At 66.3% G+C, this 115,343-nt stretch carries 86 protein-coding genes, 4 tRNA genes and 1 pseudogene (2 of these 91 only partly in view); 47 read left to right on the forward strand and 44 right to left on the reverse strand.

Annotated features, from left to right (window positions below):
* Window positions 1-1,305 carry the 5' portion of a S8 family peptidase gene (locus ACTOWJ_RS17420; RefSeq protein ID WP_441335887.1) on the reverse strand. Its footprint begins 771 nt before the window's first position, so 1,305 of the gene's 2,076 nt are visible here — the first part of the coding sequence; it begins with the start codon at window positions 1,303-1,305; its stop codon lies beyond the left edge, outside the window.
* 1,285 nt (window positions 1,306-2,590) lie between these two features.
* On the opposite strand from ACTOWJ_RS17420, the gene rplU reads away from it, so the two are divergent.
* The 3 genes from rplU (at window position 2,591) to cgtA (ending at window position 4,437) form a co-directional block, all read left to right on the forward strand.
* A complete protein-coding gene (gene rplU, locus ACTOWJ_RS17425) occupies window positions 2,591-2,911 on the forward strand; it encodes a 50S ribosomal protein L21 (RefSeq protein ID WP_441335888.1) in 321 nt (106 codons plus the stop codon).
* Window positions 2,912-2,923: 12 nt separating this feature from the next.
* A complete protein-coding gene (rpmA, locus tag ACTOWJ_RS17430; protein ID WP_441335889.1) occupies window positions 2,924-3,184 on the forward strand; it encodes a 50S ribosomal protein L27 in 261 nt (86 codons plus the stop codon).
* A 185-nt stretch (window positions 3,185-3,369) separates the two neighbouring features.
* Window positions 3,370-4,437, forward strand: coding sequence for an Obg family GTPase CgtA (gene cgtA, locus ACTOWJ_RS17435; protein WP_441335890.1), 1,068 nt, complete (start codon window positions 3,370-3,372; stop codon window positions 4,435-4,437).
* 324 nt (window positions 4,438-4,761) lie between these two features.
* Here the strand turns inward: cgtA and rpsT are convergent, their stop codons facing one another.
* A complete protein-coding gene (gene rpsT, locus ACTOWJ_RS17440) occupies window positions 4,762-5,031 on the reverse strand; it encodes a 30S ribosomal protein S20 (protein ID WP_031371909.1) in 270 nt (89 codons plus the stop codon).
* Between the two features lie 136 nt (window positions 5,032-5,167).
* Between rpsT and murJ the strand changes: the two genes are divergently transcribed.
* The 5 genes from murJ to ispH all read left to right on the forward strand — a co-directional run bounded on the left by murJ (window position 5,168) and on the right by ispH (window position 12,702).
* Window positions 5,168-6,799: a murein biosynthesis integral membrane protein MurJ gene (gene murJ, locus ACTOWJ_RS17445; protein ID WP_441335891.1), complete on the forward strand. Its 1,632-nt coding sequence runs from the start codon at window positions 5,168-5,170 to the stop codon at window positions 6,797-6,799.
* A 148-nt stretch (window positions 6,800-6,947) separates the two neighbouring features.
* Window positions 6,948-7,982, forward strand: coding sequence for a bifunctional riboflavin kinase/FAD synthetase (locus ACTOWJ_RS17450; RefSeq protein ID WP_441335892.1), 1,035 nt, complete (start codon window positions 6,948-6,950; stop codon window positions 7,980-7,982).
* Between the two features lie 86 nt (window positions 7,983-8,068).
* Window positions 8,069-10,882 (forward strand): isoleucine--tRNA ligase, encoded by a 2,814-nt coding sequence (gene ileS / locus ACTOWJ_RS17455; protein ID WP_441336099.1) that lies wholly within the window; start codon window positions 8,069-8,071, stop codon window positions 10,880-10,882.
* Between the two features lie 112 nt (window positions 10,883-10,994).
* Window positions 10,995-11,525 (forward strand): signal peptidase II, encoded by a 531-nt coding sequence (lspA, locus tag ACTOWJ_RS17460; RefSeq protein WP_441335893.1) that lies wholly within the window; start codon window positions 10,995-10,997, stop codon window positions 11,523-11,525.
* Window positions 11,526-11,751: 226 nt separating this feature from the next.
* Window positions 11,752-12,702: a 4-hydroxy-3-methylbut-2-enyl diphosphate reductase gene (ispH, locus tag ACTOWJ_RS17465; protein ID WP_441335894.1), complete on the forward strand. Its 951-nt coding sequence runs from the start codon at window positions 11,752-11,754 to the stop codon at window positions 12,700-12,702.
* 16 nt (window positions 12,703-12,718) lie between these two features.
* Here the strand turns inward: ispH and ACTOWJ_RS17470 are convergent, their stop codons facing one another.
* The gene (locus ACTOWJ_RS17470) at window positions 12,719-14,002 is read right to left on the reverse strand and encodes a cation:proton antiporter (protein ID WP_441335895.1); all 1,284 of its coding nucleotides are present in this window, start codon (window positions 14,000-14,002) and stop codon (window positions 12,719-12,721) included.
* Window positions 14,003-14,193: 191 nt separating this feature from the next.
* On the opposite strand from ACTOWJ_RS17470, the gene ACTOWJ_RS17475 reads away from it, so the two are divergent.
* Window positions 14,194-14,269 (forward strand) — tRNA-Thr (locus ACTOWJ_RS17475).
* A 755-nt stretch (window positions 14,270-15,024) separates the two neighbouring features.
* On the opposite strand, the gene ACTOWJ_RS17480 is transcribed toward ACTOWJ_RS17475, so the two are convergent.
* Entirely contained in the window at window positions 15,025-17,565 is a 2,541-nt protein-coding gene (locus ACTOWJ_RS17480; RefSeq protein WP_441335896.1) for an autotransporter family protein, read from the reverse strand.
* Here ACTOWJ_RS17480 and ACTOWJ_RS17485 point away from each other — a divergent pair.
* The 4 genes from ACTOWJ_RS17485 to ACTOWJ_RS17500 all read left to right on the forward strand — a co-directional run bounded on the left by ACTOWJ_RS17485 (window position 17,558) and on the right by ACTOWJ_RS17500 (window position 21,746).
* A complete protein-coding gene (locus ACTOWJ_RS17485) occupies window positions 17,558-17,692 on the forward strand; it encodes a hypothetical protein (protein ID WP_441335897.1) in 135 nt (44 codons plus the stop codon). The two genes, ACTOWJ_RS17480 and ACTOWJ_RS17485, sit on opposite strands and share 8 nt — an antisense overlap.
* Window positions 17,693-18,946: 1,254 nt before the next feature.
* Complete coding sequence (locus tag ACTOWJ_RS17490; protein ID WP_441335898.1) at window positions 18,947-19,234, forward strand: hypothetical protein; 288 nt, start codon at window positions 18,947-18,949, stop codon at window positions 19,232-19,234.
* Between the two features lie 425 nt (window positions 19,235-19,659).
* Window positions 19,660-21,072, forward strand: coding sequence for a DNA repair protein RadA (gene radA, locus ACTOWJ_RS17495; RefSeq protein ID WP_441336100.1), 1,413 nt, complete (start codon window positions 19,660-19,662; stop codon window positions 21,070-21,072).
* Window positions 21,069-21,746 (forward strand): hypothetical protein, encoded by a 678-nt coding sequence (locus tag ACTOWJ_RS17500; RefSeq protein WP_441335899.1) that lies wholly within the window; start codon window positions 21,069-21,071, stop codon window positions 21,744-21,746. The genes radA and ACTOWJ_RS17500 overlap by 4 nt, the downstream gene beginning before the upstream one ends.
* Window positions 21,747-21,941: 195 nt before the next feature.
* Here ACTOWJ_RS17500 and ACTOWJ_RS17505 read toward each other — a convergent pair whose 3' ends face one another.
* The 6 genes from ACTOWJ_RS17505 to ACTOWJ_RS17530 all read right to left on the reverse strand — a co-directional run bounded on the left by ACTOWJ_RS17505 (window position 21,942) and on the right by ACTOWJ_RS17530 (window position 24,131).
* Complete coding sequence (locus ACTOWJ_RS17505; RefSeq protein WP_441335900.1) at window positions 21,942-22,364, reverse strand: glutaredoxin family protein; 423 nt, start codon at window positions 22,362-22,364, stop codon at window positions 21,942-21,944.
* A gap of 72 nt (window positions 22,365-22,436) precedes the next feature.
* A complete protein-coding gene (locus ACTOWJ_RS17510; RefSeq protein WP_441335901.1) occupies window positions 22,437-22,652 on the reverse strand; it encodes a hypothetical protein in 216 nt (71 codons plus the stop codon).
* A gap of 244 nt (window positions 22,653-22,896) precedes the next feature.
* Complete coding sequence (locus ACTOWJ_RS17515) at window positions 22,897-23,112, reverse strand: hypothetical protein (protein ID WP_441335902.1); 216 nt, start codon at window positions 23,110-23,112, stop codon at window positions 22,897-22,899.
* A gap of 234 nt (window positions 23,113-23,346) precedes the next feature.
* Window positions 23,347-23,562: a hypothetical protein gene (locus ACTOWJ_RS17520; protein ID WP_441335903.1), complete on the reverse strand. Its 216-nt coding sequence runs from the start codon at window positions 23,560-23,562 to the stop codon at window positions 23,347-23,349.
* 148 nt (window positions 23,563-23,710) lie between these two features.
* Entirely contained in the window at window positions 23,711-23,848 is a 138-nt protein-coding gene (locus tag ACTOWJ_RS17525) for a hypothetical protein (RefSeq protein WP_441335904.1), read from the reverse strand.
* Window positions 23,849-23,918: 70 nt separating this feature from the next.
* A complete protein-coding gene (locus ACTOWJ_RS17530; RefSeq protein ID WP_441335905.1) occupies window positions 23,919-24,131 on the reverse strand; it encodes a hypothetical protein in 213 nt (70 codons plus the stop codon).
* A gap of 349 nt (window positions 24,132-24,480) precedes the next feature.
* Between ACTOWJ_RS17530 and ACTOWJ_RS17535 the strand changes: the two genes are divergently transcribed.
* From ACTOWJ_RS17535 to ACTOWJ_RS17545, 3 genes are all read left to right on the forward strand, one after another.
* Window positions 24,481-26,217 (forward strand): hydrogenase maturation protein, encoded by a 1,737-nt coding sequence (locus tag ACTOWJ_RS17535; RefSeq protein WP_441335906.1) that lies wholly within the window; start codon window positions 24,481-24,483, stop codon window positions 26,215-26,217.
* A gap of 327 nt (window positions 26,218-26,544) precedes the next feature.
* Complete coding sequence (locus ACTOWJ_RS17540; protein WP_441335907.1) at window positions 26,545-27,138, forward strand: TetR/AcrR family transcriptional regulator; 594 nt, start codon at window positions 26,545-26,547, stop codon at window positions 27,136-27,138.
* A gap of 148 nt (window positions 27,139-27,286) precedes the next feature.
* Window positions 27,287-28,321 (forward strand): NADP-dependent oxidoreductase, encoded by a 1,035-nt coding sequence (locus ACTOWJ_RS17545; RefSeq protein WP_441335908.1) that lies wholly within the window; start codon window positions 27,287-27,289, stop codon window positions 28,319-28,321.
* A gap of 75 nt (window positions 28,322-28,396) precedes the next feature.
* Here the strand turns inward: ACTOWJ_RS17545 and ACTOWJ_RS17550 are convergent, their stop codons facing one another.
* The 6 genes from ACTOWJ_RS17550 to ACTOWJ_RS17575 form a co-directional block, all read right to left on the reverse strand.
* A complete protein-coding gene (locus tag ACTOWJ_RS17550) occupies window positions 28,397-29,980 on the reverse strand; it encodes a DHA2 family efflux MFS transporter permease subunit (RefSeq protein WP_441335909.1) in 1,584 nt (527 codons plus the stop codon).
* Between the two features lie 431 nt (window positions 29,981-30,411).
* Window positions 30,412-31,605: an efflux RND transporter periplasmic adaptor subunit gene (locus ACTOWJ_RS17555; protein WP_441335910.1), complete on the reverse strand. Its 1,194-nt coding sequence runs from the start codon at window positions 31,603-31,605 to the stop codon at window positions 30,412-30,414.
* Window positions 31,602-33,116: an efflux transporter outer membrane subunit gene (locus ACTOWJ_RS17560; protein WP_441335911.1), complete on the reverse strand. Its 1,515-nt coding sequence runs from the start codon at window positions 33,114-33,116 to the stop codon at window positions 31,602-31,604. The genes ACTOWJ_RS17555 and ACTOWJ_RS17560 overlap by 4 nt, the downstream gene beginning before the upstream one ends.
* 3 nt (window positions 33,117-33,119) lie before the next feature.
* Window positions 33,120-33,578, reverse strand: a complete 459-nt coding sequence (locus ACTOWJ_RS17565) for a MarR family winged helix-turn-helix transcriptional regulator (RefSeq protein ID WP_441335912.1) — start codon at window positions 33,576-33,578, stop codon at window positions 33,120-33,122.
* A gap of 197 nt (window positions 33,579-33,775) precedes the next feature.
* Window positions 33,776-34,126 carry a hypothetical protein gene (locus ACTOWJ_RS17570; RefSeq protein ID WP_441335913.1) on the reverse strand — a complete coding sequence of 117 codons (351 nt, stop codon included), beginning with the start codon at window positions 34,124-34,126 and terminating at the stop codon, window positions 33,776-33,778.
* The gene (locus ACTOWJ_RS17575; RefSeq protein WP_441335914.1) at window positions 34,123-34,914 is read right to left on the reverse strand and encodes a cytochrome C assembly family protein; all 792 of its coding nucleotides are present in this window, start codon (window positions 34,912-34,914) and stop codon (window positions 34,123-34,125) included. Before ACTOWJ_RS17575 ends, ACTOWJ_RS17570 begins: the two co-directional genes overlap by 4 nt.
* Window positions 34,915-35,142: 228 nt before the next feature.
* On the opposite strand from ACTOWJ_RS17575, the gene ffh reads away from it, so the two are divergent.
* From ffh to ACTOWJ_RS17615, 8 genes are all read left to right on the forward strand, one after another.
* Window positions 35,143-36,510, forward strand: a complete 1,368-nt coding sequence (gene ffh / locus ACTOWJ_RS17580) for a signal recognition particle protein (protein ID WP_441335915.1) — start codon at window positions 35,143-35,145, stop codon at window positions 36,508-36,510.
* A 207-nt stretch (window positions 36,511-36,717) separates the two neighbouring features.
* A complete protein-coding gene (locus ACTOWJ_RS17585; RefSeq protein WP_441335916.1) occupies window positions 36,718-37,620 on the forward strand; it encodes a hypothetical protein in 903 nt (300 codons plus the stop codon).
* A gap of 221 nt (window positions 37,621-37,841) precedes the next feature.
* Entirely contained in the window at window positions 37,842-38,099 is a 258-nt protein-coding gene (gene rpsP / locus ACTOWJ_RS17590; protein ID WP_441335917.1) for a 30S ribosomal protein S16, read from the forward strand.
* 52 nt (window positions 38,100-38,151) lie between these two features.
* Complete coding sequence (gene rimM, locus ACTOWJ_RS17595; RefSeq protein ID WP_441335918.1) at window positions 38,152-38,667, forward strand: ribosome maturation factor RimM; 516 nt, start codon at window positions 38,152-38,154, stop codon at window positions 38,665-38,667.
* 64 nt (window positions 38,668-38,731) lie between these two features.
* Entirely contained in the window at window positions 38,732-38,974 is a 243-nt protein-coding gene (locus ACTOWJ_RS17600) for a hypothetical protein (RefSeq protein ID WP_441335919.1), read from the forward strand.
* A 52-nt stretch (window positions 38,975-39,026) separates the two neighbouring features.
* Window positions 39,027-39,839 (forward strand): tRNA (guanosine(37)-N1)-methyltransferase TrmD, encoded by an 813-nt coding sequence (gene trmD, locus ACTOWJ_RS17605; RefSeq protein ID WP_441335920.1) that lies wholly within the window; start codon window positions 39,027-39,029, stop codon window positions 39,837-39,839.
* A 112-nt stretch (window positions 39,840-39,951) separates the two neighbouring features.
* Window positions 39,952-40,353, forward strand: a complete 402-nt coding sequence (rplS, locus tag ACTOWJ_RS17610; protein WP_441335921.1) for a 50S ribosomal protein L19 — start codon at window positions 39,952-39,954, stop codon at window positions 40,351-40,353.
* Between the two features lie 294 nt (window positions 40,354-40,647).
* Window positions 40,648-41,013: a hypothetical protein gene (locus tag ACTOWJ_RS17615; RefSeq protein ID WP_441335922.1), complete on the forward strand. Its 366-nt coding sequence runs from the start codon at window positions 40,648-40,650 to the stop codon at window positions 41,011-41,013.
* 108 nt (window positions 41,014-41,121) lie between these two features.
* Here ACTOWJ_RS17615 and ACTOWJ_RS17620 read toward each other — a convergent pair whose 3' ends face one another.
* A complete protein-coding gene (locus ACTOWJ_RS17620; RefSeq protein WP_441335923.1) occupies window positions 41,122-42,651 on the reverse strand; it encodes an MATE family efflux transporter in 1,530 nt (509 codons plus the stop codon).
* A gap of 246 nt (window positions 42,652-42,897) precedes the next feature.
* On the opposite strand from ACTOWJ_RS17620, the gene ACTOWJ_RS17625 reads away from it, so the two are divergent.
* Window positions 42,898-43,320 carry an RNA-binding S4 domain-containing protein gene (locus tag ACTOWJ_RS17625; protein WP_441335924.1) on the forward strand — a complete coding sequence of 141 codons (423 nt, stop codon included), beginning with the start codon at window positions 42,898-42,900 and terminating at the stop codon, window positions 43,318-43,320.
* A gap of 2 nt (window positions 43,321-43,322) precedes the next feature.
* Here the strand turns inward: ACTOWJ_RS17625 and ACTOWJ_RS17630 are convergent, their stop codons facing one another.
* On the reverse strand, window positions 43,323-43,802 hold the full coding sequence (locus ACTOWJ_RS17630; RefSeq protein ID WP_441335925.1) for an Lrp/AsnC family transcriptional regulator: 480 nt from the start codon (window positions 43,800-43,802) through the stop codon (window positions 43,323-43,325).
* An 89-nt stretch (window positions 43,803-43,891) separates the two neighbouring features.
* Between ACTOWJ_RS17630 and ACTOWJ_RS17635 the strand changes: the two genes are divergently transcribed.
* Window positions 43,892-45,091 (forward strand): trans-sulfuration enzyme family protein, encoded by a 1,200-nt coding sequence (locus ACTOWJ_RS17635; RefSeq protein ID WP_441335926.1) that lies wholly within the window; start codon window positions 43,892-43,894, stop codon window positions 45,089-45,091.
* A 201-nt stretch (window positions 45,092-45,292) separates the two neighbouring features.
* Here the strand turns inward: ACTOWJ_RS17635 and ACTOWJ_RS17640 are convergent, their stop codons facing one another.
* Together ACTOWJ_RS17640 and katG are read right to left on the reverse strand one after the other, a co-directional pair.
* Window positions 45,293-45,931 carry a DUF937 domain-containing protein gene (locus tag ACTOWJ_RS17640; RefSeq protein ID WP_441335927.1) on the reverse strand — a complete coding sequence of 213 codons (639 nt, stop codon included), beginning with the start codon at window positions 45,929-45,931 and terminating at the stop codon, window positions 45,293-45,295.
* A 546-nt stretch (window positions 45,932-46,477) separates the two neighbouring features.
* Complete coding sequence (gene katG / locus ACTOWJ_RS17645) at window positions 46,478-48,658, reverse strand: catalase/peroxidase HPI (protein WP_441335928.1); 2,181 nt, start codon at window positions 48,656-48,658, stop codon at window positions 46,478-46,480.
* A gap of 493 nt (window positions 48,659-49,151) precedes the next feature.
* Here katG and ACTOWJ_RS17650 point away from each other — a divergent pair, with 493 nt between their 5' ends.
* The gene (locus ACTOWJ_RS17650) at window positions 49,152-49,358 is read left to right on the forward strand and encodes a hypothetical protein (RefSeq protein ID WP_441335929.1); all 207 of its coding nucleotides are present in this window, start codon (window positions 49,152-49,154) and stop codon (window positions 49,356-49,358) included.
* Between the two features lie 169 nt (window positions 49,359-49,527).
* On the opposite strand, the gene ACTOWJ_RS17655 is transcribed toward ACTOWJ_RS17650, so the two are convergent.
* Window positions 49,528-52,878, reverse strand: coding sequence for an AAA family ATPase (locus ACTOWJ_RS17655; protein WP_441335930.1), 3,351 nt, complete (start codon window positions 52,876-52,878; stop codon window positions 49,528-49,530).
* A gap of 276 nt (window positions 52,879-53,154) precedes the next feature.
* Window positions 53,155-55,776, reverse strand: a complete 2,622-nt coding sequence (mutS, locus tag ACTOWJ_RS17660) for a DNA mismatch repair protein MutS (RefSeq protein WP_441335931.1) — start codon at window positions 55,774-55,776, stop codon at window positions 53,155-53,157.
* A 906-nt stretch (window positions 55,777-56,682) separates the two neighbouring features.
* Between mutS and ACTOWJ_RS17665 the strand changes: the two genes are divergently transcribed.
* The 4 genes from ACTOWJ_RS17665 (at window position 56,683) to ACTOWJ_RS17680 (ending at window position 62,740) form a co-directional block, all read left to right on the forward strand.
* The gene (locus ACTOWJ_RS17665; RefSeq protein WP_441335932.1) at window positions 56,683-57,771 is read left to right on the forward strand and encodes a hypothetical protein; all 1,089 of its coding nucleotides are present in this window, start codon (window positions 56,683-56,685) and stop codon (window positions 57,769-57,771) included.
* Between the two features lie 27 nt (window positions 57,772-57,798).
* Window positions 57,799-58,503, forward strand: coding sequence for a hypothetical protein (locus ACTOWJ_RS17670; RefSeq protein ID WP_441335933.1), 705 nt, complete (start codon window positions 57,799-57,801; stop codon window positions 58,501-58,503).
* A gap of 39 nt (window positions 58,504-58,542) precedes the next feature.
* Window positions 58,543-60,993 (forward strand): apolipoprotein N-acyltransferase, encoded by a 2,451-nt coding sequence (lnt, locus tag ACTOWJ_RS17675; protein ID WP_441335934.1) that lies wholly within the window; start codon window positions 58,543-58,545, stop codon window positions 60,991-60,993.
* A 328-nt stretch (window positions 60,994-61,321) separates the two neighbouring features.
* On the forward strand, window positions 61,322-62,740 hold the full coding sequence (locus tag ACTOWJ_RS17680) for an amino acid permease (protein ID WP_441335935.1): 1,419 nt from the start codon (window positions 61,322-61,324) through the stop codon (window positions 62,738-62,740).
* 883 nt (window positions 62,741-63,623) lie between these two features.
* On the opposite strand, the gene ACTOWJ_RS17685 is transcribed toward ACTOWJ_RS17680, so the two are convergent.
* The 7 genes from ACTOWJ_RS17685 to ACTOWJ_RS17715 form a co-directional block, all read right to left on the reverse strand.
* Window positions 63,624-65,102 (reverse strand): MFS transporter, encoded by a 1,479-nt coding sequence (locus tag ACTOWJ_RS17685; protein WP_441335936.1) that lies wholly within the window; start codon window positions 65,100-65,102, stop codon window positions 63,624-63,626.
* Window positions 65,103-65,357: 255 nt separating this feature from the next.
* Window positions 65,358-66,413, reverse strand: coding sequence for an MDR family NADP-dependent oxidoreductase (locus tag ACTOWJ_RS17690; RefSeq protein ID WP_441335937.1), 1,056 nt, complete (start codon window positions 66,411-66,413; stop codon window positions 65,358-65,360).
* Window positions 66,410-68,143, reverse strand: a complete 1,734-nt coding sequence (locus ACTOWJ_RS17695) for a phytoene desaturase family protein (protein WP_441335938.1) — start codon at window positions 68,141-68,143, stop codon at window positions 66,410-66,412. Before ACTOWJ_RS17695 ends, ACTOWJ_RS17690 begins: the two co-directional genes overlap by 4 nt.
* A gap of 23 nt (window positions 68,144-68,166) precedes the next feature.
* Window positions 68,167-69,906, reverse strand: a complete 1,740-nt coding sequence (locus ACTOWJ_RS17700; protein WP_441335939.1) for a phytoene desaturase family protein — start codon at window positions 69,904-69,906, stop codon at window positions 68,167-68,169.
* A gap of 75 nt (window positions 69,907-69,981) precedes the next feature.
* The gene (locus tag ACTOWJ_RS17705; RefSeq protein ID WP_441335940.1) at window positions 69,982-71,766 is read right to left on the reverse strand and encodes a phytoene desaturase family protein; all 1,785 of its coding nucleotides are present in this window, start codon (window positions 71,764-71,766) and stop codon (window positions 69,982-69,984) included.
* Window positions 71,756-81,220: an HSAF biosynthetic non-ribosomal peptide synthetase/polyketide synthase gene (locus tag ACTOWJ_RS17710; protein WP_441335941.1), complete on the reverse strand. Its 9,465-nt coding sequence runs from the start codon at window positions 81,218-81,220 to the stop codon at window positions 71,756-71,758. Before ACTOWJ_RS17710 ends, ACTOWJ_RS17705 begins: the two co-directional genes overlap by 11 nt.
* A 64-nt stretch (window positions 81,221-81,284) precedes the next feature.
* Window positions 81,285-82,037, reverse strand: coding sequence for a sterol desaturase family protein (locus ACTOWJ_RS17715; RefSeq protein ID WP_441335942.1), 753 nt, complete (start codon window positions 82,035-82,037; stop codon window positions 81,285-81,287).
* 752 nt (window positions 82,038-82,789) lie between these two features.
* Here ACTOWJ_RS17715 and ACTOWJ_RS17720 point away from each other — a divergent pair.
* The 4 genes from ACTOWJ_RS17720 to ACTOWJ_RS17735 all read left to right on the forward strand — a co-directional run bounded on the left by ACTOWJ_RS17720 (window position 82,790) and on the right by ACTOWJ_RS17735 (window position 88,796).
* A complete protein-coding gene (locus ACTOWJ_RS17720) occupies window positions 82,790-83,563 on the forward strand; it encodes a ferredoxin--NADP reductase (RefSeq protein ID WP_441335943.1) in 774 nt (257 codons plus the stop codon).
* Window positions 83,564-83,711: 148 nt separating this feature from the next.
* Window positions 83,712-84,638, forward strand: a complete 927-nt coding sequence (rocF, locus tag ACTOWJ_RS17725) for an arginase (RefSeq protein WP_441335944.1) — start codon at window positions 83,712-83,714, stop codon at window positions 84,636-84,638.
* Between the two features lie 852 nt (window positions 84,639-85,490).
* Window positions 85,491-88,019 carry a TonB-dependent receptor gene (locus ACTOWJ_RS17730; protein WP_441335945.1) on the forward strand — a complete coding sequence of 843 codons (2,529 nt, stop codon included), beginning with the start codon at window positions 85,491-85,493 and terminating at the stop codon, window positions 88,017-88,019.
* A 276-nt stretch (window positions 88,020-88,295) separates the two neighbouring features.
* A complete protein-coding gene (locus tag ACTOWJ_RS17735) occupies window positions 88,296-88,796 on the forward strand; it encodes a CinA family protein (RefSeq protein WP_441335946.1) in 501 nt (166 codons plus the stop codon).
* A 318-nt stretch (window positions 88,797-89,114) separates the two neighbouring features.
* Here the strand turns inward: ACTOWJ_RS17735 and ACTOWJ_RS17740 are convergent, their stop codons facing one another.
* Window positions 89,115-90,056, reverse strand: a complete 942-nt coding sequence (locus tag ACTOWJ_RS17740; RefSeq protein WP_441335947.1) for a bifunctional helix-turn-helix transcriptional regulator/GNAT family N-acetyltransferase — start codon at window positions 90,054-90,056, stop codon at window positions 89,115-89,117.
* A 117-nt stretch (window positions 90,057-90,173) separates the two neighbouring features.
* Between ACTOWJ_RS17740 and lexA the strand changes: the two genes are divergently transcribed.
* From lexA to ACTOWJ_RS17780, 8 genes are all read left to right on the forward strand, one after another.
* Window positions 90,174-90,821, forward strand: coding sequence for a transcriptional repressor LexA (lexA, locus tag ACTOWJ_RS17745; protein ID WP_441335948.1), 648 nt, complete (start codon window positions 90,174-90,176; stop codon window positions 90,819-90,821).
* A gap of 271 nt (window positions 90,822-91,092) precedes the next feature.
* Window positions 91,093-92,121 (forward strand): recombinase RecA, encoded by a 1,029-nt coding sequence (recA, locus tag ACTOWJ_RS17750; protein ID WP_441335949.1) that lies wholly within the window; start codon window positions 91,093-91,095, stop codon window positions 92,119-92,121.
* Window positions 92,122-92,730: 609 nt separating this feature from the next.
* Window positions 92,731-93,243: a recombination regulator RecX gene (gene recX, locus ACTOWJ_RS17755; protein ID WP_441336101.1), complete on the forward strand. Its 513-nt coding sequence runs from the start codon at window positions 92,731-92,733 to the stop codon at window positions 93,241-93,243.
* A 116-nt stretch (window positions 93,244-93,359) separates the two neighbouring features.
* Window positions 93,360-96,044: an alanine--tRNA ligase gene (alaS, locus tag ACTOWJ_RS17760; protein WP_441335950.1), complete on the forward strand. Its 2,685-nt coding sequence runs from the start codon at window positions 93,360-93,362 to the stop codon at window positions 96,042-96,044.
* A 144-nt stretch (window positions 96,045-96,188) separates the two neighbouring features.
* The gene (gene csrA / locus ACTOWJ_RS17765) at window positions 96,189-96,392 is read left to right on the forward strand and encodes a carbon storage regulator CsrA (RefSeq protein WP_036111509.1); all 204 of its coding nucleotides are present in this window, start codon (window positions 96,189-96,191) and stop codon (window positions 96,390-96,392) included.
* 75 nt (window positions 96,393-96,467) lie between these two features.
* Window positions 96,468-96,560, forward strand: a tRNA-Ser gene (locus ACTOWJ_RS17770).
* Window positions 96,561-96,688: 128 nt separating this feature from the next.
* Window positions 96,689-96,765: transfer RNA gene (locus tag ACTOWJ_RS17775), tRNA-Arg, on the forward strand.
* Between the two features lie 128 nt (window positions 96,766-96,893).
* Window positions 96,894-96,970: transfer RNA gene (locus ACTOWJ_RS17780), tRNA-Arg, on the forward strand.
* Between the two features lie 389 nt (window positions 96,971-97,359).
* Here the strand turns inward: ACTOWJ_RS17780 and ACTOWJ_RS17785 are convergent.
* From ACTOWJ_RS17785 to ACTOWJ_RS17835, 11 genes and pseudogenes are all read right to left on the reverse strand, one after another.
* The gene (locus ACTOWJ_RS17785; protein ID WP_441336102.1) at window positions 97,360-98,097 is read right to left on the reverse strand and encodes a response regulator; all 738 of its coding nucleotides are present in this window, start codon (window positions 98,095-98,097) and stop codon (window positions 97,360-97,362) included.
* A pseudogene (locus ACTOWJ_RS17790) lies at window positions 98,087-100,808 on the reverse strand (ATP-binding protein); the annotation flags it as partial. The gene ACTOWJ_RS17785 and the pseudogene ACTOWJ_RS17790, both read right to left, overlap by 11 nt.
* 171 nt (window positions 100,809-100,979) lie before the next feature.
* The gene (locus ACTOWJ_RS17795) at window positions 100,980-101,228 is read right to left on the reverse strand and encodes a hypothetical protein (RefSeq protein ID WP_441335951.1); all 249 of its coding nucleotides are present in this window, start codon (window positions 101,226-101,228) and stop codon (window positions 100,980-100,982) included.
* A gap of 111 nt (window positions 101,229-101,339) precedes the next feature.
* Window positions 101,340-101,939 carry a potassium-transporting ATPase subunit KdpC gene (gene kdpC / locus ACTOWJ_RS17800; protein WP_441335952.1) on the reverse strand — a complete coding sequence of 200 codons (600 nt, stop codon included), beginning with the start codon at window positions 101,937-101,939 and terminating at the stop codon, window positions 101,340-101,342.
* Window positions 101,940-102,036: 97 nt separating this feature from the next.
* Complete coding sequence (gene kdpB, locus ACTOWJ_RS17805) at window positions 102,037-104,097, reverse strand: potassium-transporting ATPase subunit KdpB (RefSeq protein WP_441335953.1); 2,061 nt, start codon at window positions 104,095-104,097, stop codon at window positions 102,037-102,039.
* 11 nt (window positions 104,098-104,108) lie between these two features.
* Window positions 104,109-105,851, reverse strand: a complete 1,743-nt coding sequence (gene kdpA / locus ACTOWJ_RS17810; protein ID WP_441335954.1) for a potassium-transporting ATPase subunit KdpA — start codon at window positions 105,849-105,851, stop codon at window positions 104,109-104,111.
* A 140-nt stretch (window positions 105,852-105,991) separates the two neighbouring features.
* Window positions 105,992-106,084 carry a potassium-transporting ATPase subunit F gene (locus ACTOWJ_RS17815; protein ID WP_441335955.1) on the reverse strand — a complete coding sequence of 31 codons (93 nt, stop codon included), beginning with the start codon at window positions 106,082-106,084 and terminating at the stop codon, window positions 105,992-105,994.
* 14 nt (window positions 106,085-106,098) lie between these two features.
* Entirely contained in the window at window positions 106,099-106,845 is a 747-nt protein-coding gene (locus tag ACTOWJ_RS17820; protein WP_441335956.1) for a TorF family putative porin, read from the reverse strand.
* 392 nt (window positions 106,846-107,237) lie between these two features.
* Entirely contained in the window at window positions 107,238-108,098 is an 861-nt protein-coding gene (locus ACTOWJ_RS17825) for an alpha/beta hydrolase family protein (protein WP_441335957.1), read from the reverse strand.
* A complete protein-coding gene (gene thiD, locus ACTOWJ_RS17830) occupies window positions 108,091-108,909 on the reverse strand; it encodes a bifunctional hydroxymethylpyrimidine kinase/phosphomethylpyrimidine kinase (protein ID WP_441335958.1) in 819 nt (272 codons plus the stop codon). Before thiD ends, ACTOWJ_RS17825 begins: the two co-directional genes overlap by 8 nt.
* A gap of 41 nt (window positions 108,910-108,950) precedes the next feature.
* Window positions 108,951-109,649 carry a helix-turn-helix transcriptional regulator gene (locus ACTOWJ_RS17835; protein WP_441335959.1) on the reverse strand — a complete coding sequence of 233 codons (699 nt, stop codon included), beginning with the start codon at window positions 109,647-109,649 and terminating at the stop codon, window positions 108,951-108,953.
* Here ACTOWJ_RS17835 and ACTOWJ_RS17840 point away from each other — a divergent pair.
* On the forward strand, window positions 109,648-110,805 hold the full coding sequence (locus ACTOWJ_RS17840; RefSeq protein WP_441335960.1) for a hypothetical protein: 1,158 nt from the start codon (window positions 109,648-109,650) through the stop codon (window positions 110,803-110,805). The genes ACTOWJ_RS17835 and ACTOWJ_RS17840 overlap by 2 nt on opposite strands.
* 124 nt (window positions 110,806-110,929) lie before the next feature.
* Here ACTOWJ_RS17840 and ACTOWJ_RS17845 read toward each other — a convergent pair whose 3' ends face one another.
* The 3 genes from ACTOWJ_RS17845 to ACTOWJ_RS17855 form a co-directional block, all read right to left on the reverse strand.
* Entirely contained in the window at window positions 110,930-112,327 is a 1,398-nt protein-coding gene (locus ACTOWJ_RS17845; RefSeq protein WP_441335961.1) for a PhoH family protein, read from the reverse strand.
* 192 nt (window positions 112,328-112,519) lie between these two features.
* Window positions 112,520-113,005 carry a peroxiredoxin gene (locus ACTOWJ_RS17850; protein ID WP_441335962.1) on the reverse strand — a complete coding sequence of 162 codons (486 nt, stop codon included), beginning with the start codon at window positions 113,003-113,005 and terminating at the stop codon, window positions 112,520-112,522.
* Between the two features lie 2 nt (window positions 113,006-113,007).
* Window positions 113,008-113,568 (reverse strand): glycine cleavage system protein R, encoded by a 561-nt coding sequence (locus tag ACTOWJ_RS17855; RefSeq protein ID WP_036115042.1) that lies wholly within the window; start codon window positions 113,566-113,568, stop codon window positions 113,008-113,010.
* 283 nt (window positions 113,569-113,851) lie between these two features.
* Between ACTOWJ_RS17855 and dapA the strand changes: the two genes are divergently transcribed.
* The 3 genes in view from dapA to ACTOWJ_RS17870 are tightly spaced (at most 19 nt apart) and all read left to right on the forward strand, a layout consistent with a single transcriptional unit that may run on beyond the window.
* Window positions 113,852-114,757, forward strand: a complete 906-nt coding sequence (dapA, locus tag ACTOWJ_RS17860; RefSeq protein ID WP_441335963.1) for a 4-hydroxy-tetrahydrodipicolinate synthase — start codon at window positions 113,852-113,854, stop codon at window positions 114,755-114,757.
* Window positions 114,758-114,776: 19 nt separating this feature from the next.
* Window positions 114,777-115,313 (forward strand): hypothetical protein, encoded by a 537-nt coding sequence (locus ACTOWJ_RS17865; protein ID WP_441335964.1) that lies wholly within the window; start codon window positions 114,777-114,779, stop codon window positions 115,311-115,313.
* A 3-nt stretch (window positions 115,314-115,316) separates the two neighbouring features.
* Window positions 115,317-115,343: the 5' portion of a DUF6053 domain-containing protein gene (locus ACTOWJ_RS17870; RefSeq protein WP_441336103.1), read on the forward strand. It continues 267 nt past the right edge of the window; 27 of the gene's 294 nt are visible here — the first part of the coding sequence; it begins with the start codon at window positions 115,317-115,319; the stop codon falls past the right edge of the window.

The following is a 115,343-nucleotide window of genomic DNA, read 5'->3' on the forward strand; positions in this document are numbered from 1 at the left end:
CTGCATCAGCGCGACCGTGCCGGCCACGTGGGGAGCCGCCATCGAGGTGCCGGCCATCCACGCGTAGCCTTCGCCTTCCTGGCCCTGCAGGCCCAGATTCAGCGTCGACAGGATGTTGTCGGCCGCCGGCACCACACCGGAACCGCCCGGCGCTGCGACGTCGACTTTGGCGCCGAAGTTGGAGTAACCGGCCTTCGCGCCGGTCGGACCGACCGCCGAGACCGCGACCACGTTGTCGCAGTTGGCCGGCGAGAAGTCGGCGACGTCGCCGGCGGAATTGCCCGCGGCGATGACCACCGTGGTACCGCGCGCGCGCGCATCGGCGAAAGCGACTTGTTCGGCCGCGCTGCAGGCGCCGCTGCCGCCGAGGCTGAGGTTGATCACTTCGGCCGGAGTGGCGTTGGCGGGGACGCCGGCGACGGTGCCGCCCGAGGCCCAGGTCACCGCATCGATGATGTCGGAGGTGTAGCCGCCGCACTTGCCCAGCACGCGTACCGGCTGAACCTTGGCGCCGTGCGCGACGCCGGCCACGCCGGCGGAGTTGTTGGCCACTGCGGCGATGGTGCCGGCCACGTGGGTGCCGTGCCAGCTGCTGTCGGAGGGCTGGCCGAACAGATCGCATTCGCCGTCGTGCCAATCGCCCGGATCGTTCGGATCCGCGTCGCGGCCGTCGCCGTCCACGCTGACTTCCGTATCGACGATGAAGTCGTAGCCCGAAACGATGTTGGCGTTGAGATCGCTGTGCGGGGTGATGCCGGTATCGAGCACGGCGACCACGATGCCGTCGCCGGTGGTGATGTCCCAGGCCGGTTCGAGGTTCAGGCCGCCCGGGCCGTTCTTGTAATGCCACTGCTGGGCGTAGCCCGGATCGTTCGGAACCATCGCCCGCTGCTTGAGGCGGTCGGGCACGACTTCGATGATGCTCGGGTCTTGCTTCATCAACTCGATCGCCAGTTCCTTCGTCGCGGCGGCGTCGAGCGCGGTGTCGGTCTTGATCAGATTCGAGCCGGTGGCCAGCGTGCGCATCGGCATGATGCCCAGGCCGAGCTTGGTCGCGGTCTTGGCGTAGAGCTGGTCGCTCGAAACGGCGGCCTTGGTCGAAGCGCCGGCGGCGCGGGTGATGATGAAACGACTATGGGTTTCGGTGGCGGCCTGCTTGGCGGCCGCCTTGGGCGAGATCGCCTTGGCCACATGCGATTTGTTGACGGCTTGGAGCTTGCCGCCGGAATAAGCCACCGGCGCGATTACCGCTGCGGTAGCCAGCGCCAGTGCGGTCCATTTCAACGAACGTGCTTTGCGAGTCATGACAAACATCCTTGATCCTTCGTTGCGCATGATCCCCTTCGCATCCCCTGTCTAGCGTCGGGCCTTGGTCCGCGGCCGGCGTGCCGTACTACCGCCGCGGGACTTCCTTGACGCAGCGTGCCTGGCGAGTGTCGACGCCGTCGCGCTGCGCAGTTGAATCGCAGGCGCACGTTCCCGTTTCCGCGCGCGGGAGGCGGCGCGGAAGAATCGAATTCATGCGTCTGTTCGCGCACGGCAAAGCCGCTGCGCCAAAAACCGGTTTGACCGATGACTGCAAACCACATGCAGAGTGTCCCCGAATAACTCGACCGCCTCATCCTGGCGCGCATGCGTCGCATACGCTGCGCATCGATGCGGCTGTTCCTTGTCTCGCGACCCCCTGCAAGTCGCTCGCATTCGAAACTAATTGAGCGCACCCAGTGCATGCAAGTGTCATTGAAGCTGTGATATCCGTATGAATGCGACTGAGCGCACATACACGCGCAATGCATGCGAATGAACAGATCGACGGGACGTGCGCGCATGCCTTGAAACACAGGCTTTTACGCGGCCACGAATGCCTGCGCGGACGACGATGGCGATTTTCACGTCGAGACAAGTTTCTTTCGAAACTGTGAACTGAGTCGGTCTATTTTTCGCAATGCGGCCGGCAGTTTCATGAAGTGCTTCACGATTCTTCCGTGGGTTTGCGACGCGTCGCGTTCGTGATGCGCGGCACGCACGATCGGAAAATTGCGCGACGGGACCGGTGTGTTTCAGGGTCGAAACATCGCGCGCGCGAACCCATTTCGGTTGTGGCTTTCGGTTGGGGCTTTGACCGGCCGCGTGGCCGCGTGCCGGGATATCGGCAGGTTCGAACCGGCCGTTTCGCACGGCCGACGATGGAGACTGTCCGACGCAGGAGCGGCCGATGGCGTAAGGGGCGGGCAGGCGAGCCGACATTCGCAGGCCGGCGCTGGCCTTTGCTGGACGGATTCGGGCCCGCTCGGCGCCGGGTGGAGCCTGGCCGGCTGGAGGCGCCTGGCGAGACCGGAGTGCGGTTTGGCGAGGGTGGACCGCCCGGCGCGACGTCGCAGGCCGTTGAGTTTCATTAAGTTATTGATTTTAAATGGGTCGGGCGGTGGGGCAGCCGAGTGAGGCAATCCCAGGGCCATTCAGGATCGCGCCCGTTCCGCCCGGCGTTGGCCCATAGTTGCCGTAACTCGCTGAAGTGCATACAATTCCGCTTCTGTCCGCCCAAAACGGGTGCGGCAGGACCAAAAATAACTACAGAGGAATCCTGGTCATGTACGCAGTACTGGTCACCGGCGGTAAGCAATACCGCGTGATGCAAGGCGAGACGCTCCGCGTCGAGCTGCTCGATGTCGAAGCCGGCAGCGAAATCAAGTTCGACAGCGTCCTGATGTTGGGCGATGGCGAAGGCGTGAAGCTCGGCGATGCGCTCAAGGGCGCCAGCGTCACCGCCAAGGTCGTCGGCCACGGCCGCGCCGATAAGATCCGCATCGTCAAGTTCCGCCGTCGTAAGCACCATCGCAAGCAGATGGGCCATCGTCAGCACTACACCGAAATCGAAATCACCGGCATCGCCGGTGGTGACAACAAGTAAGGAGCAGCAGCCATGGCACATAAAAAGGGCGTAGGTTCTACCCGCAACGGCCGCGACTCCAACCCGAAGTACCTGGGCGTGAAGATCTACGGCGGCCAGGCCATCGAGGCCGGCAACATCATCGTGCGTCAGCGCGGTACCCAGTTCCATCCGGGCATGGGCGTCGGCCTCGGCCGCGACCACACCCTGTTCGCGCTGGTCGATGGCAAGGTCGAGTTTTCGACCAAGGGCCTGAAGAAGCGCCGCACCGTCAGCGTCGTCGCCGCGGAGTAATCGCGCCGCGACGTGCCGCGAGGAGCCCCGCTTCGGCGGGGCTTTTCGTTTCTGGCCGGGATCGGAGATTTGGGATTGAGGGTTCGCAAAAGCGAAAAGCCCGCTGACCCAGTCTCGCTACAATCCCGCCATCCCGGTTTTTGTTTCTACGAATCCCGTATCCCCAATCCCGAATCCCGGCTCTTATGAAACTCGTAGACGAAGCAGAAATCCAAGTCATCGCCGGCAACGGCGGCAACGGCTGCGTCGGTTTCCGTCGCGAGAAGTTCATTCCGCTCGGTGGGCCGGACGGCGGCGATGGCGGCGCCGGCGGCAGCGTGTTCATCGTCGCCGACGAGAACGTCAACACCCTGGTCGATTTCCGTCATCAGAAGCAGTTCCGCGCCAGGCGCGGCGAGAACGGCATGGGCCGCCAAGCCTACGGCAAGGGCGGCGACGATCTGGTCATCGTCGTACCGGTCGGCACCGTGGTCACCAATGTCGAAACCGACGAAGTCATCGGCGATCTGACCGCGCACGGCGATCGCCTGCTGGTCGCGCGCGGCGGCAAGGGCGGCTTGGGCAACATGCATTTCAAGAGCTCGGTCAACCGCACGCCGCGCAAGGCCTTGCCGGGCCTGCCGGGCGAGGAGCGCGAGCTCAAGCTGGAATTGAAGCTGTTGGCCGACGTCGGCCTGCTGGGCTTCCCGAACGCGGGCAAGAGCACCCTGATCCGCGCGGTTTCGGCGGCGACGCCGAAGGTCGCGGACTATCCGTTCACCACGCTGTATCCGAATCTGGGCGTGGTCAGCGTCGAGGCGCATCGCAGCTTCGTGATCGCCGATATTCCCGGGCTGATCGAAGGCGCGGCCGACGGTGCCGGCCTGGGTGCGCAATTCCTGCGCCATCTGCAGCGCACGCGTCTGCTGCTGCACCTGGTCGATATCGCGCCGATGGAAGGCGGGGTGGAGGGCGTAAGCCCGGCCGAGCAGGTGCGCGCGATCGAGAACGAGCTGCACAAGCACGATCCCGAATTGTTGGCCAAGCCGCGCTGGCTGGTGCTCAACAAGGCCGATCTGTTGCTGGAAGAAGAGCAGCAGGCCGCGGCGCAGGCGATCATCGACGAGCTGGGCTGGAAGGATCGCTGGTACCTGGTCTCGGCGATCGGTCGCGACGGCACCTTCCCGATCATGCAGGACGTGATGGCGTTCTTCGACCGTCAGCGCGCAGAGGCCCTGGAAGCTGCGCACGCCGCCGGCGACCATGTGCCCTGAGCCTTCGGCTCATCGACTCCCGATTGGCGGTCTGGCGCGGCGCGTAATGCGTCGCGGCCGGCTTGCGCGTGCGGCGGGGCCTGCGGCAATGGGTGCGCGCGTACGCGCGACTTCAATATCGCTTCACCGAGGGCATCGATGATGCCCGGCATGCGGACCCCGATCGAAGTCGCCACGGCATCGGCTCATGCGCGCGATAAAGCGGCACCGAACCAGGCCGCGCAAAGCGGCGCCGAACAAAACAAAAGCCCGGCCGAAGCCGGGCTTTTGCATGCCGCCGCGAACGAGCGAGTCGTCGCGAACAGCGATGTCGCATCGCAGTGCTTAGGCCGCGGCCAGCGCCTTGATACGGGCCGACAGGCGGCTCTTGTGACGTGCGGCCTTGTTCTTGTGAATCAGGCCACGGGCGCTGAAACGGTCGAGGATCGGCTGAGCGACGTCGAACGCGGACTTGGCACTCGCGGCGTCGTTCTCGCCGAGGGCCTTCAGCACCTTCTTGACGGCGGTACGCAGCATCGAACGCTGGCTGGCGTTACGGGCGTTACGCACGACAGTCTGCTTGGCGCGCTTCTTGGCGGACTTGATGTTTGCCACGGTGGATTCCTGGAAAATTTGGTTGAAAGCGTAATGGAACTGGACGAAGAGATGCAGCTGAAAACGCAATTACGGAAAATCAGACCGAAAAGTATGGCCGATTCAGTGGGTTGGGTCAACTGTGTGGAGGCGCTGGATGAGTAAGGGCGGCGGTTTGTTGCGCTCCTCGGTCATTTTCAGCGCCATGACCCTGATTTCGCGGGTCTCCGGGCTGCTGCGCGACCAAGTCTACGCCTGGCAGTTCGGCGCCAGTCCGGCCATGGACGCGTTCTTCATCGCGTTCAGGATTCCGAACTTCATGCGCCGGATTTCGGCCGAAGGCTCGTTTTCGATGGCCTTCGTGCCGGTGCTGGCCGAGTACAAGGAGCAGCGCGACCACGCCGCGGTCAAGGAACTGGTCGATCGGGTCACCGGCACCCTGGCCGCCGCGCTGCTGGCGATGACGGCCGTGGTGGTCATCGCCGCGCCCTGGGTCATGAAGCTGTTCGCGCCGGGCTGGGATCCGTTCAGCGAGCAATACCGGCTGGCGACGGAAATGCTGCAGATCACCTTCCCGTATGCCTTGTTCATCTCGTTGGCCTCGCTGGCCGGCGGGATCCTCAACAGCTACGAGAAATTCGCCATTCCGGCCTTGTCGCCGGTGCTGTTGAACATTTCGATGATCGCCGCGGCGGTGTGTTCGGTGCCGCTGATGCGGCCGTTGAACTTGAACCCGGTGCTGGCGCTGGCCTGGGGCGTGTTCTTCGCGGGCATCCTGCAACTGGTGTTCCAGTTGCCGGCGCTGGCCAAGCTGGGGTTGTTGCCGCGGCCGCGCTGGGGCGGGGCGCACCAGGGCGTGCGCAGGATCATGCGGCTGATGGTGCCGACCCTGTTCGGCTCGTCGGTGGCCCAGGTCAATCTGCTGCTCAATACCGCGCTGGCCTCGTTCCTGATCGTCGGCAGCGTGAGCTGGCTGTACCTGACCGACCGGCTGCTGGAGTTCCCGTTGGGGATGTTCGGTGTGGCGATCGGCACGGTGATCCTGCCGCACCTGTCCAAGCGCCATGCCGCCACCGACACCGAGGGCTATTCCAAGGGCCTGGATTGGGGCTTCCGCCTGTGCCTGCTGATCGGCATTCCGGCGTGTCTGGGGCTGGTGCTGTGCGCCGAGGCGCTGATCGCGGCCCTGTTCCAGTACGGCAAGCTGCATGCGCGCGATACCGAAATGATCCGCCTGAGCCTGATGGCGCAGTCGACCGCGGTGCCGGCGTTCTTGTTGGTCAAGGTGCTGGCGCCGGCGTTCTACTCGCGCCAGGACACCAAGACCCCGGTCAAATCGGCGGTGGTTTCGGTCGCGGTGAATCTGCTGTCGACCGTGGCGCTGCTGCTGGCGGTGCTGTATTTCACCGACGCCGGCCAGGCCGCGCTGGCCAAGACCGGCGATCTGCGCAAGGCGCTCGGCGAGATCCCCGGCGCGCACGCGTGCCTGGCGCTGGCGATCGCGATCGCCGGCTGGACCAACGCCGTGCAACTGGCCTGGTATCTGCGCCGGGCCAAGGTCTATCGGCGCCAGCCGGGCTGGGGCCGGTTCCTGCGCCAGATCGCGGTCGCCAGCGTGGCGATGACCGTGGTGGTGCTGAGCCTGCTGTGGCTGTGGCAGGGCTGGACCGTGTGGCCGTGGTGGGAGCGCCTGCTCAAGCTCGCGGTCGTGGTCGGCGCGGGCGGCGGCGTGTACGGCGCGGCGTTGTGGCTGCAGGGCATCCGCATGCGCGATCTGCGCGGGCACTGAGCCGCGGATGCCGGCGGTGGCGGCAGATGCCGCCATCGTCCGCGAAACGACGCCCCGGGTGCCGTTGAGACTTGCGGGCGGCGGCTATACTTCCTTATTCATCCTTCGAGCATGTCCCGGGCGAACCGGGCCCCACGCCAGAACCTTAATGAGCAGGCTGTTTCGTGACGTCGATAGCGGGCCGCGATGCCCGCACGGCAGTGTGGTCTGCATCGGCGCCTTCGATGGCCTGCACCTCGGGCATCGCGCGCTGGTGCGCCACACGGTTTCGCGCGCGCGCGCGCTGGACGTGCCGGCGGTAGCGCTGAGTTTCGAGCCGCTGCCGCGCGAGTTTTTCGCCCCTGGCGCGCCGCCGCCGCGCTTATTGCTGCCCCGGGCCAAGGCCGAGGGCTTGCTGGCGCTGGACGCCGACCAGGTCGGCCTGCTGCGCTTCAACCGGCGCTTGAGCAGCCTGAGCGCGGAGGAATTCGTCGAGCGCGTGCTGGTCCAGCGACTGGCCGCGCGCGAAGTCTGGGTCGGGCCCGAGTTCCGTTTCGGCAAGGCGCGCGGCGGCGACATCGCGCTGCTGCGGCGGATGGGCGAGGCCGCGGACTTCAGCGCGCACGAGATCGAGCCGGTGCACCTGGACGGCGAGCGGGTGTCGAGCACCCGCATCCGCGAAACCATTCTGGCCGGCGATTTCGCTGCCGCGGCCGCGTTGCTCGGCCGGCCCTACGCGATCGGCGGACATGTGGTGCACGGCCGGCAACTGGGCCGCACGCTCGGATTTCCAACCGCCAATCTGCGTTTCGGCGGCAAGACTCCGGCCTTGTCGGGCATCTATGCGACCTGGGTGCACGGCGTCGGCGAACGGCCCTGGCCGTCGGTGTCGAGCCTGGGCACGCGGCCGACCGTGGCCGGCGTGGAGCCGTTGCTGGAAGCGCACCTGTTCGATTTCGACGGCGACCTGTACGGTCGCAGGATCGAGGTCGAATTCGTCGCGCACCTGCGCGCCGAACTCAAGTTCCCCGATCTGGCTTCGCTGACGCAGCAGATGCACCGCGATGCCGCGCAGGCGCGCGAGCTGTTGCGGCTCGATGCCCAGCGTCGCCCGCACTACGATTCCCCGGTTTCACCATCCGACATTCGACGTGCGTCTACGTCGCCAGCTCAGGCCGCGAGCGCGGCCGAGAAAACTGCCTGAGACCTGCTGTGACCAACGATTCGAGCCAATCCGCCCCCGCCAATCCGTACAAGGCCACGTTGCTGCTGCCGGCGACCGACTTCCCGATGCGCGGCGATCTGCCCAAGCGCGAGCCGGAAACCCTGGCGCGCTGGGAAGGCGAGGGCTTGTATCAGCGAATTCGCGAGAAAACCGGCGGCCGCGAGCGCAGCTTCGTCCTGCACGACGGTCCGCCGTTCGCGAACGGCGAGATCCACATCGGCCACGCGCTCAACAAGGTGCTCAAGGACATCGTGGTCAAGTCCAAGTTGTTGTCCGGCTTCGACGCGCCCTACGTGCCGGGCTGGGACTGCCACGGCCTGCCGATCGAGCACAAGGTCGAGAAAGAATTCGGCAGGGTCGGGGATAAACTCGACGCCGCGGCCTTCCGCGCGAAGTGCCGCGCGTACGCGACGACCCAGATCGAGCTGCAGCGCCGCGACTTCAAGCGCCTTGGCGTGATCGGCGATTGGGAAAATCCATACCTGACCATGGATTTCCGCTACGAGGCGGACATCATCCGTTCGCTGGCCAAGATCGTCGAACGCGGCCACCTGCTGCGCGGCTCCAAGCCGGTGCATTGGTGCTTCGACTGCGGCTCGGCGCTGGCCGAGGCGGAGATCGAGTACCAGGACAAGGAATCGACCCAGATCGACGTCGGCTACGTCGCCAAGCACGCGCGCGGGCTCGCCGCGCTGTTCGGCGCGACGATCGACGAGGACGCGATCATCGCGGTGCCGATCTGGACCACCACGCCGTGGACCCTGCCGGCCAGCTTGTCGGTCACCGTCGGTCCCGAGTTCGATTACCTCCTGGTCGAAGGCCCCAAGCGCGCCGACGGCGGACGCCGCCTGCTGGTGCTCGCCGAGGCCCTGGCCGAGCGCGCGCTCAAGCGTTACGGCGTCGATGAGGTCGTGGTGCACGGACGCGCGCGCGGCGTCGAACTGGAAGGTCAGCGCCTGCAGCATCCGTTCTACGCCGAGCGCGAGCTGCCGGTGCTGGTCGACAGCTACGTGTCGGCCGAGGACGGCACCGGCATCGTTCATAACGCGCCCGGCCACGGCCAGGAAGATTATGCGGTCGCGCTGAAGTACGGCCTGCTGAAAAACTACACCCCGGCCCAGTTCAATCCGGTGGACGCGCGCGGCCGTTATCTGCCGTCGACGCCGCCGGCCGATCAGCATGCGCTGGCCGGCGTGCACATCTTCAAGGTCGACCCGATCATCGTGGACGTGCTCAAGGCGCACGACGTGCTGTTGGCGTCGGGCCGGCTCAAGCACAGCTACCCGCACTGCTGGCGCCACAAGACGCCGGTGGTGTTCCGCGCCACGCCGCAATGGTTCATCTCGATGGAGCAGGCCGGCCTGCGTCGCGATGCGCTCGCCGCGATCGCCGGCGTGGCGTGGGTGCCGGGCTGGGGCGAAGCGCGCATCTACAACATGATCGAAGCGCGTCCGGACTGGACGATCTCGCGCCAGCGCCACTGGGGCGTGCCGATCGCGTTGTTCTTCGATCGCGAAAGCGGCCAGCCGCATCCGCGCACGGTGGAGATCATGCGTCAGGTCGCCGACGCGGTCGAACGCGAAGGCGTGGAGGCGTGGTACGCGATGACCGCCGAGCAGTTGCTGGGCGATGAAGCCGCGAACTACGAGAAGGTCACCGACATCCTCGATGTCTGGTTCGACTCGGGCGCCAGCCACGAATGCGTGTTGGCGCAGCGTCCGCAGGACGGTTTGCGCAAGCCGGCCGATCTGTATCTGGAAGGCTCCGATCAGCATCGAGGCTGGTTCCACAGCGCGCTGCTCAGCGGCGTGGCGATGGACGGCGTGGCGCCGTACCGCCAGGTGCTGACCCATGGTTTCACCGTGGACGAGAACGGCCGCAAGCAGTCCAAGTCGCTGGGCAATGTCGTGGTGCCGCAGACGGTCATCGACGCGATGGGCGCCGACGTGCTGCGTCTGTGGGTCGCCTCGACCGACTTCAGCGCCGAGATGTCGGTCTCCGACAAGATCCTCAAGCAAAGCGGCGACGTCTACCGTCGCATCCGCAACACCGCGCGTTTCCTGCTCGGCAACCTCAGCGGATTCGATCCGTCCCGGCATCTGCTGCCGCTGGACGAGATGGTCGCGCTGGACGGTTGGATCGTGCATCGTGCCGCCGAACTGCAGGACCGGATCGCCTCGGCGTACGAACGCTACGACTTCGCCGAAATCGTGCAGTTGCTGTCGAATTTCTGCAGCGTCGACCTGGGCTCGCTGTACCTGGACGTGACCAAGGACCGGCTGTACACGATGCAGGAGAACTCGCCCGGCCGGCGTTCGGCGCAGAGCGCGATGTATCGCATCGCCGAAGCGTTCGTGCGCTGGATCGCGCCGATCCTGGCCTTCACCGCCGACGAAATGTGGCGTCATCTGCCGGCCAACACCGAGCAGGGCCCGCGCGAAGCCAACGTGCTGTTCACCACCTGGTACGACGGTCTGGCCTTGTTGCCGGCCGACGCGGCCTTGTCGGACGAGGACTTCAAGCGTCTGCTGAGCCTGCGCGACAACGTCTCCAAGACTCTGGAGCCGATGCGCGCGGCCGGCCAGATCGGCGCCGCGTTGGAGGCGGAGATCTCGTTGCGTTGCGGCGTCGCCGATCAGAACTGGCTGGCGCCGTTGGCCGACGAGCTGCGTTTCCTGTTCATCAGCGGCGACGTGGAAGTGATCGCCGACGACGGCATCAAGGACATCGCCGTGCTCGCGGTCAAGACCGACAAGAGCAAGTGCGTGCGCTGCTGGCATTACCGCGCCGACGTCGGCGTCGATGCGGAGCATCCCGAACTGTGCGGCCGTTGCGTGAGCAACGTGGCCGGCGAGGGCGAAGTCCGGCATTGGTTCTGACCGGGCTTTCGTCCGCGTGCCCGGTTTCGCGGCTGGGCGCGCGGCGATCGGTCTTATGTCGTTTCACCTTGCTTCGTTTCACCCTCCTTTGTTTCCGTAGATTCCAGGCCCCATGACCGATACCGCAAGCAAATCCGGCAAGAACGCGCTTATCTGGCTGATCGTCTCGGCCGTGGTGATCGCGCTCGACCAGTGGAGCAAGGCCTGGGTGCTGGCTTCCTTGCCCGAGTACACGCCGGTGCCGGTGATCGACGGCTTCTGGAACTGGTACCGCAGCTACAACACCGGCGCGGCCTTCAGTTTCCTCAGCGACGCCGGCGGCTGGCAGAAGTATTTCTTCATGGTCCTGGCGGTGGCGATCAGCGGCCTGCTGGCGCGCTGGCTGGCGCGCACTCCGCGCGGCGACTGGAAGACCGCGCTGCCGTACGCGCTGGTGATCGGCGGGGCGATCGGCAACGTGATCGACCGGCTGATGCACGGTCACGTGGTCGATTTCATTCAGTGGTACGTGGGCAAGTACCACTGGCCTTCGTTCAACATCGCCGACTCGGCGATCGTGGCCGGGGCGATCGGTATCGCCGCGTATGGCCTGTTCGCCGGCAAGCCCGAGGGCGATCGCCGGCCGGGTACAGACAAGGCCTGAAACCGGTCGGCAGGGCGCCTGCTTGCCCTCACCCTGGCCCTCTCCCGCGAGCGGGAGAGGGCCAGGGTGAAGGTGCGACGAGTCGCAGTGCTGCTGTAAACACGGCCACAGCAATTACCGGCGCGGCCGCACGAATCTCGCGCCCACTGAGATGGAACCACCCGTTCCGGTTCCGGCACCTGTGCCGCGACGCCGCCTTTCCGCCACAGGAGTACAATCACGTCCCATGGACGTCCTGCTAGCCAACCCCCGCGGCTTCTGCGCCGGCGTCGATCGCGCGATCGAGATCGTCAAACGCGCCATCGAAACCCTCGGCGCGCCGATCTACGTGCGCCACGAAGTGGTGCACAACCGCTTCGTCGTCGACGACCTCAAGCATCGCGGCGCCGTGTTCGTGGAAGAACTCGACGAAGTGCCCGACGGTGCGACCGTGATCTTCAGCGCCCACGGCGTGTCCAAGGCGGTGCGCGAGGAAGCCGAACGGCGCCAGTTGAAGGTGTTCGACGCGACCTGTCCGCTGGTCACCAAGGTCCACCTGGAAGTCTCGCGGCATTGCCGCGCCGGCCGCGACGTGATCCTGATCGGCCATGCCGGCCATCCGGAAGTGGAAGGGACCATGGGCCAGTGGCGGCGCGAAGCCGGCCTGGGGCGGATCTATCTGGTCGAGGACGCGGACGACGTCGGACGCCTGCAAGTCGATCAGCCCGAGAACCTGGCCTACACCACCCAGACCACCTTGTCGGTCGACGACACCCGCAGCGTGATCGAAGCGCTGCGCGCCAAATTCCCGGCGATCCAGGGCCCGCGTCACGACGACATCTGCTACGCCACTCAGAATCGCCAGGATGCGGTGCGTGAACTGGCGGCGCAATGCGACTTGGTTTTGGTGGTCGGTTCGATCAACAGTTCCAATTCCAACCGCCTGCGCGAGCTGTCCGAGCGCGAGGGCGTGGAAGCGCATCTGATCGACGGCGCGGTCGAGATCGATCCCAAGTGGGTGCAGGGCCGCAAGCGTATCGGCGTGACCGCCGGCGCGTCCGCGCCGGAAGTGCTGGTGCGCGGGGTCATCGACCGCCTGCACGAGTTGGGCGCGCAAGGCGTGCGCGAACTCGACGGCGAACCGGAAGACATGGTGTTCGCGCTGCCCAAGGAACTGCGGCTGCAATTGGTGGGCTGAGCGCGGCGCGCCCGGCTCAGCCGTATTGCAAGCGCGTTTCGGCGCTGGTCGCGCGGCGACCCAGAATCCAACGGAACAACGGCCCGGTCAGCACCGTCGACAACACCGCCAGCGTCACCAGCGCGGCGAACGCCGATTCCGACAGCAGACCTTTGTCGCGCAGGATCGTTGCCGCGACGATTTCCATCAGACCCTTGCACTGCAACAGCGCGCCGATCGCCAGGGCATCGCGCCGCGGCAGACGCGGCAGCGGCGGACAGATCAGCAACGCGGCGAGCTTGGCCGCCACCGAGATCAGCAACAAGGCGAACGCGGCCTGCATGGACGCCCAGCCCAATACCTGGCCGTCGATGCGCAGACCGCTGTGGCCGAAGAACAGCGGCGCCAGACCGATCAGCGCGTAACCGCCGAACCGTTCCAGCGGCAATCGACGCGCCCAGTTCGGCGCCATCGCCGCACCGGCGAAGTACGCCCCCAACAGCGCGTGCAGGCCCAGTCGCGAACTGGCCCAGGACCCGATCGCCAGATACGCGACGAGCGTGAGCCATACCGCCGCGCGCGGCGGCGACTTCGGCCGGCGCTGCAGCCACATGCCGACCGCGGCCAGCGCGATCAACGCCGCCACCGCCAGCGCATCCAGCGCGCCCCAGCCGCTCAATCCATCGCCGCCGTCGGCGACGAACAGCAACACCGCCAAGCCGACCCACAACACCGCGTCGTCGATGACCGCGATCGCCAGCGCGGCCTGGGTCAAGCGTCGATGCAGCGGCCCCAACTCGCGCACGATCCCGATCAGCACCGGCAGCGCGCTGACCGCCACGCACAGCCCGATCGCGATCGCGCCCAGCCAACCCGCGCCGCGCGGCGCCGTCCAGCCGGGCAGGCCGATGAAGTGAGCGTAAGCGGCCACGGTGCCGACCGCGAACGGCAGCGCCAGCGCCAGCGCCGCGCTGAGCGCGAAACGCGAAACCGACGCATGCGGTCGCGTCGCGTCGGTGGCGGCTTCAGGCAAGGGCGGACTGGCGGCGACAGAGACGTCGTCGTCGGGGCGGTAGTGGTTCTGCCGCGTCTCCAGGCCCGCACTGAACGCCAGCGCCAGCACGCCGATCCAGCCGAGCTTGTCGCCGATCGCCGAAGGCACGCTCCACTGCGGCGGCAACCAGCCACCGGCCGCCAACACCAGCCCGATCACGATCGGCACCACCGCCAGCGGCACCGAACGCCCGAGCAGACGCCACAGCGCCCACGAGCCGAGGACGAAGATCAGCGCATCGGCGGCGGCGGAGAGGACGGGGTGCATGGGCGAATGGTATCGCCTGCCGATCGGTGCGAAGCCACTTGCAGATTCCAGCGCCCGCGCAGCCGGGTTCTGGCCCCGGCGAGCGGGGAACCGCCGCACCGCGACCCCGCACAGGCCGCGCGCCGGTTTTCCGGCCCCGTTCGGCCCGAATTGACCCCCGCAGCCGGCGCGCCTTAGAATTGCCGTCCTTCGCCGGAATAGCTCAGTTGGTAGAGCGGCGCATTCGTAATGCGTAGGTCGTAGGTTCGATTCCTATTTCCGGCACCAAGTACCCCCGAGAAGAACCCAACCGCCCGGCCCCCGATCCAACGGCCGGCAACTTCCCGGAGAGAAAAGCCTCGCCAACGCGGGGCTTTTTCTTTACTGCGAGAAGAACCCAACCGCCCGGCCACCGATCCAACGGCCGGTAACTTCCCGGAGAGAAGAGCCTCGCCAACGCGGGGCTTTTTCTTTACTGCGAGAAGAACCCAACCGCCCGGCCACCGATCCAACGGCCGGTAACTTCCCGGAGAGAAAAGCCTCGCCAACGCGGGGCTTTTTCTTTACTGCGAGAAGCTCAACCGCCCGGCCACCGATCCAACGGCCGGCAACTTCCCGGAAAGAAAAGCCTCGCCAACGCGGGGCTTTTTCTTTACTGCGAGAAGAACCCAACCGCCCGGCCACCGATCCAACGGCCGGCAACTTCCCGGAAAGAAAAGCCCCGTCATCAGCGGGGCTTTTTCTTTACTGCGAGAGGCCCAACCGCCCGGCAAAAAAGGCCCCGCGTGCGCGGGGCCTTGTGCTGGTTACATGCGTTCGGCGGCGGGCGAACGGCGAGGCGGCGAACAGCGGCGCGAGTCGATCGCCGCCGTCGATCATGTCCGCGCGACGAACCGCGCGGACATTAGACAAACGCCGCCACTCAGGGCGTCGGATCCAATTGCACTTGTGCATCCACCGTAACGCCGTTGCGAGCGGACACGCGCAAGGTGCAATAAAAAAATCACCCCGGTTGCCCGGGGTGATTTTTGGCATTGCTGGAATCACCAGCGAAAATTGACGCCCAACTGCGCGCCGCTGTCGCGGTAGTCGTTGCGGCCTTGGCGCAGATCCACCTGGCCCCAGCCGCCCCAGCCGCCGCCGAACTGCGCCTGCACGCCCAGCTTGGCTTCATACAGGTCTTCCGGCAGTTCCAACTGGACCTTGCTGCCGTCGAACGACATGGTGTTGCGGTCGTCGTTGTGCCACCAGTTCAAGGTAAGGAACGGCTGCATGCGGCTGCTGGCGGCGCTGTCGGTATGCGCGTAGAAGCGCAGGCCGACGCGGCTGGTGAGGCCGCCGGCGCTGGTGTCGTCGATGCGGGTGCCGTTGACTTCGCTGTGGGTGTCCGACGAGTAGTCGGTGTGGATCACCTGCATCTGCGGTTCCAGGTACATGATGAAGCCGCCGTTGGGATTGAGCACGAAGGCGTAACCGGCTTCCAACGATGCGCTCCAGGCCTCGGACTTGTACTTTTCCTCGTCGAGTAGATCGCCGCGCACGCTGTGGTCGTAACGGCCGTACTGCAATGCGCCGTCGACGTACAGGCCGGCCGAATCGGTGGCGTTGGAGAACCAGGTGCCGTACACGCCGAGGTTGTAGCCCTCGACCTTGCCCTTGGCGTGGTAGCCGATGATCTCCGAATCGACCTTGGTCTCGGCGCGGCCGACGCCGCCCATCAGGCCCACGTGGAAGCGGCTGTCGTCGTGCCAGATGCCGACATCGCTACCGATCTGGACCACTTGGGTGTCGGTGGACGTCTCAAGCTGTTCCAGGCCGGCATGGCCGTCGATCTTGCGACCGACCACGCGCGCCCAGGTGGAGAAGTCGCGGTCGCCGAGATCGGAGAACGTGGTTTCGCTGCTGCGGTCCTGCAAGGAATGCTGGAACATCGTCACCGCGGCCGCCTGATTGGCCAGGTAGGCGCCGGTTTCCGGGCGGTAGATCATGCCGGGCGGGGTGGGGCGGGGGCCGGTGGGGTTGCCAGGATTACCTGGGTTGCCGGGGTTGCCGGGGTTGCCGGGGTTTCCGGGGTTACCAGGATTGCCGGGGTTGCCCGGGTTTCCGGGGTTGCCGGGGTTGCCAGGATTACCGGGGTTGCCAGGATTGCCCGGGTTTCCGGGGTTGCCAGGATTTCCGGGATTACCCGGGTTGCCAGGATTACCCGGATTCCCAGGATTCCCAGGATTCCCAGGATTCCCAGGACTGCCCGGGTTGCCCGGGTTGCCGGGATTAGTCGGATCCAACTGCGAGCGCAGGTACCAATCGCCGTCGTTCGGATCGGGGACGCCGCCCTTTTGCAGCAGATATTCGTAGGCGCCGGCCACCGCGCGTCCACTCAGGGCGAAGTTGCCGTCGGACGTGCCGTCGACCTGCACCACCTGGATGCCATTGGTGGTCGCCGCGCCGGCGCCGCCGAGGTTGTTGACCGTCATCAGGGTGGAACCGCTGGTGTCGCCCTTGACGATCAGCTTGTCGGCTCCCGAGCTGTCGTCGCCGAGCGCTGCGTTGATCGCCAGGGTGCCGCCGTCGCCGCTGTAGTCGCCGGTCACGGTAAGGGTCTTGAACCCTGGGGTCGATTCGAAAGCGACGACGCTGCTGCCGCTGCCGCCGCCCAGAGTCAGGCCGGATACTTGCGAATTGGCAGTCACGTTCCAGCGACCGCCGTCGGAGACGAACACTTCACGTACTGCGTCCGAGGACGCGCCTTGCCACATCGCGCCGTTGCGCACGGTCACGTCGACGTTGCTCTGGAGGATGCCGTCGCCGTTGGTGTCTGGCGAGCCTTCCGAGTCATCGAATCGGATATCGCCGTAAGCCGTGGCGTTGGTGTCGAGTGTCAACAGATTAGCGCCGTGCTCGTTGCGCACCGACATCAGCCGGCCGTTGCCGGCCGAAATCGAGGCGTTGTTCGACAGCGAAATGGTCGACAGCGGGACGATGTTCGGATCGATGGGGCCGGCGTTGTGGGAAATGACGATCGCGTCGCCACCGGTGGTCTTCAAGTAACCGCGGTTCAGGATCAGATCGCCGTCGTGCAGATAGGCGCCACCGAGCCTGGCGTCGCCATTCGCATCGATCTTGGTATCGTTCAGCGTCATCTTGCCGGGCTTCGAATTGGCCCGGTCTCCGATCACCTCCACGGCATAACCTTCATCGACCGAGATCACCATCGACCCTACATCGACAGTAACCTCGCCGCCTTCAGCTTCGTAACCGATGAGCGAGGTGCCCGAAGCCGTGATCGTGGGATCGTTGATGGTCAGCTTGCCGCCGTTATCCGCACTGAAAAGGGCAGCACGATCAGTGTCGTTTGAAACGTAATTGAAGCGGACAGTGTGGGTCTCGATGAAACCACCTGCGGTCGCGTAGATTCTGCCGTTATTAACGAAGGCGGTGTGACCGGCGTCGTCGGTACCGTTGAGGCTCACTTCCGCGCCAACCCCATTGGCGGTGACGTTACCGTTGATTGTGGAGTCATTGAGCAGGGTCTTAGAGACTCCATCGACGTACAGATTTCCATTCAGCGTCGAGTTGGTGAACATCGCCGTGCTTGAGGAAATGTACGCGGCTCTGCTGGGTGGGATTGTCGCGGTTCCGTTTTGGGCGGTGAAAGTACTGTTGTTGAAAGTATTTATCGCGCTGCTGCTGTTGCGGACATACAACGCGTGAGATCCGGCGCCGTCGGCGCGGACCGTTGCGCTGTTAGTCGTAATGACGCGACCATCGGCGACGATGCCGTTGCTCCCGGCGCCTTGAGTTTCGATATTGACGTTGTCCGCCGTGATGTCGCTGCCACGGGCGAAGATGCCGTGCGACCCAACGCCAGTAGTGAGGACCGTGAAGTTGTTGACCGAGATGGGACCACCGTCGGCGAAGATGGCGTGCGCACCCAGTCCGCTGGTTCGTACGGCGATCTGTGCGGCATTTGCAGGACGGGTGATGGAGCCACTGAAGGTAGTCCACAGCGCATGCTCTGCATCGACGGTGGTGACATATTCGGTGTCGGTCAGATTGATGACCCCGAGACTCGCATGCTGCTGCCCACTTACCGCACCAGCCACGCAAGGCGCGAGCAGGGCGCTGGCCAGGGCCGAAGCCAACACGCATTTCCTGAGCGAAACATTACGAGGCATTGCGGTACCACTCCTTTGAGTTGGCGTCCAAACGCTGGAACGACTTAAAAAACTACCCACGCGAGCGCGCACGATTCGGCGCGCGCTGCGACGTGGTGTGAATGAATGTGTTGGGTCCGCGGACGTCGAAGGTCCGTGGGCGGACAGGCGGTATGAGCGGGCGGCCCTCACTGGCCTGGATACAGCTTCCTTGCGTACGTCGTCCTCCGTGTGGCTTTTCCCTGGCCGCAGCCCCCTGCGGCGCTGCTTTTATACTGGTAAAACAGGGCCTCGAGCAAGATAAAAGCCTTTTTTTGCTTGAGTTAACCGCTTTTAGGTACACGCGGAAGGCGTGGGAAACAGGCCAGTGACGGGCCTCGGGGGGCCGCCGGGCGGTTCTGCAGGCGGGTCTGGGGCCAGTGTGTCGTCAATGCGGCCGGTCGCCTTGGCTGCCCGGGACCGGCGCGGCCTCCGATCTTTCCGCAGACGAGTCCGCAGGTTCCGTCATTGGGCCGGGTGATAGCCATCACGCTTTTGGGGCGAAAATCCGATGGTCCCTGGCCTCCATGCCATGGGGCAGGGGCGCACCGCACGCACCATAGGCTGGCCCAGCGATGGTCGCAAGCGATGCGACCGCGCTCGAGCAAACTGTGCCTAAGCGGTCGCTTGTCATCGGCGTGCATAGAAAGTGAACCCAAACTGCTACGCCACTTCGGTTTCACCAATTGACCATTCCTTCTTCACTCTTTTTTATCGGACGGATCGACACCATGCGCCGGCTTATGGATCAACAGTAAAGGCACTGACGAAAATGCGCGTAGACGTATTCGTGGTAGGCGACGAGGAAGGCTATGTGGTCGCCCCGTCCGACAGTTGGCTTCCCCTGGACGAAATGAAGGCGCTCGGCGCGCTGCGCTTCGGCTGGACCATCGACACCGCGATGGCGATGCCGAAGCTGGACTGGCATGCGATCGTCAACGACATCGATGCGCGCGGCTACAGCATCGTTGCCGCCAACGATGTCGGCGGTCTGCTCGCGCGGCCGCAGCAGAGTCTGTACGCGATCTATCCCGAGCAGCATCGGCCGATGGCGGCGTGAGGCCGGGGCTCGCGCCGTTCATGCGGTCGTCGGCTGCGTAAGGTCGGGTAGCGGCGATGCGCGTTTCAGTTATGAGTCAGGTCGCGAGCCACATTGGCGACGGACGCCGGATGTCGCGGTCGCGGCTTGCGCCGCTCCTACATCGAGGCGTCCGACATGGCGCTGAAGCTTGAACTCGGCAGCCGCATGAGCCCCCTGTAGGAGCGGCGCAAGCCGCGACCGCGAACCTTGCCGGCGACGCAAGCCGCAACCGCGCGCAGGAAACCGCAGAAAATCCATCCCGCGCGACGCTCGCACATCGGCAAATCCGATCCGGACAAGGGTAAGACTTCGCCGCGCCCGCACCGCGCGTCTCGCACGATGCGACCGCCAGCGGCTACAGTGCGGTTTGATTCCGTTCGCAGCCGCCGCCCACCGTGTCCAATCTGTCCAAGCCATCCAGCAAGTCCGCCGCCAGCAAGGCCCGCACCGCCTACGTATGCTCCGAATGCGGCGCCGACTACAGCAAGTGGCAAGGGCAGTGCGGCGAGTGCGGGGCCTGGAACACGCTCAGCGAGTTCGTGGTCGAGCCGGCCGCCAAGGCCGGCTCGGGCGGAGTGGGTGCCGGCCGTCGCAGCAGTTGGACCGGACGCGTCGATGCGCCGGCGGTGACCGCGCTCAAGGACGTCACCCATAGCGAAGAATCGCGGGTCAGTACCGGCATCGGCGAATTCGACCGGGTGCTCGGCGGCGGCCTGGTGCCTGGCGCGGTGGTGTTGGTCGGCGGCGATCCGGGCATCGGCAAGTCGACCTTGCTGCTGCAGGCGATCACGCGCATGGCCCAGACCTTGCCAGGCCTGTACGTCACCGGCGAAGAATCGCTGTCGCAGGTCGCCGGCCGCGCCTCGCGCCTGGGCCTGCCGCTGGACGGCGTGCATGCGCTCGCCGAGACCGGAGTCGAGCGCATTCTCGAACACGCATCAAAGATGAAACCGGCGCTGATCGTCGCCGACTCGGTGCAGACCCTGTGGACCGAACAACTCGGCGCCGCGCCGGGCTCGGTCAGCCAGGTGCGCGAGAGCGCGGCGCGGCTGGTTCGCTATGCCAAGGAAACCGGCACCGCTGTGTTCCTGGTCGGCCACGTCACCAAGGAAGGCGGCATCGCCGGTCCGCGCGTGCTCGAGCACATGGTCGACGCGGTGCTGTACTTCGAAGGCGAAAGCGGCAGCCGTTTCCGCGTGCTGCGCGCGTTCAAGAACCGCTTCGGCGCGGTCAACGAGCTCGGCGTATTTGCGATGAGCGACAAGGGACTGCGCGAGGTGCCCAATCCTTCCGCGATCTTCCTCTCAGGCAGCCGCAGTCCGCAGCCGGGCAGTTGCGTCATGGTGACCCGCGAAGGCACCCGACCGCTGCTGGTCGAGGTGCAGGCGCTGGTCGATTCCTCGCCCTTGTCCAATCCGCGCCGGGTCGCGGTCGGCATGGAACAGAACCGCCTGGCGATGCTGCTCGCGGTGCTGCACCGTCACGGCGGTATCGCGGTGGGCGACCAGGACGTGTTCGTCAACGTGGTCGGCGGTATCCGCGTGCAGGAAACCGCGGTCGATCTGCCGCTGCTGCTGGCGGTGCTGTCCTCGTTGCGCGATCAACCGCTGGCCGAACAGACCGTGGCGTTCGGCGAGGTCGGCCTGTCGGGCGAAATCCGTCCGGTGCCCAACGGCGAGGATCGTTTGAAAGAAGCGGCGACTCATGGCTTCAAGCGCGCCATCGTGCCCAAGGGCAATGCGCCGCGCGGCGGGCGCATCGGCGAGATGGACGTGATCGCGGTGGAACGTTTGTCCGAGGCTTTGGACGCGGCGTGAGCGCGGAGCCGGACGAGCCGCGCGACGCGGCCGAGGCTTCGACGTCGGCCGGAACCGATGATCGGGCCGGGCGAGCGAACGCGGCATCCGCTTCGGCAGCCACGCAGGGCAAGGCTTATGCCTTAGCGCGCGCAGTCTCCATCGTCCTGCATCCGTTCGCGATATTTCTGCTGCTGACTTTGCTCGGCGTCGACAAACTCGCGCCACGGGCCATGACCCATGCCTTGCTCGGCATCGGCGTGGCGATCGCGGTGACGTGGTTGTTCGTGCTGCAACGCCGGTATTCGGGCCGATGGGGCACGGTGGACGCATCTCACCGCAGCGAACGCCCGTTGTTGTATTGGGTGCTCTTGGCGGTTCTGGCGGTCTGTTGGTGGTGGATGCGCGGGCTTGGCGGATCGCTGTCGGCCGGCATAGTCTCGGTCGCGGCGATGCTGATCGTCGCGGCGGTGCTCAACGCCTGGATCAAATTGTCGTTGCACATGGCCAGTCTGGCCTTCGCCGCGGTGTCGCTGATCGGGCTGTCGTTGCCGTGGGCCTGCGCCGCGGCCGCGTTGCTGCCTGTGCTGGGGTGGGCGCGGTTGCGCATGGCCCGGCACAGCGCCGCGGAAGTGATCGGCGGTACGGTGCTGGGTTTGCTCGCGGGCGCGGTCTTGCGCGCGGTCGTTGGTTAGATCCGCCTTCGGCTGTTGTTATCGGATCGCTTCCTGTAGGAGCGGCGCGAGCCGCGACCGCGAATCCCGGCTGACGACGCATGCCGGGTGTCGCGGTCGCGGCTCGCGCCGCTCCTACGGGGGCGGTGGCGACCACGAAGCGAACTGGGGGCGAACGATTCGAATCGTCCACTCCCGGTTACCGATGCATCGCGCTCAAGCCGCCGGCTTGCCGCCCTTGGCATGGGCATTGATCAACTCGACCAGCTTGGCCTCGTCGAAGCCGCGCATGCTGGTATCGCCGATGTAGATCACCGGAACGCTGTTGATCTTCAGGCCGTCGGCCTCTTTTTTCGCGGCTTCGTCCTTGTCGATCACGCGCTCGACGAACCGCACGTTCTGCTTCTCCAGCAGCGCCTTGGCCTGCTTGCAGAACGGGCAGGTCGACAGGCTGTACATCACCACGTCGCTGCCGGCGTTGGCGTAGATCTGCGAGTAGTCGCCCTGCGCCACCTGCACGCCGCCGCCTTCACCGCCGCCGAGCAGACCGGTGTGGCGAACCAGGTAACCGGCGCCCACGCCCAGGCCCAGGGCCAGCGCGATTACGACGATGGTGGTCAGAATTGACTTGAAGTTCATTCCTTGTCCTCAAGAGTCCGCGGGAGCGGAATGCTCCCGCGGGGGCCTCAGCCTAACTCAGTGCGCGGCGGCTCAGGGAGGCGTGCCGCAGCGGCTCATGCAAGTGCGCAGGCCGCGCTCGCAGATAACTTGCGTGGTACCCGCGGCGATGCACGCGTCGTAGCGCGTTTCGCAGCGTTGCTGGCAGATTTCCCAGGGGTTCTGCGCGAATGCGCTGAGCGAAAGCGCGGTACCGAAACAGAACGCGGCGACCATGGCCAGTCGCGACACCTTGCGCAGGACGATCATGTCCTCTCCTCCTTGTGAAGCCCGTCATTGGGCGCGACAGGTGTAACACCAGGCCGGTGCCAACGCCAACGCGGCGTTGCACGCTCGTGGTGCCGATCACGCGGTGTCTTGAACGGACACGGCTAAACAGGGCGGATGCAACCGGCGGGCCGGCGCGGCGGTTCGAGATTCGCGCTGCGATGCAGCACCGTTCTGCGAGAACCGTGGGGACGCAACGCGTCCCCACGGCCAAGGCGCGTCGCGATCAGGGGATCTGGCAACGGCAACCGATCGCGCACTGGCGGTAGTTGTAACCGCAGGTCGACTGGTTCTCGCCGGAGGCGATGCAGCGGTCGTACCGGGTCTGGCAAGAATCCCAACAGCGCTGGCAGGTGCTGCTGCCGAACGCGCTGAGCGAGAACGCCAACCCAAACACGAACGCGCTCGTCGCGGCCCATCGCATCGATTTAGTTCTCAACATCACTGTTCCTCCTTGTGCCCGTCATTGGGCACGCGCAGTTATAGCGCCGGCGGGGTGTCCGAGCACTGTGCCGAGTGCAGCGGTTGCCGTTGCCGAACATGTGCCGGTGGTGGTGCGATGCAACGCGAGTTCGCAGGCCGCCGACTCAGCGCGGCCGGGTCGCGGGTGATCGAGCCCCCGTGGGTGAAACATTCGGTCTGGCGCAATGCCAGTTTCTCTAGACCGCGGTTGCGATCACGGGGGCGTGCCGCACAGGGCCAAGACGCGCTTGTAGGTGGATAGGCAAGTGGCCGGATTGGTGCCGGCGTTCAGGCACTCGTGGTAGCGGGTCAGGGCACGCTCGGCGCAGACTTCCCACGGATTGGACGCGGCCATCGAACTGAGCGAGAACGCAACGCCGAAGCAGAATGCGGCGATGGCGGCGACCTTGGAACGATTGTTGTTGAACATGACTAGTCATCCTTGTGCCCGTCATTGGGCGGCGACAGATGTAGCATTTACGTAGCTTAAAAGCCAAAGGCCGCGCCTATCGCCAGACGGCGCGCGGAAATTCGCAACATCACTATTCCTCCTTGTGCCTGTCTATGGGCGCCCAGCGTTACGGCACCGGCGCTGCGCAGATCCAGCACGGTGTCGTGACCGGATCGGCGAATCCGCGGCCGGTGGTGCTGCGTTGCGCGTATTCCACCGCTGCGGGGCCGGCGCGCAGCGGGATGCGTCGGGATTTTCGTTGCACTGCGGCAAAACTCTGCGCCGCGGTCGCCGCCCGCGGGAGCCCGGCAGGGCGCTCGCGGGCGGCCCCGGCATCACGGAATCGGACAGCCGCAGATGTTGCCGCAGGCATTGAAGATCGCCTGGCATTCGCTGGCCGGGTGGCCTTCCGCGCGGCAGGCGCGGCGTTCGGCGAAGCAGCCGTCCCAGCAGCTCGCGCAGTTGTTGGCGAACGCGCTGAGCGAGAACGCCACACCGAAACAGAAGGCGCAGGTGGCGGTGATGCGATTGCGCTTGCTCTTGAACATGGTTCTCTCCTTAGGTACCTGTCGCGGGCGCAGTGCCCGTCCCGGGCGTGGCCGCAGCGCGGCCTTGGCGGACGCGGGTGCTGCCGTGCGACGCCTGCGTCCTGAGCGTCGCCTCGAGTTATCGTCCTGCGCTCCAAACGGCACATACCCGATCGGATGTGCTTAACGAATAAAGGCCAAGCCGGCGGTCAGTGAAACCGGCTGCGCGCGCGGCGGATTCACGGAACGGCGATGTCCGTCTAAGAACGGCAATGTCGCTGCGGTGCAGCAAGAATTTGTGATCTGCGAGTGGGTTTTATGAATACGCGTTGGCACACATTCGACGCTTCGTCGTAACAAGGAGCGTGCGATGTCGTTGCGGATCGTGTTCCTGTGCACCGCGTACAACGGATTGGCGCAGCGCGCCTGGACCGAGTTGACCGACCTGGGCCACCAGGTCGTCGTACAGGTCGCGACCGATCCCGACACCATGCGCGCGGTGGTCGCGCGCGCGCGGCCGCAGCTGATCGTCGCGCCGATGCTCAAGTCGGCGATTCCGGACGATATCTGGACCCGCTACACCTGTTTGATCGTGCATCCGGGCATCCCCGGCGACCGTGGTCCGTCCTCGTTGGATTGGGCGCTGCTGGAAGGCGAACACGACTGGGGCGTCACCGTGCTGCAGGCCGCCGCCGAGATGGACGCGGGCGATATCTGGGCCAGCGCCGGTTTCGCCATGCGCGGCGTGTCCAAGAGTCAGCTCTACCGGCATGAGGTCACCGACGCGGCGATGCGCGCGCTGCTGCAGGCGGTGGAGCGTTTCGAGGCCGGCGACCACCGTCCGCAACCGCTGGACTACGCCTCGCCCGAGGTGCGCGGGCGCCTGCGTCCGAGCATGCGCGCGAGCGATCGCGCCCTGGATTGGGAGATGGACAACGCCGCGCTGCTGGCGCGTATCCGCAGCGGCGACAGTTTTCCCGGCGCGCGCGGCGAGATCGCCGGCCTGCGCTGCCATGTGTTCGGCGCGCATGTGGAGCCTTCGCTGCGCGGGCGTCCCGGCGAACTGCTGGGGCGGCGCGAAGGCGCGGTTTGCCTGGGCACCGGCGACGGCGCCTTGTGGCTGAGCCATCTGCGCGAGAAGGACGGAATCAAACTGCCGGCGACCCTGGTGCTCGGCGAGAAACGCCTGCAAGGCGTGGCGCAACGGCCGCTGCGGCCGGCGACCTCGGTGGCCGGGCGGCGCGATCACGCTTACCGGCAGATCCGTTACCGCGAAGTCGGCGCGGTCGGCTATCTGCATTTCGATTTCTACAACGGCGCGATGTCGACCGGGCAATGCGATCGCCTGCGCACCGCGTTCCTGCAGGCGCGGCAGCGGCCGACGCGGACGATCGTGCTGATGGGCGGCAGCGACATCTGGTCCAACGGCATCCACCTCAACACCATCCACGCCGCGGCCGATCCGGCGCTGGAGTCGTGGCGCAACATCCTGGCGATGAACGCGCTGGTGCGCGAAATCGTGCTGACCGATTCGCATGTGGTGATTTCGGCGATGCAGGGCAACTCCGGCGCGGGCGGCGCGATTCTGGCGCTGGCCGCCGATCAGGTCTGGGCGCGGCGCGGCGTGGTGATGAATCCGCACTACAAGGCCATGGGCGGCCTGTACGGTTCGGAATACTGGACCTATCTGTTGCCGCGGCGGGTCGGCGAAACCCTGGCCCAGGAACTCACCGAAGGCCTGCGCCCGATCGGCGCGACCGGCGCCGAGCGGATCGGCCTGATCGACGCCGCGTTCGGCGCCAGCGCGGCCGATTTCGTCGCCCATGTCGAACAACGCGCCGAGCGCGCCGCCGACCCGGCAAGCGTGCGCAAGGCCCTGGCCGCCAAGCGTCGCCGCCGCGCCGCCGATGAGCGACGCAAACCGCTGGAAAGCTACGGCGCCGAGGAGTTGGCGCATATGTACTGCAATTTCTTCGGCGCCGATCGCAGCTATCACGAAGCGCGCCGGCGGTTCGTGCTCAAGTGCGCCGCCGCGACGTGCGATGCCGCGCCGGCGGAAAACGAAACCGCGGCACGGGGCAGGGCGGGCGTGCGAATCACGGCTTGAGGTTTCGTTGGATGCCGCCCGCCTCGGCGCTCGCAGCCGTTGTCGATTCGCGGTCGCGGCTCGCGCCGCTCCTACAGTCGGCAGGCACGGCATCGTCGCGCCCGCGGCAGTCTTGCACCCGCCCTTTGTAGGAGCGGCGCAAGCCGCGACCGCGTCAATCCAACGGTGACGCAGCTTTCGTATTGCTTGCGGATTCGCAGTCGCAGCTTGCGCAGCTCCTACCGTCGGCAGTCGTGTCTTCGACGCGGCGGGCAGGGACCCGCCCGGGTTCGCACCAGACTTGTCGGTGGCTAGACGACCGGTCTAATCGGGGCGTAGAGTAATCCCATGAATCCCGCCAGCGCCCCCAGCGACGTCCGCCAGCACATCCTCGAGATCGCCCATCCGTTGTTGTTGCGCAAGGGTTTCACCGCGGTCGGTCTGGCCGAAGTGTTGGCCGCGGCGCAGGTGCCGAAGGGCTCGTTCTATCACTACTTCGGCTCCAAGGAGGCTTTCGGCGAGGCCGTGCTGGAGGCGTATTTCGCCGACTACCTGAGCTGCATGGACAGCTTGCTGGCGCAGCCGGGCACGGCCGCGCAGCGCTTGCTCGCTTATTTCCACTTTTGGCTGGACTCGCAAACCGGCGATGAGGCGCAGAGCCGCTGTCTGGTGGTCAAGCTCGGCGCCGAAGTCTGCGATCTGTCCGAGAGCATGCGCGCGGCCTTGTCGCGCGGCACCGGCTGCATTACCGAGCGCTTGGCCCGCTGCATCGACGCGGGCCGCGTGGACGGCTCAGTGGCGGCCGCGACCGAACCTCGGGCCGCCGCGATGTCGCTGTACCAAAGCTGGCTCGGCGCCAGTCTGCTGGCGAAGATCACCCACGACCGCGCGCCCCTGGACAACGTCTTGGCCGGCACCCGCCAGCTGTTGGGATTGCACTGAACTATTGAAACGGGAGGGTTTGCGCGCTCCCGTTTTTCTTTGCCCTTCGAACTAGACGACCGGTCTAATCGAGTTTCGCGCTTTCCTCGCTGCCTGCCGCATCGGCGCGCAGCGCCCATCGAACGTTTTCCCTGCCCGGAGTACTTCCATGCCGCAAAGCGACACCGTCAACCGCCGCATTCTCCTCGCCGCCCATCCTCACGGCCTGCCCACGCCGCAGGACTTCCGCCTCGATCAGGCGACCGTGCCAGAACCGGCCGAAGGCCAGGTGCTGTTGCGCACCGTGTACCTCTCGCTGGATCCGTACATGCGCAACCTGATGGACGAAGTCGGGCCGGTCTATGCGCCGGCGGTACCGCTGGGCGAGCCGATGGCCGGCGGCACCGTCAGCCGCGTGGTCGCTTCGAAGCATCCGCAGTTCCAGGTCGGTGAACTGGTGCTCGGCGGTGCGGGTTGGCAGGACTACACCGTGTCCGACGGCAGCGGCCTGACCGCGCTCGGCGACACGGCGCAACCTTCCTTGGCGCTGGGCGGCCTGGGCATGCCCGGTTTCACCGCCTATGTCGGTCTGCTCGATATCGGCCAGCCGCAGGCCGGCGAAACCGTGGTGGTGGCCGCGGCCACCGGCGCGGTCGGCGCGGTGGTCGGGCAGTTGGCCAAGCTCAAGGGCGCGCGCGTGGTCGGCATCGTCGGCGGCGCCGACAAGGCCCGCTACGCGGTCGGCGAACTCGGCTTCGACGTGTGTCTGGACCGCAACGACCCGCAGTTCGCACAGCGCCTGGCCGAAGCCTGCGCCGACGGCATCGACGTCTACTTCGAAAACGTCGGCGGCGCGGTGTTCGATGCGGTCGTGCCGCTGCTCAACATCGGTGCGCGCGTGCCGGTGTGCGGGGTGATCGCGCACTACAACGACAAGGATGCGCCGGCCGGCCCGAACCGCATGCCGCAACTGATGTCGGCGGTGCTGCAAAAGCGCATCCGCGTGCAGGGCTTCATCATCCTCGACCACTACGGCGAGCGCTTCGACACCTTCCGCCGCGAGATGGGCGCTTGGGTCGAGCAAGGAGTGGTGAAACTGCGCGAAGACCTCATCGAGGGCCTGGAGAACACGCCGTCGGCGTTCATCGGCCTGCTGCAGGGGCGCAACTTCGGCAAGCTCGTGGTGCGCGTGGCCGAGGACTGAGCGCATCGGCGCAGCGGATAAAAAACAGGCTGGGATCTCTCCCGGCCTGTTCGCATCGGTTCGATGCCGCCTCGCTCAGTGCCCGCCCGCGGCCGCTGCGCCGCCGCCGGCCTTGGCCGTGAACGGCGGTTTGGCGAACCACACGAACACGGTCACCACCAGGAACAAGATGCCGATCAAATGCAGCATCTCGTTGAATCCGATCTGCGCGGCTTGCTGCGAAATCATCTGATTGAGCGCCAGCGCGCCGCGGGTGGCATCGCCGTTGCCGAGCGTGTTGACGGTCTGCTGGATCGCCGGATCGTGGGCGCTGATGTGTTCGGTCAACTGCGCATGGTGGATGGTGCTGCGCTGGCCCCAGGCCCAGGTGGTCAGCGAGGCGGCGAAACTGCCGCCGAGCGTTCGCACGAAGGTCGCCAGTCCTGAGCCCGCGGCGATCTCGTGCGGCTCAAGATCCGACAGCAGGATCGTCAGTACCGGCATGAAGAACAGCGCCACACCCAGGCCTTGCCACAACTGCACCATCGCGACGTGGTTGAAGTCGACGTCCAGGTTGAAGCCCGATCGTATGAAACTGGTGAAAGCCATCACGATGAACGCGGCGCTGGCGACCAGGCGCAGATCGAAGCGCGCCGCGTACAGGCCCACGAACGGCGTCAGCAATACCGGCAGGATGCCGATCGGCGCAGTTGCCAGGCCCGCCCAGATCGAGGTGTAGCCCAGATTGCGTTGCAGCCACAGCGGCACCAGCAGGCTGATCGAGAAGAACGCCGCATAGGCCAGCACCATCGCCGCGGTGCCGGCGGCGAAGTTGCGATGGCGGAACAGACGCAGGTTGACGATCGGATCGCGTTCGGTCAGTTCCCAGATCACGAACACCGCCAGTGCGACCACCGCGACGATGGTCAACACCACGATCTTGGTCGAATTGAACCAGTCTTCGTCGTTGCCCAGGTCGAGCATGATCTGCAGCGCGGCCACGCCGAGCACCAGCATCGCCAGACCCATGTAGTCCATCTTCGGGTTTTCCAGCCGCTCCGGCCGGCCGCGCAACTGGTTACCGACCACCAGGCAGGCGAAGATGCCGATGGGAATGTTGATGAAGAAGATCCATTCCCAGCTATAGTTGTCGGTGATCCAGCCGCCGAGGATCGGGCCGGCGATCGGCGCGACCACGGTGACCATCGCCAACAGCGCGATGGCCTGGCCGCGTTTGTGCGGTGGATAGATCGAGATCAGCAGCGCCTGGGTCACCGGATACATCGGTCCTGCGACGAAGCCCTGCAGGGCGCGTGCAGTTACCAGCAGGCCCATGCTGTTGGCCAGGCCGCACAGGAAGGACGCGATCACGAACAGCATCGTCGCCCACATGAACAATCTGCGTTCGCCGAACTTGCGGGTGAAGAAACCGGTCAGCGGCAACGCGATGGCGTTGCTGACCGCGAACGAGGTGATTACCCACGTCGCCTGGCTGCTGCTGCCGCCGAGGTTGCCGGAAATGGTGGGCAGCGAGACGTTGGCGATGGTGGTGTCGAGCACCTGCATGAACGAGGCGAGGGCGAGGCCCAGCGTCGTCAGTGCCATGTTCGGCGGCCGGAATGCCCCAGGGGCGGCGGGCGCGGCGGGTGCGGCTCCGGCGTTGGCGGTGGTGGCGGACATGGATATGCCTGTCGGTTCGGGTGGGCCGCGCGCGGGCGCGGGACCAAGAGCGGTGATGAAGCCGTCCTATGTCCGCCATTCCGGTCAAGGCCGGAATGGCGGCTTCGGAGCTCGCGCGGCATCGTTGGGGGAGGTCGAGGCAGCGCGCATGGCGCGGCCGCTTCGAAACGATGCCTTGCGAACGACAGACGAAGAACGACGTGGGGGGGCTTCGTCTTTGCTGCGGGGCGAAACTTTTCTTGGAGAACTTGGAGAACTTGCAGTGTTTGCGGGAGCCACTTCAGCTTTTGTGGGAGGGGCTTCAGCCCCGACGCCTTTCGTTCCGACGCAGCGACCTGACAGGAAAGCGTCGGGGCTGAAGCCCCTCCCACAAAAGCCGGAGTGCTCCTGCAAGGCGCTGGCCGGCAAAGCGCAAGCCACAACTGCAGCGATCAGCCGTGCTGCATGCCCGGCAGGTTTTCGCGCACGATCTTCTCGATCACCGCGTCGGCATCGTGCAGTTGCCTGGCGTAGGCGTCGGTGCTCAGCACGCCCTTGGCCGGCGGTGCGCTGGCGAGCACGGCGCCGCTTTGTTCGCGGATGCCGACATCGACGTGCATGCTCAGGCCCAGACGCAGCGGGTGATCGACGAGCTGCTTGGGTTCGATCTCGATGCGTACCGGCACGCGCTGGATGATCTTGATCCAGTTGCCGCTGGCGTTCTGCGCGGGCAGCAGCGAGAACGCGCTGCCGGTGCCCAGGCCGAGGCTGACCAGCTTGCCGCGGTAGCTCACCTCGGAACCGTAGAGATCCGAATGCAGTTCCACCGACTGGCCGATGCGCATCTTGGCGAGCTGGGTTTCCTTGAAGTTGGCTTCCACCCACACCTGATCCAGCGGAATGATCGTCATCAGCGCGGAGCCCGGCTGCACGCGCTGGCCGAGCTGCACGCTGCGCTTGCCGACATAACCGCTGACCGGCGCGACGATGGCCGAACGCTGCAGATTCAGATACGCCTGACGCAGTTGCGCGGCGGCCGCGGCGACCTGCGGCTGCTTGGCGACGGTGGTCGCATCGACCAGCGCGCGGTTGCGCGCCAACGAGCCGCGCGAGGACGACATCGCCGCTTCGGCCGAGGCCAGTTCGTTGCGCGCATGCGCCAGCTCTTCGGCCGAAACCGCGCCGCCGGCCACCAGGCCTTCGCGGCGCTTGACGTCGGCGCGGGCCTTTTGCACCGCGACTTCGCGCGCCGACAGATCGGCTTGGCCGGCATCGACCGCGCTGAACAAGCCGCGCACCTGACGCACGGTGTTGGCCAGATTCGCGGTGGTCTGGTCGTAGGCGACCTGCGCATCGTTGGGATCGAGCTGGACCAGCACTTGCCCGGCGGCGACCTTCATGCCGTCGTCAGCGCCGATGCTGACCACGGTGCCTTGCGTTTGCGGGGTGATGTTGACGACGTTGCCCTGCACGTAGGCATCGTCGGTGTCCTGATGCCAGCGCAACACCAGCAGGTAGTACGCGGTCCAGGCGATCGCGGCGACCACGACCACACTGAGCAGGATCAGCAGCGCTTTGCGGCGATTGCCGTTTTTGGGCGCCGCGGCCGGAGCGACCGCGGCTTGAGGATTGACTTCGGTGGTCATGGCGTGGGGGCCTTGGCGATAACGGTGTTGTTGGACGATGCGTTGGGAACGGTGGCGGCGACTGGGTCGGGCGAGCCGAGTTCGAGTCCGCCGCCGAGCGCGCGATCCAGATCGATCTGCGCCGCGTAACGCTGCGCGCGCAGACCGGCCAGTTGCTGATCGAGCTGCAGCAGCGGACGCTGCGCCGAGAGCACGTCGAGCTGAGTGCCCAGGCCGGCGCGGTAACGGGTGCTGGCGATCTGCCAGGCCTGCTGCGCCGCGTCGCGCGCTTGCTGCGCCGAGACCAGTTGGCCGTCGAGCGAACGCGAGGCCTGCAGCGCGTCGGCGACTTCGCGCAGCGCGCCGATCAGGCTCTGGTTGTAGTCGGCGACGGCGAGGTCGTACTCGGCATCGCTTTGCGCCAACTCGCTGCGCAGGCGGCCGCCGTCGAAGATCGGCATGCTGATCGCCGGGCCGCCTTGCAGCAGCGCGGCATCGCTGGAGAACAGATCCGACAGGTGGCCGGTGGCCAGGCCGACGATCGCGCTGAGGTTCACGGTCGGATAGAAATCGGCCTTGGCCGCCTTGATCCCGTGCGAACTGGCTTCGACCCGCCAACGCGCGGCGACCACGTCGGGACGGTGGCCGAGCAACTCGCTCGGCAGCACCGCCGGCACCGCCGGGGTCTTGGCCGCGAGCAGGGTCGGGCGGGCGATGTCGAGGCCGCGGTCTGGGCCCTTGCCGAGCAGCGCGGCGAGCGCGTTGCGGGTGGCGTCGATCTGCTGCTGCGCCGACTGGATCTGCTGATCGGCGCTGGCGCTGGTGCTCTGCGCGTTGCGGATCTGCAACTGATTGTCCAGACCGGCCTTGACCCGCTGCTGGCCCAAGCCGAGCAGGCGTTCGGAGCGATCCTTCTCGGCCTTGGCCACATCCAGCGCTTCAAACGATTGCGCCAGCGACACGTAGCCGCGGGCGATGTTCGACGACAGGGTCAGGCGCGCGGCCTGGGCTTCGACTTCGGCGGCGCGGGTCTGGCCCAGCGCGGCTTGCCAGCGCGCGCGTTTGCCGCCCCACAGGTCGGGGCTGTACTTGAAGTTCAGCATCAGCACGTCGGCGCCCATGTACTTGCCGCCGAGCGGTTCGGACACCAGCGTTTCGGGCAGTTGCACACCCGAGTACTGAGCGCTGCCGCCGAGGGTGGGCTTGCGCGCGGCGTCGGCGAGGCCGGCCTGGGCGACGGCCTGACGCACGCGTGCGTCGGCGGCGTCCAGGCTCGGCGTGCCGGCCAGCGCTTCGTCGATCAGCGCATCGAGTTGCGCGTCGCCCAGCGCGGTCCACCAGTCGCGTTGAGGGAACGCGGCGGCGGACACGTCGGCCAGGCTGCGCTGCGCCTTGAGGCTGTCGGCGTCGAGCGCGCGGCCGGCCGGCTGCAGGCCGTGGGTGCTGGCGCAACCGGCCAGGATCAGCGCGGCGGCGAGGGGAGTAAGCACGTAAAGCAGCCCGCGGCGCGGGCGAGTGTCGAGACGTGACATGGCTCAGGAACCGGAGAGAGAGAGGTTGTCGCGAACCTGTTCGAGCAAGCGGTACAGCTGTTCGCGGTCGGAATCGCTGAGGCCGGCCATGGCGCGCTCGCGCACGCGCTTGCCGCACTGGTCGATGTCTTCCCAGATCGCCGTACCGGCTTCGGTCAGGTGGATGTTGAGGGCGCGGCGATCATCGGGATCGGCAACGCGCATGACGAACCCACGGCTCTCAAGTTTGTCGAGCAAGCGGGTCATGGCGCCGGGATTGAGCTGCGCCGCGCGCGCCAGTTCGGTGACCCCGGCGGTGCCGACGGCCAACTCTTTAAGCGTGATGAACTGGCTGAAGGTCAGGTCGTGGCCGGCCTGAGCCAGCTCGCGTTCCATCTGGGCCCACATGGCGTCGCGCACCTGGCGGAACAGCAGGCCGAGGTTGGAAGTCGAGCAGGGCTGGGCGGGGTTCGGGGTCGTCATGGCGCGGCATATTGCTCGCCCGCGCAATAGTTGTCAATGCAAATATTGTCCTAGCAAGCGGCCATTCAGCGATGTCGCCAAAGCGTGCACAGAGCCGGCGCTTTTTCGCATATAAGTCATTGAAAATAATGGGAATATAGCTTCGGTGAGCGCGTCCGGACCGGCGTGCCAGCGCTCGTCCGACGCCACGATCGGGTTCAGTGGCGCGACTGCGATTCGCGGCTGGGCATGCGAATGACCTGGATCGCCACAGCGATCATCACCAACAGGACGAAGGCCGCCACCAGCACCGCGAAGTCGTTCCAGCCGCCGGCCTTCAGGTAGGCCCAGGTGTCGTGGGCGCCGCACATTTCCCACTTGGCGTTGGGCACCACCGTCCAGTAAATCCGGCCGGCCTGCAGGTAGGCCGGAGCGTTGTCGCGGCACGAACGCATCACGAGGGCGCCCAGAACCAGAAACGGCATGGCGCAGGCGCCCAGCGACCACGCCACGACCCAGATCAGCATGGCGCCGTCGTACAACCAACGCAGCGGACCGCCTTGGCTCATTGCCGGCGCAGTACCAGTTCGAGCACGAACTTGCTGCCGAAGAAGGCCAGGATCAGCAGCGCCATCGCCGCCAGGGTCCAGCGCACCGCGACCACGCCGCGCCAGCCGTAACGCCAGCGGCCCAACAGCAGGCCGCCGAAGGCCAGCCACGACAGCACGCTGAGCACGGTCTTGTGCACCAGATGTTGGGCGAACAGGTTCTCCACGAACAGCACGCCGCTGAGCAAGGTTCCCGTCAGCAGCACGAAACCGACCGCGATGGTGCGGAACAGCAGGCTCTCCAGTTCCACCAGCGGCGGCAGCGCGCGCAGCCAGCCGTGGAATTCGCGCCGGCGCAAGGCGCGCTCCTGCATCCACAGCATAAGCGCGAACAGCGCCGCGACCGCCAGGGTGGCGTAGGCGAGCAGCGCCATCCATGCGTGCAACTGCAGGCGCCAGTCCAGCGGCTCGGGATGCTGGACATGGCCGTAGATCTGATAACCGGCCAGCATCAGCGCCGACAGCGGAAACACCACCACGCCCAGCGCGGCCATGCGCCCGGAGGCGCCGACGATCGCGGTCAGCACCGACATGCCCAGCCCGACCAGCGACAATGCGGCGAAGAAATGCAGATCCGCGCCGCCGGCGGTACGCCAGGCCACGAAGTGCGCGGCGCCGTGCAGCAGCACCGCGAAATTGGCCGGCAGCAGCCACAAGCGCGCGCTGCGGCCGCGGTTGCGGCGCACCGCCGAAACCAGCAATCCGGCCGCGGTCAGATAGAGAACGACGGCGATGAGAACGATTGTCATCGCCGAAGTGTGGCATAGCGGCGAGGCGATCCGCAGCGCCGCGGCGGCTCTTAATGTCGCAGCTTCGCCGTTTTGCCTCCGCGCAGCGTCGCCGGACCGGACCACAACCAGGTGCAACTAGGGACATCCGGGCCGCGGGGCTATACTTCGCGGCCCCATCAGCCCCATTCGGCAAGGCGCCCGGACTCCGTCCCGGCCGCGCCGGCCCTAAAGCCCAGGTAGCGCGCAATGTTCGAATCCCTGACCCAACGCCTCTCCGGCACCATCGAGCGCCTGCGTGGCCGCGGCCGTCTGACCGAGGAAAACATCCGCGAATCGCTGCGCGAGGTGCGCATCGCCCTGCTCGAGGCCGACGTGGCCCTGCCGGTGGTGCAGGCGCTGATCGAACGCATCAAGGTGCGCGCGGTCGGCCAGGAAGTGCTCAAGTCGCTGACCCCGGGCCAGGCGCTGATCAAAGTCGTGCGCGACGAGCTGACCACGGTCATGGGCTCACAGGCCGCCGATCTGAATCTCAACGTGCCGGCGCCGGCGGTGATCCTGATGGCCGGCCTGCAGGGCGCGGGCAAGACCACCACGGTCGGCAAGCTCGCCAAGCACCTCAAGGAACGGCGCAAGAAGAAAGTGATGGTGGTTTCGGCCGACGTCTACCGCCCGGCCGCGATCGAGCAGCTCAAGCAGTTGGCCGAACAGGTCGACGTGCTGTTCTTCCCCTCCAACGCTTCACAGAAGCCCGAGGAGATCGCTCGCGCCGCGATCGCCGACGCGCGCAAGTCCTATGTCGACGTGCTGCTGATCGATACCGCCGGCCGCCTCGCCATCGACGAGGCGATGATGGCCGAGATCAAGGCGCTGCACGCCGCGGTCAATCCGGTGGAAACCTTGTTCGTGGTCGACTCGATGACCGGCCAGGACGCGGCGACCACCGCCAAGGCCTTCAGCGAGGCGCTGCCGCTGACCGGCGTGGTGCTGACCAAGACCGACGGCGACGCGCGCGGCGGCGCCGCGTTGTCGGTGCGCTACGTCACCGGCCGCCCGATCAAGTTCATCGGCGTGGGCGAAAAGCCCGACGGCCTGGACGTGTTCCATCCGGACCGCGTCGCCAGCCGCATTCTCGACATGGGCGACGTGCTGTCGCTGGTCGAGCAGGTCGAGCAGCAGGTCGACAAGGACAAAGCGCAGAAGCTCGCGGAAAAAGTCGCCAAGGGCAAGAAGTTCGACCTCAACGACATGAAGGACCAGCTCGAACAGATGCAGAACATGGGCGGCCTGCACGGGCTCATGGACAAGCTGCCGGGCATGGGCCAGATTCCCGACGCGGTCAAGAATCAGGTCACCGGCAAGGAAGTGCCGCGGATGGTCGCGATCATCAATTCGATGACCAGGAAGGAACGGCGCAACCCGACCTTGCTCAACGGCTCGCGCCGCGCGCGCATCGCCAAGGGCGCAGGTTTGACCCCGGCCGACGTCAACAAGCTGATGAAGCAGTATCAGCAGATGGAAAAGATGATGAGCAAGCTCTCCGGCGGCGGCATGAAGGGCCTGATGCGCGGCATGAAGGGCATGATGGGCGGCCGCGGCGGCATGCCGTTCCGCTGAGCGCGGCCGAGGCGCGAACGCATCCGAAAACGGCGGCCGATGGCCGCCGTTTTCGTTATCGCCGTCGGCTTCCGATTAGCCATCGCGCGCATTCTCGCGCGGGGAGACGGCTGCGCACTATGATGAGTCTGGTCGCCGCATTACCTCGGCGCGCGCGAACCAGGTTCAAGGAAGATGCCGAAGTCATCCATCTCACGGAGCGAGCAAATGCGATTTTCGAACACAGGCGCCAGCCTCGCGCTGGCGCTCGCCAGCGCACTGATTGCGCCGACGGCCTTGGCCGATACGCTGTTTTCCTTCTCCAGCCAACCAGGCGATCCGATCGGCCTGGGCGAGTCGAAGACCTACACCGAGGCCGACGCGACGCTGTCGGTCGATGGCGATTCGCGCCATGCGATCGTCCGTGTCGAACAGGGCAGCGACCAGTGGTACATCTCCCTGGGCGCGCCGCCGGCGCAGTCGTTTCAACTCCAGCGTTATCCCGAGGCCGAGAATCCGACCCGTCGTACCGGACGCGCCCCGTACGTGTATCTGTCCACCAACGGACGGCGCTGCAACGATGCGTGGGGCGAAATCCGCATCCGCCAGTTCGCCACCGACGCCAGCGACCGCATCACTGCGCTGGAGGCGCTGGTGTTGCAGCGCTGCGAAGCCGCCGAGGCGCCGGTGCTGGCCGGCGTGATCCGCTACAACACCGCGCCGCTGTCGCTGGCCTTGGACAGCGATCCCGGCGATTACGTGGGGCAGGGACTGAACAAGGACTATTACGGCGACAGCTCCGTGTTCCAGCTGTGGGGCAGCGCCCAGGGCCTGGGTTACACGGCGAGCGGTCGGCGCGATCGCTGGAGCGCCGAACTGTTACCGCCGCTCGGCCAGGCCTTGCGGGTCGGGACGTTCCCGATCGCCGAGGCGGCCGATGCCGTCCATGCCGGATTCAGGTTCGAGCGCCCGGACCGCCGTTGTCCGAGGATCAGCGGCGGCAGCCTGCAGATCCAGTCGATCCAGTTCGATCCGGGCGACGGCTCGGTCAAGGCGCTGCACGCGCAGTTCGTCCAGCGTTGCGACGGTTCGAGCGAGGAACTGCGAGGGACGATCCGTTACCAGGCCTGAGGCAGCCAGGCGTTTGAGCGGCGGCTTGGTGCCCGGAAACGCCGGCCCGCGGACGCGGGCGGTGATTCGCGATCCGGCGGCCGGGCCGGCGTCGGGTGAGGCGGGGATGGCCGGCCATCCCTGTCCGCCATGGGCGGGAGTTTGCCCAAGCCGTGGAATAGGTTAGACTTTCCGGCTTACCCCGTCATTCCGACGGCTGGGCAACACAGGAAAGCAGACCCATGGTCAAGATTCGACTGACCCGCGGCGGCGCCAAGAAGCGTCCGTTCTACCACATCATCGTCACCGACAGCCGCAGCGCCCGCGACGGCCGCAACATCGAGCGCGTCGGTTTCTACAACCCGGTCGCCAATGGTGCCGAGAAGCGCGTCGAGCTCAACGTCGAGCGCGTCAAGCACTGGGTTTCCCAGGGCGCTCAGCTGACCGACAAGGTCGCTGATCTGTACAAGCAGGCGGTCAAGGCCGCTCCGGCCGCTTGAGCCGGCGGGCCGCGCACCGCTCCGGCGGATCGCGCGGCCCATCTGTCGCACTATGAGCGATTCTTCGCGCCGCATCCTGCTGGGCAGGGTGCTCGGCGCCTTCGGCATTCGCGGTGAAGCCAAGCTCGAGTCCTGGACCGAGCCGCGCGCTGCGATTTTCCGCTATCAGCCCTGGATCGTGCGCGACCCGCAGGGCCGCGAGCGCGAGCTGTCGGGCGTGCGCGGCCGCGAAAGCGGCAAGTTCCTGATCGCCAACTTCCCCGACGTGACCGACCGCGAAACGGTCGAGGCCATGCGCGGCACCGAAATCTACGTTCCGCGTTCGGTCCTGCCGCCGCCGAAAGACGGCGAGTACTACTGGGTCGATCTGGAAGGCCTGCGCGTGGTCACCACGCAGGGCGTCAGCCTGGGCACCGTCTCGCATTTGTTCGCCACCGGCGCCAACGACGTGCTGGTCGCCCGCGACGACGAACGAGAGCGCATGATTCCGTTCGTGATTCCGCAGTACGTGCTGTCGGTCGATTTCCAGGCCAATGTGGTCACGGTCGACTGGGATCCCGAGTTCTAGGCGCACTCGCTCGATCCCGGCGCGAGTGTCGTGTGCTTTCACCGGATACTCCTGCGAGGTCGATATGCGCGTCGCGATGGCCGGTAATACCCTGGCGCCCGCTTACTCGGTGCTGTTGAAGAAAGGCTATGCGGTCGAGCGGCATCCCGATTTGTCGGGCTGGTGTTGTGCGAGCAAGGACGGATATTCGTTTCTTGCCGAAAATCCGGTGGAACTGCTGGGCTTGATCGCGATGCTCGAAGTGCGCGGCGAGGCCTGGCAGGCTTCGGATCGGGAAGTGGGCCAGTTCCTCCAGCAATTGGCCTGAGCGCGATCGCGTTTACGGCTTCATCGTTCAATCCAGCGGTTCCAGCCGATCCATGCGCATCGATCTCATCAGCCTGTTCCCCGAATTCGTCGCGCAATGCGCGGCGTTCGGCGTGGTCGGCCGCGCGGGCGAACGCGGGCTGCTGTCGCTGTACGGTTTCAATCCGCGCGATTACGCCGAAGGCAATTACCGCCGGGTCGACGAACGTCCGTTCGGCGGCGGCCCGGGCATGGTGATGCTGATCGATCCGCTGCGCGCGGCGATCGCCGCCGCGCGCGCGGCCGATCCGACGCCGGCGCGGGTGATCTACATGAGCCCGCAGGGCGCGCGGCTGGATCAGGCCAAGGTACGTGAACTGGCGAGCCACGAGCGCCTGATCCTGCTGTGCGGCCGCTACGAAGGCGTCGACGAGCGCCTGATCCGCGCCGAAGTCGACGAGGAAATCTCGATCGGCGATTACGTGCTGTCCGGCGGCGAACTGGCCGCGGCGGTGATCGTCGACGCGGTCGCCCGGCTGCAGGACGGCGCGCTCGGCGATGCCGAATCGGCGGTGCAGGACAGTTTCGAGGACGGGCTGCTGGATTGCCCGCACTACACCCGTCCGGTCGAGCACGAGCTGGGCTCGGTGCCGGCGGTGCTGATGTCCGGCAACCACGCCCAGATCGCCCAATGGCGCCGGCAGCAGTCGCTGGGCCGGACCTGGCAGCGCCGCCCGGATCTGCTGAACGAGGCCGCCCTGTCCAAGGCCGACCGCAAGCTGCTGGCCGCGTACCAGGCCGAAGTGGCGGCAGCCGAAGCCGCGGAAAACGGTTCCAGCGCCGCCACCGAGGCCAGCGCCGGGCCCGATTCCGGTCCGGCCGCCTGAGCCACTAGCGGCGCGGTAAAAAATCCCGCTATAATTAGCCGCTTAGCTGTAACCATGCCATGACGCGGGTCCACGTGCACTCGCGCAACAACTAATCCAACAGGCCATAGCCATGAACAAGCCCTCGCTCCACACCCTGCTGCAGAACTTCGAAGCCGAACAGATCACCCGCAAGCTGCCCGACTTCGGCCCCGGCGACACCATCGTCGTCAACGTCAAGGTCAAGGAAGGCAACCGCGAGCGCGTCCAGGCCTATGAAGGCGTGGTCATCGCCATCAAGAACGGCGGCCTGAACTCCTCGTTCACCGTGCGCAAGATCTCGCACGGCTTCGGCGTCGAGCGCGTGTTCCAGACCCACAGCGCGATCATCGACTCGGTCGACGTCAAGCGCCGCGGTAAGGTCCGCGCCGGCAAGCTGTACTACCTGCGTGGCTTGGAAGGCAAGAAGGCGCGCATCAAGGAAGATCTGGCCGCCTACGCGCGCGCCAAGAACGCTGCTGCGGCCGCCGAGTAATTCCCCGCGTCGCGCGCGATGCGCGCAGCGCCAGCAACGGCCGCCGCAAGGCGGCCGTTTGCGTTTGCGGCCGTGCTCGCGTCGCTTTCGTTGCTCCACGCCCCGACAGCGCAGGGTGGTCGGATGACGCCGCGAGCGCGATGTTCCCGGCATGGCCGCCTGCCGCCACGGCGATGGCCGCGATTGCCCCACCGATTGGCCGTCCGCGACGCTGTGCGCCGCGCCCGGTTCGCGCTAGATTCCCGACGCGGCCCGTCCGCAGTCGAGGCCGCCCCCGCGGCAGGAGAGCGCAACGTGAATCCGGGTTTGTCCGAAGGCGACATCTGCACCTATCTGCGCAGCGACGGTGCGTGGGGATTCTTCTGGGTCCAGCGCATCGACGCCTTGCCCGACGGCCGCGACGCGCTTTCGCTACGCAAGTTCGACACCCACACCCGCGATGAGGTGCGGCTGGAACACGCCGCGGACGTGGCCGAACTCAAGACCGTGCGACTGCTCGGCCATTTCCCGATCGTCGGCACGCGCGTGGCCGAAGCCGAGCCGCGCGTGATCGGCAAGATGCCGGTGAGCGAGGTCGATCTGGAAGGCTATCGGATCTGGCGCGAGGCTTTCGACAAGGGCGAGGCCGGCGTGTTCACCCTGACGCTCGAGGAAATCTGACGCGGGCCGCGTCAGCGAACGGCGACGTCGGCGCAGCGGGTCTTCAAGGCGCCGGAACCACCACGCACGACGCGCGCGAGACGATCGAGCAGTGCGGCGCCCCTTTCGTCAGCGCGTCGGCCGATCGGGCAGGGCGTCGCGCGCGATATCGGCGACTTCCTCCGGACTGGTGTCGGCGACCGGCGCCGGCGGTTGCGCGGCGATTTCCGCCGGCGTGGCGATGGTCTGCGCGGCGATCGGCGCGGCCACGCGCTCGGGCGCGGCCATCATGCGCGCACGACGCCAGCCGCCCCAGCGGTAATACGCCATCGAGATCAGCATCGAGCACAGCGCGCTGACCGGGAAACTCCACCACAGCGCGTCCATGCCGATCACTGGCTGCAGCAAGGTCGCGAACGGCACGCGGATGCCCCACAGCGCAAATCCCAGGATCAGCAGCGGCGGGATCACCGCGCCGGTGGCGCGGACCACGCCGGAGATCACGAAGGTCACGCCGAAGAACAAGAACGACCACACCGAGATGTGATTGAGATGGCGCGCGATCTCGAACGACGCGCTGCCTTCGGGCAGGAACAGCGCCAAGGTGTAGCGATCGAACAGAATCAGCGGCGCGATTAGCGCGCCGGTCATCAGGAAATTGAACAAGGTGCCGGTGCGCGCGGTCGCGCCGACCCGGTCCCAGCGACCGGCGCCGACGCTCTGCGCGGCGATCGACGAACAGGCCGCGCCGATCGCCATCGCCGGCATCTGCACGTAGGTCCACAGTTGCAGCGCCGCTCCGTAACCCGCCGCGGTGGTGGTGCCGTGCGCGTTGACCAGACTGATCATCGCGATCATCGCCAGCGAGATCAGCACCATCTGCAGCCCCATCGGCACGCCCTTGACGATCAGCGCGCGCAGCACGCCCGGATCGATCTTCAGCAGATGCGCGTCCTGGCGCCCGAGCCACAGCACGTGGCGCTTGCCTCGCAGATACAGCAGCATCGCCGCCAGACTCAGGCCCTGGGCGAAGAACGTCGACAGCGCCGAACCGGCGATGCCCATCGCCGGAACCGGGCCCCAGCCGAAAATCAGCAGCGGATTGAGCGCGATGTCGAGCACCACCGACATCAGCAGGAACCGGAACGGCGTGCGCGAATCGCCGGCGCCGCGCAGCGCCGCGGAGATGAAGGCGAAGGCATAGATGAAGGGCATCGACAGGAAGATCACCTGCAGATACTGCTCGGCCAGCAGCAGCGCCGGCGCCGGCGTGCTCATCGCGCGCAGCACCCGGTCGGCCATGAACCAGCCGCCGAACGCGATCAACACCGACAAGCCGATGAAGAACGTCGCGCTGGTGCCCATGATCCGGCGCGCGCGTTCGGTGTCGCGGCCGCCGATGGCCTGGCCGATCAGGATGGTCGCGGCCATGCCGATGCCGAACATCGAACCGATCAGGAAGAACATGATGTTGTTGGCGTTGGCCGTCGCGGTCAGCGCGGCTTCGCCGAGGTAGCGGCCGACCCAGATCGAATTGATCGAACCGTTGAGCGACTGCGCGGCGTTGCCGGCCATGATCGGCAGCGCGAAGGAAATCATGGTGCGGCCGATCGGGCCTTCGGTCAGCAGATGGCTGCCGCGAGGAGGGCTGGGGGCCATGGCGGGATCCGGGCGGGGATGGCGCAGTATGCCGCCAGCGCGGGTGATCGGATCGTGCGCGGGCCGTGTACGGTTTGGCGAACGCGGTCAACGATTCGTGTTCGCGCGGCCGTCGGCGGCGATCGAGGACGCGTGGCCGATGCCGATCCCCCGCCGATGCCCCGCCGATCCCGCGTCGGGAATCGCCGCGTTTTCCAATCCCCGCGTGGCTTCCTTCGACCGATCGCGATGGTATCTTTCGCGCCGATGAGCAAGCACGAACAAACGCACGCCGTGCCGCCCGCCGCATCGGTCCGTCTGGACCTGTGGCTGTGGGCCGCGCGCTTTTTCAAGACCCGCAGCCTGGCCCGGCAGGCGGTCGACACCGGCAAGGTCGAAGTCGGCGGACAGCGCGCCAAGGCCTCGCGCACCTTGCGCGTGGGCGATGAACTACGCGTGGTGCGCGGCGAGGAGATCTTCGAGATCGCCGTGACCGGTCTGAGCGACACCCGCGGACCGGCCAGCGTCGCGCAGACGTTGTACGCGGAGACGGAGGCCTCGCGCGCCGCGCGCGAGCAACTGCGCGCCCTGCGCACGGCCGAGCGCAACGGTTACCGCGCGCCGGACACCAAGCCCGACAAACGCGCGCGCCGGCTGATCAAGGCCTTGGGCGATCTCGACGCGCTGTAACCTCAGTCGGCGTCCTCGCGCGCATACACCGGCAGTTCCGGATTGCGTCGGAACTCGAAGATCAGGCGTGTTTCGATATGGCCGACCTCGTCGCGTTCGGTGAACGCGGTGAGGGCGAAATCGCGCAAGTGATCGCTGTCGCGCACGCCGACATGGACCAGGAAGTCGTCGGCGCCGGCGACGTGATAGAAGGCCAGCACTTCCTCCAGTTGCAGCAGATGCTCGTGGAAGCTGTCGACCAGTTCGCGCGAATGCCGGGTCAGGCGCACCGCGATCATCGCCTGCAGGCCGATACCGACCGCGGCCGGCGCGACCTCGGCGTGGAAGCCCAGCAGGGCGCGCGATTCGCGCAAACGCCGGATCCGCTCCAACGCGGTCGAAGGCGCCACGCCGACGCGTTCGGCGAGATCCTTGTTCGGCAGCCGCGCATTATTTCGCAGCAGCCTCAGCAGGGCGAAGTCGATTCGGTCCAGGTCGTTCATTGGGCGCATTCACGGAATAATGTTCGGCCGGAGTATCGCACGAAGAATATTGTTCCAGAATAGGCGCGAAACCCAAAAGGATCGTCGCCATGACCCGATTCGAGACCCGCGCCGTGCATGCCGGCCGCGAAGACTTCGCCCAGTTATGCGTGCACGCGCCGCCGCTGGACCTGTCGACCACCTATCCGGTCGCCGATCTGGACGCGGGCACTGCGAGTTTCGATGCCCTGGTCGCCGGCCACGCCCAGGCGGCGAACCCGATCTATGCGCGGCTGCACAACCCGACCGTGGCCCGCGTCGAAGCCGCCCTGGCGCAACTGGAAGGCACCCAGGCCTGCGTCGCGTTCGCCTCGGGCATGGCCGCGCTGACCGCGGTGTTGCTCGAACGCCGCCAGCACGGCGCGCATGTGCTGGTGGTGCGACCGCTGTACGGGACGGCCGACCATCTGCTGGCGAGCGGCTTGTGCGGGCTGCAGGTTGAGTTCGTCGACGCCGAGCAGATCGCAGACCGGGTGCGCGGCGACACCGCCTTGATCGTGATCGAAACGCCCGCCAATCCGACCTTGGATCTGGTCGACATCCGTGCGGTCGTGGCCGCCGCCGGGTCGGTGCCGGTGTTGGTGGATTCGACCTTCGCCACGCCGCTGCTGCAGAACCCGGCCGAACCGGGCGCGAGTTACGTGTTGCACAGTGCGACCAAATTCCTCGGCGGCCATGGCGACGTGATCGCCGGGGTGGTGTGTTGCGATGAGGCGCGCGCGCAGCCGCTACGGACCGTGCGCGCCGCGACCGGCGCGTTGCTGCATCCGCTCGCGGCTTACCTTCTGCATCGAGGGCTGCCGACCCTGGCCTTGCGGGTGGAGCGCGCGCAGGCCAATGCGCAGACGCTCGCCGCGCGCGTGGCCGCGCATCCGGCGGTCAAGCGCGTGCACTATCCCGGGCTGGGCACGGTGCGCAACGCGCATCTGGTTCAATCGCAGATGCGCGGCCCGGGCTGTCTGCTCGCATTCGAACTGCACGGCGGCCATGCCGCCGCCGCTGCGACGATGGCGGCGGTGAGGCTGATGACTCCGGCAGTGAGTCTGGGTTCGGTCGACACGCTGATTCAACATCCGGCGGGTCTGACCCATCGCGTGGTCGCCGAAGCCGATCGGCGCGCCAACGGGATCACGCCGGGCCTGTTGCGGCTGTCGGCCGGTATCGAGCATGCCGAGGATCTGTGGAGCGATCTGGCTCAGGCCTTGGATGCGGCGATGGTCGCGTCGTCGCCGCGAGCGGCCGCGGCCTAGGCGATTGCGGCGCGCTCTGCGATGGCAGGAAATGTCGGGCCGGGTGGATGCGGCGCCGGTCGCTTCGCGATCCGTCGTTGGCCGACGAAGCTGTCCGGTATGCGCGAGTGTCTGAAACGAAAACGGCCACGTCGGAACGTGGCCGTTTTGTCGATGGGGGCTATCGTCGGTCGCGCTCGGACAACGAACGCGGCGATCGCCTCAGCGCTGACCGCCGCCGCCGAGCAGGCCGCCGCCGATCTTGAGCAGGTCGCCGATGCCGAGCTGACCGTCGCCGTCCTGGTCCAGCACCGAGCTGAGCAGGCCGCCGGCCGAACCCTGCTGCTGGATGCGCTGATGTTCCTGGCCGAGGGCGTCGCCCAGGGCCTGCGGCGACGCGGCGTTCTGGTTGCCGCCGGAGAACATGCGCTGGGCCAGATACGACAACACGATGGGCGCGAGCAGTTTCAGCAGCGTATTGGCCTGGCTGCCTTCCAGTCCGGTGGCCTGGCCCAGGCCCTGCGCCGCGGTTTCCTGGCGGCCGCCGAAGATGTGGCCGAGGATGCCGGCGCCGTCGGTCTGGCGGTTGCCGCCGCCACCGCCGAGCACCGCGCCGAGCACGCTGCCCAGGTCCAAGCCGCCGGCCGCGGGCGCGGCATGGTCGCGCTGCAGCGCGCCGAACAGCGCCTCGGCGCCCTGCGGCTGGCTGGCGTTGCGGCCCAGCGCGCCGAGCAGCAGCGGCAGCGCCGCACTGACCGCGTTCTGAGTCTGCGGTTGCGACAGTCCGAGTTGGCTGCCCAGTTGCGCCAGCGGCTGGCCCTGAAGCTGGTTGAGAAGATCGTCGGTCAGCGAGGCGCTCATGAGGAAGTTCCAGGTACGGGGAGAGCAGATGCTAGCGCCGGGTCGTTAGTGCCAGGTGATGCCGGAAGGCGCGAATTGGCGGGTGGCGTCGCGGCTGTGTGGGTGTGGTGGGGGCGTTATGCAACCAGGGCACTCGCGGTGTTGTCGATGGCGTCCGTCCGGGTGGATCGAGCCCTCGATGCTTTTTGTCGAAAAGCCTTTCAGGTCCGGTGTTTTTGTTTCAGGCCGGACCGAAAAGCGTCGGGGCTGAAGCTCCCTCCCACAAAGAGGTGCAGGTTTAGATGATCTTGTGGGGAAGCGTTTCAGGTCCGGTGTTTTGTTCCAGGTCGGACCGAAAAAAGCGTCGGGGCTGAAGCTCCCTCCCACAAAGAAGTGCAGGTTGAGTTGCTCTTGTGGGAGGGAGCTTTAGCCCCGACGCTTTTCGGTCAGGCTTAGGGCCGCTTTTGCCGCTGCATCGAAGCGGCGCAGCAAAAAAACGCCCGGCTCAGGCCGGGCGCAAAGTTCACACAGGGTCTGTCGATGTCGGCGAACGATTCGCCGGCGCAATCAGGTCAGGTCGAAGCGGTCCTGGCTCATCACCTTGTCCCAGGCCGCGACGAAGTCGTGGACGAATTTCTCCTTCGCATCGGAGCTGGCGTAGACCTCGGCCAGCGCGCGCAGCTGCGAGTGCGAGCCGAACACCAGGTCGACGCGGGTGCCGGTCCACTTGACTTGGCCGGTCTTGCGGTCGCGGCCTTCGAACACGTCCTGCGCGTCCGAGTTCGGCTTCCACACCGTGCCCATGTCGAGCAGGTTGACGAAGAAGTCGTTGCTGAGCGCATCGGCGCGCTGGGTGAACACGCCGTGCTTGCTCTGATCGGCGTTGGCGCCGAGCACGCGCAGGCCGCCGACCAGCACGGTCAATTCGGGCGCGCTGAGGTTGAGCAACTGCGCTTTGTCGATCAGCAGCGATTCGGCGGTGACGCTGAACTTGCCCTTGAGGTAGTTGCGGAAACCGTCGGCGACGGGTTCGAGCGCCGCGAAGGATTCCACGTCGGTCTGCTCGGCCGTCGCGTCGGTGCGGCCCGGGGTGAAGGGCACCTTGACCGGGACGCCGGCGTTGCTGGCGGCCTGTTCGACGCCGGCGTTGCCGGCCAGCACGATCAGGTCGGCCAGCGAGACTTTCTTGCCGCCCGATTGCGCGGCGTTGAAGTCCTTCTGGATGCCTTCGAGCGTGGCGAGCACCTTGGCCAACTGTTCGGGCTGATTGACCTGCCAATCCTTCTGCGGTGCCAGACGGATGCGTGCGCCGTTGGCACCGCCGCGCTTGTCCGAACCGCGGAAGGTCGAGGCCGAGGCCCAGGCGGTGGAGACCAATTGCGACACCGGCAGGCCCGAGGCGAGGATCTTGGCCTTGAGCGCGGCCGTGTCCTGCGCATCGATCAGCGGATGATCTACGGCCGGAACCGGGTCCTGCCAGATCAGCACTTCGGCCGGGACTTCCGGACCGAGGTAGCGCGGGCGCGGACCCATGTCGCGGTGGGTCAGCTTGAACCAGGCGCGGGCGAAGGCGTCGGCGAACTGATCGGGATTTTCGAAGAAGCGCCGCGAGATCTTTTCGTAGGCCGGATCCAAGCGCAGCGACAAGTCGGTGGTGAGCATGGTCGGTGCGCGGCGCTTGTTCGGATCGTGCGCGTCGGGGATCTTGTCCGCGCCGGCGCCGTCCTTCGCGACCCACTGATGGGCCCCGGCCGGGCTCTTGCTCAGTTCCCACTCGAAACCGAACAGGTTGGCGAAGAACTCGTTGCTCCATTGCGTCGGCGTGCTGGTCCAGGTGACTTCCAGGCCGCTGGTGATCGCGTCGCCGGCCTTGCCGCTGCCGAAGCTGTTGCCCCAGCCCAGGCCTTGTTCGGCGATGTCGGCGCCTTCGGGTTCGCGGCCGACGTGCGATTCGGGGCCGGCGCCGTGGGTCTTGCCGAAGGTGTGGCCGCCGGCGATCAGGGCGACGGTCTCTTCATCGTTCATGGCCATGCGCGCGAAGGTCTCGCGGATGTCGCGGGCCGCGGCGATCGGATCGGGATTGCCGTTGGGACCTTGCGGATTGACGTAGATCAAGCCCATCTGCACGGCGCCGAGCGGATTCTCCAACTGGCGGTCGCCGGTGTAGCGCTTGTCGCCGAGCCACTCGATTTCGCTGCCCCAGTACACGGCTTCTTCCGGTTCCCATACGTCGGGGCGGCCGCCGGCGAAGCCGAAGGTCTTGAAGCCCATCGACTCCAGCGCGACGTTGCCGGTGAGGATCATCAGATCGGCCCAGGAAATCTTGTTGCCGTACTTCTGCTTGATCGGCCACAGCAGGCGGCGGGCTTTGTCGAGGTTGCCGTTGTCGGGCCAGCTGTTGAGCGGAGCGAAGCGTTGCTGGCCGGCACCGGCGCCGCCGCGGCCGTCGAAGGTGCGGTAGGTACCCGCGCTATGCCAGGCCATGCGGATGAACAAGGGGCCGTAATGGCCGAAGTCGGCCGGCCACCAGTCCTGCGAATCGGTCATCACCGCATGCAGGTCTTTCTTCACCGCGGCCAAGTCCAGGGTCTTGAACGCCTGCGTGTAATCGAAGTCCGGGTCCATCGGATCGGACTGCGGGGTTTGCTGGTGCAAGACCTTGAGGTTGAGCTGGTCCGGCCACCAGTCGCGGTTCGACGTACCGCCGCCGGCGGTGTGGTTGAACGGACATTTGCTTTCGTTTGACATGGGTTATCTGCCTTTGACGGTGGGAACCAACGACGGGTTCGGTTGCGGGGCGCGGATGGCGATACGCGACGGGCCGGCGCGGCGGCTCGTGCGTGGGATGCTCAGGAAGGGGCCGCGTGCGAGCGCTGCCGATGCTCTCCCAGCGCGGCGGCTGAGGCCGCGATCGCTGCAATCGAGGGACGTTCGTTCGGCTGGCTCATCGCTGGCGCTCCGTGTCACGAGGGGACCGACAGACGATAGGTCGGTATGACCCTCATGTGAAATCGATCCTTTCGACGTATCCGATAGGGCTTGGCTATGGTTAGGCGGCGCGCACGCTGGCGCGCCGCACGATGATGGAAGCGCATCGAGGGCAGTGGTGTGACCGTGCGCGGGAATTGTGCGCGGCGATGCTCGCCGCGCCCGTGGTGCCTTGCAACATCGCCGTACAGTCGGCGAGCCCGGCCGGACGGTCGGCGCGGTGGAAACCGATCAATACTCAGGAGAGGCACGGATGAAGCGGATCGATCTGCGTTGGGCGGCGATGGCCGCGCTGGTGTTCGGGCTGGGCATGGGCGCGACGGCGTCGGCGTCCGACCCGGCTTGCTACAGCGCCTGCCAGGAACAGTTGAACGATTGCATCGCCCAGGCCGGCGGCGGCAGTACCCGGCATTGCGGGCGGCAGTATCGCGAGTGCACGTCGGCTTGCGAGTTGGAGTGAGGTTGATGTAGGTCTAGCGACATCGATTGGCGTCGTGATCGGCTGCTTGCGCGGTCGCGGCTCGCGCCGCTCCTACAGGTAGCCCATGTAGGAGCGGCGCGAGCCGCGACCGCGACACTACGACTACGGCGGCGTTGTGGCGCGACGCCGCAAACGCCCACCCGTCGCCTCAATCCTCGCGCATCACATCGAACTCGCCGGCCAGCACCCGGTCGAGGCGGCCGCTGCGCCAGCCGCGCATGCCGTCGCGCACCAAGGGCGAGGGCGCCTGGCGATAGCGGCGGCAGATCCGACGTTCGCCCTCCGGCGCGCCCTGCGATTGGCGCGGCCGGCCGGGAAGATCGGGCGCGACCTGCACCAGCACCGACACGCGATGGGTGGTGTCGTCGACCTTGCCCTCGAAAATGTGCAGGCCCGATTCGTTCTCCAGCAGGTCGAACGCGCCGAAACCGCTGACCGCCAGCCACGCGCTGCAGCGCTCGCGATCCTCGCGCAGCACCTGTACGCGCATGTTGCGGCGCTGCGCCCAGCCCTGGTACATGGCGAGCACGCGTTGCCACCACAGGCGCAGGTCGTCGCCGTGGCGTTGCTGCGCCGACTCGCTGATGTCGATCTCCACCAGCGCATCCTGCGGCCGCTGCGCACGCAGCGCGTCCACCGCCAGCCCCAGCAGGAACAGCAGTTGGGTCAGCGATTGGGCGAAGCTGGCGTTGCCGCCGTCGCGGCTGAGCCGTTGGTGCATGCGCACGGCGGTGTCGAGCGCGCTTTCGATGCGGTCGCGGCGTTCGATCCGGTCGAGCACGCCGTGGCGTTCGGCCGAGTTCCAGAACTCCGACGCGGACATGCGCGCGTAGTCGGCCTCGCGCTCGCCGCGCCATTGCAGGCCCAGCACCAGGTCCTCCAGCGCCGCCAGCCGCGCGTCCAGGCGCGCGACCGCGTCGGTATCGGTGGCCGGCGCATACACCAGATCGCGCAGGTCGTCGCTTTCGCGGGCGGGTTCGGGCCCGGTGCCGGTGGCCGGCGGCGCAGCGAGCGAACGCTCGGGGTCGATGAATTCGACCTCGAGCTTGTCGCCGGCGCTGCGCACGAACAGGAACTGGTCGCCCTGCGGCGCGCGGTGTTCGACGATGCTGCGCGCCAGCGGCGCGAGCAAATAATGCTCGATCGCGCGCCGCAACGGCCGCGCGCCCAGGTCGGGAGTGAAGCCGCGGTCGAGCAGGAACTCGATCGCCGAGGGCTCCCATTCCACCGACCAGTCGCGATTGCGCAGGCCGCGCCGGGTCAGCACGCGGCCGAGTTCCTTGTGCAGGATCTCGCGCATCAGGCTGCGGTCGAGCGGATTGAACAGCACCACCCGGTCGAGCCGGTTGATGAATTCGCGGCGGAAGGTTTCGAACAACGCCTTCTCCACCGCGTCGCGCGAATAACCGCCGCGCACCGAGGTGAAGCCCGGGCCGGCGCTGCGCGAAATGGTCGAGCCGACATTGCTGGTCAGGATGATGATGCTGTGGCGGAAGTCGGCGGTGTGGCCGCTGCGATCGCTCAGGCGCGCGTCGTCGAACACCTGCAAGAACAGATCCCAGACCTTGGGATGGGCTTTTTCGAATTCGTCGAGCAACACCACCGAGAACGGCTGCTCGCGGATGCGCGAGGTCAGCGAGCGCACGCCGCTGGCGCCGCCTTCGTCGGCGGTCAGGCGCCAGGCCGAGTCTTCGGACTGGAACTCGCTCATGTCCAGGCGCAGCAGGCGTTCGTCGCTGCCGAACAGCAATTCGCCCAGCGCCTTGGCCAGTTCGGTCTTGCCGGTGCCGGTGGGACCGGCGAACAGGAACACGCCGATCGGCCGGCCGTTGTCGGTCAGGCCGGCCTTGAGCAGGGCGATGCGGTCGAGCAGGGCGTCGACGGCTTCGTCCTGGCCGATCACCCGCTGGCGGAAGAACGCGCGCAGGCGTTCCAGGTCCAGGCTCTGGCGATCGTCGATGACGTCCAGCGGCAGGCCGCTGCGCTGGGCGATGGTCGCCAGCAGGCGTTCGGCGTCGAGCGGCAACTGCGGCGGTTCCTGCGCGCAGGCCGCCTGCAGGGCATCGCCGAGCAGGCGCAGCAACCGGCCGGGTTCTTGCTGTTCGGGGAAATACTGCGCGGCCATGCGCGCGGCTTCGCCCAGGGTGCGCGCGTCGGCGACCGGGCGGCCGAGGCGTTCGCCTTCCACGCGCGCCCATTCGGCGGCGATGGGTTCCAACGCCGCCGCTTCGATCGGCGCGACGTTGAGGATTTCGAAGTGATGCTTGATCACCGAACGGGCGACCAGCAACTGCGCCAACTGGCGCGGCGTGATCTCGCCGATCACCAGCAACTGGCCGCGTTCGATCGCCGGCAGCAACAGATCGAGCACGCCGTGCGGATCGTGCTTGTGCGAGCCCTTGTTGAGCAGATCGAAGAACTCCGGCGCGCGCCACAACGCGCGCTTGCGGTTGAGCACCGACAGCATTTCGCGCACGCGCGCTTCCAATTCGCCGATGTAGACCTGGCCGGACAGGATCTCCGCGGCCGAGGCTTCGAACAACAGCCAACCTTCGCCGCGCAGGCGTTCGCACAGCTGGTCGATCAGCACGGTCTTGCCGACGCCGTGTTCGCCGGAGACCAGCACGGATGCGGCCGGATCGCCGTTCAGCAATTCGTACAGACGATCGAGCTGGCGGCTCTGCGCCTCGTGGGGAATGCGCACCTGCGGCTTGGGCGCGGCGTTGACCCGGCCGAAGGCGCCGAGCACGCGGCCTTCGCGACGCGCGCTGGCGGCGAGCTCGACCTGTTCCAGCAACGGCTCCAGCAGCGGCGAGGCGAAGCGCTTGAGGGTCTCGCGCAACTGGGTGGCGTTGTTCTCCTCCATTTCGTCGAGCGCGGGCGCCGGCGGGGCGTAACCGAATCCGCCGGCCCATTGCAGGTAGTCGCGCAGCTGTTGCCGCACCGGCGCGAAATCCCACCACCACGGCTGCGCGTGGCGCATCAGCTTGGGCAGGTCCTCGCCGGTGTCGAGCGTGCGCAGGTACTCGATCAAGAAATGCAGCGGGTAGCCGCCGAACTGGCCGGCGTGCTCGATCACCGATTCGGGCAGGATGTCGTCGCGCCGCGGCAAGGCCTTGGTGATCATCGATTGCAGCACGTAGCCGGTGCCGCCGAGTTGGCGCAGCAGGTCCTCGCCGCTGAAGGCGTCACTGGCGACCAAGTCCACGCCTTGGTGGAACTCGGGCAGGGCCAGCAGATCCTGCGGGCGCTGGATGCGCTCGTCGACGGCGTCGATTTCGCGGACTAACCGAAAAAGTCGATCTTGCGGCGATTCGCTACTGTCCGAAGCCGTTTCAACCGGCGCCGTGGCCTGTTCTTCGTCTTTCCCGACCGAAGCCTCGGCGGCATCCGGCACGGAAGCGGCGGCGAGCGCGACGGCGGCTTTGGGTTCGGTGCGATAAAGGCGGGCGAGGATCAAGCCCGCGACCAGGCCGACGACGAATAACAAGGCTTCCACAGGCGCTCCGGTGTCCGTTCCGGGCGACAGTTTAGCGGGTCGGTCGCTGCGGGCAGTGCGATGCGCGTAGCGCACTGCGCAGAGGAACCACGAGGTCTATTGTGGGAGGGGCTTCAGCCCCGACGCTCTTGTCTCCGGCCGCAGCGGGCCGCACTACATCGCGACCCGACCGAAAAGCGTCGGGGCTGAAGCCCCTCCCACAATAGACCTCATGGTTTATGCGGGCACCACCAGGGCTGCGGCAATCTGGGTGCCACGGCCCGTAGCGGCTGCGGATCAGACCAGCGCCTTGATCCGATACAACGCTTCCAACGCCTGCTTCGGGGTCAGTTCATCCGGGTCGACTTCCGCCAGCGCATCCAGCGCGGCCGAGGACGGCGCGGCGAACAGGCCGAACTGCTGCGGCGCGTCCAGCGCGGCCTTGGCGAAGGACGGCTTGGGCGTTTCGCGGCCTTGTTGTTCCAGTTCGATCAGACGCCCGCGCGCCTGTTTGACCACCGACTTGGGCAGCCCGGCCAAGGCGGCCACCTGCAGGCCGAAGCTGCGATCGGCCGGGCCGTCCTTGACCGCGTGCATGAACACCAACTGGTCGCCCCCGTTTTTATCGTGATGCTCCACCGCATCCAGATGCACGTTGGCGATGCCGTTGCCGGGTTCGGCCAGCGCGGTGAGTTCGAAGTAGTGCGTGGCGAACAAGGTGTAGGCGCGGTTGCTGTGGGCCAGGTGGCGCGCGCAGGCTTCGGCCAGGGCCAGACCGTCGTAGGTCGAAGTGCCGCGGCCGATCTCGTCCATCAGCACCAGCGACTGGTCGGTGGCGTGGTGCAGGATGTAGCTGGTTTCGCTCATCTCGACCATGAAGGTTGACTGGCCGCGGGCAAGGTCGTCGCCGGCGCCGATGCGGGTCAGGATGCGGTCGATCGGTCCGATCAGCGCGCGCGAGGCCGGCACGAAGCTGCCGATGTGGGCGAGCAGCACGATCAGCGCGTTCTGGCGCATGTAGGTCGACTTACCGCCCATGTTCGGACCGGTGATGACCAGCATGCGGCGGCCGTTGTCTTCGTCGAGGATCAGATCGTTGGGTTCGAACGGTTCGTTGCGTACCGCCTCGACCACCGGATGGCGGCCGCGTTCGATGCGCAGGCCCGCCGATTCGGCCAACTCCGGGCGCGACCAATCCAGCGACGCGGCGCGTTCGGCGAAGCCGCACAGCACGTCCAGTTCCGACAGCCCGGCGGCGCAGCGCTTGAGCGGTTCGAGTTGTTCGTTGAGCGCGTCGAGCAGTTGTTCGTACAGCAGCCGCTCGCGCGCCAGCGAGCGTTCGCGCGCCGACAGCACCTTGTCCTCGAACTGCTTGAGCTCTTCGGTGATGTAGCGCTCGGCGTTGCTGAGCGTCTGCCGGCGGGTGTAGTGGGTCGGCGCTTTTTCGGCCTGGGCCTTGCTGATTTCCAGGTAGTAACCGTGGACCCGGTTGTAGCCGACCTTGAGTGTGGGAATGCCGCTGCTGGCGCGTTCGCGCGCTTCCAGGTCGATCAGGAACTGATCGGCGTTGGTCGACAGCGTGCGCAGTTCGTCGAGTTCGGCGTCGAAACCGGCGGCGAACACGCCGCCGTCGCGGGCCAGCACCGGCGGCTGCGGCACGATCGCTTCGGCCAGCAGATGCGCATGCGCATCGTGTTCGCCCAGCGAGGCGCACAGTTCGGCCAGGCGCGGGGCATCGAGCGGCGCGAGGATCTTGCGCACGTCCGGCAGCAGGCCCAGGCCGTCGCGCAACGTCGACAGGTCGCGCGGACGCGCGCTGCGCAGGGCGATGCGCGAGAGGATGCGCTCCAGATCGCCGAGCGCGCGGAAACGTTCGCGTACGTCGTCGCCGGCGTGGCTTTCGATCAGCGTGGCCACGGCCTGGTGGCGATGGCGCAGCACGTCGCGATCGCGCAGCGGCCGATGCAGCCAGCGCCGCAGCAGGCGGCCGCCCATCGGCGTGACCGTGCTGTCGAGCACGCCGAGCAGGGTGGTGCGGCTGTCGCCGTCGATGCGGCTGTCGAGTTCCAGATGGCGGCGGGTGGCGGCGTTCATCGCGATCGCGCCGTCGCCCGATTCGATCGCGATCGAAGTCAGGTGCGGCAGGCGCTGTTTCTGGGTTTCTTCGACATAGCCCAGCAGCGCGGCCGCCGCGGCGGTCGCCAGCGGTTTGTCTTCCAGGCCGAAGCCGGACAGATCGTGCAGGCCGAAGAAACGCAGCAACTGGCGGCGGCCGCTGTCGACGTCGAACAGCCACGGCGGCCGGCGGCGCATGCCGTTGCGTTGCGCCAGGAACGGCGCCCAGCCGTCTTCGTCGGGCATCAGCACTTCGGCCGGCTCCAGCCGCGCGATTTCGGCTTCCAGCGCGTCCTCGCTGGCGACTTCGTTGACCAGGAAGCGGCCCGCGGCGAGGTCGGCCCAGGCCAGGCCCCAACCGTTCTTGCCGCGCGACACCGCCATCAGCAAGGTGTCGCGGCGCTCGTTGAGCAGCGCCTCGTCGGTGACCGTGCCCGGGGTGATCACGCGCACGACCTTGCGTTCGACGATGCCCTTGGCCAGCGCCGGGTCGCCGATCTGTTCGCAGATCGCCACCGATTCGCCCAGCGCGACCAGGCGCGCCAGATAGCCTTCGGCCGAATGGTGCGGCACGCCGGCCATCGGGATCGGCTGGCCGGCCGAGGCGCCGCGCTGGGTCAGGGTGATGTCGAGCAGACGCGCGGCCTTGCGCGCGTCGTCGTAGAACAATTCGTAGAAATCGCCCATGCGGAAAAACAGCAGCACATCGGGGTGCTCCGCCTTGGCGGCGAAGAACTGCTTCATCAGCGGGGTGTGTTCGGCCGAGCCGTTGGCCGGCGACGGCTTTACAGAAGAATCAGACATTTAGCGGAATCGAAGGGGGATTGCGGAAGACCGGAGCCGAGACCGGGACGGGCGTGCCGGCGGCGTGGACTGCAATGGTAGCCGAGTGCCCGGGAAGGCTGGGGCCGGCCGCGGAACGGGCGGTTCATCGCGACGGTTGCGAATGCGCATCCGGGCACGGCAACCGCCGTTATTCCGCCGGCGCCGGCTGGAGCCGCCGATCGCCGTAGGTGCTGTCGGAAGGAAGGCCTGGGTGTTGGACGCGAGCGCCTGGTTTCATTGGTCACGACGTCGAGATTTCGATGACTTGACGGCCGATCCGTGCCGGACCGTCGCTGGCGGACGACCGGGGCCACACTGTGCACCTTGCGGCGTGCTACGGGGCTCTGGTTCCTGGGGAAGTGTTCCTCGCTGCCGACGATTCGAGCTGCAAGCCTTCAAGGAGGCCCGTATCGATCTGCCACTGCTGATCGATGCGCGATGTGGTTGATCGGACGCGCATCGACGGCTGGAGCTGGAGCTGCCTGCCGGCGATCAGGGCTGCTGGTTGAATACGGTCATGAAGTCGTTTTCGCGGAGCCCAGGCAACTTTCCTCAGTTAGACAGGTGCAGGTAGATCGCGCTTTTTTTCCTGAGTACGGTTTATCTGCACACGCCAAGTGCGAAAACGTGATGCAGCCCGGCGTGGCTGTTGCAGCGCACATTGCTTGTGCCTGGAACCGTACGCTAGCGTCCGGGGGCGATGGCAAGAGGAGCGATGCCGCAACGGTCTGGGCGTCCTCGTCGTCGATCGGGCCCGAATCGAGCTTGGATTGGGTTTGATTGGGCTTGATTGGGCTTGATTGGGCTTGTGAAGTGGCTCCCGCGTTTTTTCATCGGACACCAACGGGTGTTCGCCGCGCACATCATCTCCAAGGGGCATTAAGGATGAAGACTCTGTTCCGCAATACCGCGGGGCGGTGGCTCCCGGCTGTGGCGCTGCTCGCGCTCGCGGCCCCGGCCATGGCCAACACCCTCAACCAGAACGTGTCGTGGACCATCGACCGGGCCGGGACCAGCACCACGTATCGAGCCGTCGCCTACGGCGATTCGATCTTCGCCGGCTACAACGGCTCGATCAGCAATGCGGGCAAATACGCGGCGCCGACCGTGGATGCCGAGTACCTTTCGGCGCGCTGGAATGCCGATATCGAAAGCGTGCGCCGCGCCAAGTCCGGCGCGGTGGCGCGCGACGTCTACGAAAACAAGATCGTGGCCGAGCGTTCCTACATGCAGGCCGCTTCCACCCGTGTGGTGAGTTTCGAGATGTGCGGCAACGACGGCCTGCAGGCGCGATCGGCGTTCAAGGCGCAGACCGGAACCTGCGACTACAGCGGGATGGATGCGGCGATCAATTCCTGCAAGACCTATGTGGTGGCGGCGATGGACTACATCAACGCCAATGCGCACGCCAACACCCGGCTCAAGGTGATTTCCAATCTGTACTACCCCGGCTACAACGCCGACAACGTGCAGAGCGCGTGTCGGGATGCGGGCACCGGCCAGACGGTGAACATGCGCGACCGCTTCTTGCCCGCGATCGCCAAGATGAACTACTGGATGTGCGAGTACGCCAGCCAGAAGGGCTTCAAGTGCGTGGACAGTTTCGCCCAGTACATGGGCGCGGACTACGACAGCAACGGCGACGGTCAGACCGATTCCGACGCGCTGCGCTACGTGCTCGGCGAAAGCGAGGCCAGCTACATCAACCGCACCGCGGTCACTTTGCGTGCGACCTTGCGCGACGCCAACACCAAGCTCGTGTCGTCCTCCAGTTCGTTCGACTACATCCAGTCCGACGATACCCACCCGACTTACACCGGCGGCACGGTGTCGGCCGGACTCTGGGGCGGGACCACCGGCAGCGGTGCGCCGCGTTACTCCAGCTTCACCAATGGCCGCAACCCGATCTGGAACCAGTACGGGCACGAGCGCATGGGCTGGGCGTTGTCCGTCTATCAGCCGGCCAACCCCTGACCGACGAGTCCGACGGACGATCCAGCCGTGGCCAAGCGCCGCCATCCGCATGCCCCGTCGTCCCGCGCGGACGGCGAGGGCATGCGTGTGATCGCGAAGACGCGCACCGCCCGCGGCGGCAGGCTGCCGTGGGTGGTCGCCGTCGTCGTGGTCGTCGTCGCGCTGGCAGGGTGGTGGTGGATGCGCGAACCACCGGTGCGAGATCCGAACACCGCCGTCGCGCAGGCCGGTATGGATCGCGACATGGCGGTCGGTGCGGTGGACGGCCGGTCCGCATCCACCAGCCCCGCGCGGCAATCTACGTCGCTGCAGGAGCCGCCGGCCATGCCGAGCAACGATCCCGACGATCTGGCCGCTTACTTCCAACCCGGCGATCCAGAGCCCACCGGCGCGCAAGTCATCGAGGCCTTGCAGCAGGCTGGCGTGCGCACGGGCCTGGGCGCGTTCAACCCGCCCGGGACCAGCCCGCCGCTGGTCGGGCTGGCGGTGCCGGAAAATTTCGATCTGCCCGAAGGCTATGTCCGCCATCATCAGGTGACCGACGAGGGCGTGCCGATCGAGCCGATGCTGATGTTCGCGCCCGGTTTCACCTTGTACGACGCGCGGGGCCGGCCCATCGCGATGCCGGCCGACCGGATCGTGCCGCCGGAACTCGCGCCGCCCGGAATGCCGCAGCGGCAGATCCGGATTCCCCAGATGCCGATTCCCCAGATCCCGATTCCCCCGCGCTGACACCGCTACACGGAGTGTTTCGATTTGACCCAGGAGCGGTTGTCCCCGTCCCGCTGGCGTAGCCTCGCCGGCATCCTCGCCACTGCTGTGCTGCTCGGCCTGTACGCTCGTGGCGGTCTCGCCTGGGGCCTGGGTTTCGTCGCGCTGGTGCCGTGGCTGCTGGCGCTCAACACCGACACGACGGCGTTGCGCATGCTGGCGAACGGCGCGTTGATGAGCATCGCCTTCGCAGCGGCGGTTTTTTACTGGTTCGGCGCGGCGATCGGCGCCTACACCGGGGTCGGTGCGCCGACGGCGATGGTGGTGCTGCTGGTATTCGCGCCGTTGCTGCAGCCGCAATTCATCGCCTTCGCACTGGTGCGTCAGTGGGCGGGGCGCCGTTACGGGCCGGCGCTGCGCGCGCTGGCCGCGGCATCGGCGTGGGTGGCCTGTGAGTGGCTGGTGCCCAAGATGTTGGGCGATACGCTGGGTCACGGCTTGTTTCCGTCCGCCGTGCTGCGACAAGTCGGCGACCTCGGCGGCGCCACGGGCATCACCGTGTTGCTGTTGCTGGTCAACGAAGCGGTGGCCCTGGCCATCGAACGCCGCGATCGCGGCATGCGCGTGCTGCTGCGGCCGCTCGCGTTGGGAGCGTTCATCGTCGTGTGCATGGCCGGTTACGGCATGGCGCGGCGCGCGGCCTTGCAGGTGCCCGCGGTCGATGATGCGCCGACGCTGCGCGTCGGCATGGTTCAGGCCAGCATCACCGACTATGAGCGCTTGCGCAAAGAGATTGGCGCTTATGCCGTGGTCCGGCGCGTGCTCGACACGCATTACTCGCTCTCGTGGTCGGCGATCCGCGATCACGGCGCCGACGTGCTGCTGTGGTCGGAGACCGTGTATCCCACCACCTTCGGCAGCCCGCGCAGCGAAGACGGCGCCGCGCTGGACCGCGAGATCCAGGGCTTCGTCGATGCGGCGGGCGTGCCCTTGGTGTTCGGCACTTACGATCGCGACGGGCAGGGCGAATACAACGCGGCCGCGTTCCTGGAACCCGGCAAAGGCCTGCTCGGCGTCTATCGCAAGACCCATCCGTTCCCGCTGACCGAATACGTGCCGCGTTGGCTGGATGGGCCGCGGTTGCGGAGTTGGCTGCCGTGGACCGGCAGTTGGCGTCCGGGTAACGGCGCGCGCGTGCTGCCGCTGCGCAGCGCGGACGGGCGCGAAGTCAACGTGATGCCGCTGATCTGCCTGGACGACGTGCATAGCGACCTCGCGATCGACGGCGCGCGGCTCGGGGCGCAAGCCATCGTCGGCATCTCCAACGATTCCTGGTTTACCGAGTATCCGGTCGGCGCGCGCCTGCATCTGGCGGTCGCGGCGTTTCGCAGCATCGAAACGCGGTTGCCGCAGGTGCGCGTCACCACCAACGGACTGAGCGCGATCATCGACGATACCGGCGAGGTGCTCGCGAGCACTTCGATCGGCGACCAGGCCGTGCTGACCGCCTTCGTCAGCGCGCGCGATCCGTCGCCGACCTTGATGGTGCGTTGGGGCGATTGGGTGGGGCGCGCGGGTGCGGCGTTCCTGCTCGCGTTGGCGGCGCTGGCGGCGTGGCAGGCAGTGCGTCGCCGTGCCGTCGCTGTGCCGGAGGTGGAAGCGGCCATCGAGGTGGTGGTGCTCACGCCGTTCTGGCGAGCGCTGACCGGCGCGCTGAGGCTGTGTGCGGGCGTGGGGCTGGTGTGGCTGGCCTTCGACATGCTGGCCCGCATCGGCCTGCAGATTCAGTCCTTGTCGCAGTTGCGGCTGTTCGCCGGGGCGGTGCTGGCGCCGGCCGTGGTCGCTTGGGCGATCGAGCGTGCGTTCGTCGCGCGATTGTGCGTCACCGGTTCGCTGTTGGTGCTGGATCAACGCCGGCAACGGATCGAACTTCCGGTGGAGTCGATCGCCGCGCTGCGACCTTGGCGCATTCCACTGCCGGGCAGCGGCGTCGATGTGCGCCTGGTCGCGGGCCCGTGGTGGACGCGGAGTCTGGCGCTGACGCGTCCGCACGCATTGCAGCGCATGTTGGCTGCGACCGGCACGCCGATTCGCTTGGAGGGCCGCTTCGCGATCGGTTGGGCCGATCTGGCCCAGACCCGCGCGGACGCGCACCGGCGCCGGCTCGATCCCCCCTTGGTGAAGTTCGCGCTGTTCCCGCTGCTGCTGGCGCTGGTCGCCTTCCGGCTGCATCAGGTCATCGCCTTCGGCGGCACCTTCGGCGAGTACTACAGCTACGGGCTCGGGGCCTATCTCACTGGCTTGCTGATCTGGTGGGCGTCGTGGTCGATCGGCTTGATGTTGTTCGCCGCCGTGCTGCGGATCGCGATCGAAACGATCGCGGTACTGGTCATCGCGCTGCGCTCCACGCACGCGGCCGCGTTGCGCGACGCGCTGGAATGGCTGGGCCGCTTGGCGTTCTACCTCGGCGTTCCGGCGTGGCTGGCGTGGCGGTTGCTGTCCACGGGATGAAAGGCCCGAGCTTGCGCCAATGCGGTCGGCCAGATCCATTTCATGGGCTGACTTAATGCCCGGCGGCGCTTGCTGCTGCGCCGCTCCACGCGGTTGAGCCATCACAGCCGGATGCCTGCCGGGAGTGAGTTGGCGCTGCTGCGTGACGAAAAGCGTCGGGCCTGAAGGTCCTCCCACAAAAGTGACTGTGAACCGCACGGCGATTTGTGCGGACTTCCGCACGCCGACACGAGAACCGTCGCTATTCGGGGCGCGAACACCGATGCCAGCATTCCGAAGCCGGCAGGCGCGTCGCGCAGCGACGGCCGCCATCACCGCGGGAGACGCAATGAACCTTGTCGCGCGCATGAGCCGGCGCAAGTCGGTGCAACAACTGCAGGCCGAAGCGCTCACGCGCGGCGAATTGCGGCGGGTACTGGGGTTGTGGCATCTGACCGCGATCGGTCTGGGCGGGATCATCGGAGTCGGCATCTTCGTGCTGACCGGTACGGTCGCGGCCGGAACCGCCGGGCCGGCGGTGGTGCTGTCGTTCGTGCTGGCCGGCATCGCCAGCGCCGCGGCGGCGCTGTGCTACGCCGAATTCGCCGGGCTGATTCCGGTTTCGGGCAGCGCCTACACCTACGGTTATGCGGTGCTCGGCGAGTTCGCCGGTTGGCTGATCGGCTGGGATCTGTTGCTGGAGTTCGCTTTGATCGCGGCGGTGGTCGCGGTGGGCTGGTCCGGTTACGTGCAGGCCTTGCTCGACGCGGCGGGGGTGGCGCTGCCGCTGTGGGCGCAAGGCGGCTGGTTCGGCGGCAAGGCCGGGCAGGTGGTGAATCTGCCGGCGGTGTTCGTGTCGCTGGCGATCACCGCGCTGCTGGCGTTCAAGACCGAATGGGGCGCGCGCTTCAACACCGTGGTGGTGGCGATCAAGATCGGCGCGGCGGTGTTGATCATCGCGGCCGGGGTGGCTTATGTGGATCCGGCGCGCTGGCAGCCGTTCATGCCGTTCGGCATCGAGGGCGTGGTAGCCGGCGCTTCGATCGTGTTCTTCGCCGTGTTCGGCTACGAGATGATGACCACCGCGGCCGAGGAAGCGGTGAATCCGCAGCGCGATCTGCCGCGCGCGGTGGTGCTCTCGCTGGCCATCGCGATGACGCTGTATATCGGCATCTGTCTGGTGCTGACCGGGATCGTGTCGTACACCACGCTGGGTAACGATGCGCCGGTGGCCAATGCGTTCGCGGCGATCGGGATGCCCAAGGTGATGGTCGCGATCTCGCTGGCTTCGATATGCGGCATCACCAGCGTGATCTTCGCCAATCTTCTGGCCGGCGCGCGGATCTGGTTCGCGCTTTCGCGCGATGGCCTGCTGCCAGGCTGGTTCGGACAGGCGCACCCGCGTTGGCGCACGCCGTGGCGCACCACCTGGCTGACCGGCTCGGTGGCGGCGGTCGCGGCCGGCCTGTTCTCGTTGGAGGAGTTGGCCAAGCTGGTCAACATCGGCGTGCTGTGCGCGTTCGTGGTGATCTGCAGCGCGGTGCTGGTGCTGCGTTATCGCTCGCCCGAGCTACCGCGCCCGTTCCGCACGCCGTGGTCGCCGTGGGTGCCGCTGATCGGGATCGGTTTTTCGCTGTGGCTGATCTCAGGCCTGCCGTATATCACCTTCGAGCGTTTCGCGATCTGGCTGTTGATCGGTTGCGTGGTGTACTTCGGTTACGGGATTCGCCACAGCAAGCTGGCGCGGAGTGCGGACCGGGTGGTGTAAAGGGGTGCAAATACCAGCGCCTTTGAAAAAGAGGGCGGCGCCCGGCGTCCGCACGAGGTGGGGACGAGCATGGTAGCGCTGGGGGATTGGGCGCAGGTCGCGGTGTTGCTGCTTTTGCTAGCGACAGCAAAGGCAAATCCCCCTGGCCCCCTTTTTCAAAGAGGGGAACAGCTTTTCGGAGTCATGGGCGGGGCGCGAAAATCCGCAGGCCCGGTCGCGTTCAACGCTGACTTCGCGCCGCGTTATCTGTTTCCGCCGCCGCCGCCGCCGCCGCCGGTTTGGCGGGCGGCGGAATCGGTTTGGCTTCGTTTTTGGCCGCGGCCGGTTCCGGTTCGACAGGCGGAGCCGCCGCGGTCAGTTGCGGCGGTTCGACCGCGTCCGGCGCGCGGGCGTGGCAGGAGGGCAGAAACGCAGCCGCGAGCACGCACGCTCCCGCGATCAACGCAGCCGCAGTCGGAGGCGTAAGCGCTACGCCGAGTGTCGTTTTCATGAAGTCCCGAGTCGATCTGCCGCACTGGGCGGCGCTGCGCACGCAGGCGCTAGTAGTTATGTGTCGCGTGTCCCACAAAACGCGCCGATGCGCCTTGATCCGTCCTGGAGGCAACCCGGCCGCGCTGCGCGGCATTGCACGATACTGCAGCGTTTGGCGCTAGCTAGTGATGACCCTAGCAGGCCCACCGATGCAATGCGAGCGGTTTGACGATGAGCTGGCGTTTGAGTGGGACGAACGCACGGCATGCGGGGACGAGCGACGGGCCGGGATCACGGCGCCGATGATCGCCGGCGCGTTCGGCGAAGCGGGGCGACATCGGGCGCGGCGTATCTTGCAAGACGGCCAGACGCGAGCGCCATGTCCATGGCGACCGCGCCGTTGCCGATCCGCTCAAGCATCCGCCGCGGCCACTGCGGATTCGGGCTCGGCCTGCTCAACGCCGGCCGATACCCGTAGACGGGTCGATCGGATACTCATGAATACGAGCGCGGCCAACAGCAGACCCGCGGCGGCGGCATAGAACAAACCGCCGAACGCGGCGCGGAACAGCTCGCGCGCTGCCGGCGACAAGTCCTGGGTGGCGAGCCGGCTCAGGCTTTCCGCGCCGGAGGCGCCGGGCGTCACGCCGATCCCGGCCTGGGCCAGACGCAACAGGATCAAGGCCGTGCCGGCTGTCGCCACGACCGCGGTGCCGAGCGTGCGCGCGAAGGCCATGGCGCCGGTGACCACGCCCAGTTCGCGCGCTGGCGCGGCGTTCTGCGCGACGACGTTGATGATCGCCGTGCTCGGGCCGATGCCGAAGCCGACGATGCCCAGCAGCAAGGACGCGGTCAGCGGAGTCAATTGCTGAGCGAATACGCCCATCGCCGCGAGCGCGGCGACGGCGATCGGAAACCCCAGCAGCACCGGTCCTTTGAAGTCGCCGGTGCGCGCGGCATGACGGCCGCCGAGCAGGGCGCTGACCGCGCCGCCGACCAGCGCCGGAATCAACAGCATGCCGGCGTGCGCCGCGCTCAGGCCCAGACCGATCTGGTAGTACGCCGGCATCAGCACCGCGACCGCGATGTAGAAGCCGTAAGTCAGCAGTCCGACCAGCAAGGCCGGGCCGATCACCGGGTGGCGCACGAACATCGGCGGGATCACCGGATCGGCGACGCGCGTCTGGCGCCAGGCGAACGCCGCGCCGATCGACGCGGCGAAGACGAACAGGCCCAACACCTGCGGCGAGATCCAGGCATAGCGTCCGCCGCCCCAGGTCAGGGCGAACAGGAACGCGGTGGTCGCGATACCGAACAGCACCGTGCTCAGATAGTCGATGCGCCCGCTGCGGCCGCTGGCGGTGAACACGCGCAGGCCGGGCCAGGCCACCCACAGCGCCAGCAGGCCGATCGGCAGATTGATCCAGAAGATCGCGCGCCACCCCAGCCAATCGGTCAGAACGCCGCCGAGCAGCGGCCCGATCAAGCCCGCCACCGCCCATACGATCGCGAAGTAACCAGCGAAGCGGCTGCGATCGCGCGGTCCGGCGATTTCCGCGATCGCGGCCTGGGCGACGATGATCAGGCCCGCGCCGCCGACGCCCTGCAGGGCGCGCGCGGCCACCAGCATCGGCATGCTGACGGCCAGCGCGCACAGCGCCGAACCGAGCAGGAAGCCGGCCATGCACACCAGCAGCATGATCCGGCGTCCGTACAGATCGCCGAGCTTGCCGATCACCGGCGTGGCTGCGGCGCTGGCCACCAGGTATGCCGAGATCGCCCAGCCCATCAGATCGAAACCTTGCAGATCGCGCACGATCGCCGGCAGCGCGGTGGCGACGACGGTCTGTTCGATGGCGCCCAGAAACAGCGCCAGCATCAGTCCGGTCATCACCCGTTTGGAACCACGTTGACTCGCAGCGGGTCGGGCGGCGGTGGGCCGATCCGGGTCCGATGGATGAAAGCTGGATTGATCGGCGCAGGGTTGTTCGAGGCCGGATTGATCGAGGCCGGAGCGATCGGATGGAGCAGGAGACATGGGGATTCTCGTGACGAGCGCCATCCATGCGCGCCGCCCTGAGCTCGGGCGGCGCGCGGGACTGTCGCAATCGATGGGGCCTGCTACGCGGTGTTGCGAGCGAACGGACTAAAGCTTGACCAGCACCTTGCCGCGGTTGCCGGCGCCGCCGACGAACAGGCTCTGGTAGGCCTGCGGGATTTCATCGAAGCCTTGACGGATGGTGTGGGCGCAGCTGAGCTCCTGGCGCCGGATCATGCCGCCCAGATCCTCGTGCAAGGCTTGCCAGTTGGGTTCGGTGAACCACTCCAAAGAGAAAATGCCGCGGATCGTGGCGCGTGGAAACATGATGTACGGCAACAGGCGCGGCCCGGAGTAGTCCTGTTCGACCTGGCTCGCCCACTGCCAGCACACCGCGACCTGGCTGTCGACGTTGAGCATGGAAAACACCACGTCGGTGACCATGCCGCCGATGCTGTCGAAGTACTTGTCCACGCCGCCCGGCGCGGCCTGTTGCAGTGCTTCGCGCATCTTGTCGGGGGTATCGTTGAGCTTGTAATCGACGATCGCGTCGAAGCCCAGGCCGCTGAGGTACTCGGCTTTTTCCGTCGAACCGGCGGTGCCGACCACGCGCGCGCCGGCGCGCTTGGCCATCTGTCCGACCAGGCTGCCGATCATGCCCGAGGCGCCGCTGATGACGATGGTATCGCCGGGCTTGACCTGCATGAACTTGGTCAAGGTGCCCCACGCGGTCATGCCAGGGCCGCCCATGACGCCGAGCGCCGTCGACAGCGGCAAGGTCTCGTCGTAGTTCGACGGATCGAGTCTGCGATAGGCAGGGAACACCATCGGGAAGGTACCGGTCTGCCACAGCGCCGGCTTGCCGTCGCTGACCAAATGCGTACGCCAACCGCCGAATCCTTGCACCAGATCGCCGACTTTGAACGGCGCCTTGGCATCGGCCTCGACCACTTCCATGATCGAATCGGCGCCCATGTGATTTCCGATCGGCGTGTCCAGGCAGATGCCCTGCAGATACGGGTCGACCGATACGTACAAGGTCTTGAGCAGCATCTGCCCTTCGCCGAGTCGGACATCGAGATCCTCGACGATCTTTTCGTAAATGCGGCCGGCATCCGGAACGCCCTCGACATGCTCGCGCACTACCCATTTTTCGATCTTCATGTGCTGGCGGTCCTGGTGGTGATGAGTTGCGGGTATCCGGCGGCGGGCGCGTAGGCCGGGCGCGACGGACCCACGGGATGGATGTAATGGGTCGGCGGCGGCGCGGTTTCGTCGATGCTCGCGTCGAAGTTCTTGCCGTCGTCCTTGCACACGAAGTGCATGACGTGGCGGCCCGCGGCGGCGGCGCGGATCAATCCGCCGGTGGTGGCCCACACGCCGGAGATGTAGAAGTTGGACAGGCCGGGCAGGGTCGGGCCGTTCTTCTTGATCTCCTCCTCCATGGTCTCGCCGCTTTCCACGAACGGCTGCCAGCCGAGCACGGTGCCGTCGTAGTTGCCGGTGTAGCGCACCTGGGTGAGCGGGCTGGAGACGTCGCGCACGGTGATCGCATCCTTCAAACCCGGATAGCGCTTTTCCAGCAGGCGAATCATGGCGTTGCTGACCTTGCGCTTGGCCGCGTGGTACTCGTGGCCGCGCCGCACCGGTAAGGTGTGCAGTTGCTCGCCCTTGCGCACCCGGCTGACCTGTTCGGGACCTTCGTTGAGCGCGCGCCACGGCGCGATGTCGCAGAAGTAGGTGGCGTAGACGATGCTGTGATCCTTCGGCGCCAACTCGGGATAGTGCTGGCTGCGGAACTGCACGTTGATGCTGGGATGGCGGATGCCGAGCATCTCGGCGGCTTCTTCTTCCTCCAGCAGATAGGTCGCGCACGGCTCACCTTCCGGGAACGGCTTGTTGAGGCCGAGGAAGGTGATGAAGTAGCCGGGGAAGACCATCAAGGGCTTTTCGATGGTTTCGGTATAGAGCTTGCGGTAAGTCTCGTTGAGGTATTTTCCCTTGAGGAACTTCATCAAGGTGGTGTGGCCGTCGGCGGCCGAGACGACGATGTCGGAGAAAATCTCGCGGCCGTCGGTCAGGCGCACACCGATCGCGCGGTCGTTCTCGACCAGGATTTCGTCGACCTTGGTGTTGTATTGCACTTCGCCGCCCAGGCGCTTGTAGCGCGCCTCGATCGACTTGGCCAGGCCCAGCGAGCCGCCCTCAGGCACGCCCGCGGACAGGTTGGCGTGTGAGGCGAGCTGGAAGTAGAACGGCAGCACCGGGAAGTTCTGATGCTTTTCGTAGAGGATGAAATTGAAGGCTTCGCGCAGGAACGGATCCTTGAACTTGGCAGAGTAGTCGGTCATCAACACGCTGATCGATTTGCGGATCGAGTTGAAGTACGGGACGAACGAGGCCAGCATCTTCCAGCGTTCCCAGCGTCCCATCAGGCCGACCGGCTTGAGGAAGGGATACACCCCCAGCGCCTTGCGGAAGCTGCGCAGGCCCTTGACGAAATCGCGGATCAGCTTGGCGTCTTGCGGCGAGTGTTCGAGCAGGTGCGCTTCCAGGCGATCGGGATCGGAATAGAAGTAGATCGTTCGGCCGTTGGAGGCGCGCACGATGTTGAACACGTCGAAATGACGCATCTGCTTGCCTTGCAGCGCGCCCAGTTCCATCCAGATCTGGTGCATCTCGTTGCCCGGGCCGTTGCCGAGCAGCCAGCTGATGCAGCAGTCGAAGGTGAAATCGCCGCGCTCCCAGGCGGTGCAGCAACCGCCGGGGATTTCGTGCATCTCGACGATCTGGGTCTTGTAACCGTTCATTTGCGCGTAGCAGCCGGTGGACAAGCCGCCCAGCCCCGCGCCGATGATGATCATGCTTTCTCTGTTGCTCATCGTATTCGACATAGTCCTGGCTTCCTTAGGCTCGGTCAGACGGCGGAGACTTGTTCCAACGCCGGCGCCGGCGTCGATGCGGGTTCGGCGCGGCGCGGCGGCGTCGGCCGTTCCGGCGGGGTGTTATCCAATTGCGGGAAGTGGCCGAGCTTTCCTGTGTGCCAGGGTGCGGCAGCACCGCTTTGCGTGGCTTTGAACTCTCGGCCCAGTTCCTTGCAGATGAACTGCATGACGAAGCGTCCCGACGAGGCGGCGCGGATCAGTCCGCCCAGGCTGACCCACTGTCCGGCCATGTAGAAACCGTCCAGCCCCGGCAACTGCATGCGGCCTTTGTTGACCAGCTTGTTGGCCAGGTCTTCGGCATCGCCGAAGGCCTTCCAGGCCAGGATGCTGCCGTTGCTGTTGCCGGTGTAGCGCTTGGTGGTGGCGGGCGAGGCGACGTCGACCAGTTCGATCCGCTCTTCGATCCCCGGATAACGTTTTTGCAGAAACTCGCGCACGAACTGCGCGACCTGTTTCTTTTCTGCCCAGTAGCGTTTGCGGTCTTGGGTGCGCAGCGTGCGCCAGTAGTTGAAATCGCTGAAGTAGGTGCAGTGGATCACCGAACGCCCGGGCGGGGCGAAGCCGTCGGAATAGCGCGAGCGCAACTGCACCACGATGCTGTTCTGCATGGCGCCGGGCAGGCGCGCGCCTTCTTCCTCGCTGAGCATGTAGGTGGTGCTGTGCGAGTCGTCGGGATCGAAATCGCCCTGCAGGCCGACGAAGGCCGAGACCACCGCCGGGAACAGGGTGCCGGGCTTGTTGAGCATTTCGTCGTACAAGGTGTCGATGGTTTCGTTCTTGTACTTGCCTTCGAGCATGCCGTAGATGGTGGTGTGGCCGTCGGCGGCGGAGACCACGAAGTCGGCGTAGTGGCGCGCGCCGCCCTTGAGCTCGACGCCGACCGCGCGGCCATCCTCGACCAGGATGCGATCGACCCGGGCGCGGTAGGTCATGATGCCGCCGAGTGCGTTGTAGCGTTCCTCGATCGAACGCGACAGGCCCAACGAACCGCCCTGCGGGAAGCCTGCGTTGTTGTTGTAGGCGCAGGCCATGTTGTAGAGGTAGGGCAGCAGCGGGAAGCCCTCGGGATCCTGATAGAAGATGTTGCGGAACGCGCGCCGTAGCAGCGGATCGGTGAACTTGTCGGCGAATGCGTGCATCGGCGTAGCCGCGTTGCGCCAGAACAGGCGGAACACCGGCAGGATTTCCAGGATCGTCTTGAGTTTCTCGCCCACGCTCTTGAGCGGATCGGGCTTGAGAAACGGGTACATCTCGATCTTGATGAAACGGCGCAGGTCGGCGCAGAACGAGCGGATCAAGGCGTGATCGGCCGGCGAGATCTCCAGCAGATGGCGTTCGAGCCGGTCGGGATCGTTGTAGAAGATCACCGAGCGGCCGCTTTCGTCGACGACTTTGTTGAACATGTCGAAATCGCGCACGGTCTTGCCGTCGAGCGCGCCGAGTTCGCGCCAGATCTGGTTGGCGTCGTTGCCCGCGCCGGTGCCGATCAGCCATTCGATGCAGTAGTCGAAGATGTAGCCCTGGCGCGACCAGGCGGTGCAACAGCCGCCGGGAAGCACGTGGGTTTCGAAGATGCGCGTGTCCATGCCGTTCATCTGGCCGTAGACGCCCGCGGCCATGCCGCTGACGCCGCCGCCGATGACGATGACCCGCGGCCGGCCGTTCGCGCGCGGCGTGCGGTCGCTCCAGTCCGGCCCGGTGTCACGTGCCATGGGCGTCGTCTCCCGGTGGGGCGCAGCGGTGAACGTCGGCGAAGGTTTGGATCATGAGTGCGGCCTCCTCGCGGCTCAGACAGCCGGTGCCGGCGCGAGCGCGGACAGCGGCGGGGTTTCGACCAGGCGCAACGGCCGCGCCGGACGCTCGAGCGGCGGATCCTTGTCCAGTTGCGGCAGATGGCCGAGCTTGTCGCGATGCCAAGGTTCGCGATTGGCGCTTTCCCAGGCCTTGAACGGCACGCCGAGTTCCTCGCACAGGTACAACGCGGCGAAGCGCCCGCTGGAAGCGGCCTTGATCAGGCTGCCGCCGTTGATCCAATGCCCGGCCATCGAGAAACCACGCAGGCCTTGCAGGCGCATGCGGTCCTTCTTGACCAGTTCGGCGAGCAGATCGTCGGCATCGGGCGATTTCCACGCCAGGATCGCGCCCTTGTGGTTGCCGGTATAGCGCTCGGTGGTGGCCGGCGTGCCGACGTCGACCAGCTCGATGCGCTCGCCGATGCCGGGGTATTTCTTCTCCAGAAACTCGCGCACGAACTGCGCGACCTCGCGCTTCTTGGCCCAGTACTGTTTGCGGTCGCTGCTGCGCAGGGTCTTCCAATAGTCGAAGTCGCTGAAGTAGGTGCAATGGATCACCGACTTTCCCGGGGGCGCGAACCCGTCGGAATAACGCGAACGCAGTTGCACCACCACACTGCCCTGGTCGCCGCCGGGCAGTTTGGCCGCGTCCTCGGCGCTGAGCAGATAAGTCGTGCTGTGCGATTCGTTCGCCGGGACGTCGCCTTCGAAGCCCACGAACGCCGAGACCACGCCGGGATAACGCTCGCCCGGTCGATGCAGGACATCGTTGAACAGCTTGTCCAGGCGCGGATTGCTGTACTTGCCGTCGAGCAGTTGCTTGAGGGTGAACACGCCGTCGCAGGCGGCGACCACGTGGTCCGCGTAATGGCATTCGCCGTTCTTGAGTTGCACGCCGACTGCGCGGCCGTCCTCGATCAGTACCTTGTCGACGCGGGTGCGGTAAGCGATATGTCCGCCGAGCGCGAGATAACGTTCCTCGACCGAACGAGACAAACCCAACGAGCCGCCCTGAGGAAATCCGACGTTGTCGTTATGCGCCTCGGCGAGGTTGTACAGGTACGGCAATACCGCGAAGTTCTGCGGATCCTGGAAGAACATATTGCGGAAGCCGCGACGCAGCAGCGGGTCGGCGAAGCGGTCCGCGTACGGCCCCATCTGCGCCGCGCCGGTGCGCCAGAACAGCCGGAACGCCGGCAGCACCTGGCGCAGGGTGGCGAGTTTTTCGCGCCAGTTCTCCAGCGGCGGCGGCTTGAGGAACGGATGCAGGGCCAGCTTGGTGAAACGGCGCAGATCGTCGCAGAAGGCCTTGATCAGCGGCGCGTCGGCAGGCGAGACCTCGGTGAGGTGTTGTTGCAGACGGTCGGGGTCGTTGTAGAAGCGCACCTCGCGGCCGTGTTCGTCCACCACTTTGTTGAACAACTCGAAGTTCTTGACGGTCTTGCCGTCGAGCGCGCCGAGTTCGCGCCAGACCTGATTGGCGTTGTTGCCCGCGGCGGTGCCGTTGAGCCACTCGATGCAGTAATCGAAGATGTAGCCCTTGCGCGACCACGCGGTGCAGCAACCGCCGGGCAGCACGTGTTTTTCGAAGATGCGCGTTTCCAGCCCGCTCATCTGCCCATAGATGGCGGTGGCCATGCCGGCCATGCCTGCGCCGATGATGATGACCCGGGGCCTGGCGCCTGGAGCGCGCGTTCGCGCGCTCCAGTCCGGACCCGAGCGGGTCTGCGCCCCCGCCGGCGCGGGGGCGTCGGCTTCGGTGCCGGCATCAGGCGACATGGGCCTGCTCTCCGACCAGGATGTCGCGCGCCAAGGCGGCGTTGAGCGCGATGTAGCTGTGATCGAGCATGTCGGCGTGCTTGCCGAAGCCCTTGTACACCTGGCTGCGGGTGGTCGAGCTGCCATGCCAGGTGCCGCGCTGGCCGGTGCCGTAGAACACCAGCTTGTCCTCGTCGGAAATCACGCTGACCGGCGCGGCGATGGTGCCCAGGTTCGGGGTGCGGCTGCAGAAACGGATGTAGTCCTTGGCCTGTTCCAAGGTGTCCTGGGCCAGCACGTCCGAACCGGTGTGCTTGCGCAGATGCTCGGTGAGTTCGCGTTCGAAGGCTTCGAAATGCTCGTTGCCCAGTTCGAAGGATTCCGGAATGCGGTAGGAATCCATGATGACCACGTTGGGCACTTCGCGGCCGCGGCGTTCGAGTTCCTTGGCGACCTCGAAGGCCAGATTGCCGCCCAGCGAATAGCCGAACAAGGTGCAATGGCCGTCGGGGGCGTGGATGGATTCGATCAGGTTGGCGTAGCTGGCCACCTTCTCGTCGCCGAGGATGTAGTTGAACGACACGAACTCGTACTCGGGCATGTGCACGGCGAGCTGGCGGTAGACCAGACCGTGGCCGCCGGCCGGCGGGAAGCAGAAGATGGTCTGCTCGTGGCTCTGGCCCTGGTTGAAGCGCAGATAGGGTTGCGCGCCGGCGACCCGGCCCAAGCTGATCGCTTCGACCGTCTTGGCCATGCCGTGCAAGGTGGTGACCTTGAACAGTTGGCTCACCGCGATGGCGATGTTGAACTCGGTCTGCAGGTTGTAGATCAGTTCGATCAGCTTGATCGAACTGCCGCCGACCTCGAAGAAGTCGTGCTGCAGGCCGACCTGTTCCAGACCCAGCAACTGCTTCCAATGGTCGGCCATGCGCAGTTCGTACAGGGTCACCGGCGCTTCGAACTCGGCCTGGGCGTCGGCGTCGGGCGCCGGCAGCGCGGCCACATCGACCTTGCCGTTGGCCGACAACGGCAGCGCGTCGAGCTGGACGTAGTGGGTCGGGATCATGAAGGTCGGCAGGTACGCGGCCAGGTGCTCGCGCAGCGCGCGCCAGTTCAAGACCTCGCCCGGTTCGGCGGCGACGCAGTAGGCGCACAGCGCGGTTTCGCCGCGCGCGTCTTCGCGCACGCTGAGCACGGTCTGGCCGATCGCCGGCCACGCCGCCAGGTGCGATTCGACCTCGCCGATTTCGACGCGATGGCCGCGCACCTTGACCTGATTGTCGGCGCGTCCGATCAACTGGACTTCGCCGTCGGCGCTCCAGCGCGCCAGATCGCCGCTGCGGTACACGCGCAGGTTTTCGCCGTCGCGGCCCAGCGGCAGGCTCTGGAAGCGCTGCTCGGTTTGTTCGTCGTCGCCGACGTAACCGGCGCTGACGCCGCCGCCGCCGATCCACAACTCGCCCGGCACGCCCGCCGGTACCGGCTGGCGCTGCGCATCGAGGATGTACAGCGCGCTGTTCGGGAACGGACGGCCGATCGGCACCATGCGGCTGGCTTCCAGGTCGGCGGCATCGCCCTCGAAGTAGGTGCTGTCGATGGTGGCTTCGCTGAGACCGTAGGAATTGATCACCCGCGTGTCGGGTCCGGCCAGCGCGCGCAGGCGCCGGTACTCCTCGACCTTCCACACGTCAGAGCCGACGATCAGCAGGCGCATGAAGTCCAGGCGCTCGCCTTCGCGTTCGCAGTAGTCCATGACCCCTCGCACCACCGCCGGCACGAACTCGGCGGCATCGACCTGCTGCTCGCGCATGATCCGGTACAGGCGCTGGGTGTTGAACAGCAGCTCGCGGGTGATCAGCACCAGGGTGCTGCCCGAGCACAGTGCGCGCACCAGATCGCCGGCGAACACGTCGAAAGAGAAGCTCGCCATCTGCAGATGCGCTTGGGTCTCGTCGAGGCGGTACTCGCGTTCCCAGCCGGCGTAGGCCGAGGCCAAGTTTGCGTGGGTAACTCGCACCGCCTTGGGCTTTCCGGTCGAGCCGGAGGTGTAGATGACGTAGGCGGCATCGTCGAGCGCGACTGGGAAATCGACCGGCGAGGCATCGGTGTCGGCATCGGCGATCAGATGCAGATCGTCGGGCGTGAGCACTTCGCCGTTCCAACCAGTCAAACGTTCGCGACGCTCTTCATCGACCACCGCGAACTGCGCGCCGGCGTGGCTGGCCATGTAGGCCAGACGTTCGGCCGGGTAGTCCGGATCCAGCGGCAGGTACGCGCCGCCGGCCTTGAGCACCGCGAGCAGGGTGACGATGAGTTCGGGCGACTTGTCCAGGCACAGTGCGACCACGCTGCCGTCGCCCACGCCGAGTTCGCGCAGCTTGCGCGCCAGACGATTGGAGCGGCGTTCGAGTTCGCCGTAGCTGAGCTGGCGGGTATCGCCGGCTTCGCTCGGCGCCGCCACCGCGATGGTGTCTGGCTTGGCTTTGGCGATCTCGCCGATCAACTGGTGCACCGGGCGCAGGGCTTCGGCGGCTTCGTCCGCGCCGCTCCACTGTTCCAGCACTTGCCGGCGTTCGTCGCTGCCCAGCAACTGCAACTGCGCGATCGAGGCCGCCGCCGGAACCCGGGTCAGCTCATCGAGCAGATGCACATAGTGCCCGGCCAGGCGCTGCACGGTCTGGGCCAGGAACAGGTCGGTGTTGTACTTGAACACGCAGTGGAAGCGCTGGTCGGCTTCGTCCTCGTAAGCCGACAGGGTCAGGTCGAACTGGCCTTCTTCCTCGGGCAGTTCGATGTACTCCAGGCGGTAGCCGTACTTCTCGGTCGCGACCTTGTGCGAGAGCAGGATGAACATCGCCTGGAACACCGCCGAGCGGCTCGGGTCGTGTTGCAGGCCGAGTTTTTCGACCAGCAGCACGAACGGATACTCCTGGTTGTCCAGACCGTTGAGCACGATCTGCTGCACCTGCGCCAGCAGTTCGGCAACGCTGGGCTGGGCGGACAGGTTCACATGCAGCGGCAAGGGATTGACGAAGTAACCGTAGACCTGGGCGAACTCTTCCTGGGTGCGGCCCATCACCGGGCTGCCGACGATCACGTCGTCCTGGCCGGTGTAGCGATGCAGCAGCACGTAGTAGGCGGCCAGCAACACCATGAACACGGTCACGCCGTTCTCGCGCGCCAGGGTGTGGATGCGCGCGCTCAGCTCGGTGTCGAGAGTGAAGAATTCCGAGGCGCCGTTGTGGGTCTGCACGATCGGACGCGGCTTGTCGGTCGGCAAGGCCAGGATCGGCACTTCCTCGGGCAAGTGGCTCTTCCAGTACTCGAGCATTTTGTTGGCTTCGCGCCCGGCCAGGAACTTGCTCTGCCAGTTGTAGAAGTCCAGGTACTTGGAGCGCACCGGCGCCAGTTCGACCTTCTCGCCGCGGCGCAGGCCCTCATAGATGGCCAACAATTCCTCGATGAAGGTGAAAGTGGAGATCGCATCGGAAATGATGTGGTGGACCGCCTTCATGATCACCCAGCGATCATTGCTTCGCTTGAACAAGCGGAAACGCACCAGCGGATCGTGTTCCAGGTCGTAGGGCTTGCGGTACTCGCGGATGATCTGCTGATAGATCTCGTCCCAGCTCTTGTCCTGGGAATCGAACAGGGCCAGGTCGTACTTGGCCTGCGCCGAGATCTTCTGCACTGCGTGGCCTTCATCGAGCATGTAGTTGGCGCGCAGGAGCGGGTGGCGCGCGATCAATGCGCGCACTGCTTCGAACATCAGCTCCGGTTCCAGTTCGGTGCGCACCTCGACCGCGCCGCCGATGTTGTAGGCGAAACCGTCCGGATTGAGCTGCTTGAGGAACCACAGCGCGTTCTGGTTCTGGGTCAGTGGGTAGCGGGTTTCATCGGTGTGGGCGATGAACTGCGAGCTGCCGTCGTCCTCGTCGCCGGCGGCGACAAGTTCGATCAGCGCGGCGTGCAGTTGCTCGCCCAGCGCGCCGATCGTGGAGCTGCTGAGCAGGGTCACCACCGGCAGCGCGACCTTGAGCTCGGTGTGGATGCGCGCGCGCAGTTCCATCGCCAGCAGCGAATCCAGGCCCAGCGCGTTGAGGCTGGCGCCGGTGTCGATCTGCTCGTGCTTGATCCGCATGACCTGTGCGATCAAACCGTGGAAGCGCTCATTGAGCAGCGCCCAGCGGCCTTCGGTGTCGGCGTCGCGGAACGCATCGACGAAGCTGCCGTGTTCGTTGCTGGTATGGCCCGAGCCGTGCTTGGCCAGTTCGGTCACCAGCGGCGGCGGCGAGGTGTACCAGGCCAGGAAGATGGGCCAGTCGACCACGGTGGCGACCAGCAACTGGGCGCGGTCCTGGCCGATCACGCGTTCGAGCACGTCCATGCCCGCGTCGGGCGACAGCGAACTCATGCCGCGGCTGTTGCGGTAATGATCGATCAGGCCGAGTTCTTCGATCATGCCGGTCGCCCACGGGCCCCAGTCCAGCGCGAGCGCGGGCAGGCCCTGGGCGCGGCGGTGATGGGCCAACGCATCGAGGAAAGCATTGCCGGCGGCGTAGTTGCTCTGGCCGGCGGTGGTCACCAAGGACGCGATCGAGGCGAACAGCACGAAGTGTTCGAGCGGCTGATCGGCCAGGTACTTGTGCAGCAGCCAGCCGCCGACCACCTTGGGCTCGTAGACCGGATCGAAGCTGTCGCGTTCCATTTCCGCCAGCAAGGTGTCGCGCACCTGGCCAGCCAAGTGGAAGGCGCCGCGGATCGGCGGCAGATCGCGCTGGCGGTAATCGGCCAGCCAGCCGCGCAGCGCGCCTTCGTCGGTGATGTCGAGCTGGGCCAGGATCGGCTCGGCGCCGAGGCGTTCGAGCTCCTTGAGGAAACGCACGTTGCGCCCGACCGTGGTGTCGGCATCGGTGTCGCGCCATTGCGCGCGCGGCGGCAGTTTGCTGCGGCCGACCAGGATCAGCTTGCGCGCGCCGCGCTTGACCAGGGTGCGGCACAGCAGACGGCCGAGCGCGCCGAATGCGCCGGTGACGAGGTAAGCGCCGTCGGCGCGCAGGCGCAGCGGCAGCGGCTTGGTCAGTTCCGCCGCGGGCAGCAGGCGATGGGTGTAGCGCTTGCCGCCGCGCAGGGCGATTTCGTCTTCGTCGGACAACAGCACTTCGCGACGCAGTTGCGACGCCTCGGCCACGCGCACGGCGGGGTCGTGGTCGGCGATCAGCGGCAGATCGATCAGCTTGCCGCGCTGCGCGACCAGTTCCTGATACCACAGCACTCGGCCGATGCCCCAGGCCGGCGCGCCGAGCGGTTCGACGGCTTCCAGGCGCGTCACCGCCTGGGTGCCGCGGGTGACGATGTGCAGGCGTCCGTGCGGATGGGCTGAGGTCAGCGCCTGGCTCAGTGCGATCAGCGAGTAGGCGCCGCGGCTGTTGCCGCTTTGCAGGCCGCGAGCGTCGGTTTCATCCAGCGTGGGCTGATCGAGATTCCACAGGTGCACGATGTGGCCGAAGCGGCCGACGCCGCTCTTGTCCAGATCGGCGAACAGGCGCTGCAGATCCTTGAGCGCGCCCGGTGTCACCGAGGATTCGCGCAGATCCTTCTCCAGCTTGTAACGCTTGCCGGGCCGCACCAGATGCACGCGCTCGCCGCGGTCGGCGGCCAGCGCGGCCAACTCGTCGCCCACGCCGCTCTCGTCGGCGAAGATCAGCCAGCCGTCGCTTTCGCCGGCGTCTTCGGTGGTCGGCTGATCGGCCAGTTCGATCCACTGGCTTTCGGCCAGCCAGTTGTCGATCGTGCTCAGGCTCACCTTGGCCGAGGCGTTCTCGACGTTGGCGGCGCGGAAGCCGGTGACGCGGCCGAGCGGGGCGCCGTGTTCGTCGTAAACGTAAATATCGCCGATCAGTTCGTCGCCACCGTCGAAGGTGATCCGCGCGTGCACCCACAAGGCGCGATCGCCGATCGCATCGGTGCGCACTTCCTGGATCGACAAGGGCAGGCGGATGCCGGTATCGCCGGCGCCGCCGCTCTGGCGTTGCAGGATCTGCGGGGTCAGCAAGGCCTGGAAGCAGGCGTCGAGCATGGCCGGGTGGAAGTGATGATCGGCCGCGCCGCCCTGCAGTTGTTCGGTCGGCGCGATACGCGCCAAGGCTTCGCCCTGGCCGACCCACACCTCTTCGATGCCCTGGAACGCCGGGCCGTAGTGATAGCCCATCGCGGCCAGCGCGTCGTAGCAGGCCGAACGCGCCAGATACAGCGGACTGCGTTCGCGCACCGCGCGCACGTCCAAGGGCGCGCCGTCGCGCCGGCCCTGACTCGCGCGGATGCTGCCGCTGGCATGCAGAGTGCGGTCTTGGCCGTCGGCACCGAGGGTGGAAACGTTGAAGGTGGCGCCGTCGGAGGAGAACGACAGCTGCGCGCTGATGGCCTCGCTGTCGGGCAGGAACAAGGCCTTGCGCAGCTCGATGTCGGCGATCGCCGCCGAGGCGCCGCCGGTCATCGCCCGCACCGCCTGCGCGGCCATTTCGATGTAGCCAGCAGCCGGGAACAACACGTTGCCCTGGATGCGGTGGTCCTGCAGATACGGCAGATGCTCGGCATCCAGCCGCGCTTCCCAGGTCGGCTCGGCATTGGCCATGCGCCGGCCCAGCAGCGGATGATCGAGCTGGCCCAGGCGGATCTGTTCGACCGCGCGCGGCTCCACCCAGTAGCGATCGCGCTTGAACGGATAGCGCGGCAGGGTGATCTGGCGGCCGCGCGGATGCAGCGCCTGCCAGTCGATCGCCACGCCCAGGTTGTGCAGGCTCGCCAGCGAGGCGGCGAAGCGCGCGGCCTCGTCTTCCTGGCGGCGGATCGAGGGAACGCTCTTGGCGCTGAGGCCGCGCGCGGTGAAGCATTCGTTGATCGAATGGCCCAGCACCGGATGCGGGCCGATCTCCAGGAACAACTCGTAGCCGTCGTCGGCCATCGCGTCGATCGCAGCGCGGAAGCCGACGCTGTTGCGCACGTTCTCCCACCAATAGTTCGCGTCGAGCTCATGGCCCTGGGCGATGCCGGGCTTGGCGGTCATGTACAACGGCAACTGCGCGCTATGCGGCGCCAGGCCGTCCAGGCACTGCAGCAGTTCGTCCTTGATCAGGTCCATCTTGGCGCTGTGGTAGGGCACGCGCACGGTCAGGAACTTGGCGAACAGTTGTTCGGCCTGCAATTGCGTGGCCAGTTCGGCCAGCGCGTCGTGATCGCCGGCCAAGGTAATGGCGGTAGGACTGTTCATCGCCGCCACCGACACACGATCGCCGTAGGGCTTCACGCGTTTGAGCGCTTCGGCTTCGGACAGGCTCACCGCGAGCATGGTGCCGGTGTCGACCAGCGTCTGCTGCAGACGGCTGCGATGCACCACCACTTTCACCGCCTGTTCCAGCGTGTACACGCCAGCGGCGTAGAACGCGGCGACCTCGCCGGTGCTGTGGCCGACGATCGCATCGGGCACGACGCCCTTGGCGCGCCACATCGCCGCCAAGGCGATCTGCACGGCGAAGTTGGCCGGCTGCGCCAGCCAGGTGTCGCTCATCTTCGAATCGGCTTCGGCGGCGTTCATCTCCTCGATCAGCGACCAGTCCACATGCTTGGACAACTCGCGATCACACTGCTCGATCACCTCGCGGTAGACCGGATCGTGCTCGAACAACTGCCGGCCCATCGCCCACCATTGCGGGCCCATGCCGGTGAACACCCAGGCGAGCTTGGGCGCGGCGGCGCCGCGGCGTTCGTCGGCGAGGATGTGCGGATGCGCCTGGCCGTCGTCGAATGCGGCCAGGCGTTCGTCCAAGGCTTCGCGGCTGTCGTAGACGACGGACAGGCGCGCTTCCAGATGCTGGCGGCGATGGGCGAGGGTGTAGCCCAGATCGTCCAGCGAGATCGCCTGGTCGCCCGTGCGCGCCAGTTCCTTGCGGATGCCGGCGACCAGTTCGGGGAACGCCGCCGCATCGCGCGCGGTCAGCGGCAGGATGTTGTAGCCGCCGCTCACGCCGGCCGCGCGCGCGGTATCGCCGGATGCGGCGAGGTCGGCCGCGTCGCGCACCGGCGCTTCTTCCAACAGTACATGCGCATTGGTGCCGCCGAAGCCAAACGAATTCACGCCGGCGCGCGCCGGGCCTTCATGTTCGGGCCACGCGGTGACTTCGGTGGGGATCTGGTACGGCATCGACGCCAGGTCGATCTGCGGATTGACGGTCTTGAGATTGATGTGCGGCGGAATGGTCTTGTGCTTGAGCGCCAGCGCGGTCTTGATCAAGCCGGCCACGCCCGCGGCGGCCTCGGTATGGCCGATATTCGTCTTGACCGAGCCCACGTAGCACTTGTCGCCGGGTTTGCGCCCGATCGCCAGCGCGCGGCCCAGCGCCTTGGCTTCGATCGGATCGCCGACCGGGGTCGAGGTGCCGTGCGCTTCCATGTACTGCAGGCTGCCCGGTTCGATCCCGGCCTCTGCGCACACGCGCTTGATCAGCGCGACCTGCGCATCGGGATTGGGCACGGTGATGCCGTTGCTGTGGCCGTCCTGGTTGACGCCGGTGCCGACGATCACCGCATAGATCGGATCGCCGTCGCGCAGCGCATCGTCCAGGCGCTTGAGCGCGACGATGCCCACGCCCTCGGCGCGCACGTAACCGTTGGCGGCCGCATCGAAGGTGCGCGACTTGCCTTCCGGCGACAAGAACCCGCCCTTGGTCTCGGCGATGGTGTACTGCGGGGTCATGTGCAGCAGGGTGCCGCCGGCCAACGCCAGGCTGGTTTCGCCCCGGCGCAGGCTGTGGCAGGCCAGATGCACGGCGACCAGCGAGGAGCTGCAGGCGGTGTCGATCGACAGGCTGGGGCCGCGGAAATCGAAGCAGTACGAGATGCGGTTGGACGCCATCGTCATCATCGTGCCGGTGGCGGTGTGTGCGGCCAGCGTGTCGAAGCTCAGATCGGCGAACTGCACGATCTTGTAGTCCAGGGTGAACGCACCGACGAACACGCCGATCTCCTGGCCGGCCAGGCTGGCGGGCTTGAGACCGCCGTCTTCGAGCGCCTCCCACGACACTTCCAGCAGCTTGCGCTGCTGCGGATCCATGTAGTCGGCTTCGCGCGGGCTGATGCCGAAGAAGGCCGGATCGAATTCGTCGAACCCGTCGATGTAACCGCCGCGACCTCCGACCAGACGGCCGGGCTTGCTCTTGTCGCTGCTGCCCAGGGTCTTGACGTCGTAGCGGTTGAGCGGCGTATCGGTGAGGCAGTCCTTGCCCTCGATCAGGTTCTGCCAGAACCCGCGGTGATCGCTGGCGCCGCCGGGCAGGCGGCAACCGATGCCGACGATGGCGATGCGGTCGCAGGCCGCGGTCGGCACTGCGTTCGCGGCGGCATCGGCCGAGGCGGCGTGCAGCGCGGCGTCATTGCTCGGAGCCTCGCTGGAGGTAGTCTTCTTGCTGGAGTCCGTCATGATCGAGTCCTTGTTATTACGTGGCCGGCGTAAAGGGTGGGGTGCGTGCGGAAGTCGGATCGGTTCACGGCTGCGCGCGCGGCGGTTTGCGCCGCGGCCGCAAGGGGTGGATGAGGGTCGAGAAGATCGCGCCGTTGCGCGGGAACGAGCCCGGATCGAACAAGCCGATCGCGCGCGGGCGCCGGTTCGGATGCCAGGTGTAGCTGCCGAACAAGCGGTCCCAGATCGACAGGTCCGAGCCGAAATGCCCGGCCTCGGCCTTGTCGCTGCTGTGGTGCATGCGGTGCAGTTCGGGACTGGCCAGCACGTGGTTGAGCCAACCCAGCCGCACGTCGATGTTGGCGTGGACGAAATAGCCCTGGGCGATGATGAAGATGCCGACCGCGAACACCGCGTGCTCGGAAAAGCCGATCGCAGCCAACGACACCTGCACGAAGAACTGCGCCAGGACGATGTCCAGCATGTGGTTGACGCCGTTGTTGCCGACGTTGACCTTGTCGGGCACGTGGTGCACGCCGTGCAGTCGCCACAGCAGCGGGATGTCGTGGCCGGCGCGGTGCACCGCGTAGCTGGCCAGCGAACTGAGCAGCAAGGCCAGCGGGATCTGCGCCCACAACGGCAACACCGGATGCAGCGGCGCGATCCGCCCGACCACCGCCATCACCGGGATCTGGGCCAGCGCGCCGCCGATCATGGTCAGCAGGAAGTACACGCCGTACAGGCCCCATTCGCGCCGCGAGGGCAGCCACGCGCGCTCGTAGGGGATCAGCCGCTCGAGCGCGGCCAGATAACCGATGGTGATCACCAGGAAACCCATGCTGGCGGTTCCAAGATTCCACCCGCGCGCGAATGCGCTTATTACGTAGATAACAACCGCCGCCAATAATATCGGGTGAGCGAGATAACGAAGAAAATCGAACTTGTTTATCCGGGTCGGCGTGACCGTGGTGCGGTTTTCATCATTCCGCAATGCCGGGGGCAGTGGGGAGGGGGCGATAACGGCGCCCGCGTCACACTCGGAACGCGAACCTTCCGGCAGCCCGGAACGGGAATCCGATAATTCGTTCATCGGTGCGCTCCATTATCAGATTCAATCCGCGAAGCGGGTTTCGGCGCGATACTGCGACGGGCGCCGCCGAAGCCATTTCGAGCCGTAAGCGCTATGGCATAAGGCTTTGATTTCATTGGCGCGCAGCAAGCCAGCGAATCGTCCATGCGACCCTCGCGGTAACTTCATCGGGCGGCCGGGTTAATACGTTTCCGTATTGTTTCAGCCGAATGTGGGCGCTTGCCCGCGCCAAGGGTTATTCAGGGCGCCATATTCAAGGCAAGCTCAAGTCGCAGTCAAAGAAGCAGGCCCGAATATCCAGTGACGCGGATCATTCTTTTGAATATCCGTCCACCGGGACGAAAGATAATGTGCTGGTATTGAGTCCGCCATTCGTCCGCGAGCCGCGGCGCGCGCCATCCGCGATGGCAGCCATTAATGACAATCGTGCGTCCGCCGGGTGACCGAATACCCGCGCGGGCGTCGCTCACGGAATATGCCCATAACAAGGAGTCACGACGATGCAGTTGGCGACCGAACGCGTCATCGACGTCAAACACTGGAACGACAGCCTTTTCAGCTTCCGCACCACCCGCGATCCGGGCTTCCGCTTCGACAGCGGGCACTTCGTGATGGTCGGGTTGGAGATCGACGGCAGGCCGCTGATGCGCGCCTACTCGATCGCCAGCGCTCACTACGAAGAGCATCTGGAGTTCTTCAGCATCAAGGTGCCCGACGGCCCGCTGACCTCGCGCCTGCGTCACATCGCCAGCGGCGACGAGGTCTTGGTCAGCCGTCGGCCCACCGGCACGCTGGTGCTCAACGACCTCAATCCGGGCAAGCGGCTGTACCTGCTCGGCACCGGCACCGGCCTGGCGCCGTTCCTGAGCATCATCCGCGACCCGCTCACCTACGAGCGCTTCGAGACGGTGGTGCTGGCGCACGGCGTGCGCAAGATCAGCGATCTGGCCTATGCCGAGTTCCTCGAGCGCGAACTGCCCGAACACGAGTTCCTCGGCGATCTGGTGCGCGAGCGCTTGATCTACTACCCCAGCGTTACCCGCGAAGCGTTCCGTAATCAGGGCCGCATCACCGACGCGATCGCCGACGGACTGATGGCGCAGACCCTGGGCCTGCCGCCGCTGAACCCGATCGAAGACCGGGTGATGCTGTGCGGCAGTCCGCAGATGCTCGAAGACACCGCGGCCTTGCTCGAAGGCCGCGGCTTCAAGCCCTCGCCGCGCACGCGCGAGCCGGGCGACTACGTCATCGAGCGCGCTTTCGTGGAGAAGTGAACCCGCGGCGGGCAGGGCGACCGCATCGCGATCCGCGCCACCGCATGGCGGTGCGCGCGGCTTCGTCGCGATCGCGCCCGCCCGGCCTCTTTGCGCCATCACCATCGCGCGCGGCGTGGACCGCCGCGCGCATTCGAGGAATACCCGCATGAGCAGCACCCCCACCATCTCGGTGACGCTGATCGGCGCGCCGACCGATATCGGCGCCGGCGCGCGCGGCGCGCGTCTGGGCCCGGAAGCCCTGCGCATCGCCGGCCTGCGCGAAGCCCTGCATCAACTCGGCCTGGACGTGGCCGATCGCGGCAATCTCGACGGCCCGCCCAATCCCTGGACCGAACCGGTCGACGGCTACCGGCATCTGGACGAAGTGGTGGCCTGGAACCAGAGCGTGATGGATGCGGTCGGCGCCGAACTGCGCGGCGGCCGCATGCCGATCCTGCTCGGCGGCGATCACTGCCTGGGCCTGGGATCGATCACCGCGGTCGCCAAACATTGCCGCGAGCAAGGCAAGAAACTGCGCGTGCTGTGGTTGGACGCGCACGCCGACTTCAACACCCACGACATCACTCCGACCGGCAACATGCACGGCATGCCGGTGGCCTGCCTGATCGGACTGGGGCCGCGCGAGCTGACCCACCTGGGCGGCGAGGCGCCGGCGATGCAAGTCGATGAGATGCGCCAGATCGGCACGCGTTCGGTCGATGCCGGCGAGAAGCAACTGATCAAGCGCCATGGTCTGCCGGTGTACGACATGCGCAAGATCGGCGACATCGGCATCAAGAAGGTGATGGAGCACGCGCTCGAGGGCGTCGACGAGAACACCCACATCCATGTCAGCTTCGACGTCGACTTCCTCGATCCGAGCATCGCGCCCGGCGTCGGCACCGTGGTCGCGGGCGGGCCGAACTATCGCGAAGCGCAGTTGGCGATGGAGATGATCGCCGAGAGCGGATGCATGGGGTCGCTCGACATCGTCGAACTCAACCCGATCCTCGACCGCGACAATCACACCGCGCTGGTGGCGATCGATCTGGTCGAAAGCCTGTTCGGCAAGTCGACTTTGGCGCGCGGGTAAGCCGGCGGCATCGTCGGCGCTGAGGCAGCGGCTCGCATCGTGCGGGCCGCTGCCGCGTGCGTGTTGTATTTGGAGTTCGAGGATTCCGTCGTGGCTTTCAATCGCCGATAGTCCCGATTGTCGTATCCCTTCGGGTGTTGCACCGCTTCGACCGTCGGGGCTGAAGCCCCTCCCACAAAAGACTTCGCGGCCTCGCACCAATCTTGGCGCCACAATATTCCTCCACGGGGTCGATCGCAGAGCCGCACGTCTTTTGTGGGAGGGGCTTCAGCCCCGACGCGATCCGATCGCCGCGTTCCGCCCTGGAGCGCAGCGCTTCGAGGGCCAGGACTGAAGTCCTTCCCAAGTTATGTAGCTCTTCGATCGAGCCCGCAAAGAGATCGTGTAACGCCACGATCAATGCGAAGCCACGAAGTCTTTTGTGGAGGGGCTTCAGCCCCGACGCGATCCGATCGCCGCGTTTCGCCCTGCGGACGCACCGCTTCGACAGCCGCGACCGAAATCCCTCCCACAAGAACTCCGCGATCCGCTCATGTGCCGCATAACCCACGAAAACCCGAACGTTCGTTCCTTTATTCGCGCGGCCGCGCGGCGCGATTAGTTGCCGACACAACGGTGTTGCGACGCCGCATGACCTGTGCCGTGGTCATGCTAATTTCCGGACGCGCATTCGTTACCCGCGACACAGAAAGGCCGCAGTCGCCCGCCGACTGCGTTTACGACGTGGGTGCCTCGCGCGGCGTGCGCCGGTCCGGGAACCGGCGCGCAGCAGGACGCACCATCGTCATCACATCGCAGACATCGAAGTCCGAACGTTTTCGACGAAACGTTTTTCAATTGGGGGAATACCAGATGATCGCTCGCTCGCCGGGTCGCAAGTCCCTGTCCTTGGCTGTCGCGTTCGGCTTGGCCGCGCTCGCCGCAAACGCGCAAGCGCAACAAGCCGCGGCGCCGGCGCAGGAAGAGGAGGCCAAGACTCTGGCCGGCCTCACCGTCACCGCGCAAAAACGCGAGGAGGCGATGCAGGACGTGCCGATCTCGATCACCGCCTTGCCCGAACAACTGCTGCAAGACACCGGCGTACGCGACGTCAAGGACCTGCAGGTGCTGGTGCCGGGCCTGACGGTGAGCAGTACCCAGAGCGAAGTGCAGACGGTGGCGCGCATCCGCGGCATCGGCACGGTCGGCGACAACGCCGGCCTGGAATCGTCGGTCGGCGTGGTCATCGACGGCGTGTACCGGCCGCGCAACGGCGTAGGCTTCGGCGATCTGGGCGAGATCGAGCGCATCGAAGTGCTCAAGGGCCCGCAAGGCACGGTGTTCGGCAAGAACACCTCGGCCGGCGTGATCAACGTGATCACCCGCCGCCCGAGCTACGACACCACAGTGGAAGGCGAGCTCACCATCGGCAACTACGGCGCGGTCGGCGCGGCCGGTTCGTTCAACACCACCATCGGCGAGAATGCGGCGTTCCGCGTCTACGGCTCCAAGCGCAAGCGCGACGGCTTCACCGACGTGGAGGTCGGCCGTGGCCCGCGCGCCGAGCGCGAGGACGGCGATCAGAACTTCCATACCCTGCGCGGTCAGTTGCTGCTGGAACCGACCGAAAACCTCGACATCAACTTCATCGCCGACTACACCAGTCGCGAGGAAAACTGCTGCGTCGGCCTGACCACGGTGCGCGGGCCGACCTCGGCGATCATCAACGGTCTGGTCGGCGGCATCGGCGTGGCGCCGGTGGCCGATCCGTTCGCGCGCCGCGCCTGGAGCAACCGGCCGACCACCCAGGACATCAAGGACAAGGGCCTGTCGGCCGAGGTCAACTGGATCACCCCGTGGTTCGGCGGCGCCACCCTGACTTCGATCACCGCCTCGCGCGATTGGCAGGCGATCAACGGCCTGGACTTCGATTTCACCAGCGCCGACATGATCTATCGCGACGCCGATCCGAACGAATCGTTCACCGGCTTCAAGCAGTTCAGCCAGGAATTCCGCCTGACCGGATCGACCGACAAGATCGACTGGATGGTCGGCTTGTTCTACGCCGACGAGGATCTCAAGCGCAACGATTCCTACAGCCTCGGCGCGCATTACGAGCCGTATCTGTCGACCGCGGTGTTGAGCCAGATCGCCGCGCGCTTCCCGCCCGGCACCGTCAACATGGCCAATGCTGCGACCTTCCTGTCGCAGGCCTCGGGCCAGCCGTTCGGCAGCAATTTCGCCGGGCTCGGCGCGCTGGACCGCTATCAGCAGAACAGCAAGAGCGTGGCCTTGTTCACCAACAACACCTGGCACGCGACCGACCAGCTCGATCTGACCTTGGGCCTGCGCTACACCAAGGAGAACAAGGAACTCGACTCGGTCTACAGCAACCCCAACGGCGGCCTGGGCTGCGGCGCGGCGCTGGCCAATCCGACCCGGGTCGGCGCGGCCTTGGCCGCGCGCGGCGTGCCGGCGGCGGCGCGTGCGGCGCTGGTGCAGCAGGTGGTCGGCTTCATGTGCCTGCCTTGGGCCAACACCCTGCATAACGGCCGGGTGACCAATCAGGAGCGCGACGAGAAGGAATGGTCGGGCACGCTCAAGGCCGCGTACCGCTGGAACGAGCATGTCATGGGCTACGCCTCGGCCGCGCGCGGTTACAAGTCCGGCGGTTTCAACCTCGATCGTGTGCAGTCCTCCAACGGCCTGTCGTCGGGCACCGCGGGCATCGCTCCGGTCAACGACACCTCGTTCCCGGGCGAATTCGTCGACAGCTACGAGCTCGGCGCCAAGACCACCTGGGCCGACGGCAACCTGCTGCTCAACGCGACCTTGTTCCATCAGACCTACAGCGACTTCCAGCTCAACAGCTTCCTCGGCACGAGTTTCGTGGTGCGCTCGATTCCCGAAGTGGTCTCGCAAGGCATCGACACCGAAATCCTGTGGCAGACCGGTCTGAAGGGATTGATGCTGCAAGGCGGCCTGATGTACGCCGACACTAAGTACGGCGACGATCCCTTGCCCGATGCCGATCTGGCCAAGCTGCCCGGCGCGCGCGCGAGCTTCGCGCCGCTGTGGTCGGCCTCGGCGTCGGTGACCTATCAATGGGATTTCGCGTCCAGCCTGATCGGCCGCTTCAACATCGGCGCCAAGTACTCCTCCGACTACAACACCGGTTCGGACCTGGATCCGGAGAAGGGCCAGGAGGCCTACACCGTGGTCAACGCGCGCCTGGGCATCGGCGCCAAGAGCCGGCGCTGGATGGTCGAGGCCTGGGCCTTGAACCTGTTCGACGAGGAGTACAAACAGGTTGGCTTCGACGCGCCGTTGCAGACCGGTTCGTGGAACGCCTTCCTCGGCGCACCGCGTACTTATGGCGTGACGTTCCGAGTGATGTACTGAGTCTTGTCTCGGCGAGCGTTCCCGTCATGCCGCTTGCGGCGTGACGGGAGCGGGGTTGCGTGCTTTCGTCGTGGTTCAGATTCGCGGTCGCGGCTCGCGCCGCTCCTGCACCGGGCGCAGCACTACATGTCCGCTCATGCAGAAGCGGCGCGAGCCGCGGCCGCGAATCTGAGCAACGACGTAATCGACCGCTCCCGAATCGTCCCAGCGGCGCGCCGGCACACATCCGGACTGCCATGGCAAAGCCATGCCGCCGTCGCCCGTTATAGTGGCGCCATGACTCAGGACGCCTCCGACACCGCCTTACAGCACCTCGCCCAGCAGATCGGCGAGGCCGCCCGCCTCAATCACCACATGCTGGTCACCGCCGAAAGCTGCACCGGCGGCTGGATCGCCAAGACCCTGACCGATATCGCCGGCTCCTCGGGCTGGTTCGAGTGCGGCTTGGTCGCTTACAGCTACGAAGCCAAGCAGGCGCTGCTGAGCGTGCGCCCGCAGACCCTGGAACAGCACGGCGCGGTCAGCCGCGAAACCGTGATCGAAATGGTCTCCGGCGCGTTGGCCAATACCGGCGCGACCGTCGCGGTCGCGGTGACCGGCATCGCCGGCCCGGGCGGCGGCACCGACGACAAGCCGGTCGGCACGGTCTGGATCGCGTGGAAGCGCCGCGGCGGCTATCCGCGCGCGGAGGTCTTCCACTTCGACGGCGATCGCGAATCGGTTCGCCGCCAAAGCGTGGCCGCCGCACTGCTGGGCATGCAGGCGCTGGTGGGATAAACCGGAATAAACGCCCGCGGCGCGCTTTCGGCGCGATACCCGAAGCCCGGCAGCGACACGAAGCGGGCAGGGCCATCAGCAAGCAGGGCCATGAAGCAATCAGGCCATGAAGCAATCAGGCCATGAAGCAATCAGGCCATGAAGCAAGCAGGGCGATGAAGCAAGCAGGGCGATGAAGCAGGACAGACCCGCCGCCGGCTTTTGTGGGAGGGGCTTCAGCCCCGACACCCGCCGCCGCGTCTCAAGCCGAAGTCCCGCGTGCCGGCTTGCATCAGCGCGCCGAGGCAGACCGGCCGCCGCGCGCCCCACCGCCCGATTTCAATCCAACTCGCGCGCCCACACCTGCCCGACCAGATCCTGGCCGAAACTGTGGTGGCGTTCTTCCTCGATCAGCGCGAAGCCGCAGCTCTCGTAAATGCGCCGCGCCGAGCTCAGCACGTCGTTGGTCCACAGCAACATTCGCCGATAACCGGCCGCGTGCGCGAACTCGATGCAGGTCTCGACCAGACGCCGTCCGACGCCGAGCCCGCGAGCGCGCGGATCGACCAGCAGACAACGCAACTGCGCAGCATCGGCATCGTCGGCGTTGCGCACCACGAACACGCAGCCGATGCGCTCGACGTCGAGTTCGGCGATCCAGCAACGCTCGTGCTCCGGGTCGCGGGTGCTGGCGAAACGCGCGAACAGCGTCGCCACCAGCGCTTCGAAGTCCGCGTTCCAACCGTATTCGTCGGCATACAGCCGGCCGTGCCGCTCTATCGCCCAACCCAGGTCGCCGATCCGATGCTCGCGAACCAGCACCCGCTGCGCCGCCGGCACGGTCTGCGGCGACAACGCCAGTTCGGCTTCGCCGATCGCGCGCAACAACCGGTCGCGTTGCAGCGGCGACAGCGCCACCAGCATCGCCGCGGTGGCCTGGTGCGAGCTGCGATCGAGCAGGGCGAAAGCCTCGCGTCCCTGCGCCGACAGAGTCAGCACGAAACTGCGCGCGTCCTGTTCGGACCGGGTTTTCTCGATCAGGCCGGCGTCGGCGAAGGTTTGCAGGATCCGGCTCAGGTAGCCGGGATCCAGCCCCAGCGTTTCGCCGATTTCGCGCGCCGCGAGCGGCTCGCGTTGAGCCAGTTCGAACAAGACCCGCGCCTGGGTCAGCGGAAACGGGCTGTCGAGCAGGTCTTCCTGCAGCACGCCGATCCGGCGGGTATAGAAGCGGTTGAAGGCGCGGACGGAATCGACTTCGGCGGTTTCGACGTCGGTGGCCATGTCGGTATACGCGGCTGGGTGCGGGTCTCCAATTTCAGGCAGTTATTTGACTGTGTCAAATAAATCCCGGACGAAAGGACTTGTCGCCACCGTTCGTTAGTAGTAATAATACTAACCATGAATCTCACCGACACCCAGCAAGCCATCCTCGCGCTGATCGCCGAACGGATCGACGCCGAGGGCATGCCGCCGTCCCAGACCGAGATCGCCAAGGCCCTGGGGTTCAAAGGCGTGCGCGCCGCGCAGTACCACCTCGACGCGCTCGAGGCGGCCGGCGCGATCGAGCGCGTGCCCGGCCGGGCGCGCGGCATCCGCGTGCTGGTGCCGCCGCCGCAGAGCCAGCGCGAGCTGGAGCTGGCCTCGGCCAACGAAGAAGCGATCCGCCTGCCGGTGCTCGGCCGGGTCGCCGCGGGCGCGCCGATCGGCTCGGCGGCCGGGGTCGAGCCCGACAACTACGTCCTGCTCGATCGCAACATGTTTTTCCCGTCGCCCGACTACCTGCTCAAGGTCAAGGGAGACTCGATGCGCGACGAGGGCATCTTCGACGGCGATCTGATCGGCGTGCACCGCACCCACGATGCGCGTTCGGGCCAGATCGTGGTCGCGCGCATCGACGACGAAATCACCGTCAAGCTGCTCAAGATCGGCAAGGACCGCATCCGTCTGCTGCCGCGCAATCCCGATTTCGCCCCGATCGAGGTCCAGCCCGATCAGGATTTCGCCATCGAAGGCCTGTACTGCGGCCTGGTCCGGCCCAACCGCTGAGATGGGACGGGCCAAGCTCAACCCCAATGTCGATCGTTACGGCTCGCTGCGCGCTTGCGCCGCCGTGCCTGCCGCGCAGGCCGCGTTGCAAGGCCTGGGCGAGTCGATTTCCGGCGCGTTTTCGCGGCTAAATCCGACCCTCGGGCAGGCCGCCGTCCGGCAGACCGGCGTAACGGCGAGCGATAATTTGGTTCCAGGCGCTGCGGTCTCAACCTCTGCGATCCGCGTCCTCTAACTTCCCCTCACCACGACAGACTTAAGGAATTCAGCGATGGACGAGAACAAGAAGCGCGCCCTTTCGGCGGCCCTGAGCCAGATCGAAAAGCAGTTCGGCAAGGGCTCGGTGATGCGCATGGGCGACCGCGCGGTCGAAGTCGCCGAAGTCATCGGCACCGGCTCGCTGATGCTCGACATCGCTCTCGGCATCGGCGGTCTGCCCAAGGGCCGCGTGGTCGAGATCTACGGCCCGGAATCCTCGGGCAAGACCACGCTGACCCTGCAGGCCATCGCCGAGTGCCAGAAGAAGGGCGGCACCGCCGCCTTCATCGATGCCGAGCACGCGCTCGATCCGATTTATGCCGCCAAGCTGGGTGTCAACGTCGACGACCTGCTGCTGTCCCAGCCCGACACCGGTGAGCAGGCGTTGGAAATCGCCGACATGCTGGTGCGTTCGGCGGCGGTCGACATCGTCGTCATCGACTCGGTCGCCGCGCTGACCCCCCGGGCCGAGATCGAAGGCGAAATGGGCGATCAGCTGCCCGGCCTGCAGGCCCGCCTGATGAGCCAGGCGCTGCGCAAGCTGACCGGCAACATCAAGCGCTCCGGCACCCTGGTGGTCTTCATCAACCAGTTGCGCATGAAGATCGGCGTGATGATGCCGGGCCAGAGCCCGGAAGTGACCACCGGCGGCAACGCGCTCAAGTTCTACGCCTCGGTGCGCCTGGACATCCGCCGCATCGGCGCGATCAAGAAGGGCGACGAGATCATCGGCAACCAGACCAAGATCAAGGTCGTCAAGAACAAGCTCGCCCCGCCGTTCAAGCAGGTCGTCACCGAAATCCTTTACGGCGAAGGCATCTCGCGCGAAGGCGAGCTGATCGACATGGGCGTGGAAGCCAAGCTGGTCGAAAAATCCGGCGCCTGGTACAGCTGCGGCGATGAGCGCATCGGCCAAGGCAAGGAGAACGCGCGTCAGTACCTCAAGGAAAACCCCGAGGTCGCCGCGCGCCTGGAAGCACAACTGCGCGAGAAGTTCGTCCCCAGCGACGCACCGCGCGAAGAGGCCGTCAGCGAGGATTGATCCTCGCGGAGGTCGTCAATGAGTTCCGATCGGGATGACGGACGGCGCCATGGTGGTGGCGTCGACGGCACGGCCGGGCAGGGTGGCGAGCCCTCGCCCGGTCGTGGCGGTTCGCAGTTGGATGAATTGCGTGCGCGAATGCGCGCGATAGAACGCGCCAAAGAAAACGGGGTCTCGGCGGCATCGATTAGCGGCCAGCCGGGCCTGGACGTAGCGTCCCGTAAACAAGCGCCCGCTGTCGCGCCGGATCGTGGCGGTGAGGTGGATATCGGCAGCGAGGAATCGCGCTGGTCCGATCGCGGCATCGCGAGCCGGGCTGAGCCCGAACCGGACGATGAGCGGCTCTCGTCGCACTCGGCAATCGACCAAGGTTTCGGCCAACGGCGCGATCGCGCGCAGCGGGCTCACCGGGGCACCGCTGGTGGTCAGGGCGGGAAGTCCGGGCGCAAGCAGCGCCGAGCTGCTCCCGGCCTGATCGAACTCCCGCCGGAGGTCGGCCCCGACAGTAGCGCTTACCCCGAAAGCGACACACGCAAGTCCACAGATCCCACAGTGTTCGCCGACGCGCAGTCCGTGTTGGAACCGCCAACCGATGCAGAAGATTCCGCGATGGAAAGCTCCTTGTTCGGTCCGGATTTCGCCGATGCGCCGTCTCGCGGCCGCCGCCGTACGCCGCGCGAGCAGACCCCGACCCAGCGTGCCCTGGGACTGCTGACCCGACGCGAGCATTCGCGCAAGGAACTGACCCGCAAACTGACCTCGCGCGGCCTGGATCGCGATGAGGTCGTGGCTGCCGTTGATCGGCTCACCGATGCCGGCTGGCAGAACGATGCCCGCTTCGCCGAAAGTCTGATTCGCAGCCGGGCCGGCAACGGCTACGGTCCGGTGCATATTCGCGCAGAGCTGGGGATGCACGGGCTCGACAACCAAGCCATCGTCGAGGCCTTGCAGAATTACCCGGGCGATTGGCTCGAAAATGCCCGCGACCTGGCCCGCCGCCGATTCGGCGAGGATTATTTTCGCGAGCCGGCGCTGCGCCGAAAGGCCGCCGACTTGCTGCTGCGACGCGGCTTCGATGGTGAAACCGTACGTAATGCGAATCGTTCTTGCGCCGAGGACTGAACGGCCAGGCACATTTGCTGTTCAGCCTTGCGCACAAGGCCCCCCGGGCCTGTTAGGCTACGCGGCTTTCGGGTTCCCGGGTTGCCTGTTCCAGTCGATGCCCCCATGGTGGTGGCATGGGTTCGGTCGAGCGCTCCGCTCCCGACCAGGCGAACTATCTCCCAGGCATGAAAACCACCACTGAAATCCGCAGCGATTTCCTCGAGTTCTTCCGGGGCAAAGGTCACACCATCGTTCCGTCGGCGCCCTTGGTGCCGGCCAACGACCCGACCTTGCTGTTCACCAACTCGGGCATGGTGCAGTTCAAAAACGTATTCCTCGGCAGCGAGAAGCCGGGTTATGTGCGCGCGGCCGACGTGCAGCGTTGCCTGCGCGCCGGCGGCAAGCACAACGACCTCGACCAGGTCGGCTATACCGCGCGCCATCACACCTTCTTCGAGATGCTGGGCAACTGGTCCTTCGGCGATTACTTCAAAGAAGACGCCATCACCTGGGCCTGGGAATTGCTGACCGGCGTGTGGGGCCTGCCGGCCGAGCGTCTGCTGGTCACGGTCTACCACACCGACGACGAAGCCTTCGATCTTTGGAACAAGAAGATCGGCCTGCCCGCCGAGCGCATCGTCCGCATCGGCGACAACAAGGGCGCGCCGTTCGCTTCGGACAATTTCTGGCAGATGGCCGACACCGGCCCCTGCGGCCCGTGCACCGAGATCTTCTACGACCACGGCGCGCACATCGCCGGCGGCCCGCCGGGTTCGCCCGACGAGGACGGCGATCGCTTCATCGAAATCTGGAATCTGGTGTTCATGCAGTTCGACCGCCAGCCCGACGGCAATCTGCTGCCGCTGCCGGCGCCGTGCGTCGACACCGGCATGGGCCTGGAACGCCTGGCCGCAGTGCTGCAGGGCGTGCACGGCAACTATGAGATCGACCTGTTCCGCCATCTGATCGCGGCCGCGGCCAAGGCCACCGGCACCGCCGATCTGGAGAACAAATCCCTGCGCGTGATCGCCGATCACATCCGCGCCTGCTCGTTCCTGATCGTCGACGGCGTGCTGCCGTCCAACGACGGCCGCGGCTACGTGCTGCGCCGAATCATCCGCCGCGCGCTGCGCCATGGCTGGATGCTCGGCCAGAAGGGCCCGTTCTTCCACAAGCTGGTGCCGGCGCTGGTCCACGTGATGGGCGATGCTTATCCGGAATTGACCGCCAAGCGCGAGTTCGTCGAAGCCGCTCTGGCCGCCGAAGAGGAGCGCTTCGCCGCGACTCTGGATTCGGGCATGCGCATCTTCGACGAGATCGCCACCCGCTCCAGGGGCGAAATCGCCGGCGTCGATGCGTTCAAGCTCTACGATACCTACGGCTTCCCGGCCGACCTGACCGCCGACATCGCACGCGAGCGCGGCCTGTCGGTCGATATGGCTGGCTTCGAAGTCGAGATGGAGAAGCAGCGCATCATCGCGCGCAAGGCCGGCAAGTTCGGCAACGCGACCACGATGCCGGCCGAGCTGGCCGCGCAACTGGCGCCGACCGAGTTCCTCGGCTACGACCGGATCGTCGAAGGCGGCCTGCAGATCGTCGCGCTGCTGCGCGACGGCAGCCCGGTCGAACAGCTCAATGCCGGCGATGAGGGCGTGGTGATCCTCGACCGCACCCCGTTCTACGCCGAAAGCGGCGGCCAAGTCGGCGACACCGGCGAGCTGGACGAAGCCGGCACCCGTTTCGTGGTCGGCGATACGCAGAAATTCGCCGGCCAGTTCCATGGCCACATCGGCACGCTCACCGCCGGCAGCCTCAAGCGCGGCGACCGCGTCCTGGGCGCCGTGGACGAAGCCCGCCGCGTCGCGACCGTGCTCAACCATTCGGCGACCCACCTGTTGCATGCGGCACTGCGCCGCCTGCTCGGCGACCACGTGACCCAGAAGGGCTCGCTGGTCGCCCCGGACCGCCTGCGTTTCGACTTCTCGCACTTCAACCCGCTGAGCGACGCCGAGCTCGCCCAGATCGAGCGCCAGGTCAACGCCGACGTGCGCCGCAACTACGAAGCCGAAGTCCACCAGATGGGTATGCAGGAAGCCATCGACTTCGGCGCCATGGCGCTGTTCGGCGAGAAGTACGGCGACCGCGTGCGGGTGCTGCGCATGGGCGAGGCCTCTACCGAACTGTGCGGCGGCACCCACGTGTCGCGCACCGGCGACATCGGCCTGTTCAAGATCGTCGCCGAGAGCGGTGTCCAGGCCGGCGTGCGCCGGATCGAGGCGCTGACCGGGCAGGGCGCCTTGGACTACGTCGCAGAGGAAGAGCAGCGCCTGGAGCAGGCCGCGCGGCTGCTTGGCGGCAATGCCGGCGACGTGGCCGACAAGCTGCGCGCGCTGCTGGACCGGCAGAAGAAGCTCGAGCGTGAGCTGGAATCGATCAAAGCCAAGGCCGCCTCCGGCGCCGCCTCCGACCTGGCCGCCTCGGCGACCCAGATCGGCGCGGTCAAGCTGGTAGCGACCCGGCTGGAAGGGTTTGACGCCAAGGCGTTGCGCGAGGCGGTGGACAGCCTCAAGCAGCAGCTTGGCGACGCGGTGATCGTGCTGGCGGGCGCCAGCGACGGTAAGGCGACCTTGGTCGCCGGAGTGAACGGAAGCGCGGCTGGCAAGGTCAAGGCGGGGGAACTCCTCGCGCACGTGGCCAGTCAGATCAACGGTAAAGGCGGCGGCCGCCCGGACATGGCTCAGGGCGGTGGCGATGACGGCCCGGCTCTGGTTCAGGCCCTTGCGGGCGTCGCGCAGTGGATTGAGAGTAAGCTTGTCTGAATGGCGAACAGTGACTGCTATCGCTTGCGACCTTGTTTGACCGGTCGCTAAGATGGTTCACGTTTGTGTACAAATTGCAGCATTCTTTCGGATGGAAAAGAATGCCAACGCCGGTACTACGGTCCCGGCTCGAGGAGGTTTTCAATGCTGATCCTGACGCGTCGCGTCGGCGAAACCCTGATGATCGGCGACTCGGTGACCGTCACCGTGCTCGGCGTCAAGGGGAACCAAGTGCGTATCGGTATTACCGCACCGAAAGATGTCGCGGTTCATCGCGAAGAGATTTATCAGCGCATCCAGCGGGGCGAGGACGCGTCGGACGATTCGGGCAAAAACGCCGGCGGCTGATAAAAAGTTGGTCGTAAGCGTTGCCGTAAAACGGGCAAGCCGTTATGCTTCCCGCCCGCATTGCTTCATCGATGCGGAGAGTTGCCCGAGAGGCTGAAGGGGCTCCCCTGCTAAGGGAGTATAGGGTCAAAAGCTCTATCGAGGGTTCGAATCCCTCACTCTCCGCCAGTTGTACCGAAGCCGCCTTCGGCGGCTTTTATTTGCCGATATGCCCATAGAACAGCATGGTCGGATCGGCAAAGCAAAATGGAAAATGTTGACGGGATGTTGTTCGCTCGTCATAATTTTCCAGCTAAGCGCCCGTAGCTCAGCTGGATAGAGCACCAGGCTACGAACTTGGGGGTCGGAGGTTCGAATCCTTCCGGGCGCACCAAATTAAGAAGCCGGCCATCGAAAGACGGCCGGCTTTTTTCTTTTTGGGCCATCATCGGCCGGCGGATCGAAAGTTGTACGCGGGGGCTTCCCGCCGTGCGAATCATCCGTCATAATTGTCTGCTCAGCGCGCCCGTAGCTCAGCTGGATAGAGCACCAGGCTACGAACTTGGGGGTCGGAGGTTCGAATCCTTCCGGGCGCACCATCATTCGAAAGCCGGTCGTCGAAAGACGGCCGGCTTTTTCTTTGCGCGGGTGTTCGCGCGCAAACATCGTGTCGTCGGTTGCCGGTACAGAGCGGCATTAGTGGCGACCGCGCTTTCGCTTACGTCGAAAGCGCCGCCGTAGTCGCATTGTCGCGGTCGCAGCTCGCGCAGCTCCTACAGCCGCTGCGTGTAGGAGCTGCGCAAGCCGCGACCGTGGGACCGCGGTGACGTTCGAAAGCTTCGCCGCAGTGCGTAGTCGCGGTCGCGGCTTGCGCCGCTCCTACAGTCGCTGCGTGCAGGAGCTGCGCAAGCCGCGACCGTGGGACCGCGGCGACGTCGAAAGCTTCGCCGCAGTTGCGCAGTCGCGACCCGACGGCAACTCGCGCCGCTCAGCGCTTCTCGATGAAACGCAAGCCCACGCCCGGTTCGGTGGCGATATAGCGCGGCGAGGCCGCGTCGTCGCCGAGCTTGTGCCGCAGTTTGCCGACCAGGATGCGCAGGTAATGCGTGTCTTCCTGATGGGTCGGGCCCCACAACTCGCGCAGCAGCTGCGGTTGGGTGACAACGCGGCCGGCGTGCTGGAACAGCATCGCCAGCAGCGCGTACTCCTTGCGCGCCAGCACCACCGGTTCGCCGGCCAGGTGCACTTCGCGCCGCGCCAGGTCGATGCGCAGGTGGCCGTCGTCGAACACCGGCAGGGCCTCGCCCTGCGGGCCGTGTGCGCGCAGCAGGGCGCGTACACGCGCCATCAGCTCCTGCACGCCGAAGGGCTTGGTGACGTAGTCGTTGGCGCCGCCATCGAGCGCGGCGACTTTCTCCGATTCGCTCGAACGCACGGTCAGCAGAATCACCGGCACGCCCGACCATTGGCGCAGTTCGCGCAGCACGTCGTGGCCGTCGCGGTCGGGCAGGCCCAGATCGAGGATCACCAGGTCGGCGCCGCGCGTGGCCAGGGTTTCCAGCCCGGTGTTGCCGTTCTCGGCCAGCTCCACCGCGTAGCCCTGCGCGCGCAGGGCGATATCCAGGAATTTGCGGATCTGCGGCTCGTCGTCGACCACCAGCACGCGAGCGGGCGGCGCGGCCTGCGGGTGCGGCGGTTGCGAATGCGGAGCGTGGTCCTCGGTCATGGCGCGGCGGCGGGCTCGGGTTCGATAGGCGGCAGGGTAATGCGGATCGTCGTGCCGCGGCGACCTTGCGCGTCGGGTTGTCCGGGCAGGGCGACCACGCTGCCGCCGTGCGCGCCGATCATGCCCTGGCAGATCGCCAGTCCCAGGCCGGTGCCCTGGCGGCCGCGATCGCCGCGCTCGACGCTGTAGAACATATCGAAGATGCGCGCGCGCTCGTCCTCGGGAATGCCCGGGCCGCGATCGCTGACGTCGATGCGCAGCAGTTGCTCGGGTGTCGCGCCCGGCTCGTTGTCGACGCGGCGCGCTTCGATCGCCACCGCCGCGTCGGCCGGCGAGAACTTCACCGCGTTTTCGATCACGTTGAACAGCGCTTGCTCGACCAGGGCCGGATGCACCCAGATCGGCCCCAGCCCCGGTTGCAGGCGCACGTCGAAGCGCGCGCCCGGTTCGTAACGCTGCAGGCGCGTCACCGCCGAACCGATCAGCTCGTCCACGCCGATCCAGTCGCGATTGAGCGCCAGGCCGCCGTGGCCGAGGCGGGTCATGTCGAGCAGATTCTGGATATAACGGTCCAGCCGTTCGCCTTCGATGCGGATGGTTTCGAGCAAGGCATGGCGATCCTCGCGCGGCATCGCCTCGGCGTAGTTATCCAGGCTGCTGGCCGCGCCGATGATCGAGGCCAGCGGCGAGCGCAGATCGTGCGAGACCGAGGACAACAGCGCCGAGCGCAGCCGTTCGGTTTCGCCGCTGACGCGCGAGTCCTCCAGATCGGCGACCAGGCGCGTACGCAGAATCGCCTGAGCGATGTCGTCGGTCATCGCTTCGGCCAAGCGCCGTTGTTCGGCGCCCAGCCGGGTCAGCGACGCCGCAAAGCGCAGGCCGACCACGCCGGCCGCCGGCGCGTCGGTCGATCCGTTGCCTTTGAGCGGCAACAACCACCAGTCGGAGCCGGCGAGCGTATCGGTATAACGCCCGGCCGGTTGCCGGTGTTTGAGGCTCCAATCGGCGGCCGCGCGATCCTTGTCGCTCATCTCCGGCAGATGCTCGCCGCGCAGCGGCGCCGCGCCGATGTAGACGAACGCTTCCACGCTCAGCGAGCGCTTGAGTGCGTTGCGCCCGGCGCGCACGACCTGGCCGACGTCGGCGGCGGTGGACAATTCGCGGCCCAGGGTCTGCAGTTCGGTCGCATGCGCATTGGAGGCGCGCAGGGCCAGCACCTGCATGCGCAGTTTCGAGGCCAGCCGGCCGGCGACCAGGGCCGCGGCCAGGAACAGCAGCACTGTGGCCACGCCCTGGCGCGCGCCGATCAACAGGGTGTAGCGCGGCTCGATGAAGAAGAAGTTGTAGGCCAGAAAGCACAGCACCGAGGCGATCACCGCCGCGGTCATGCGGGTGCGCGCGGCGACCACCACCACCGCGACGATGAAGATCAACGACAAGTCGCCCAGGCCGATCCAGCGTTCGGCGACCCAGGCCAAGGCGGTCGCCAGCGCCGCGGCGACCACCGCCAAGGCAGCGTCGCTGCGATTGAGCAGGCCGCGCAGCCGGCCGCCGCTGTCGCGCAGCGAACGGCGCGCACGCGCGCGCGCTTCGGGCGTGCTGACGATGGTCAGTTCGTAGTGGGCGCCGCGCTGGATCAACTGCTGGGTGAGGGTGCGGTTGATCATGCGCGCGAGCGGCCGCTCGCGGGTGCGGCCGAGCACGATGGTCGACACGCCGGCGCGTTCGGCATGATCGAGCAATGCGTCGACGACGCTGTTGCCGTGCAGCACCACCGCTTCGCCGCCGAGCCGGCGGGCCAGGGCGAAGGCGCGGTCGATTTCGGATTGGCGGGTCGAGTCGGGCACGCCGCCGGTCTGCACAGTGACCACGATCCACGGCGAATCGCGGCGTTCGGCGATGCGTCGCGCCACCCGCACCAGATATTCGGATTGGCCCAGGCCGTCGATGGCCACCATCACCGCGCGCCGCAGCGGCACCCCGGGCAGGCCGCGCGCGGTCTGAGCCTCGCGCAGATCGCTGTCGACGCGATCGGCCGCGGTCTGCATCGCCAGTTCGCGCAGCGCGGTCAGGTTGGACGGCGAAAAGAACGCCTGCAGCGCGTGCGCGGCCTGCTCGGGCACGTAGACCTTGCCCTGCTGCAGGCGCTCGATCAGCTCGCGCGGCGGCAGGTCGACCAGGACGATGTCGCGCAGGCGATCGAACAGCGCGTCGGGCACGGTTTCGCTGACCCGCACCCCGGTGATGCGGTGAATGACGTCGTTGAGGCTTTCCAGGTGCTGGATGTTGATGGTGGTGTAGACGTCGATGCCGGCGTCCAGCAGCTCCAGCACGTCCTGCCAGCGGCGCTCGTGGCGACTGCCGGGCGCATTGCGGTGGGCCAGTTCGTCGACCAGCGCGACCTTGGGCTTGCGTGCGAGCAGGGCGTCGAGGTCCATTTCCTCCAGGGTGCGGCCCTGGTAGTCCAGGCGCTTGCGCGGCAGCACGTCGAGGCCTTCGACCAGGGCCGAGGTTTCGGCGCGGCCGTGGGTTTCGACGATGCCGACCACCACGTCGATGCCGCGGCGCTGCAGTTCGCGGGCGCGACCGAGCATGGTGTAGGTCTTGCCGACGCCGGGCGCGGCGCCGAGGAAGATGGTCAGCCGGCCGGCGCCCTGGCGTTGCAGTTCGCCCATCAGGGCATCGGCTTGGGCGCTGCGTGGGTCGGTCATCGGGCACCGTGGAAGTCGGTGGAAACACGATCGCCTGCTTTACCGTTCGCCCGAATCGCGCCGATGCGGGGTACGCATCGGCGCGGGGCACGTGGGCAGCATGGGCGTTCGCGGGGCCTCACGCAATCGGGCGTGAGCGCCGCGGGGCGTCAGGCCGCGCGGGCGCGAGGCTCAGGGCGCCAGAGACGGCGGATTGGTCGGCCGGCAACCGTTCTCCTGCCAGCAGGTCTTGTATTGCGCGTAACAGATCTGCCCGCCTCCCGAGGCGAGGCAGCGATCGCGTTCGGCGATGCATTCCAGGCAGGGATGGGCCGCGGCAGAGGCGAAGCCTGCGGCGAACGTGGTGAGAGCGGCCAAAGCGAGCAGCATCTTCCTGTCGAACAAGCGCTTCATGTGCTTTTCCTTGTTGAGCCAGATCATTCTGGCGATCCGAGCGTAGACCGGCCCGGTCGCCGAGCAAGCGATGCGGCGGCGATTCTGCGATTTCGCCCGAATCGGAAAAGTCTCCGCCGCAAGCTCGCGTCCGGCGGCTCAGCGCGCGGCGTCCAGCGCCAGATTGAGCTTGAGCACGTTGACCCGCGGCTGGCCGAGTACGCCGAACTGCGGCGCTTCGGTGTTGGCGGCGATCAAGGCTTCGACCTTGCTCACCTCGACACCGCGGGCCTTGGCCACGCGCGCGGCCTGCACTTGCGCGGCGCGCGGGGAAATATGCGGGTCCAGGCCGCCGCCGGACTGCGTCGCCAACTCGGCCGGAACCTCGCCGACGGCGATGCCTTCGCGTTGCGCGATGGCCGCGGTGTCCTCGGCGATGCGCTTGCGCAGATCGGGATTGCTGCGCGCCTGGTTGCTGCCGGAGGCAGCCATCGGATCGTATTTGGCCGCCGACGGGCGCGGCTGGAAGTACTTGGTGTCGGCGAAGGGCTGAGCGATCAACGCCGAGCCGACCGCCTTGCCGTCGCGTTCGACGATCGAGCCGACGGCCTGATCGGGGAACGCGACGCGACCGAGCGCGGTGCCGGCGAGCGAGTAGGCCAGGCCGAAGCCGAGCAGGGTGACGGCGGCGAACAGCAGCGGAGCGCGTAGGGAGACGCGGTCGTCGATGTTGGCGGTGGGAGTGGCGTGGGTGTTCATGGGGGTTGTCCTGTGGGTTCGGAGGAGGGGGCGGTGGGCTGACCCTCACCCCAACCCCTCTCCCGTCAACGGGAGGGGGCTTGAGCGGCGTGGCGGCTTAGAAGATCGCGACCAGCGCCATGTCGATGAGCTTGATCGCCACGAACGGCAGCAGCACGCCGCCGACGCCGTAGACCAGCATGTTCCGGCGCAGCAACGCGACCGCGGTGGCGGGCTTGAAGCGCACGCCGGCCAGGGCCAGCGGGATCAGCGCCGGGATGATGATGGCGTTGAAGATCAGCGCGGCCAGAACGGCGTTGGTCGGGCTTGACAGGTGCATGACGTTGAGCGCGGCCATCTGCGGGATCGCCGCGGCGAACAGCGCCGGCAGGATCGCGAAGTACTTGGACACGTCGTTGGCCAGCGAGAAGGTGGTCAGCGCGCCGCGGGTGATCAACTGCTGCTTGCCGACTTCCACCACCGCCAGCAGTTTGGCCGGATCGGAATCCAGATCGACCATGTTGCCGGCTTCCTTCGCCGCCTGGGTGCCCGAGTTCATCGCCAGACCGACGTCGGCCTGAGCCAGCGCCGGCGCGTCGTTGGTGCCGTCGCCGACCATCGCGACCAGGCGGCCGCCGGCTTGTTCGGCGCGAATGCGCGCGAGCTTGTCTTCCGGGCGCGCTTCGGCGATGTAATCGTCGACGCCGGCCTCGGCCGCGATCGCCGCGGCGGTCAGCGGGTTGTCGCCGGTGATCATGATCGTGCGCACGCCCATCGCCCGCAGTCGTGCAAAGCGTTCTTTGACGCCGTGCTTGACCACGTCCGACAACTCGACCACGCCGAGCACGTAACGGCCCTCGGCGACCACCAGCGGGGTGGCGCCGCCGCGCGCGACCTGTTCGACGCGTGCAAGCAGTTCCGGGGTGACTTCGCCGCCGAGCGCGCGCACGTAGATGCCGATGGCATCGCCCGAGCCCTTGCGGATCGAACGCGCGCCGCCGTCGTACTCGGCCGGCAGATCGACGCCGGACATGCGGGTTTGCGCGCTGAACTGGATGTAGTCGGCACGCTCGGGTTCGAGCACGTTGCTGTGCTGCTCGCGGGCCAGACGCACGATGGACTTGCCTTCGGGCGTCGCGTCGGCAAGCGAGGACAGCAGCGCGGCATCGCGCAGCTGCGAGCGGTCCACGCCGGCCACCGGATGGAACGCGGTCGCCTGACGATCGCCGTGAGTGATGGTGCCGGTCTTGTCGATCAACAGCACGTCCACGTCGCCGGCCACTTCCACTGCCTTGCCGGATTTCGCCAGCACGTTGGCCGACAGCGCGCGGTTCATGCCGGCGATGCCGATTGCCGGCAGCAGGCCGCCGATGGTGGTCGGAATCAGGCAGACCAGCAGCGCGATCAGCAGCAGCGGATCGAGCTTGGCGCCGACGAAGCCGGCGAAGAACGGCAGGGTCGCGACCACGATCAAGAAGGTCAGGGTCATCGCCGCCAACAGCATGGTCAGGGCGATTTCGTTCGGCGTCTTCTGCCGGTTGGCGCCTTCGACCAGGGCGATCATGCGGTCGAGGAAGCTGTGGCCGGGTTCGGCGCTGACTTCGATCACGATCTCGTCCGACAACACCTTGGTGCCGCCGATCACGCCGGAACGATCGGTGCCGGCCTCGCGCAGCACCGGCGCGGATTCGCCGGTCACCGCCGATTCGTTGATCGTGGCCACGCCCTTGACGATTTCGCCGTCGGCGGGAATCAACTCGTTGGCCGAGACGATCACCCGGTCGCCCGGCTTCAAGGTCGACGCGGCCACGCGGGTTTCGTTGCGGCCTACGGTGTCGAGTTTGCGCGCGACCAGATCGCGTCGTGCGGCCCGTAACGAAGCGGCTTGGCCGCGGCCGCGCGCTTCGGCGACGGCTTCGGCGAAGTTGGCGAACAATACCGTGATCAACAGAATCACCGTGACCGCGATACCGAAACCGGTATTGCCCGGTACGAAGATCGTGATCAGCGCCGACAGGATCGTGCCGAGCAGCACGATCGCCATGATCGGGCTGCCTATGGCGTGACGCGGAGACAGTTTGATGAAGGATTCGAGGATCGCCGCACGCAGGCCGGCGGCGTCGAGGCCGGCGACCGCGGTGTTGCGGCGTTGCACTCCGAGATGGGTTTGTTCAGTCACGATGGCATACCTCAGAGAGCGGGGCTGCTGAGCGCCGGAGCGGCGTTCGTATACAGCGTCAGGTGATCGGCGATCGGGCCGAGAACCAGCGCAGGCATGAATTGCAGGACGGTCAGGATCACGATCACCGCGATCAGCGTCAGGGCGAAGGTCGGCGTTTCGGCGTGCAGGGTGCCGGCGCTTTCCGGCGCCACGCGCTTGCGCGCGAGCAGGCCGGCGACCGCGAGCGGGACGATCAGCGACGGATAGCGGCCGAGCGCGAGCACGAGCGAGCAGCTCAGATTCCACCAGTAAGTCGCGTCGCCCAAACCTTCGAAACCCGAACCGTTGTTGGCGAAGGCCGAGGTGTACTCGTAGAACACCTGGCTGATGCCGTGGAAGCCCGGATTGGAGTTGCCGGTGATCGAGGGAATCGCCAAGGTGACCGCGGTGAAGCCGAGTACGACCAGGGGCTGCAGCAGAATCAGCAGCGCCAGCAAGCGCACTTCCGGTGATTCGATCTTGCGGCCAAACAATTCCGGCGTACGGCCGGTCATCAGGCCGGCGAGGAACACCGACAGCAACAAATAGACCAGGAACTGCTGCAGACCGCAGCCGATGCCGCCCCAGATCGCGTTGATCAGCATGTTGATCATCGTCATGCTGCCGGTCAGCGGCGCCAGCGAGTCGTGCATGGCGTTGACCGAGCCGTTGCTAGTCTGGGTGGTCAGCGCCGCCCACAACGCCGAATCGCTGGCGCCGAAGCGGGTTTCCTTGCCTTCCATCAGCGCCGCGTCGGTGTTGCTGGAGGAATAGACTTCCGAGCCGACGGTCAGGCCGGTGGAGATCACCGACATGAGCAACATGCTGCCGAACACCAGCGCGGTGAGTTTGCGGCGGCCGGTGAACGGGCCGATCATGAAGGTCACCGCGACCGGGATCAGGATCAGCGCCAGGGTTTCCAGCAGATTGGCGAACGGGGTCGGATTCTCCAGCGGCACCGCGCTGTTGGGGCCATACCAGCCGCCGCCGTTGGTGCCCAGTTGCTTGACCGCGACCATGGCCGCGACCGGTCCGACCGGAATCTTCTGCTCTTTCATCTCCACGCTGTGGTCGATCGGCGTCACGGTGGCGCCGGCTTGCAAGGTCGAAGGCACGCCTTGCGAAGTCAGCAGCACCGCCCACACCAGGCACAGCGGCAGCATGAAGCGCAGCGTGGCGCGGGTGACGTCGACCCAGTAGTTGCCCAGGTCGCGGATTTCACCTTCGCGCGCAGCGGTATTGGGCGCGCCCATCGCTTGACGGCCGCCGAACAGGCCGCGCAGCGTCGCCACCACGATCGCCAGGCCCATCATCGGCGTGACCACTTGCAGGCCGACGATGCCGACCATCTGCGACAGATAGCTCAACTGCGCCTGGCCGGAATAGTGCTGCTGGTTGGTGTTGGTGAGGAACGACACCATCGTGTGCAGCGCGGTGTCCCAGCGCATGTTGGGGACGTTGTCGGGATTCAGCGGCAGCCAGGCCTGGGTCATGAACAGCGCCCACACCAGCACCGCCAGCACGAGGTTGCTCAGGACGAACGCCAGCGCATAGCCGCGCCAACTCATGCCGCGCGCGGCATCGACGCCGATCACGCGATAGATCGCGCGCTCCAGCGGTCCGAACAGCGCGTCAAGGCGCGAGCGGTCGCCGCGCATGACCCGCGCCAGGTATTGGCCGAGCGGCCAACCCAGGACGATCGCCAGCGCGAATACGAGGAAGATTTCGATCATGGTGAAACACCAGGCGGTGAAGGATCCCTTGCGGCGCGTCCGGCGCCTTCAAGGACCGCGCCCGAACGGTGAATCCGTCCGGGCGCTGAGGAAAGGTGATGCGGATCGATCCTGATCCGCATTGTGCTAAGCCGCGGGGACTAGAAGTCTTCCGGACGCAGCACGACGTAGAGCAGATACGCGGCGGCCACCAGGACCAAAACCGCGCACAACATGGAAAGCCAGCCAGGCATGGTCGTTACCCCTGTCAGAACGAGGCTTGCACGGCCGCTTCGATGCGCGAGCCGGCAAGGGAATCGCCGAAGATCCGTTCGGCGTTGTGATCGGTGGCGTGCGCGGTCAGGCGCAACTCGAACGGGGCTTTGACCGCCCAGATCGCGCTGAGCTGACCGTGGCTGTAGTTGCGATCATAAACGTCATCGAGAAAATAATGGCCGACCGCGGCCTCGAAACGAAGCGCATCGTTGACCGGGAAGCGGGCGCCGATCTGAGAGTAGATCCCGCGCTCCTTGCTGCCCAGCGCCTCGTTGGAATAGCCCAGCGACAGCCAGTAGTTGTCGCGGTAAGTCAGCGTACCGTTGAGCTCGGTCCAGTTGAGATCGCTGGTGGTCGAGGGATAGCGGTAGTGCAGAACGTTGACGTCGAGCGCCCAGTCCTGGGCGATCTTGCCGGCCCAGCCGACGGTGAAATCCAACTCGCTGCTGGCGTGGGTCTCCGGAGCGAACTCTACGTTCGAGCCCCAGATCGAGCCATAGAAACCGTTGGCCGCGGCGGCCTTGAAGCCGACCTGCACGGCCGGATCGCCCAGGGTCTGCGAGCTGCCGCGCCAGACGTAGTCGCTGGTGAGCGCGGCCGAGCCGGTGAAGCTCGCGCCCTGCGTTTCGGCTGCGTGCGCCTGCGTGCCCAATGCGAGCAGGCCGATACCGGCGCAGGCGGCCAGGACCAGAGGAAGGGCTGCCTCGCGGCGACGGAACAGATGATGCGACGACGACATGGGTGTATCCGAGAGAGGAAAGAGGCCGGTCTGGCCACGTCGTCATTCTCGGAACTCGGGGCGTAAAGCCGCTATTTCGTGCACGCCGTCACGGCGTAAATTCAGCGTAAAAATAGGCCCGTTGGGCGTAAATCGCCCCGCCCGAACATCGCGCATTCATCGATGGCCCCTTGTAGGAGCGGCGCGAGCCGCGACCGCGGAATGTCAGCCGCGTCGTTATTGCGAGGTCGCGGTCGCGGCTCGCGCCGCTCCTACAGACAGGCCATGTGGGGCCGCCGAATCTTCCACGTGGGCAGCACTGGCGTGAGCCGCGAACGCGGGCTGGCGGTGGCATCGTTGTTGCGAGGTCGCGGTCGCGGCTTACACCACTCCTACAGGGAAGGCCGTGTCGGCTATTCGCGCAGCAATGCGTTGACGACGGCGTCGGGTTGCTTCATCCAGGCGAAATGATCGGCGCGCGTTCCCAGATCGCGTTCGCTCAAGATCAGGATTTCGGCGTGCGACCGCGGCAGCTTCGACAACAGAAACTCCAGCGACGGTTTCGGCACCAGCCAGTCGCGGTCGATGGTCACCGCCCGCGCATCGACTTCGACCTGCGCCATGGCGACTTCCAGATCCGTTTCGATGCCTTGCACGGCGTAACGGCCGCTGATCGCGGTCAAGGCCCAGTCGCGGATCAGACTGCGTGCTTCGGTACCGGCGAATTTAAGCCGGCGGCCGGGCAGGGTGCCGTTGACTTGCGCCAGCCAGGGCAGGAAGCGATACAGCATCGGCATCGCGATCCGGCTCGGCATCGGCCACGTGCGCCAGTACGGCGCGCCGCTGGCGACCAGCCACAGCGAACGCGGCATCGCCGGGTCGCCTTGCAACGACGCCATGCCCAGCCGCATGCAGGCGAATTGTCCGCCCAGGCTATGCCCACCGATGATGCGCGGCACGCCAGGCAAGGTGGCGGCTGCGGCGGCATCGCTGACAGGCAAATCGTCCAGCAACAGTTCGCGATAGCCCCAATCGCTGTCGCGGCTCGGACGCAAGCTGCTGCTGCCATTGCCGCGCCATTCGTGCACGAATACGGCGATGCCGCGCGCGGCCAATGCGTCGGCGAACACGGCGTAGTGGCGCGCGGCGATGCCGAGTGCGGGCACCCAGAGCAGACTCGCGCTCGGGTTCGCCGGCACGCGCGCGGTCAGCGACCAGCGATGGCCATCCTTGGAACGTAGGTCGATATCGGCGGTATCGATCGCATCAGGCACGCGGCGCGGCTCCGAAATGATCGAGCACGAGTATCTCGCTGCGTCCCGGTCGATAGCCTTGGCGCAGCGCGGTGTGCACATAGTCGGCCGCGGCGATGCTGGCCTGTTCCAGGGATTTTCCCAGGCACAGGTTGGCCGCGACCGCGGAGGCCAGCGCGCACCCGGTGCCGTGGGCATTCACTTCGAGTCGGGCGTGGGCGATTTCGCGGATCAGCCCGGGGCGCGCATACAGATCGACGACGTCGCCCGCGCCGGGCAGGTGTCCGCCCTTGAGCAGAACCGCGCGCGCGCCGAGTGCGAACAGGCCGTCGAGCGCGGCGTGCATCGCGTCGCGATCGGTAATGGATGCGCCGAGCAGCAATTCGGCTTCGGGCAGGTTCGGTGTAATCACGCTGGCCAGCGGCAACAGACGCGTGCGCAGCGCGTCGAGCGCAGAGGGTTCAAGCAAACGCGCGCCGGAGGTGGCGACCATCACCGGGTCGAGCACGATGTACTCCGGCCGATAGTGCTCCAGCGCACAGGCCACTTCGACGATGACCTCCGCGGTGGCGAGCATGCCGAGCTTGACCGCGCCGATCCGGAAGTCTTCGAAGCAGGCATCGATCTGCGCGCGCAGAAAGCCGGTATCGGGCACATGCACCGCGCTGACCCCGCGGGTGTGCTGGGCGGTCAGCGCGGCGATGGCGCTCAGGCCGTGCACGCGATGCGCGGCGAAGGTCTTGAGATCGGCCTGAATACCGGCGCCGCCGCCGGAGTCGGAGCCGGCGATGGTGAGGGCGGAGTGAAAATTGTCGGGGTGTGGGTAGTTCAACTGAGCGAAATGCCGATAGGGACGATACTATTTTAACGATTCTATCGGACGACGGCCTGACGCTGCGCTGCGCTGGTGTCGATGCCATGCGCGCAATCTTCGTTCAAAGGCATGAGTGGACGGAGTTGGGGGCGTTTGGTTTCCGGGCCGGAAGCGTTTTTGGCCACCAGCGAGATGGTCGCGACCAATTGTTTACGCAGTTGGAAAGGCAGTTTCCGCAGGGATGCCAAACACTCTTCTTCCAGGTCATCCTGTGCGTAGTCGCCCGACTGCATAGCGAGTGTCCATTCGTCCTGTTCCGGGCGAATCAGTCCACGGCCGGTCCCGAGCCACTCAAGGCAAACACCGGTCACCGTCGCAATAGCGATCAAATGATGCATGGACGGGCTGCTTCCATCCCTGCGCTCCCATTGCGCTACTGCACTACGTTGGACTCCTACGGCCTGTGCGAGCGCCAGTTGCGAAGTTCGGGATAATGCGCGGGCTCGGCGAATCCGCTCCGGCAATGCAGGCATGACGATTCCCCCCTGTGGGCACATCGATAATGCATCTGTGATCGCTAACCCGATAGCGAAACCTGTCTCTATTGGTACAGATTCGATAACGCGGGGCATGAGACTGTGTGATGTGTCACACGAGATCGTCTGGTTGATGCGCCAGACATGCGCACCGTCATGGCTACTACGAAATCTGTTAGCAAAAGCGGACATTGCCGCGTAGTCGTCCGATGAACTATCCATGCGACAGCGCTTAGCGCGCTCGCCCTCGATGGAGGGTGATGAAGCTATGGATGTCTTCCCGCGTCTTGACGCGCTCGTTCTCGTCTACGCAAGCAAAAGGGCGATTCCAATGATGATTAAAGGAAAGATTCTTCTAGGACTGTTGATCGTAGGCACGCCGGCGATAGCTTTGGGCGTGAACTGGGCCGTCTTCAACGATAGCGGCTTGGCGCCGGAAACGATGCGTGCCGAGCTGGGTAACACCATCGCTGCCCGTTGGACGCCTTATGTGGAGAAAACCTACGGCGCTGCGGCTAGCGGCTGGGCGAAACGCATGGAAGGGACCTTCAAGACGGCGGATATCGCCAACCTTGAGCGTGCGGCCAGCGCTGAAGATTTTCAAAGCATGACGCAGGCTTTGCTCGGCGGCGCCGGCTCGGTCGAGACCGCAGCGGTCGGCAAATCCGCAGCGCTTGGGGTAACGCCGACCGCATTCGGAAGCCCTGGGACGGATCTGGTTTACACGCCGCTGACGCCGTGCAGAATCATCGATACCAGAATCGTGGGCGGCCCGTTGGCTGCTGACTCAACCCGCGGCTACAATTCTTTTACCGCTACCGATTTCGCGAGTCAGGGCGGCGACGCGACGAATTGCGGTCTACCCGCTAATGTGTCCGCGATAACGGTCAAGATCGCTTCCGTAAATGCGCAACAGCTGGGCTATTTCACTGCGTATCCGTCCAACGAGCCCAGGCCGGTGGCAGCTAGCTTGAACTACAATGGCCCTGTCGCATCGAATGAGTCGCATGTCAAACTTTGTCGTCCTGGGTGTGACAAGCAATTCAGCGTCTATACCCAACGGCAAAGCGACTTGGTCGTGGACGTCACCGGCTATTTCAAGGAGCCCACGGCCACTGCGTTGGATTGCAGCGTCGCCCAGCAAAGCGGTTTCCTGGATTTGCTGGGAGGTCTGCAGACCCGCACCCTCAACTGCACAACCGGATATACGGCTACCAGCGGTTCGTGTTCTGGCCCGTTGGGTTTGACGGTCAGCGGGTCTGAACCCCTGGTGGTCGACGGCCAGCCCAAGGGATGGAAGTGCGATCTGGTGGGCTCGTTGCTCAGCGGGATCGCATACAAGGCTACGGCGACTTGCTGCCGCGTGCCGGGAAGCTGATCGACTCTTCGCTATCGGCGCACGTGGCTATCGGTGCACGTGGATTTGAGCATTAACAAAGACCGGCGCATCGCGCCGGTCTCTGTTTTTGTCGCTCAGCGTTAGACGCGGAGTCCGAGCGGGCTTACAACACTTCCGAAGCGTAATCCGCCAAGCGCGACCGCTCGCCGCGACGCAAGGTCACGTGCGCGCTGTGCGCCCAACCCTTGAAGCGATCCACCGCATAGGTCAGACCCGAAGTGGTCTCGGTCAGGTACGGTGTATCGATCTGTTCGACGTTGCCCAGGCAGACGATCTTGGTGCCGGGACCGGCGCGGGTGATCAGGGTCTTCATCTGCTTCGGGGTGAGGTTTTGCGCCTCGTCCAGAATCAGCCAGCGGCTCAGGAAGGTGCGGCCGCGCATGAAGTTCATCGAGCGGATCTTGATCCGCGAAGCCAGCAGGTCGTTGGTCGCCGCGCGGCCCCAGGCGCCGCCGTCCTGGTTGTGGGTCAGCACTTCCAGGTTGTCGGTCAGCGCGCCCATCCACGGGGTCATCTTTTCTTCCTCGGTACCCGGCAGGAAGCCGATGTCCTCGCCGACGCTGACCGTGGCGCGGGTCATGATGATCTCGCGATAGCGCTGCTGATCCATGGTCTGCGCCAGGCCTGCGGCCAGTGCGAGCAAGGTCTTGCCGGTGCCGGCGGTGCCGAGCAGGGTGACGAAGTCGATCTCCGGGTCCATCAAGGCGTTGAGGGCGAAGTTCTGCTCGCGGTTGCGCGCGATGATGCCCCACACAGCGTGTTGATTATGACGGAAATCGTCGACGATCTGCAAAGTGACGCGTTCTTCGCCGACCTTGGCGACCTTGAGCTCGGATTCGTCGTCGCCGGGCAGGAACAGGAACTGGTTCGGATACCAGTCGTCGTCCTGCGTGCGGTTGATTTCGTAATAGGTACGGCCCTTCTCGGTCCAGGACTTCAGGTCCTTGCCGTGGCGGGTCCAGAAATCGTCCGGCAGCGCAGTCGCGCCGGTGTAGAGCAGGCTGAAATCGTCGAGCGCGCGATCGTTTTCGTAGTCTTCCGAAACGATCCCGGCGATCGACGCCTTGATCCGCAGGTTGATGTCCTTGGAGACGAACACCACCGGCACGCCGGGTTCCTGCTCCTGCAACGCCAGGATCGCGCCGAGGATCTGGTTGTCCGGGATCACCGCGCTGAAGCGCTTGCCCGCATCGAACGAGCCGGTTTGGAAGCGCAGTTTGCCGATGCTCTGCGCGCCGCGCAGTTGCAATCCCTGCGGGCGGTTGAGGGTGATGCCGGTGCTGATTTTGTCGGTGCCTTCGGCCTGGATCAGCTCATTGAGGAAACGGCTGACCTGGCGCGCGTTGCGGCTGGCCTCGGAGGTGCCTTTCTTACCGTTGTCGAGTTCCTCGATCACCTGCATCGGCAGGTAGACGTCGTGTTCCTGGAATTTGAACAGCGCGGTGGGATCGTGCATCAGCACGTTGGTATCCAGCACATAGATGCGCTTGCTTCTTGTCATCGACAGCTCCGCTGGAGATTGGCGTCGGGCGACGCCGGGGGAAAAGTGCCGCATGGTGCTTTGTTACGGATGGCTTCGGTGCGGATGGCTGGGGCGATCGCGCACGGCAGCGCCGCCGTGGCCCGCGGGGCGGGACGGCGTGCGATCGTGGGAATCCGGGGGCTCACTGAGTGGTGGCTTCCTCTGCCGCGCTTATGCGTCAGATTGGGTTTTGAGCGAGTCGAGTACGGCCTGGGCATGCCCGGCGACTTTCACCGGGCGCCATGACTGCACGATGACGCCTTTCGGGTCGATCAGGAAGGTGCTGCGTTCGATGCCCATGTATTTGCGGCCGTACAGGCTCTTTTCCTTGATTACGCCGAAGGCGTTGCACAAGGTTTCGTCTTTGTCGCTGACGAGGTCGAACTTGAAGCCCTGTTTAGCGCAGAAGTTCTGGTGCGACTTGATCGAGTCGCGCGACACGCCCAGCACCGTGGCGCCGAGCTTCTTGAACTTGAGCAGCAGCGCGTTGAAGTCCAGGCCTTCGGTGGTGCAGCCGGGCGTGCTGTCCTTGGGGTAGAAGTACAACACCAGCCAGCCGCCGGCGTAGTCCTTCATCTTGACGGTTTCGCCGCTGGACAGGGCCAGTTCGAGTGTGGGTGCTTTGCCGCCGTAGGCGCGATCGCCGGTATCGAGCATAGTCAGAACTTCATCGGGTCCATGATGGCGTCCAGGTTCAGATGGTCGCAGAACTCGAGGAAATCGTCGCGCAGCGCGGCGATGTGCATGCTCGAGGGTACGCCGATCGTGATCTGGGCCGAGAACATATCCGCGCCGGTCTGCATCGCGCGGTAGCGCGAGCAGTGCAGGCTTTCGATAGTGATGCCCTGGCGATCGAAGAAATCCGCCAGCTGGAACAGGATCCCGGGCTTGTCGGCGGCGACCACTTCGACGATGTAGGGCAACAGATTGGACTGCACCTGCTTGGCGCCGGTGCGGTACCACACCAGTTTGAGGCCTTCCTCGCGCTCCAGGCGCGTGAGCATGGCTTCCAGCTTGGCGACCGCGTCCCAGGAGCCCACCGCCAGCGCGGTGACCGAGACGTCGCGGCCGACCGTGGACAGGCGAGCGTCGACCAGATTGCAGCCCGAATCGGCGATCCGGCGGGTCACCGACAGCAGCGGCGACTCCGGATGCGTCGTATAGGCGTTGATCAGGAGGTGATTTTCGTTCGGCGACGGCCGGGAAGCGGAGTCGGTCAAGGCGGCGCCTGCAAGGGGAGCGTAAGGCTCGGAAATGAACGGCGGCCCGGGCCCGGGCCGCGCTGTGAGGCAGCATACTTGCCCGCGCTTTCGCGCCGCAAGTAACATCGCCGGGTGTATGGCGGCGCGCCGGCACGGTTTCGTGCCCGGGCGCCCGCTTTGGCGGCAAACCGACACGGGTCGGGTTTTCGCCCGGTGCCCGGTTCGTGCGCCGTTTCGGTTTTGGTCTCCGTCCGCTCCGCAGCTGTTGCGGTAGCGGCCTTTCACTCAGATAGGTCTTCACTTGCGACTTTCCGGCAGCATCACCGCGCTGGCGACGCCGTTCACCGCGTCGGGCGAACTCGATCTGGACGCCTGGCGCGCGCTGCTGGCGCTCCAGTTGCAAGGCGGCACCCAGGCGATCGTGGTCGCCGGTTCCACCGGCGAAGCCGCCGCGCTGTACGATGCCGAATACGACACTTTGCTGCGCACCGCGGTGGAACAGGTCGGCGGACGCATTCCGGTGCTGGCCGGCACCGGCTTGTCCAACACCGCAAAAACCATCGAACTCACCCGCCGCGTGGCCGCCCTGGGCGCCGACGCGGCGCTGGTGGTGACTCCGCCTTACGTGCGGCCGACCCAGGCCGGTCTGCAGGCCCATTACCGCGCCATCGCCGACGACGGCGCCTTGCCGATCGTGCTCTACAACGTGCCCGGGCGCACCGGTTGCGATCTGCTGCCGGAGACGGTCGGCGCGCTGGCCGGTCATCCGGGCATCGTCGGGATCAAGGAAGCGGTCGCCGATCCGCAACGCATGGCCGGCCTGTTGGCGTTCAAGTCCGACGACTTCGCCGTGCTCAGCGGCGACGACCCGACCGCCTGCCGTGCGATCCTGGCCGGCGCCGACGGCATCGTCTCGGTCGGTTCCAACGTGCTGCCGGCCGCGTTCCGCCGCTTGGCCGACCTGGCCGGCGCCGGTCGCCGCGGCGAGGCCGAAGCCTGGGACGCGCGTCTGCGTCCGGCCTACGATTTCCTCGCTCTGGAGCCCAACCCGATTCCGGTCAAGGCGCTGCTGGCTGCGCAAAACATCGGCCACGGCCTGCGACTGCCGTTGCAGCCGCTGTCGGCCGTCCATCACGAGGCCGCGCGGCAAGCCGCCGCGCTGGTCGCGCAACTCGAACACCTCTGCCGCGACACGCTCGCGGCCTGAACCCTTGCAGGAGATGCCCATGCGTTCCAATGTTTCTCTGTCCCGTGCCGTCGTCGCCGGTCTGTTGCTGGTGTTGGTCGCCACGTCGGGCTGCAGCTGGTTCCGCAAGGGCAACAAGCTCTATGCCGAAGCGCCGGAAAACCGCCCGCTGGAAGTGCCGCCGGATCTGGACCAGCCGCGTACCGACGGCGCCATGGCTATTCCGGGTGGCGCCTCGGCCACCGCGTCGGGTGTGGCCGCCTCGCGTCCGACCCAGGCCGCTCCGGGCGCGCCGGCGTCTTCGGCGATCGGTTTCACCGTCAGCGGCAACCGCGATGAGGTGTTCGGCAAGGTCGGCGATGCGCTGGGCAAGGTCGAAGGGCTCACCGTCGCCAGCCGCGCGCAGTTGCTGGGCGCGTTCGACGTCAACTACGAAGGCAGCAACTTCCTGGTCCGCGTGAGCAGCGTGGAAGCCGGCACCTACGTGTCGGCGGTCGATCCGCGCGGCCTGCCGGCCACAGGCGAGGCGCCGACCAAGCTGATCGCCAGCCTCAAGGGCACGCTGGGCGGTCGTTGATCGATTCGCGCCGGCTTCGGCCGGAATCGG

It is taken from the genome of Lysobacter sp. CA199, from assembly GCF_052078715.1.
Taxonomy (GTDB): domain Bacteria; phylum Pseudomonadota; class Gammaproteobacteria; order Xanthomonadales; family Xanthomonadaceae; genus Lysobacter.

Bases quoted from the DNA above. Each gene is read 5' to 3' on its own strand.
- rplU (WP_441335888.1), top strand. From the start codon at position 2,591: ATGTACGCAGTACTGGTCACCGGCGGTAAGCAATACCGCGTGATGCAA.
- rpmA (WP_441335889.1), top strand. From the start codon at position 2,924: ATGGCACATAAAAAGGGCGTAGGTTCTACCCGCAACGGCCGCGACTCC.
- cgtA (WP_441335890.1), top strand. From the start codon at position 3,370: ATGAAACTCGTAGACGAAGCAGAAATCCAAGTCATCGCCGGCAACGGC.
- murJ (WP_441335891.1), top strand. From the start codon at position 5,168: ATGAGTAAGGGCGGCGGTTTGTTGCGCTCCTCGGTCATTTTCAGCGCC.
- ACTOWJ_RS17450 (WP_441335892.1), top strand. From the start codon at position 6,948: ATGAGCAGGCTGTTTCGTGACGTCGATAGCGGGCCGCGATGCCCGCAC.
- ileS (WP_441336099.1), top strand. From the start codon at position 8,069: ATGCGCGGCGATCTGCCCAAGCGCGAGCCGGAAACCCTGGCGCGCTGG.
- lspA (WP_441335893.1), top strand. From the start codon at position 10,995: ATGACCGATACCGCAAGCAAATCCGGCAAGAACGCGCTTATCTGGCTG.
- ispH (WP_441335894.1), top strand. From the start codon at position 11,752: ATGGACGTCCTGCTAGCCAACCCCCGCGGCTTCTGCGCCGGCGTCGAT.
- ACTOWJ_RS17470 (WP_441335895.1), bottom strand. From the start codon at position 14,002: ATGCACCCCGTCCTCTCCGCCGCCGCCGATGCGCTGATCTTCGTCCTC.
- ACTOWJ_RS17480 (WP_441335896.1), bottom strand. From the start codon at position 17,565: ATGTTCACCAACTCGACGCTGAATGGAAATCTGTACGTCGATGGAGTC.
- ACTOWJ_RS17490 (WP_441335898.1), top strand. From the start codon at position 18,947: ATGCGCGTAGACGTATTCGTGGTAGGCGACGAGGAAGGCTATGTGGTC.
- ACTOWJ_RS17505 (WP_441335900.1), bottom strand. From the start codon at position 22,364: ATGAACTTCAAGTCAATTCTGACCACCATCGTCGTAATCGCGCTGGCC.
- ACTOWJ_RS17510 (WP_441335901.1), bottom strand. From the start codon at position 22,652: ATGATCGTCCTGCGCAAGGTGTCGCGACTGGCCATGGTCGCCGCGTTC.
- ACTOWJ_RS17515 (WP_441335902.1), bottom strand. From the start codon at position 23,112: ATGTTGAGAACTAAATCGATGCGATGGGCCGCGACGAGCGCGTTCGTG.
- ACTOWJ_RS17520 (WP_441335903.1), bottom strand. From the start codon at position 23,562: ATGTTCAACAACAATCGTTCCAAGGTCGCCGCCATCGCCGCATTCTGC.
- ACTOWJ_RS17530 (WP_441335905.1), bottom strand. From the start codon at position 24,131: ATGTTCAAGAGCAAGCGCAATCGCATCACCGCCACCTGCGCCTTCTGT.
- ACTOWJ_RS17535 (WP_441335906.1), top strand. From the start codon at position 24,481: ATGTCGTTGCGGATCGTGTTCCTGTGCACCGCGTACAACGGATTGGCG.
- ACTOWJ_RS17540 (WP_441335907.1), top strand. From the start codon at position 26,545: ATGAATCCCGCCAGCGCCCCCAGCGACGTCCGCCAGCACATCCTCGAG.
- ACTOWJ_RS17545 (WP_441335908.1), top strand. From the start codon at position 27,287: ATGCCGCAAAGCGACACCGTCAACCGCCGCATTCTCCTCGCCGCCCAT.
- ACTOWJ_RS17550 (WP_441335909.1), bottom strand. From the start codon at position 29,980: ATGTCCGCCACCACCGCCAACGCCGGAGCCGCACCCGCCGCGCCCGCC.
- ACTOWJ_RS17555 (WP_441335910.1), bottom strand. From the start codon at position 31,605: ATGACCACCGAAGTCAATCCTCAAGCCGCGGTCGCTCCGGCCGCGGCG.
- ACTOWJ_RS17560 (WP_441335911.1), bottom strand. From the start codon at position 33,116: ATGTCACGTCTCGACACTCGCCCGCGCCGCGGGCTGCTTTACGTGCTT.
- ACTOWJ_RS17565 (WP_441335912.1), bottom strand. From the start codon at position 33,578: ATGACGACCCCGAACCCCGCCCAGCCCTGCTCGACTTCCAACCTCGGC.
- ACTOWJ_RS17570 (WP_441335913.1), bottom strand. From the start codon at position 34,126: ATGAGCCAAGGCGGTCCGCTGCGTTGGTTGTACGACGGCGCCATGCTG.
- ACTOWJ_RS17575 (WP_441335914.1), bottom strand. From the start codon at position 34,914: ATGACAATCGTTCTCATCGCCGTCGTTCTCTATCTGACCGCGGCCGGA.
- ffh (WP_441335915.1), top strand. From the start codon at position 35,143: ATGTTCGAATCCCTGACCCAACGCCTCTCCGGCACCATCGAGCGCCTG.
- ACTOWJ_RS17585 (WP_441335916.1), top strand. From the start codon at position 36,718: ATGCGATTTTCGAACACAGGCGCCAGCCTCGCGCTGGCGCTCGCCAGC.
- rpsP (WP_441335917.1), top strand. From the start codon at position 37,842: ATGGTCAAGATTCGACTGACCCGCGGCGGCGCCAAGAAGCGTCCGTTC.
- rimM (WP_441335918.1), top strand. From the start codon at position 38,152: ATGAGCGATTCTTCGCGCCGCATCCTGCTGGGCAGGGTGCTCGGCGCC.
- ACTOWJ_RS17600 (WP_441335919.1), top strand. From the start codon at position 38,732: ATGCGCGTCGCGATGGCCGGTAATACCCTGGCGCCCGCTTACTCGGTG.
- trmD (WP_441335920.1), top strand. From the start codon at position 39,027: ATGCGCATCGATCTCATCAGCCTGTTCCCCGAATTCGTCGCGCAATGC.
- rplS (WP_441335921.1), top strand. From the start codon at position 39,952: ATGAACAAGCCCTCGCTCCACACCCTGCTGCAGAACTTCGAAGCCGAA.
- ACTOWJ_RS17620 (WP_441335923.1), bottom strand. From the start codon at position 42,651: ATGGCCCCCAGCCCTCCTCGCGGCAGCCATCTGCTGACCGAAGGCCCG.
- ACTOWJ_RS17625 (WP_441335924.1), top strand. From the start codon at position 42,898: ATGAGCAAGCACGAACAAACGCACGCCGTGCCGCCCGCCGCATCGGTC.
- ACTOWJ_RS17630 (WP_441335925.1), bottom strand. From the start codon at position 43,802: ATGAACGACCTGGACCGAATCGACTTCGCCCTGCTGAGGCTGCTGCGA.
- ACTOWJ_RS17635 (WP_441335926.1), top strand. From the start codon at position 43,892: ATGACCCGATTCGAGACCCGCGCCGTGCATGCCGGCCGCGAAGACTTC.
- ACTOWJ_RS17640 (WP_441335927.1), bottom strand. From the start codon at position 45,931: ATGAGCGCCTCGCTGACCGACGATCTTCTCAACCAGCTTCAGGGCCAG.
- katG (WP_441335928.1), bottom strand. From the start codon at position 48,658: ATGTCAAACGAAAGCAAATGTCCGTTCAACCACACCGCCGGCGGCGGT.
- ACTOWJ_RS17650 (WP_441335929.1), top strand. From the start codon at position 49,152: ATGAAGCGGATCGATCTGCGTTGGGCGGCGATGGCCGCGCTGGTGTTC.
- mutS (WP_441335931.1), bottom strand. From the start codon at position 55,776: ATGTCTGATTCTTCTGTAAAGCCGTCGCCGGCCAACGGCTCGGCCGAA.
- ACTOWJ_RS17665 (WP_441335932.1), top strand. From the start codon at position 56,683: ATGAAGACTCTGTTCCGCAATACCGCGGGGCGGTGGCTCCCGGCTGTG.
- ACTOWJ_RS17680 (WP_441335935.1), top strand. From the start codon at position 61,322: ATGAACCTTGTCGCGCGCATGAGCCGGCGCAAGTCGGTGCAACAACTG.
- ACTOWJ_RS17685 (WP_441335936.1), bottom strand. From the start codon at position 65,102: ATGACCGGACTGATGCTGGCGCTGTTTCTGGGCGCCATCGAACAGACC.
- ACTOWJ_RS17690 (WP_441335937.1), bottom strand. From the start codon at position 66,413: ATGAAGATCGAAAAATGGGTAGTGCGCGAGCATGTCGAGGGCGTTCCG.
- ACTOWJ_RS17695 (WP_441335938.1), bottom strand. From the start codon at position 68,143: ATGTCGAATACGATGAGCAACAGAGAAAGCATGATCATCATCGGCGCG.
- ACTOWJ_RS17700 (WP_441335939.1), bottom strand. From the start codon at position 69,906: ATGGCACGTGACACCGGGCCGGACTGGAGCGACCGCACGCCGCGCGCG.
- ACTOWJ_RS17705 (WP_441335940.1), bottom strand. From the start codon at position 71,766: ATGTCGCCTGATGCCGGCACCGAAGCCGACGCCCCCGCGCCGGCGGGG.
- ACTOWJ_RS17710 (WP_441335941.1), bottom strand. From the start codon at position 81,220: ATGACGGACTCCAGCAAGAAGACTACCTCCAGCGAGGCTCCGAGCAAT.
- ACTOWJ_RS17715 (WP_441335942.1), bottom strand. From the start codon at position 82,037: ATGGGTTTCCTGGTGATCACCATCGGTTATCTGGCCGCGCTCGAGCGG.
- ACTOWJ_RS17720 (WP_441335943.1), top strand. From the start codon at position 82,790: ATGCAGTTGGCGACCGAACGCGTCATCGACGTCAAACACTGGAACGAC.
- rocF (WP_441335944.1), top strand. From the start codon at position 83,712: ATGAGCAGCACCCCCACCATCTCGGTGACGCTGATCGGCGCGCCGACC.
- ACTOWJ_RS17730 (WP_441335945.1), top strand. From the start codon at position 85,491: ATGATCGCTCGCTCGCCGGGTCGCAAGTCCCTGTCCTTGGCTGTCGCG.
- ACTOWJ_RS17735 (WP_441335946.1), top strand. From the start codon at position 88,296: ATGACTCAGGACGCCTCCGACACCGCCTTACAGCACCTCGCCCAGCAG.
- ACTOWJ_RS17740 (WP_441335947.1), bottom strand. From the start codon at position 90,056: ATGGCCACCGACGTCGAAACCGCCGAAGTCGATTCCGTCCGCGCCTTC.
- lexA (WP_441335948.1), top strand. From the start codon at position 90,174: ATGAATCTCACCGACACCCAGCAAGCCATCCTCGCGCTGATCGCCGAA.
- recA (WP_441335949.1), top strand. From the start codon at position 91,093: ATGGACGAGAACAAGAAGCGCGCCCTTTCGGCGGCCCTGAGCCAGATC.
- recX (WP_441336101.1), top strand. From the start codon at position 92,731: ATGGAAAGCTCCTTGTTCGGTCCGGATTTCGCCGATGCGCCGTCTCGC.
- alaS (WP_441335950.1), top strand. From the start codon at position 93,360: ATGGGTTCGGTCGAGCGCTCCGCTCCCGACCAGGCGAACTATCTCCCA.
- csrA (WP_036111509.1), top strand. From the start codon at position 96,189: ATGCTGATCCTGACGCGTCGCGTCGGCGAAACCCTGATGATCGGCGAC.
- ACTOWJ_RS17785 (WP_441336102.1), bottom strand. From the start codon at position 98,097: ATGACCGAGGACCACGCTCCGCATTCGCAACCGCCGCACCCGCAGGCC.
- ACTOWJ_RS17795 (WP_441335951.1), bottom strand. From the start codon at position 101,228: ATGATCTGGCTCAACAAGGAAAAGCACATGAAGCGCTTGTTCGACAGG.
- kdpC (WP_441335952.1), bottom strand. From the start codon at position 101,939: ATGAACACCCACGCCACTCCCACCGCCAACATCGACGACCGCGTCTCC.
- kdpA (WP_441335954.1), bottom strand. From the start codon at position 105,851: ATGATCGAAATCTTCCTCGTATTCGCGCTGGCGATCGTCCTGGGTTGG.
- ACTOWJ_RS17815 (WP_441335955.1), bottom strand. From the start codon at position 106,084: ATGCCTGGCTGGCTTTCCATGTTGTGCGCGGTTTTGGTCCTGGTGGCC.
- ACTOWJ_RS17820 (WP_441335956.1), bottom strand. From the start codon at position 106,845: ATGTCGTCGTCGCATCATCTGTTCCGTCGCCGCGAGGCAGCCCTTCCT.
- ACTOWJ_RS17840 (WP_441335960.1), top strand. From the start codon at position 109,648: ATGCGACAGCGCTTAGCGCGCTCGCCCTCGATGGAGGGTGATGAAGCT.
- ACTOWJ_RS17835 (WP_441335959.1), bottom strand. From the start codon at position 109,649: ATGGATAGTTCATCGGACGACTACGCGGCAATGTCCGCTTTTGCTAAC.
- ACTOWJ_RS17845 (WP_441335961.1), bottom strand. From the start codon at position 112,327: ATGACAAGAAGCAAGCGCATCTATGTGCTGGATACCAACGTGCTGATG.
- ACTOWJ_RS17850 (WP_441335962.1), bottom strand. From the start codon at position 113,005: ATGCTCGATACCGGCGATCGCGCCTACGGCGGCAAAGCACCCACACTC.
- ACTOWJ_RS17865 (WP_441335964.1), top strand. From the start codon at position 114,777: ATGCGTTCCAATGTTTCTCTGTCCCGTGCCGTCGTCGCCGGTCTGTTG.